Source organism: Streptomyces sp. NPDC050732 (assembly GCF_040654255.1).
GTDB lineage: Bacteria > Actinomycetota > Actinomycetes > Streptomycetales > Streptomycetaceae > Streptomyces.
This window is the reverse complement of the sequence record NZ_JBFAHP010000002.1, coordinates 222,649-326,956: the sequence shown is the minus strand read 5'-3', so window position 1 is coordinate 326,956 and position 104,308 is coordinate 222,649. Positions and strand designations below refer to the sequence as shown.

General features: G+C 69.5%; 94 protein-coding genes and 3 tRNA genes (1 of these 97 cut by a window edge). 56 read left to right on the top strand and 41 right to left on the bottom strand.

The genetic code is table 11. The features are described 5' to 3' along the window. Positions 1 to 137: 137 nt before the first annotated feature. From rplI to rpsF, 4 genes are all read right to left on the bottom strand, one after another. Entirely contained in the window at positions 138 to 584 is a 447-nt protein-coding gene (gene rplI, locus AB0H82_RS03505) for a 50S ribosomal protein L9 (RefSeq protein WP_362988289.1), read from the bottom strand. An 18-nt stretch (positions 585 to 602) separates the two neighbouring features. After that, positions 603 to 839: a 30S ribosomal protein S18 gene (gene rpsR / locus AB0H82_RS03500; RefSeq protein WP_003949403.1), complete on the bottom strand. Its 237-nt coding sequence runs from the start codon at positions 837 to 839 to the stop codon at positions 603 to 605. Between the two features lie 87 nt (positions 840 to 926). Continuing rightward, positions 927 to 1,523, bottom strand: coding sequence for a single-stranded DNA-binding protein (locus AB0H82_RS03495; RefSeq protein ID WP_362988287.1), 597 nt, complete (start codon positions 1,521 to 1,523; stop codon positions 927 to 929). A 78-nt stretch (positions 1,524 to 1,601) separates the two neighbouring features. Then, positions 1,602 to 1,892 (bottom strand): 30S ribosomal protein S6, encoded by a 291-nt coding sequence (gene rpsF, locus AB0H82_RS03490; RefSeq protein WP_016644628.1) that lies wholly within the window; start codon positions 1,890 to 1,892, stop codon positions 1,602 to 1,604. Positions 1,893 to 2,158: 266 nt separating this feature from the next. Between rpsF and AB0H82_RS03485 the strand changes: the two genes are divergently transcribed. From AB0H82_RS03485 to AB0H82_RS03475, 3 genes are all read left to right on the top strand, one after another. Further along, complete coding sequence (locus AB0H82_RS03485) at positions 2,159 to 2,473, top strand: hypothetical protein (protein ID WP_362988285.1); 315 nt, start codon at positions 2,159 to 2,161, stop codon at positions 2,471 to 2,473. A 148-nt stretch (positions 2,474 to 2,621) separates the two neighbouring features. Further along, on the top strand, positions 2,622 to 3,743 hold the full coding sequence (locus tag AB0H82_RS03480; RefSeq protein ID WP_362988283.1) for a peptidoglycan bridge formation glycyltransferase FemA/FemB family protein: 1,122 nt from the start codon (positions 2,622 to 2,624) through the stop codon (positions 3,741 to 3,743). 66 nt (positions 3,744 to 3,809) lie between these two features. Next, positions 3,810 to 4,841 carry an alanine racemase gene (locus tag AB0H82_RS03475; protein WP_362988281.1) on the top strand — a complete coding sequence of 344 codons (1,032 nt, stop codon included), beginning with the start codon at positions 3,810 to 3,812 and terminating at the stop codon, positions 4,839 to 4,841. A gap of 151 nt (positions 4,842 to 4,992) precedes the next feature. Here AB0H82_RS03475 and AB0H82_RS03470 read toward each other — a convergent pair whose 3' ends face one another. After that, positions 4,993 to 6,516 carry a glycosyltransferase 87 family protein gene (locus AB0H82_RS03470; RefSeq protein WP_362988279.1) on the bottom strand — a complete coding sequence of 508 codons (1,524 nt, stop codon included), beginning with the start codon at positions 6,514 to 6,516 and terminating at the stop codon, positions 4,993 to 4,995. A gap of 135 nt (positions 6,517 to 6,651) precedes the next feature. Next, positions 6,652 to 9,438, bottom strand: coding sequence for a transglycosylase domain-containing protein (locus tag AB0H82_RS03465; RefSeq protein ID WP_362988277.1), 2,787 nt, complete (start codon positions 9,436 to 9,438; stop codon positions 6,652 to 6,654). A gap of 373 nt (positions 9,439 to 9,811) precedes the next feature. Here AB0H82_RS03465 and AB0H82_RS03460 point away from each other — a divergent pair, with 373 nt between their 5' ends. The 4 genes from AB0H82_RS03460 to AB0H82_RS03445 all read left to right on the top strand — a co-directional run bounded on the left by AB0H82_RS03460 (position 9,812) and on the right by AB0H82_RS03445 (position 13,613). After that, entirely contained in the window at positions 9,812 to 10,498 is a 687-nt protein-coding gene (locus AB0H82_RS03460) for a helix-turn-helix transcriptional regulator (protein WP_362988275.1), read from the top strand. A gap of 59 nt (positions 10,499 to 10,557) precedes the next feature. After that, entirely contained in the window at positions 10,558 to 11,640 is a 1,083-nt protein-coding gene (locus tag AB0H82_RS03455; RefSeq protein ID WP_362988273.1) for an inositol-3-phosphate synthase, read from the top strand. Positions 11,641 to 11,719: 79 nt separating this feature from the next. Next, positions 11,720 to 12,976, top strand: a complete 1,257-nt coding sequence (locus tag AB0H82_RS03450) for an MFS transporter (RefSeq protein WP_362988271.1) — start codon at positions 11,720 to 11,722, stop codon at positions 12,974 to 12,976. A 115-nt stretch (positions 12,977 to 13,091) separates the two neighbouring features. Next, the gene (locus AB0H82_RS03445; RefSeq protein ID WP_362988269.1) at positions 13,092 to 13,613 is read left to right on the top strand and encodes a hypothetical protein; all 522 of its coding nucleotides are present in this window, start codon (positions 13,092 to 13,094) and stop codon (positions 13,611 to 13,613) included. 100 nt (positions 13,614 to 13,713) lie between these two features. On the opposite strand, the gene AB0H82_RS03440 is transcribed toward AB0H82_RS03445, so the two are convergent. After that, on the bottom strand, positions 13,714 to 15,180 hold the full coding sequence (locus AB0H82_RS03440) for a CCA tRNA nucleotidyltransferase (RefSeq protein WP_362988267.1): 1,467 nt from the start codon (positions 15,178 to 15,180) through the stop codon (positions 13,714 to 13,716). 215 nt (positions 15,181 to 15,395) lie between these two features. Between AB0H82_RS03440 and AB0H82_RS03435 the strand changes: the two genes are divergently transcribed. The 7 genes from AB0H82_RS03435 (at position 15,396) to trxA (ending at position 25,363) form a co-directional block, all read left to right on the top strand. Continuing rightward, entirely contained in the window at positions 15,396 to 17,804 is a 2,409-nt protein-coding gene (locus AB0H82_RS03435; protein WP_362988265.1) for a DUF6049 family protein, read from the top strand. Between the two features lie 46 nt (positions 17,805 to 17,850). After that, positions 17,851 to 20,283: a murein biosynthesis integral membrane protein MurJ gene (murJ, locus tag AB0H82_RS03430; protein ID WP_362988263.1), complete on the top strand. Its 2,433-nt coding sequence runs from the start codon at positions 17,851 to 17,853 to the stop codon at positions 20,281 to 20,283. Positions 20,284 to 20,401: 118 nt separating this feature from the next. Continuing rightward, entirely contained in the window at positions 20,402 to 22,114 is a 1,713-nt protein-coding gene (locus AB0H82_RS03425) for a protein kinase family protein (RefSeq protein WP_362988261.1), read from the top strand. A 42-nt stretch (positions 22,115 to 22,156) separates the two neighbouring features. Next, positions 22,157 to 22,891 (top strand): RNA polymerase sigma factor SigM, encoded by a 735-nt coding sequence (gene sigM, locus AB0H82_RS03420; protein ID WP_362988259.1) that lies wholly within the window; start codon positions 22,157 to 22,159, stop codon positions 22,889 to 22,891. Then, a complete protein-coding gene (locus tag AB0H82_RS03415) occupies positions 22,888 to 23,838 on the top strand; it encodes a hypothetical protein (RefSeq protein WP_362988257.1) in 951 nt (316 codons plus the stop codon). Before sigM ends, AB0H82_RS03415 begins: the two co-directional genes overlap by 4 nt. Before the next feature lie 171 nt (positions 23,839 to 24,009). Next, positions 24,010 to 24,987 carry a thioredoxin-disulfide reductase gene (gene trxB / locus AB0H82_RS03410; RefSeq protein ID WP_362988255.1) on the top strand — a complete coding sequence of 326 codons (978 nt, stop codon included), beginning with the start codon at positions 24,010 to 24,012 and terminating at the stop codon, positions 24,985 to 24,987. A gap of 43 nt (positions 24,988 to 25,030) precedes the next feature. After that, the gene (trxA, locus tag AB0H82_RS03405; RefSeq protein ID WP_362988253.1) at positions 25,031 to 25,363 is read left to right on the top strand and encodes a thioredoxin; all 333 of its coding nucleotides are present in this window, start codon (positions 25,031 to 25,033) and stop codon (positions 25,361 to 25,363) included. Positions 25,364 to 25,456: 93 nt separating this feature from the next. Here the strand turns inward: trxA and AB0H82_RS03400 are convergent, their stop codons facing one another. After that, positions 25,457 to 25,852 carry a RidA family protein gene (locus AB0H82_RS03400; protein ID WP_362988322.1) on the bottom strand — a complete coding sequence of 132 codons (396 nt, stop codon included), beginning with the start codon at positions 25,850 to 25,852 and terminating at the stop codon, positions 25,457 to 25,459. Positions 25,853 to 25,987: 135 nt separating this feature from the next. Between AB0H82_RS03400 and AB0H82_RS03395 the strand changes: the two genes are divergently transcribed. Next, positions 25,988 to 26,962: a WYL domain-containing protein gene (locus tag AB0H82_RS03395; protein ID WP_362988251.1), complete on the top strand. Its 975-nt coding sequence runs from the start codon at positions 25,988 to 25,990 to the stop codon at positions 26,960 to 26,962. Between the two features lie 49 nt (positions 26,963 to 27,011). Here the strand turns inward: AB0H82_RS03395 and AB0H82_RS03390 are convergent, their stop codons facing one another. The 9 genes from AB0H82_RS03390 to rpmH form a co-directional block, all read right to left on the bottom strand. Continuing rightward, positions 27,012 to 27,629: a GNAT family N-acetyltransferase gene (locus AB0H82_RS03390; RefSeq protein WP_362988249.1), complete on the bottom strand. Its 618-nt coding sequence runs from the start codon at positions 27,627 to 27,629 to the stop codon at positions 27,012 to 27,014. A 309-nt stretch (positions 27,630 to 27,938) separates the two neighbouring features. Then, the gene (locus AB0H82_RS03385) at positions 27,939 to 29,054 is read right to left on the bottom strand and encodes a ParB/RepB/Spo0J family partition protein (RefSeq protein ID WP_362988247.1); all 1,116 of its coding nucleotides are present in this window, start codon (positions 29,052 to 29,054) and stop codon (positions 27,939 to 27,941) included. Continuing rightward, the gene (locus AB0H82_RS03380) at positions 29,051 to 30,127 is read right to left on the bottom strand and encodes a ParA family protein (RefSeq protein ID WP_362988245.1); all 1,077 of its coding nucleotides are present in this window, start codon (positions 30,125 to 30,127) and stop codon (positions 29,051 to 29,053) included. The genes AB0H82_RS03385 and AB0H82_RS03380 overlap by 4 nt, the downstream gene beginning before the upstream one ends. A 295-nt stretch (positions 30,128 to 30,422) precedes the next feature. Then, entirely contained in the window at positions 30,423 to 31,139 is a 717-nt protein-coding gene (gene rsmG / locus AB0H82_RS03375) for a 16S rRNA (guanine(527)-N(7))-methyltransferase RsmG (protein WP_362988243.1), read from the bottom strand. Between the two features lie 115 nt (positions 31,140 to 31,254). Next, positions 31,255 to 31,770 carry a R3H domain-containing nucleic acid-binding protein gene (locus tag AB0H82_RS03370; protein ID WP_362988241.1) on the bottom strand — a complete coding sequence of 172 codons (516 nt, stop codon included), beginning with the start codon at positions 31,768 to 31,770 and terminating at the stop codon, positions 31,255 to 31,257. A 14-nt stretch (positions 31,771 to 31,784) separates the two neighbouring features. Next, positions 31,785 to 33,107, bottom strand: coding sequence for a membrane protein insertase YidC (gene yidC / locus AB0H82_RS03365; protein WP_362988239.1), 1,323 nt, complete (start codon positions 33,105 to 33,107; stop codon positions 31,785 to 31,787). 3 nt (positions 33,108 to 33,110) lie between these two features. Continuing rightward, positions 33,111 to 33,467 (bottom strand): membrane protein insertion efficiency factor YidD, encoded by a 357-nt coding sequence (gene yidD, locus AB0H82_RS03360; RefSeq protein WP_362988237.1) that lies wholly within the window; start codon positions 33,465 to 33,467, stop codon positions 33,111 to 33,113. After that, entirely contained in the window at positions 33,464 to 33,835 is a 372-nt protein-coding gene (rnpA, locus tag AB0H82_RS03355) for a ribonuclease P protein component (RefSeq protein ID WP_362988235.1), read from the bottom strand. Before rnpA ends, yidD begins: the two co-directional genes overlap by 4 nt. A 21-nt stretch (positions 33,836 to 33,856) precedes the next feature. Beyond that, positions 33,857 to 33,994, bottom strand: a complete 138-nt coding sequence (gene rpmH / locus AB0H82_RS03350; RefSeq protein WP_003949374.1) for a 50S ribosomal protein L34 — start codon at positions 33,992 to 33,994, stop codon at positions 33,857 to 33,859. 367 nt (positions 33,995 to 34,361) lie between these two features. On the opposite strand from rpmH, the gene dnaA reads away from it, so the two are divergent. From dnaA to AB0H82_RS03305, 9 genes are all read left to right on the top strand, one after another. Further along, complete coding sequence (gene dnaA, locus AB0H82_RS03345) at positions 34,362 to 36,221, top strand: chromosomal replication initiator protein DnaA (RefSeq protein ID WP_362988233.1); 1,860 nt, start codon at positions 34,362 to 34,364, stop codon at positions 36,219 to 36,221. A gap of 876 nt (positions 36,222 to 37,097) precedes the next feature. Further along, entirely contained in the window at positions 37,098 to 38,228 is a 1,131-nt protein-coding gene (gene dnaN / locus AB0H82_RS03340; RefSeq protein ID WP_150169944.1) for a DNA polymerase III subunit beta, read from the top strand. 89 nt (positions 38,229 to 38,317) lie between these two features. Then, positions 38,318 to 39,202, top strand: a complete 885-nt coding sequence (gnd, locus tag AB0H82_RS03335) for a phosphogluconate dehydrogenase (NAD(+)-dependent, decarboxylating) (RefSeq protein ID WP_223775665.1) — start codon at positions 38,318 to 38,320, stop codon at positions 39,200 to 39,202. 81 nt (positions 39,203 to 39,283) lie between these two features. Beyond that, complete coding sequence (gene recF / locus AB0H82_RS03330) at positions 39,284 to 40,405, top strand: DNA replication/repair protein RecF (protein ID WP_362988230.1); 1,122 nt, start codon at positions 39,284 to 39,286, stop codon at positions 40,403 to 40,405. Beyond that, positions 40,402 to 40,965: a DciA family protein gene (locus AB0H82_RS03325; RefSeq protein ID WP_362988228.1), complete on the top strand. Its 564-nt coding sequence runs from the start codon at positions 40,402 to 40,404 to the stop codon at positions 40,963 to 40,965. The genes recF and AB0H82_RS03325 overlap by 4 nt, the downstream gene beginning before the upstream one ends. Before the next feature lie 265 nt (positions 40,966 to 41,230). Continuing rightward, positions 41,231 to 43,300 carry a DNA topoisomerase (ATP-hydrolyzing) subunit B gene (gene gyrB, locus AB0H82_RS03320; RefSeq protein WP_362988226.1) on the top strand — a complete coding sequence of 690 codons (2,070 nt, stop codon included), beginning with the start codon at positions 41,231 to 41,233 and terminating at the stop codon, positions 43,298 to 43,300. 43 nt (positions 43,301 to 43,343) lie between these two features. Continuing rightward, on the top strand, positions 43,344 to 45,947 hold the full coding sequence (gene gyrA, locus AB0H82_RS03315; RefSeq protein WP_362988224.1) for a DNA gyrase subunit A: 2,604 nt from the start codon (positions 43,344 to 43,346) through the stop codon (positions 45,945 to 45,947). 18 nt (positions 45,948 to 45,965) lie between these two features. After that, positions 45,966 to 46,697 (top strand): DUF3566 domain-containing protein, encoded by a 732-nt coding sequence (locus AB0H82_RS03310; protein WP_362988222.1) that lies wholly within the window; start codon positions 45,966 to 45,968, stop codon positions 46,695 to 46,697. Between the two features lie 110 nt (positions 46,698 to 46,807). Next, positions 46,808 to 46,884, top strand: a tRNA-Ile gene (locus tag AB0H82_RS03305). Positions 46,885 to 47,125: 241 nt separating this feature from the next. On the opposite strand, the gene AB0H82_RS03300 is transcribed toward AB0H82_RS03305, so the two are convergent. Then, positions 47,126 to 47,461, bottom strand: coding sequence for a DUF6344 domain-containing protein (locus AB0H82_RS03300; RefSeq protein ID WP_362988220.1), 336 nt, complete (start codon positions 47,459 to 47,461; stop codon positions 47,126 to 47,128). Positions 47,462 to 47,775: 314 nt separating this feature from the next. On the opposite strand from AB0H82_RS03300, the gene AB0H82_RS03295 reads away from it, so the two are divergent. Together AB0H82_RS03295 and AB0H82_RS03290 are read left to right on the top strand one after the other, a co-directional pair. Next, a complete protein-coding gene (locus tag AB0H82_RS03295) occupies positions 47,776 to 47,904 on the top strand; it encodes a DLW-39 family protein (RefSeq protein WP_003999697.1) in 129 nt (42 codons plus the stop codon). A 523-nt stretch (positions 47,905 to 48,427) separates the two neighbouring features. Continuing rightward, a complete protein-coding gene (locus tag AB0H82_RS03290; protein WP_362988218.1) occupies positions 48,428 to 49,627 on the top strand; it encodes a hypothetical protein in 1,200 nt (399 codons plus the stop codon). 82 nt (positions 49,628 to 49,709) lie between these two features. Here the strand turns inward: AB0H82_RS03290 and AB0H82_RS03285 are convergent, their stop codons facing one another. After that, positions 49,710 to 51,155 carry a serine/threonine-protein kinase gene (locus AB0H82_RS03285; RefSeq protein WP_362988216.1) on the bottom strand — a complete coding sequence of 482 codons (1,446 nt, stop codon included), beginning with the start codon at positions 51,153 to 51,155 and terminating at the stop codon, positions 49,710 to 49,712. Positions 51,156 to 51,204: 49 nt separating this feature from the next. Next, the gene (locus tag AB0H82_RS03280) at positions 51,205 to 51,753 is read right to left on the bottom strand and encodes a hypothetical protein (protein ID WP_055527494.1); all 549 of its coding nucleotides are present in this window, start codon (positions 51,751 to 51,753) and stop codon (positions 51,205 to 51,207) included. 183 nt (positions 51,754 to 51,936) lie between these two features. Here AB0H82_RS03280 and AB0H82_RS03275 point away from each other — a divergent pair. Continuing rightward, positions 51,937 to 52,009 (top strand) — tRNA-Ala (locus tag AB0H82_RS03275). Between the two features lie 72 nt (positions 52,010 to 52,081). Here AB0H82_RS03275 and AB0H82_RS03270 read toward each other — a convergent pair. The 3 genes from AB0H82_RS03270 to AB0H82_RS03260 form a co-directional block, all read right to left on the bottom strand. After that, positions 52,082 to 52,585, bottom strand: coding sequence for a flavin reductase family protein (locus tag AB0H82_RS03270; protein WP_362988214.1), 504 nt, complete (start codon positions 52,583 to 52,585; stop codon positions 52,082 to 52,084). Between the two features lie 2 nt (positions 52,586 to 52,587). Further along, positions 52,588 to 54,066 carry an ornithine decarboxylase gene (locus AB0H82_RS03265; protein WP_362988212.1) on the bottom strand — a complete coding sequence of 493 codons (1,479 nt, stop codon included), beginning with the start codon at positions 54,064 to 54,066 and terminating at the stop codon, positions 52,588 to 52,590. A gap of 141 nt (positions 54,067 to 54,207) precedes the next feature. Beyond that, positions 54,208 to 54,975: a DUF5324 family protein gene (locus tag AB0H82_RS03260; RefSeq protein ID WP_362988210.1), complete on the bottom strand. Its 768-nt coding sequence runs from the start codon at positions 54,973 to 54,975 to the stop codon at positions 54,208 to 54,210. A 354-nt stretch (positions 54,976 to 55,329) separates the two neighbouring features. Between AB0H82_RS03260 and AB0H82_RS03255 the strand changes: the two genes are divergently transcribed. Together AB0H82_RS03255 and AB0H82_RS03250 are read left to right on the top strand one after the other, a co-directional pair. Then, entirely contained in the window at positions 55,330 to 55,863 is a 534-nt protein-coding gene (locus AB0H82_RS03255) for a peptidylprolyl isomerase (RefSeq protein WP_362988208.1), read from the top strand. Positions 55,864 to 55,986: 123 nt separating this feature from the next. Beyond that, entirely contained in the window at positions 55,987 to 56,883 is an 897-nt protein-coding gene (locus AB0H82_RS03250; RefSeq protein ID WP_362988206.1) for a rhomboid family intramembrane serine protease, read from the top strand. A 277-nt stretch (positions 56,884 to 57,160) separates the two neighbouring features. On the opposite strand, the gene crgA is transcribed toward AB0H82_RS03250, so the two are convergent. Then, entirely contained in the window at positions 57,161 to 57,418 is a 258-nt protein-coding gene (gene crgA, locus AB0H82_RS03245; RefSeq protein ID WP_055563960.1) for a cell division protein CrgA, read from the bottom strand. A 143-nt stretch (positions 57,419 to 57,561) separates the two neighbouring features. Here crgA and AB0H82_RS03240 point away from each other — a divergent pair, with 143 nt between their 5' ends. The 5 genes from AB0H82_RS03240 (at position 57,562) to AB0H82_RS03220 (ending at position 61,793) form a co-directional block, all read left to right on the top strand. Then, positions 57,562 to 58,332 (top strand): DUF881 domain-containing protein, encoded by a 771-nt coding sequence (locus AB0H82_RS03240; RefSeq protein WP_362988202.1) that lies wholly within the window; start codon positions 57,562 to 57,564, stop codon positions 58,330 to 58,332. Between the two features lie 26 nt (positions 58,333 to 58,358). Then, a complete protein-coding gene (locus tag AB0H82_RS03235; RefSeq protein WP_362988320.1) occupies positions 58,359 to 59,072 on the top strand; it encodes a class E sortase in 714 nt (237 codons plus the stop codon). Between the two features lie 210 nt (positions 59,073 to 59,282). Next, positions 59,283 to 59,939 carry an aminodeoxychorismate/anthranilate synthase component II gene (locus AB0H82_RS03230; RefSeq protein WP_362988199.1) on the top strand — a complete coding sequence of 219 codons (657 nt, stop codon included), beginning with the start codon at positions 59,283 to 59,285 and terminating at the stop codon, positions 59,937 to 59,939. Continuing rightward, positions 59,936 to 61,015, top strand: a complete 1,080-nt coding sequence (locus AB0H82_RS03225) for a class E sortase (protein ID WP_362988197.1) — start codon at positions 59,936 to 59,938, stop codon at positions 61,013 to 61,015. The genes AB0H82_RS03230 and AB0H82_RS03225 overlap by 4 nt, the downstream gene beginning before the upstream one ends. Positions 61,016 to 61,052: 37 nt before the next feature. Continuing rightward, positions 61,053 to 61,793, top strand: a complete 741-nt coding sequence (locus AB0H82_RS03220; RefSeq protein WP_362988195.1) for a class E sortase — start codon at positions 61,053 to 61,055, stop codon at positions 61,791 to 61,793. Positions 61,794 to 61,886: 93 nt separating this feature from the next. Here AB0H82_RS03220 and pknB read toward each other — a convergent pair whose 3' ends face one another. The 6 genes from pknB to AB0H82_RS03190 form a co-directional block, all read right to left on the bottom strand. Further along, positions 61,887 to 63,935: a Stk1 family PASTA domain-containing Ser/Thr kinase gene (gene pknB, locus AB0H82_RS03215; RefSeq protein ID WP_362988194.1), complete on the bottom strand. Its 2,049-nt coding sequence runs from the start codon at positions 63,933 to 63,935 to the stop codon at positions 61,887 to 61,889. A 168-nt stretch (positions 63,936 to 64,103) separates the two neighbouring features. Beyond that, a complete protein-coding gene (locus AB0H82_RS03210; protein ID WP_362988192.1) occupies positions 64,104 to 65,567 on the bottom strand; it encodes a penicillin-binding protein 2 in 1,464 nt (487 codons plus the stop codon). Continuing rightward, positions 65,564 to 66,970, bottom strand: a complete 1,407-nt coding sequence (locus AB0H82_RS03205) for an FtsW/RodA/SpoVE family cell cycle protein (protein ID WP_362988190.1) — start codon at positions 66,968 to 66,970, stop codon at positions 65,564 to 65,566. Before AB0H82_RS03205 ends, AB0H82_RS03210 begins: the two co-directional genes overlap by 4 nt. A 26-nt stretch (positions 66,971 to 66,996) precedes the next feature. Continuing rightward, a complete protein-coding gene (locus AB0H82_RS03200; protein ID WP_362988188.1) occupies positions 66,997 to 68,553 on the bottom strand; it encodes a Stp1/IreP family PP2C-type Ser/Thr phosphatase in 1,557 nt (518 codons plus the stop codon). Positions 68,554 to 68,684: 131 nt separating this feature from the next. Beyond that, positions 68,685 to 69,200, bottom strand: a complete 516-nt coding sequence (locus tag AB0H82_RS03195) for an FHA domain-containing protein (RefSeq protein WP_362988186.1) — start codon at positions 69,198 to 69,200, stop codon at positions 68,685 to 68,687. Between the two features lie 10 nt (positions 69,201 to 69,210). After that, positions 69,211 to 70,113: a DUF3662 and FHA domain-containing protein gene (locus AB0H82_RS03190; protein WP_362988184.1), complete on the bottom strand. Its 903-nt coding sequence runs from the start codon at positions 70,111 to 70,113 to the stop codon at positions 69,211 to 69,213. Positions 70,114 to 70,617: 504 nt separating this feature from the next. Here AB0H82_RS03190 and AB0H82_RS03185 point away from each other — a divergent pair. The 4 genes from AB0H82_RS03185 (at position 70,618) to AB0H82_RS03170 (ending at position 73,952) form a co-directional block, all read left to right on the top strand. Next, positions 70,618 to 70,704: transfer RNA gene (locus AB0H82_RS03185), tRNA-Leu, on the top strand. Positions 70,705 to 70,914: 210 nt separating this feature from the next. Then, entirely contained in the window at positions 70,915 to 72,417 is a 1,503-nt protein-coding gene (locus AB0H82_RS03180) for a DUF2252 domain-containing protein (RefSeq protein WP_362988182.1), read from the top strand. Between the two features lie 365 nt (positions 72,418 to 72,782). Continuing rightward, on the top strand, positions 72,783 to 73,574 hold the full coding sequence (locus AB0H82_RS03175) for a hypothetical protein (RefSeq protein WP_362988318.1): 792 nt from the start codon (positions 72,783 to 72,785) through the stop codon (positions 73,572 to 73,574). Between the two features lie 30 nt (positions 73,575 to 73,604). Further along, a complete protein-coding gene (locus AB0H82_RS03170; protein WP_362988180.1) occupies positions 73,605 to 73,952 on the top strand; it encodes a rhodanese-like domain-containing protein in 348 nt (115 codons plus the stop codon). Positions 73,953 to 74,031: 79 nt separating this feature from the next. Here the strand turns inward: AB0H82_RS03170 and AB0H82_RS03165 are convergent, their stop codons facing one another. The 6 genes from AB0H82_RS03165 to paaA all read right to left on the bottom strand — a co-directional run bounded on the left by AB0H82_RS03165 (position 74,032) and on the right by paaA (position 79,114). Next, the gene (locus AB0H82_RS03165) at positions 74,032 to 75,165 is read right to left on the bottom strand and encodes an acyl-CoA dehydrogenase family protein (protein WP_362988178.1); all 1,134 of its coding nucleotides are present in this window, start codon (positions 75,163 to 75,165) and stop codon (positions 74,032 to 74,034) included. Between the two features lie 134 nt (positions 75,166 to 75,299). Continuing rightward, a complete protein-coding gene (locus tag AB0H82_RS03160) occupies positions 75,300 to 76,385 on the bottom strand; it encodes a 2Fe-2S iron-sulfur cluster-binding protein (protein WP_362988176.1) in 1,086 nt (361 codons plus the stop codon). After that, positions 76,385 to 76,885: a 1,2-phenylacetyl-CoA epoxidase subunit PaaD gene (gene paaD / locus AB0H82_RS03155; protein ID WP_362988174.1), complete on the bottom strand. Its 501-nt coding sequence runs from the start codon at positions 76,883 to 76,885 to the stop codon at positions 76,385 to 76,387. The genes AB0H82_RS03160 and paaD overlap by 1 nt, the downstream gene beginning before the upstream one ends. Then, positions 76,879 to 77,613, bottom strand: coding sequence for a 1,2-phenylacetyl-CoA epoxidase subunit PaaC (gene paaC / locus AB0H82_RS03150; RefSeq protein WP_362988316.1), 735 nt, complete (start codon positions 77,611 to 77,613; stop codon positions 76,879 to 76,881). Before paaC ends, paaD begins: the two co-directional genes overlap by 7 nt. A 17-nt stretch (positions 77,614 to 77,630) precedes the next feature. Beyond that, on the bottom strand, positions 77,631 to 77,921 hold the full coding sequence (gene paaB / locus AB0H82_RS03145) for a 1,2-phenylacetyl-CoA epoxidase subunit PaaB (RefSeq protein WP_030972485.1): 291 nt from the start codon (positions 77,919 to 77,921) through the stop codon (positions 77,631 to 77,633). Next, positions 77,918 to 79,114 (bottom strand): 1,2-phenylacetyl-CoA epoxidase subunit PaaA, encoded by a 1,197-nt coding sequence (gene paaA / locus AB0H82_RS03140; RefSeq protein WP_362988172.1) that lies wholly within the window; start codon positions 79,112 to 79,114, stop codon positions 77,918 to 77,920. The genes paaB and paaA overlap by 4 nt, the downstream gene beginning before the upstream one ends. A gap of 183 nt (positions 79,115 to 79,297) precedes the next feature. Here paaA and AB0H82_RS03135 point away from each other — a divergent pair, with 183 nt between their 5' ends. From AB0H82_RS03135 to AB0H82_RS03125, 3 genes are all read left to right on the top strand, one after another. Beyond that, positions 79,298 to 80,065, top strand: a complete 768-nt coding sequence (locus tag AB0H82_RS03135) for a DUF5819 family protein (protein WP_362988170.1) — start codon at positions 79,298 to 79,300, stop codon at positions 80,063 to 80,065. A 74-nt stretch (positions 80,066 to 80,139) separates the two neighbouring features. Then, positions 80,140 to 81,402: an HTTM domain-containing protein gene (locus AB0H82_RS03130; RefSeq protein WP_362988314.1), complete on the top strand. Its 1,263-nt coding sequence runs from the start codon at positions 80,140 to 80,142 to the stop codon at positions 81,400 to 81,402. Further along, positions 81,399 to 82,178 (top strand): RNA methyltransferase, encoded by a 780-nt coding sequence (locus AB0H82_RS03125; RefSeq protein ID WP_362988168.1) that lies wholly within the window; start codon positions 81,399 to 81,401, stop codon positions 82,176 to 82,178. Before AB0H82_RS03130 ends, AB0H82_RS03125 begins: the two co-directional genes overlap by 4 nt. Before the next feature lie 54 nt (positions 82,179 to 82,232). Here AB0H82_RS03125 and paaN read toward each other — a convergent pair whose 3' ends face one another. Further along, entirely contained in the window at positions 82,233 to 83,921 is a 1,689-nt protein-coding gene (paaN, locus tag AB0H82_RS03120; RefSeq protein WP_362988166.1) for a phenylacetic acid degradation protein PaaN, read from the bottom strand. 197 nt (positions 83,922 to 84,118) lie between these two features. Between paaN and AB0H82_RS03115 the strand changes: the two genes are divergently transcribed. Continuing rightward, on the top strand, positions 84,119 to 85,630 hold the full coding sequence (locus AB0H82_RS03115; RefSeq protein WP_362988164.1) for a 3-hydroxyacyl-CoA dehydrogenase: 1,512 nt from the start codon (positions 84,119 to 84,121) through the stop codon (positions 85,628 to 85,630). Beyond that, entirely contained in the window at positions 85,627 to 86,220 is a 594-nt protein-coding gene (locus AB0H82_RS03110) for a TetR/AcrR family transcriptional regulator (protein ID WP_362988162.1), read from the top strand. Before AB0H82_RS03115 ends, AB0H82_RS03110 begins: the two co-directional genes overlap by 4 nt. A gap of 30 nt (positions 86,221 to 86,250) precedes the next feature. Here AB0H82_RS03110 and AB0H82_RS03105 read toward each other — a convergent pair whose 3' ends face one another. After that, on the bottom strand, positions 86,251 to 86,832 hold the full coding sequence (locus AB0H82_RS03105; protein ID WP_362988160.1) for an Lrp/AsnC family transcriptional regulator: 582 nt from the start codon (positions 86,830 to 86,832) through the stop codon (positions 86,251 to 86,253). A 190-nt stretch (positions 86,833 to 87,022) separates the two neighbouring features. On the opposite strand from AB0H82_RS03105, the gene pdhA (AB0H82_RS03100) reads away from it, so the two are divergent. The 9 genes from pdhA (AB0H82_RS03100) to AB0H82_RS03060 all read left to right on the top strand — a co-directional run bounded on the left by pdhA (AB0H82_RS03100) (position 87,023) and on the right by AB0H82_RS03060 (position 96,710). Then, a complete protein-coding gene (gene pdhA, locus AB0H82_RS03100; protein WP_362988158.1) occupies positions 87,023 to 88,168 on the top strand; it encodes a pyruvate dehydrogenase (acetyl-transferring) E1 component subunit alpha in 1,146 nt (381 codons plus the stop codon). After that, complete coding sequence (locus AB0H82_RS03095; protein ID WP_362988156.1) at positions 88,165 to 89,181, top strand: alpha-ketoacid dehydrogenase subunit beta; 1,017 nt, start codon at positions 88,165 to 88,167, stop codon at positions 89,179 to 89,181. Before pdhA (AB0H82_RS03100) ends, AB0H82_RS03095 begins: the two co-directional genes overlap by 4 nt. A gap of 26 nt (positions 89,182 to 89,207) precedes the next feature. Continuing rightward, entirely contained in the window at positions 89,208 to 90,632 is a 1,425-nt protein-coding gene (locus tag AB0H82_RS03090; RefSeq protein WP_362988154.1) for a dihydrolipoamide acetyltransferase family protein, read from the top strand. Positions 90,633 to 90,722: 90 nt separating this feature from the next. Next, the gene (locus AB0H82_RS03085; protein ID WP_362988152.1) at positions 90,723 to 91,697 is read left to right on the top strand and encodes an NTP transferase domain-containing protein; all 975 of its coding nucleotides are present in this window, start codon (positions 90,723 to 90,725) and stop codon (positions 91,695 to 91,697) included. Continuing rightward, complete coding sequence (locus AB0H82_RS03080) at positions 91,694 to 93,370, top strand: molybdopterin molybdotransferase MoeA (protein WP_362988150.1); 1,677 nt, start codon at positions 91,694 to 91,696, stop codon at positions 93,368 to 93,370. The genes AB0H82_RS03085 and AB0H82_RS03080 overlap by 4 nt, the downstream gene beginning before the upstream one ends. Further along, positions 93,367 to 94,464, top strand: coding sequence for a potassium channel family protein (locus tag AB0H82_RS03075; protein ID WP_362988148.1), 1,098 nt, complete (start codon positions 93,367 to 93,369; stop codon positions 94,462 to 94,464). The genes AB0H82_RS03080 and AB0H82_RS03075 overlap by 4 nt, the downstream gene beginning before the upstream one ends. 105 nt (positions 94,465 to 94,569) lie before the next feature. Continuing rightward, the gene (locus AB0H82_RS03070) at positions 94,570 to 95,547 is read left to right on the top strand and encodes an NAD(P)H-quinone oxidoreductase (RefSeq protein WP_362988146.1); all 978 of its coding nucleotides are present in this window, start codon (positions 94,570 to 94,572) and stop codon (positions 95,545 to 95,547) included. Positions 95,548 to 95,610: 63 nt separating this feature from the next. Beyond that, positions 95,611 to 96,099, top strand: a complete 489-nt coding sequence (locus tag AB0H82_RS03065; protein ID WP_362988144.1) for a hypothetical protein — start codon at positions 95,611 to 95,613, stop codon at positions 96,097 to 96,099. 65 nt (positions 96,100 to 96,164) lie between these two features. Then, positions 96,165 to 96,710, top strand: coding sequence for a bacterial proteasome activator family protein (locus AB0H82_RS03060; protein WP_362988142.1), 546 nt, complete (start codon positions 96,165 to 96,167; stop codon positions 96,708 to 96,710). A 122-nt stretch (positions 96,711 to 96,832) separates the two neighbouring features. Here AB0H82_RS03060 and AB0H82_RS03055 read toward each other — a convergent pair whose 3' ends face one another. Next, positions 96,833 to 98,512, bottom strand: a complete 1,680-nt coding sequence (locus AB0H82_RS03055; RefSeq protein ID WP_362988140.1) for a protein kinase — start codon at positions 98,510 to 98,512, stop codon at positions 96,833 to 96,835. Between the two features lie 306 nt (positions 98,513 to 98,818). Between AB0H82_RS03055 and AB0H82_RS03050 the strand changes: the two genes are divergently transcribed. Beyond that, positions 98,819 to 100,387 carry a protein kinase gene (locus AB0H82_RS03050; RefSeq protein WP_362988138.1) on the top strand — a complete coding sequence of 523 codons (1,569 nt, stop codon included), beginning with the start codon at positions 98,819 to 98,821 and terminating at the stop codon, positions 100,385 to 100,387. Between the two features lie 7 nt (positions 100,388 to 100,394). Here AB0H82_RS03050 and AB0H82_RS03045 read toward each other — a convergent pair whose 3' ends face one another. Together AB0H82_RS03045 and AB0H82_RS03040 are read right to left on the bottom strand one after the other, a co-directional pair. Then, positions 100,395 to 100,817: a pyridoxamine 5'-phosphate oxidase family protein gene (locus AB0H82_RS03045; protein ID WP_362988136.1), complete on the bottom strand. Its 423-nt coding sequence runs from the start codon at positions 100,815 to 100,817 to the stop codon at positions 100,395 to 100,397. A 106-nt stretch (positions 100,818 to 100,923) separates the two neighbouring features. After that, positions 100,924 to 101,586, bottom strand: coding sequence for a response regulator transcription factor (locus AB0H82_RS03040; RefSeq protein ID WP_362988134.1), 663 nt, complete (start codon positions 101,584 to 101,586; stop codon positions 100,924 to 100,926). A gap of 381 nt (positions 101,587 to 101,967) precedes the next feature. On the opposite strand from AB0H82_RS03040, the gene pdhA (AB0H82_RS03035) reads away from it, so the two are divergent. The 3 genes in view from pdhA (AB0H82_RS03035) to AB0H82_RS03025 are tightly spaced (at most 15 nt apart) and all read left to right on the top strand, a layout consistent with a single transcriptional unit that may run on beyond the window. Continuing rightward, positions 101,968 to 103,167 carry a pyruvate dehydrogenase (acetyl-transferring) E1 component subunit alpha gene (pdhA, locus tag AB0H82_RS03035; RefSeq protein WP_362988132.1) on the top strand — a complete coding sequence of 400 codons (1,200 nt, stop codon included), beginning with the start codon at positions 101,968 to 101,970 and terminating at the stop codon, positions 103,165 to 103,167. Positions 103,168 to 103,169: 2 nt separating this feature from the next. Continuing rightward, complete coding sequence (locus tag AB0H82_RS03030) at positions 103,170 to 104,150, top strand: alpha-ketoacid dehydrogenase subunit beta (RefSeq protein ID WP_362988130.1); 981 nt, start codon at positions 103,170 to 103,172, stop codon at positions 104,148 to 104,150. A gap of 15 nt (positions 104,151 to 104,165) precedes the next feature. Next, a protein-coding gene (locus AB0H82_RS03025; protein WP_362988128.1) for a dihydrolipoamide acetyltransferase family protein crosses the window boundary here: on the top strand, positions 104,166 to 104,308 show its 5' end (the start). Its footprint extends 1,279 nt past the window's final position; 143 of the gene's 1,422 nt are visible here — the first part of the coding sequence; it begins with the start codon at positions 104,166 to 104,168; its stop codon lies beyond the right edge, outside the window.

Genomic DNA, 104,308 nt, shown 5'->3' with positions numbered 1-104,308 from the left:
CCGCCCACCCCCGATATCAACCCCGCATCACACACCCTCTTCCCCTCCCCCCCCCTCTCCCTATCCGGGTAACCAGGTTGGCCCCCCCCCCAAAGGGTGCGGCCCAACGATTGCTTCAGCTCTGCCAAGCGCAGTGCTTAGGCGGAGACGACCTCGACGTTGACCTTCGCGGCAACCTCGGGGTGCAGACGCACGGACGTCGCGTGGGCGCCCAGGGTCTTGATCGGCGCGCCCAGCTCGACACGGCGCTTGTCGACCTTCGGACCACCGGCAGCCTCGATCGCCGAAGCGATGTCGGCCGGGGTGACGGAACCGAAGAGACGACCGGCGTCGCCGGAGCGGACGGCCAGGCGGACCTTGACGCCTTCGAGCTGGGCCTTGATCTCGTTGGCCTGCTCGATGGTCGCGATCTCGTGGATCTTGCGAGCACGACGAATCTGCTCGACGTCCTTCTCGCCACCCTTGGTCCAGCGGATCGCGAAGTTCCGCGGGATCAGGTAGTTGCGGGCGTAGCCGTCCTTGACGTCTACGACCTCGCCGGCGGTGCCGAGGCCGGAGACCTCGTGGGTGAGGATGATCTTCATTAGTCGGTCACCCTTCCCTTATCGCGCGGTGGACGTGTAGGGCAGCAGCGCCATCTCACGGCTGTTCTTCACGGCCGTGGCGACGTCACGCTGGTGCTGCGTGCAGTTGCCGGTCACGCGGCGGGCACGGATCTTGCCGCGGTCGGAAATGAACTTCCGCAGCATGTTCGTGTCCTTGTAGTCCACGTACGTGACCTTGTCCTTGCAGAAAGCGCAGACCTTCTTCTTAGGCTTGCGCACAGGCGGCTTCGCCATGGTGTTTCTCCTGTGTGATCAAGAAGTGGGGTTACGGCCCACCCTCGGCCCGGAGGCCTGAAAACCCTGGGGTCCAGGCCCTGGGGCTTAGAAGGGGGGCTCGTCCGAGTAGCCGCCACCGGAGCCGCCGGAGCTTCCGCCCCAGCCGCCACCGCCGCCGCCCTGCTGCTGGCCGCCGCCGGCCGGCGCACCGGTCGCCCAGGGGTCGTCGGCGGGAGCACCGCCGCCGCCCTGCTGCTGACCGCCGCCGGAGCCACCGCCCCAGCCGCCGCCCTGCTGGCCGCCGCCACCGCCGCCGTAACCGCCCTGGCCGCCTCGACCGGTGGTCTTGGTGACCTTGGCCGTGGCGTTCTTCAGGCTGGCGCCGACTTCCTCGACGTCCAGCTCGTAGACCGTGCGCTTGATGCCCTCACGGTCCTCGTAGGACCGCTGCTTCAGCCGGCCCTGCACGATGACGCGCATGCCTCGCTGGAGCGACTCCGCGACGTTCTCCGCCGCCTGACGCCAGACCGAGCAGGTCAGGAACAGGCCTTCGCCGTCCTTCCACTCATTGGTCTGCTTGTCAAAGATGCGGGGGGTGGACGCGACACGGAACTTCGCGACCGCCGCACCGGAGGGGGTGAAGCGCAGCTCGGGGTCGTCGACAAGATTGCCGACGACCGTGATGACGGTCTCGCCTGCCATGGGGGAACCTCTCGGCGGGTTTGCTGCTGGCTGCTTGTTGCTGCTACTCGATTCCCGGGTGCCGCTGAGCTAGAAAGCTCAGTGCATCTCGGGACGGAGGACCTTGGTCCGGAGGACCGACTCGTTCAGGTTCATCTGTCGGTCGAGCTCCTTGACGACCGCAGGCTCGGCCTGCAGGTCGATGACCGAGTAGATGCCCTCGGGCTTCTTCTTGATCTCGTAGGACAGACGACGACGGCCCCAGGTGTCGACCTTCTCGACCTTTCCGTTGCCCTCACGGACGACGGAGAGGAAGTTCTCGATCAGCGGGGAGACAGCGCGCTCCTCGAGATCGGGGTCGAGGATGACCATCACTTCGTAGTGACGCATGTGGAACCCACCTCCTTTGGACTCAGCGGCCACGGTCGTTCCGTGGCAGGAGGGTCGTGATGCGTACGCAACGGTATCGGCCGCCACTGACAATCGGCTCCCGCGAGCGGGGGCTTATGCTGTGGCCAGGGCAGACACCGGTGCAGACGGTACAGAGTACCCGCACCGAGGCTTCCGGTTGAAATCCGGCGGGGGACGGGCAGAATCTGTACACATCGGGTGTGTATGGCGCTACGATGCGCCGCCTTCCGCAGGAGGTGCCTCACATGGCACAAGCAATGCGACCGAACACCGCCACTTCCCTCTTCGCCACGGACGGAAAGTCCCATCCGCTCCAGGACGCGCTGCTCGGCGTGACCCTGGTGCTCGGGGCGATCGCCTTCGTGACGGCGATGTTCCACAACCTCCATCTGATCAGCTCGTGGGCCGGCCTGATCGGGATCGCCACGGGTGCGTACGGCCAGCTCATCTCGGCGACGACCCGTGAACGCTTCGGCCTGATCCTGGGCCTCGGCGCTTCGGCGATCGGCTTCTTCCTGGGCATGGCACACGGCGGACTCTTCGGCGGAATCGTCGGCTGACGGCCTCGCGGCACCCCGGCCGCACCGCGCGGCCGGGGGCCCGAGTTCCGTACGCCCAGACGGGGCGCTCGCGGGGCGCAGTAGGCTTCGGCGCGAGAGCCGGAGCCCCTGTACCCATGGGGACACACCAGCCCGAGGAGCGCCCCGAATGAGTCTGACCCTGAGGACCATCAGTCGCGAGCAGCATCTGGCGTATATCCAGACACTGCCGTCGGCGAGTCATTGCCAGGTCCCCGCATGGGCTGACGTGAAGAGCGAATGGCGCTCGGAGAACCTGGGCTGGTTCGACGACAGGACCGGCCAGCTCGTCGGTGCCGGCCTGGTGCTCTACCGACAGCTGCCCAAGCTGAAGCGTTATCTCGCGTACCTGCCCGAGGGCCCGGTGATCAACTGGTACGCCCCGAACCTCGACGAGTGGCTGCAGCCGATGCTGGCGCATCTGAAGCAGCAGGGCGCCTTCTCCGTGAAGATGGGTCCGCCGGTCGTGATCCGCCGCTGGGACGCTCCGGCGATCAAGGCCGGAATCCAGAACCCGGACGTGAAGCGGCTGCGGGACGTCGAGGCGACGTACATCGAGCCGCGGGCCTTCGAGGTCTCCGACCGGCTGCGCCGGATGGGGTGGCAGCAGGGGGAGGACGGCGGCGCCGGCTTCGGTGACGTGCAGCCCCGCTTCGTCTTCCAGGTGCCGCTGGCCAACCGCTCCCTGGACGAGGTCCAGAAGGGCTTCAACCAGCTGTGGCGGCGCAACATCAAGAAGGCCGAGAAGGCCGGTGTCGAGGTCGTCCAGGGCGGCTACTACGACCTCCCCGAGTGGCAGCGGCTCTATGAGATCACCGCGGTGCGCGACAAGTTCCGCCCGCGGCCCCTCGGCTACTTCCAGCAGATGTGGCAGGCCCTCAACTCCGAGGACCCCAACCGCATGCGGCTGTACTTCGCGCGGCACAACGGCGTGAACCTGTCGGCCGCGACGATGCTGGTCGTCGGCGGGCACGTCTGGTACTCCTACGGCGCGTCGGACAACATCGGGCGTGAGGTCAGGCCCTCGAACGCGATGCAGTGGCGGATGCTCCGCGATGCGTACGCGATGGGTGCGACCGTCTATGACCTGCGCGGCATCTCCGACTCGCTGGACGAGACGGACCACCTCTTCGGTCTGATCCAGTTCAAGGTCGGCACCGGCGGTGAGGCCGCCGAGTACATCGGCGAGTGGGACTTCCCGCTCAACAAGCTGCTGCACAAGGCGCTCGACATCTACATGTCGCGCCGCTGATCCCGCACAATTTCCTTCCATAACTCTGATACACCGCAGACACGAGAAAGGTTCCGGGATCCAGCCATGGCGCTCACGCTCTATGTCGACACCGCGCGCTGGCGGGCACACCAGAAGCACCTGCTGGAGCAGTTCCCGGGCATCGTCCCGGTCTGCAAGGGCAACGGCTACGGCTTCGGTCATGAGCGCCTCGCCGAGGAAGCAACGCGTTTCGGCTCCGACATCCTCGCCGTGGGCACCACCTACGAGGCCGCCCGGATCAAGGACTGGTTCAGCGGTGACCTGCTGGTCCTGACGCCCTTCCGGCGGGGCGAGGAGCCGGTGCCGCTGCCCGACCGCGTCGTCCGGTCCGTGTCGTCGCTCGACGGCGTGCACGGCCTCGTGGGCGCCCGCGTCGTCATCGAGGTCATGTCCTCGATGAAGCGCCACGGCGTCAGCGAGCAGGAGCTTCCGCAGCTGCACGCCGCCATCGAGGACGTACGCCTCGAAGGTTTCGCGATCCACCTGCCGCTGGACCGCACCGACGGCTCGGACGCCGTCGAGGAGGTCATCGGCTGGATGGACCGCCTTCGCGCGGCCCGGCTGCCGCTGCACACGATGTTCGTCAGCCACCTGAAGGCTCATGAACTCGCCCGTCTGCAGCAGCAGTTCCCGCAGACCCGCTTCCGTGCCCGCATCGGCACGAACCTCTGGTTGGGCGACCACGAGGCGACCGAGTACCGCGGTGCCGTCCTCGATGTCACCGCCGTCGCGAAGGGGGACCGCTTCGGGTACCGCCAGCAGAAGGCCGCGTCCGACGGCTGGCTGGTCGTGGTCGCCGGCGGCACCTCGCACGGTGTCGGCCTGGAGGCCCCGAAGGCGCTGCACGGCATGATGCCGCGCGCCAAGGGCGTGGCCCGCGCGGGTCTCGCGACGGTCAACCGCAACCTGTCGCCGTTCGTCTGGGCGGGCAAGCAGCGCTGGTTCGCGGAGCCGCCGCACATGCAGGTCTCGATCCTCTTCGTCCCCTCCGACGCGCCGGAGCCGAAGGTCGGCGAGGAGCTGGTGGCCCACCTGCGGCACACCACCACGCAGTTCGACCGGATGGTCGACCGCTGAGGCGGCCCCTAGGCCGCTGAGGCGGACTGAGACCGCTCCAGCACGCGGAAGGGCCGGTACGACGATGAGTCGCACCGGCCCTTCCGCGTGCCGAGTGCGCGCGCGTTCGCTCAGAGCGAACGGGCAGTGCCCCGACCGCCCCCCGCGAGCCTCAGTGCGAGAGATCGGTCGACGAGCCCCACCGCACGGCGGGCGCATCGGCGGAGCGCATCGCGGTCCGCGTCCCACGGTCCTCGGCCCCCAGGACGAAGACGTCCCGCGCACCGTCCAGGGCACCCCCTGAGGGGTCGTCGTCACCGGCCTGGCGCACCACGTCCCGCTCCGGCATCAGGATGTCGCGTACGACCACAGCACACAGATACAGCGTTCCCAGCAGATGCACGGCGATGGCCAGTTGGTAGCCCTCGGTCGGCAGGCCCTTGTGGGCGTCTCCGCTCGTCGTGTACGCCAAGTACATCCAGATCCCGAGGAAGTACGTGACCTCGCACGCCTGCCAGACGAGGAAGTCGCGCCAGCGCGGCCGGGCGAGCGCGGCGAGGGGGATCAGCCACAGGACGTACTGTGGCGAGTAGACCTTGTTGGTGAGGATGAAGGCCGCGACCACCAGGAAGGCGAGCTGCGCGAAGCGGGGGCGGCGCGGTGCCATGAGGCCGAGCGCGCCGATGCCCAGGCAGGCGAGGAGCATCATCACCGCCGCCAGGGTGTTCACCGTGTCGGTGGTCAGCGGCGAGTCCATGCGCTGGGAGAGGATCAGCCAGAAGGACCCGAAGTCGACGCCACGCTCCTGGCTGAACGTGTAGAACTTCGACCAGCCGTCGCTCGCGAGCAGCATCACCGGCAGATTGACGAGCAGCCAGGCGCCCGCCGTGCCGAGCAGCGCGGTCCCGAACTGCCGCCATCTGCCCGCGCGCCAGCACAGGATCAGCAGCGGCCCGAGGATGAGCACGGGGTAGAGCTTGGCGGCCGTCGCGAGCCCGAGAAGCACACCGAATGCCAGCGCACGCGCGCGTGCCCACATCAGCATCGCGGCGGCCGTGAGAGCCACGGCGAGGAGGTCCCAGTTGATGGTGGCCGTCAGTGCGAAGGCCGGGGCGAGAGCGACGAGCAGAGCGTCCCAGGGACGGCGCCGATGGGTGCGCGCGACGCACACGGCGATGACCGCGGTGCAGGCCATCAGTATCCCGGCATTGACCATCCAGTAGATCTTTTCCTGGTGCTGGATGGAGCCGCTGCCCGGAGTGACCCAGGAGGCCACTTCCATGAACACTCCGGTGAGGACCGGGTATTCGAGGTACTCCATGTCACCGGGCAGCTTGTCGAAGTACGGCACGAGACCGTCGGCGAAGCCGCGTCCCTGGTAGAGGTGCGGGATGTCGGAGTAACACGCGTGCGTGTACTGCGAGCTCGCTCCGAAGAACCACGCGCCGTTGTAGCACGGCATCTTCTGGATCATTCCGAGTGCGAACATCCCGAGCGCCACGAGTGCGATGACGCGCACGGGAGTCCACCACGTCGCTGCGAACAGCACTCTCCGGCCGACCGGGCCCCCGATGAGCTCGCTGCCGGCCCGGGCGACCTCGTCCTCCTTCGTGGGCCGTACCGGCTCCGGCTCCTGGCTCACGGGCTCGTACGTGCTCGTGCGCGGCGTCTCTGCGCTGGGGTCTGCACTGGGCATGCCCGACATCCTGCCGTACGCGTCTGAGAACACGGAGAGGGCCGCCGCACCCATCGGTGCGACGGCCCTCGTTTCACGTGAAACATCCGCGGGGGAGTCTTCGGTGGTCCGCCGGGTCATCCCGGCGGGACCGGCTCAGCCCCTCGGGCCGGCGATGAAGCCACCGCCGCCCCCGTTCTGGTTGCCGTTGTTGCCTGCCCCACCGGCAGGATCATCCGTCGGTGTCGGCGACTCCCCGCCGGGTCCGCCGTCGACGCCGCCGTCGGCGGCACCGCCGTTCTCCTGGCCGCCGTCGTGGTTGCAGTCCCAGTCCAGCGGTTCACAGGACTCGCCGGGGTCGGGGGTCTCCGTCGGAGGCTTCGAGGACTCGGACTCCGTGGGCGTCGGTGAGGTGGTCTTCTCCGGCTCCTCCTCGGTCTCCGTCGGGGACGGCGGCGGGGGCGGAGTCTCGCCGACGACCTTGCCGATCGGCCCGGGCACCGGGAAGTTCACCACGGGCTTGCCCTTGAGCGCCTGCTCCATGTAGTCCTGCCAGATCTGCGCGGGGAACGAGGCGCCGTGGATCTTCTTCTCGCCGCCCGTGCCGAACATCTCCAGGAACTTGCGCTTCTTGTTGGTCTCGTCGTCGTCGAGCCGGTACATGCTCACCGCCGTCGACAGCTGCGGGGTGTAGCCGACGAACCAGGCCGACTTGTTGCCGTCGGTCGTACCGGTCTTGCCGGCGACCTGACGGCCGGAGAGCTGGGCCGAGGTACCCGTGCCCTTGTCCACGACGGTACGCAGCACGTCGGTGACGTTGTCGGCGACCTCCGGGTCGAAGGCCCGCTTGGGCGCCTTCTCGTGCCGGTAGACCGTGTCGCCCTCGTGCTCGACCTCCGTGACCGAGTACGGCTCGTTCTGCTTGCCGCTCGCCGCGAAGGTGGAGTACGCCCCGGCCATCCGGATGGCGCTCGGCGAGGAGGTGCCGAGCGAGAAGGACGGGTAGGTGGCACCGGCCATGGAGCTGTCGTCCTTGAGGCCGGCGTCCATGGCGGCCTCCTTCACCTTCTCCAGGCCGACGTCCATGCCGAGCTGCACATAGGCCGAGTTGACCGACTCCCTCATCGCCTCACGGAGATCGATCTGGTAGCTGGGAGGGTTGTAGGACTGGTTTCCGTCGTTCTTCTGGTTCCACTGCTTGCCGTCGCGGTCCGTCCAGACCTGCCCGTTGTACTTCTGGATCTTGAGCTCGTTCTTGCCGCTGTACAGGCTCTTCGGGTTGACGATGGTGCGCTCGATCTCGGTCTGCTGTTCCGGCCCGTCCGGGTCACGCACGCCGTACTTGAATGCGGCGGCCAGCACGAAGGGCTTGTACGTCGAACCGACCTGAGCACCGGTCTGGTCCGCGTTGTTGGTGAAGTGCTTGGTCGCGTCCTCACCGCCGTAGATGGCCTTGATCGCGCCGTCCTTCGGGTCCACGGAGGCGCCGCCGAACTGGACGTGCGTGTCCTTCTCCGGACGCAGCTTCGGCTTGATCTTCTCCTTGCGGACCTTGTTCACCGCCTTTTCGAGCTCCTTGACCTTCGTCCTGTCGAAGGTCGTGTGGATCTCGTAGCCACCCTGCTGGAGCTGCTCGGCGGTGATGTTGGTGTTCCTGATGACGTACGCCTTGGCCAGGTCCACGAGGTAGCCGGTCTGACCTGCCAGGTCCACGTTCGAGCGCGGGTTCTGCAGCTTGGGGAACGTCGTGTACTTGGCCCGCCGCTCCGCGGTCAGGTGGCCGTCCTTGACCTCCTCGTCAAGGATCCACTTCCAGCGCTTCTTGGCGCGGGCGGTGTTGTCGTCCTTGTTGGCGGCGGGGTCGATCTCGGGGTAACCGGCGGGGTCGTAGTACGTGGCGCCCTTGAGCACCGTCGCGAGGAGTGCGCACTGGCTGGGGTCCAGCTCGCTGGCTTCCTTGCCGAAGTACGCCCGCGCGGCCGCCTGGATGCCGTAGGCCCCACGCCCGTAATAGGCGGTGTTGAGGTACCCCGCCATGATGTCTTCCTTGGAGACCTGCTGGCCGACCTTTATGGAGATGAAGAGCTCTTTGAACTTCCTGCTGAACGTCTGCGACTGATCACCGAGACGCGCGTTCTTCACGTACTGCTGGGTGATCGTGGAGCCACCCTGGGTCTGCCCGCCCTTGGCCATGTTGACCAGGGCACGCGTGATGCCCATGGGGTCGACGCCCTTGTCCTTCTCGAACGTCTTGTTCTCCGCCGACATGACGGCGTAGCGCATCTCCGGAGGGATGTCGTCGTAGTCGATGATCTGGCGGTTGCGCTCACCACCGGTAGCGACCATCTGCTTGCCGTCGGCCCAGTAGTAGACGTTGTTCTGGGCCTTGGCCGCCTTGTCGACCTCCGGCACCTCCACCAGGGCGTACGCGATGCCGGCGACGGCCATCAAGCTGCCGAGGAAGCCGATGAACGTGCCGGTGACCAGACGCCACGACGGGACCCAGCGGCGGGCGCCGCTCCTGCCCGCGCGCGGGTAGTCGATGAACCGCTTCTTGCGCGGAGGCTCGGCGCCACGGCCCCTGCCGCGCCCCGCCCCGCCCGGGCCACCGGCTCCGCCCCCGCCACCGCCACGACGGCCGCCACCGGCACCGCGCCCACCCCCGTCGGGCGCCCTGCGACGGCTGCCACCCGTGCCGACGGAGCCGCTGCGCTGCGCGGCGCGCCGGGCCTCGGCGCGGCCGCCGTAGGTACGGCCCCCCTCGTCGGGGGCCCCGGAACCGGAGGCCCCGTAGGAAGGACCGGACGCTCCATAAGAAGAGGACGATCCTGTGTCGCTCCGCGGGGCCGCGCGGCGGCCCGACGGCGCTCCTGGGGCGCCGCGCCTGGCCGCGGCGCGTCCGCCGCCCTGCGGCTGCGGCGGTTTGCGACGGTGCTCGCTCATCGAACGATTACTCCTCGGGCAGGCGCAGCTGTCCACGCCTGGAAACGGCGGCTGGTTTCCGGTCCCCCCGAAATGCGGATGCGTCCGTTCCGGAACCCACCCGCACTACACCAGGGACGACGACGCTCTCATGCGTCACTTGGTTCCCGGCGGCATGCATGGCGCACAGACTACGCACCGTCAAAACCCTCGTAGAGCCGAAGTTCACCCCAAAACAGGCAAGTTACTTCCTACGAATCGGTGATGTGACGCCGTTCACCGTGCCCCCTCTTGTCTCAACCGGATCGCCGTTCTATCGTCTCGATGTATCGAGTCGATACATCAGCTCGGCATAAAGGCCGTACTGAGGGACCGTGGCAGACGGGAGGCGAAGATGAGCAGGCGCTCCGGCATCCTGGAATTCGCCGTGCTCGGGCTGCTCAGAGAGTCCCCGATGCACGGCTATGAGCTGCGTAAACGCCTCAATACATCGCTGGGAGTGTTCCGCGCCTTCAGCTACGGGACGCTCTACCCCTGCCTCAAGACGCTGGTCGCCAACGGCTGGTTGATCGAGGAGTCGGGCGGCAGCCCCGAAGACGCCCTGGCGGCTCCGCTCGCGGGGCGTCGCGCCAAGATCGTCTATCGGTTGACGGCGGAAGGTAAGGAGCACTTCGAGGACCTGCTCTCGCAGACCGGCCCCGACGCGTACGAGGACGAGCACTTCGCCGCCCGCTTCGCCTTCTTCGGGCAGACCTCGCGAGACGTGCGGATGCGGGTGCTCGAAGGCCGCCGCAGCCGCCTCGAAGAGCGCTTGGAGAAGATGCGCGCCTCCCTGGCCCGTACCCGGGAGCGCCTCGACGACTACACGCTCGAACTTCAGCGGCACGGCATGGAGTCCGTGGAGCGCGAAGTGCGCTGGCTGAACGAGCTCATCGAGAGCGAGCGGGCGGGGCGGGACCAGCAACGGTCCGCCCCCGGAAGCTCCGCTCAGCAGAACAACACATCTGGGGAGTCGACGGGCCTGCCCCGGCGGCGGGAGACCAACCCGCCGCCGGATCCGTCCGATGACCCCAATAAGTGAGACCCAGCATTTCGCGGGGTTTCATCCCGAATACCGAGATCACACAGGGAGCAACCGGAATGGGTTCGGTTCGCGTAGCCATCGTCGGCGTGGGCAACTGCGCCGCCTCGCTGGTCCAGGGCGTCGAGTACTACAAGGACGCCGACCCGGACACGAAGGTCCCGGGCCTGATGCACGTCCAGTTCGGCGAGTATCACGTCGGTGACGTCGAGTTCGTCGCCGCCTTCGACGTCGACGCGAAGAAGGTCGGCCTCGACCTCTCGGACGCCATCGGTGCCAGCGAGAACAACACCATCAAGATCTGCGACGTGCCGAACAAGGGCGTCACGGTCCAGCGTGGCCACACCCTCGACGGTCTGGGCAAGTACTACCGCCAGACCATCGAGGAGTCCGCCGAGGCCCCGGTCGACATCGTCCAGATCCTCAAGGACCGCAAGGTCGACGTCCTCGTCTGCTACCTGCCCGTCGGTTCCGAGGACGCCGCGAAGTTCTACGCGCAGTGCGCCATCGACGCCAAGGTCGCGTTCGTCAACGCCCTGCCGGTCTTCATCGCCGGCACCAAGGAGTGGGCGGACAAGTTCACCGAGGCCGGTGTCCCGATCGTCGGCGACGACATCAAGTCGCAGGTCGGCGCCACCATCACGCACCGTGTGATGGCGAAGCTCTTCGAGGACCGCGGTGTCCGTCTTGAGCGCACCATGCAGCTGAACGTCGGCGGCAACATGGACTTCAAGAACATGTTGGAGCGCGACCGCCTGGAGTCGAAGAAGATCTCGAAGACGCAGGCCGTCACCTCGCAGATCCCCGACCGCGAGATGGGCGAGAAGAACGTCCACATCGGCCCGTCGGACTACGTCGCGTGGCTCGACGACCGCAAGTGGGCGTACGTCCGCCTTGAGGGCCGCGCCTTCGGCGACGTCCCGCTGAACCTGGAGTACAAGCTGGAGGTCTGGGACTCCCCGAACTCCGCGGGTGTCATCATCGACGCTCTCCGCGCCGCGAAGATCGCCAAGGACCGCGGTGTCGGCGGCCCGATCCTCTCCGCGTCGTCGTACTTCATGAAGTCCCCGCCGGTCCAGTACTTCGACGACGAGGCCTACGACAACGTCGAGAAGTTCATCAAGGGCGAGGTCGAGCGCTAAACAGCTCTCTCCTTGTCGCTTGTCGAGGGTCCCCGGGCATTCCGCCCGGGGACCCTCCTCATATGTGAGGCTTGGCCCCATGGCTGTCGTCGGTGACCTGCGGATACTGCTGCGCCTGCGGGACTTCCGGCGGCTCCTCGCCGTACGGCTGATCTCCCAGGGGGCCGACGGCGTCTACCAGGTCGCGCTCGCCACCTACGTCGTCTTCTCCCCGGAGAAGCAGGCCTCGCCCGGAGCGATCGCCTCCGCCATGGCGGTGCTGCTCCTTCCCTACTCGCTGATCGGCCCGTTCGCAGGCGTCCTCCTCGACCGCTGGCAGCGCCGCCAGGTCTTCCTGTACGGCAATCTCCTGCGGGCCGCCCTGGCGTCCGCGACTGCCGTGCTGATGCTGAGCGACGTCGCCGACTGGCTCTTCTACGTCTCCGCCCTCTGCGTCACCGCCGTCAACCGCTTCGTCCTGGCCGGCCTCTCGGCCGCGCTGCCCCGGGTGGTCGACGCCGACCGCCTGGTCATCGCGAACTCCCTCTCGCCGACCGCGGGGACGCTCGCCGCGACCCTGGGCGGCGGACTCGCCTTCGTCGTACGCCTGGTGGGACCGGACTCGGACGCGGCGGTGGTGCTCCTCGGGGCCGCCCTGTACCTCTGCGCGGCCCTCGCCTCCCTGCGCATGGCCCGTGCACTGCTCGGCCCGGACCCCGACCTGGTGCGGCCTCGGCTCGCGACCGCCCTCGCGGGCACGGCACGCGGGCTGCAGGCGGGGGTACGGCACCTGCTGCAGCGTCCCGCGGCCGCCCGCGCGCTGGCCGCGATGACGGTGATGCGGTTCTGCTACGGCGCGCTGACGGTCATGGTCCTGATGCTCTGCCGGTACGCCTGGTCGTCGACGGAGTCCGACGGGCTCGCCCTGCTCGGCCTGGCCGTGGGGTTCTCCGGCGCGGGGTTCTTCGTGGCGGCCCTGGTGACGCCCGCGGCGGTGGGGCGGCTGGGGGCGGGCGGCTGGATCGTGGCCTGCGCGGGAGCGGCGGCGATCCTCGAACCGGCGCTCGGACTCTCCTTCGCGCCCCTCCCCCTCCTCGTCGCCGCCTTCATCCTCGGCCTGACGACCCAGGGCGCGAAGATCGCCACGGACACGGTGGTGCAGTCCGCGGTGGCCGACGGCTTCCGCGGCCGAATCTTCTCCCTCTACGATGTCCTCTTCAACGTCGCGTTCGTCGGCGCGGCGGGAGTGGCCGCGCTGGTACTGCCGCCTGACGGGCGGTCGGCCCCGCTGGTCATCGGCGTAGCCCTGCTCTACGCGGCAATTGCTGGGGCTATGGCCCGTTTTGACGCGCAATAAGTGTCACATCAATGCCACAGAGTCCCTCTGGGCTTCAGAGATACGACCCCACCCGGATAACTTACGGGCGTCGTATTCGCGCCATCGCGCTCTCGTTCGAGGGGGACCCCCAAAAGTGACCACTCCGCCGCCCCAGGGCCAGACTCCGTACCCGCCCCAGGGCCAGAACCCCTATGGCCAGCCCCAGGGTGGCGCCGCGCAGGGTCAGCAGGCCCCGACGGCCCCGTACCCGCAGCACCAGGGCCAGCCGGGCGTGCCGCAGCCGTACCCGCCCTACAACCAGGGCGGACCCGTCCCCCCGGCGCCGGCTGCTCCCCGCGGGCGCGGCAAGAAGCTGCTCCTGCGCATCGGTGGCTTCGTCCTGGTCGCGATTCTCATAGCCGTCGGCAAGTGGTACCTCGGCAAGAGTGACGCGGAATCCGCTGCGGTCGGCAGCTGCATGCACAACGAAGGCACGCAGTTCTCGCCGAAGCTCAAGGAAGTCGACTGCTCTTCGAGCGACTCCGAGTTCAAGGTCGTCGAGAAGTTCGACGGCACCAGCGACAGCAACAAGTGCCAGACTGTCAAGAACTCCGAGATCGCCTACTACCAGCAGGGCAAGGGGCACGACGTCGTGCTCTGCCTGAAGAAGGCCTAGTAGAAGAACGCCGAGGGGCGTTGTTTCACGGTTTCACGTGAAACAACGCCCCTCGGCGTTTCCGGGCGGATGTTTCACGTGAAACACCCACTGGTCCCCCTCAGTCCTGCGCGGCCCACCACTCCTTGAGCGCCGCGGCCGCCGCGTCCCGCCCCATCGGCCCGTTCTCCAGTCGCAGTTCCAGCAGGAACTTGTAGGCCTTGCCGATCACCGGGCCCGGGCCCACGTCCAGGATCTCCATGATGGCGTTGCCGTCGAGGTCGGGGCGGATCGAGTCCAGCTCCTCCTGCTCCTGGAGGCGGGCGATGCGCTCCTCCAGGCCGTCGTACGCGCGCGACAGGGCGTTCGCCTTGCGCTTGTTGCGCGTGGTGCAGTCCGAGCGGGTCAGCTTGTGCAGGCGGTCCAGGAGCGGGCCCGCGTCGCGTACGTAGCGGCGTACGGCCGAATCCGTCCACTCTCCCGTGCCGTAGCCGTGGAAGCGCAGGTGGAGCTCGACCAGGCGCGAGACGTCCTTCACCAGCTCGTTGGAGTACTTGAGCGCCGTCATCCGCTTCTTGACCATCTTGGCGCCGACCACCTCGTGGTGGTGGAAGGAGACACGGCCGTCGCTCTCGAAGCGCCGTGTCCGCGGCTTGCCGATGTCGTGCAGCAGCGCCGCGAGCCGCAGCGTCAGGTCGGGGCCGTCCTTCTCCAGGGCCATCGCCTGCTCAAGGACGATCAGCGAGTGGTCGTACACGTCCTTGTGGCGGTGGTGCTCGTCCCGCTCCAGACGCAGTGCGGGCAGCTCCGGCAGGATCCGCTCGGCGAGGCCCGTCTCCACGAGGAGGGCGAGACCCTTGCGCGGATGTGCGGAGAGGATCAGTTTGTTCAATTCGTCCCTGACCCGCTCCGCGGAGACGATGTCGATGCGCTCGGCCATCGCCTTCATCGCGGCGACGACGTCCGGCGCCACCTCGAAGTCCAGCTGAGCGGCGAAGCGCGCGGCCCGCAGCATGCGCAGCGGGTCGTCGGAGAAGGACTCCTCGGGAGTGCCGGGGGTGCGCAGGACACGCTCCGCCAGGTCCTCCAGCCCACCGTGCGGGTCGACGAACTCCTTCTCGGGGAGCGCCACGGCCATCGCGTTCACCGTGAAGTCACGGCGCACGAGGTCTTCCTCGATGGAGTCGCCGTAGGACACCTCGGGCTTGCGCGAGGTCCTGTCGTACGCCTCCGAGCGGTACGTCGTGACCTCGACCTGGAAGCTCACGTCGGCGTCTCCGACGCGGGCGTCCTTCTGGCTGCCGACCGTGCCGAAGGCGATCCCGACCTCCCACACCGCGTCTGCCCACGGCCGGACGATCTTCAGTACGTCCTCGGGGCGGGCGTCGGTCGTGAAGTCCAGGTCGTTGCCGAGCCGGCCCAGAAGGGCGTCCCTGACCGAACCGCCGACCAGGGCGAGGGAGAACCCGGCCTCCTGGAAACGGCGGGCGAGGTCGTCCGCGACAGGGGACACGCGGAGCAGTTCGCTGACCGCGCGGCGCTGCACCTGGCTCAGTGCGCTGGGGTTCTCTTCATTGGCGTTCGGCACAACAGAAAAGGGTACGTGCCCGGGGCGCCCGCGGCCGACCCGATTCCCGCCCGGCCCCACAGGGCTCGTGCCGCCGCTTCGCCCGCCTCCTGAACACGTGGAGCGGTCCGCTTCTGATCACGTGGAGCAGTCCGCGGCACTTCGCCACAGCGCGCATCGTTACCATGCGTGGACGCACAACCGACGACCACTGACGACGAGGGACGGGCGAACGCGTGGCCGAGGCGGCAGACTTCCCGGGGACGAGCCCCTCACCTGCCCGCCGGTGGCTGCGGCGCACCGCAGCACTGCTGGTGGGTACCCCATTGCTGGCCGGCCTCCTGCAGGCCCCGGCAGGGCCCGTGGCGCAGGCCGCCGTGCCGAGCACGCAGACCGGCACGGCCGTGGCGGGCGCGAAGGCCGACGCCACCGGCTCCCGTACCGTCGACGTGTCCCTGGACTCGCTCACCCCCACCGCCCCCGGTGAGGGCGACACACTCACCGTTTCGGGCACGGTCACCAACAACGGCAAACAGACGGTGACCGGCGCCCAGGTCGGACTGCGTGTCGGCACGCCCCTCAGCAGTCGCAGCGCCATCGACAGCGCGGCGAAGCGCACGGGCTTCCAGCCGGGAGGCGAGGGCAGGGAGATCGGCGGGAAGTACGTCGAGAAGATCTCCAGGCTCGCACCGGGCGTGCGGCAGGACTTCAGCATCTCCGTACCGGTGAAGGCGCTGTCCCTCGGCGCCGACGGCGTCTACCAGCTGGGTGTCGCCCTCACCGGGCAGAGCGCCGCCCAGCCCTACCCGCAGGTGCTCGGCATCGAGCGCACCTTCCTGCCGTGGCAGCCCGACGCCGCCGGCACGAAGACGAAGACCACGTATCTGTGGCCGCTCACCACCTCCACCCACCTCACGGCGAAGACCGGGTCCGACGACCAGCAGACGCCCGTCTTCAAGAACGACGACCTGGCCGACGAGCTCGCCCCGGGCGGACGCCTGGAGCAGCTCCTGTCCCTCGGCAGCCGCCACGACGTCACGTGGGTCATCGATCCGGACCTGCTCGCCTCGGTCGAGGCCATGACGAAGAGCTACCGGATCGAGAACCCCGACGGGAAGACGAGCAGGGCGGGCAAGCACCAGTCCGTCGCCAATCAGTGGCTCAACGACCTCCAGGCCGCCGTCAAGGGCAAGAAGGTCGTCGCGCTGCCCTTCGCCGACCCCGACCTGGCGTCCCTCGCCCACACCGGCAAGGCGGTCGGTGGCTCTCTCGGGCACCTGAAGGAAGCCACCGAGGTGGGCGCCAAGACGGTGACGACGATCTTGCAGGTGAAACCGACGACGGACTTCGCGTGGCCCGCCGACGGGGCGGTCGATCCCTCGATCGTCGATGTCGCCACCTCCGCGGGCGCTCATACGGTGATCGCCCGCAGCGACAGCCTTCGTGAGACCGGCGGTCTGTCGTACTCGCCGACCGCAGCCCGGCCCATCGGCGGCGGAACGACCGCCGTGGTGGCCGACTCCCGTCTCTCCACGGCTTTCCAGGGGGACATGACGGACGCCGGGAACTCCACGCTCGCCGTCCAGGAGTTCCTCGCCCAGAGCCTCATGATCAACCTGCAGGACCCGGACAACCAGCGGAGCATCGTCGTCGCGCCGCAGCGCATGCCCTCCGCCAGCCAGGCCCAGGCCATGGAGAAGGCGCTGAGCGCCCTCTCCGACGGAAAGTGGTCGCAGCCCGAGAGCCTGACCGCCGCCGCCAAGGCCAAGCCTGATCCGCAGGCGACCACCCAGGTTCCGTCGGCCGGGGCGTACCCCGCCTCGCTGCGCAAGCAGGAGCTGCCGCGGAAGTCCTTCGTGACCATCCAGGCCACCCAGGACCAGCTGGAGAGCTTCCAGGTGATCCTCACCGAGAAGGACCGCGTGGTCACCCCCTTCGGGCGCGCCATAGACCGGGGGATGTCGACGTCCTGGCGCGGTCGCGCGGCGGAGGCGGCGGCCTATCAGGACAGCGTCAAGGGCTATCTGCGAAGTCTCACCAAGCAGGTGTCCCTGATCCAGAGGTCCGACGCGAAGCTGTCCGGCCGCAGCGCCACCATCCCCGTGTCGGTGCAGAACAACCTCGTGCAGGGCGTCGACCATCTCGTCCTGCGGCTGTACTCGCAGAACCCCACGCGTCTGAAGATCGGCGACGGGCAGTTCGAAGAGAAGCCGATCAAGATCGCGGGCGGCCACTCCCAGTCCGTGAAGTTCACGACCACCGCCAACGCCAACGGTCCCGTCCCTGTGTACGCGCGGCTCTATACGGAGGACGGCAAGCCCTACGGAGACGTCGTGCGCTTCGACGTCAACGTCACCGAAGTCACCCTCACCGTGATGCTGGTCATCGCGGGCGGTCTCCTGCTGCTCGTGCTCGCCGGGTTCCGGATGTACACCCAGCGCAAGCGGGCGGCCCGCAAGCTGGCCCAGGAGGGCCCGGGCCAGGAACCGGAGCAGGGATCGGACGACGGCCCGGAGGCGGGCCCCGACGGCGAGTCCGGCAGCGGGCCCGGGACGGACGACCCCGAGCAGCCGAGTGACCCGACACCGGACACCGCTCCCGAAAGCACCGACCCGTCGGACACGGGTGAGAGAGTGGACCGTTGAGCGATGTCGTGGCCGGTGGGCCCGGGGACGATGAGGTGGGGTAACCATGAACGCGCCGTACGACGGTGACCGTGGCCAGGGCGCGGGCGGTTCCGCCTCGTCCGAGGGCCCGCCGCCCGGCTCCCCCGAGCACGGGCAGGTGCCGCCGCAGCCGGCGCCGGACGTGTATCTCCAGGACGCCTATGACCAGGATCCCTACCGGGCGCAGGACCTCTCCGCCCAGGATCCGGTGACCGAGGCGCTCTACGACCGTGCGGCGCACCCCCCGCCGCCGCCCGGGACCTATCAGCAGCAGCCGCTCTACGCCCAGCCGCCCACCCCGGAGCACGCCCCCGACCCGCGCGTGTGGGCCCAGCCCCCGGCTCCCGAGCCGGAGGGGCCGACCCGGCATCTCCCCTACGGCGACGATGCCCGCACGACGCAGTTCGTGGGCGTCGACGACCTGGTCACCCAGGCCGGCGAGGAGTACCACGAGCCGGACGCCTTCGCTCACCTCTTCCGCGACCAGCAGGCCGGTGGGTACGGTCAGCAGAGCGCCTACCAGCAGGACGAGTACCAGCAGGGTGGCTATCAGCAGGGCGGCTACCAACAAGGCCAGTACCCGCAGGACCAGCACCCGCAGGGCGAGTACCAGCAAGGCGGCTACCCCCAAGGCACCGGCTACCCCCAGGGAAACGCCTACCAGCAGGACCATGGCTATCAGCAGGGGGACGGCTACCAGCAGCCCACCGACGGCGGCTATCCGCCCGCCGTCGAGCAGCCGCTCGTGCCGGGCCCGGCGGCCGCCCCTGCGCCCGCTCCCGCCCAGGCACCCGCGCCTGCGCCCGCGCCCGCTGCCAAGTCCGGCGGCCGCGCGGCGAGCCTGCTGAAGTCCAGCGCACTCATGGCCGCGGGCACACTGGTCTCGCGGCTCACCGGCTTCATCCGCTCCGCCCTGATCGTCTCGGCGCTCGGCGTCGGTCTGCTCGGCGACACCTTCCAGGTCGTCTACCAGATCCCCACGATGATCTACATCCTCACCGTGGGCGGCGGCCTCAACTCGGTGTTCGTGCCGCAGCTGGTGCGCTCCATGAAGGAGGACGAGGACGGCGGCGAGGCGTACGCCAATCGCTTGCTGACGCTCGTCACGGTGGCGCTCGCCGCGCTCACCGTCCTCGGCATCGTGCTGGCCCCGCAACTCGTGCGGGTGATGTCCGTTCCCGTCGCCAACAACGCGGCGGCGACCGACGTCGGCACCACCCTGCTGCGCTACTTCCTGCCCTCGATCTTCTTCATGGGCATCCACGTGGTGATGGGCCAGATCCTCAACGTCCGCGGCAGGTTCGGCGCGATGATGTGGACGCCGGTCCTGAACAACATCGTCATCATCGCCACGCTCGGCATGTTCATCTGGGTCTACGGGACGGCGGAGACGTCCGGCATGGCCGTGCAGAGCATCCCGCCGGAGGCCGAGCGCCTCCTCGGCGTCGGTGTCCTCCTCGGTCTCGTCGTACAGGCCCTGGCGATGATCCCGTACCTGCGCGAGACCGGTTTCAAGCTCCGTCCGCGCTTCGACTGGAAGGGCCACGGCCTGGGCAAGGCCGCCAAGCTCGCCAAGTGGACGATCCTGTTCGTGCTGGCGAACCAGGCGGGCGCCCTCGTCGTCACCCAGCTGGCCACCGCCGCCACGGTCGACCAGCCCGAGACGGGCGGCATCGGTTTCGCGGCCTACGCCAACGCCCAGCTCATCTGGGGGCTCCCGCAGGCCATCATCACGGTCTCCCTGATGGCGGCGCTGCTGCCGAGGCTGGCCCGCTCCGCGAACGACGGGGACACCGGCTCCGTCCGTGACGACATCTCCCAGGGACTGCGCACGACGGCTGTCGCGATCGTGCCGATCGCCTTCGGGTTCGTCGCGCTCGGCATCCCGATGTGCACCCTGATCTTCGGCTCCTCGGGCAGCCCGCAGGCCACGAACATGGGCTTCATGCTGATGGCCTTCGGCCTCGGCCTGATCCCCTACTCCGTGCAGTACGTCGTGCTGCGTGCCTTCTACGCCTACGAGGACACGCGGACGCCGTTCTACAACACGGTCATCGTCGCCGCCGTGAACGCCGCCGCCTCCGCGGCCTGCTACTTCGTTCTGCCGACCCGCTGGGCCGTCACCGGCATGGCGGCCGTCTACGGCCTCGCGTACGCCATCGGCGTGGGTGTCGCCTGGCGCCGGCTGCGGAAGCGGCTCGGCGGCGACCTGGACGGCTCTCGCGTCCTGCGTACGTACGCCAGGCTCGGTATCGCCTCGCTGCCCGCGGCGCTGCTCGGCGGCGGTGCCGCGTACGCGGTCACGCAGGGGCTCGGACAGGGCGTGGTCGGCTCGCTGGCCGCACTGATCGCGGGCGGTGCCGTACTGCTCGGTGTCTACTTCATCGCCGCCAAGCGCATGCGTATCGAGGAGCTCAACTCCATGGTCGGAATGGTCCGCGGCCGTCTCGGTCGGTGAGATCAGCAGGTTCGCACAACCATCGCCGGCCACCGTGTGTCGTGCATAGCGCCGGACTGTGGGCACAATTGGCTTTGGCGTCTGACGAAGCGCAATGGATGGGGAGGCAGGAACGACGGTGGCGGAACGGAGCACGGCTGCCGTCGACGTGGCAGACAACAGCGGTGACGAGCCGCTGACCGCCAAGGCGGAGCAGCCCACGGCCGACGGGGAGGCCCAGACCCGGGAGCGGGACACGGCAGCAGACGAAGAGGCGGCGGAGACAGACAGGTCCACGAGCCCTAAGGCGTCCTCACCCCCAGAACTGCACAGTGGCCACAAGCTCGCCAGACGCTATCGGCTCGAAGAGTGCGTCACCCGTCTGGACGGTTTCAGCAGTTGGCGTGCGGTCGACGAGAAGTTGCGCCGCGCTGTCGGCGTGCATCTTCTGCCCGCCGACCACCCGCGGGCCCGCTCGGTCCTCGCGGCGGCCCGTTCCTCGGCGCTGCTCGGCGACCCGCGCTTCGTACAGGTACTGGACGCCGTCGAGGAGAACGAACTCGTCTACGTCGTCCACGAGTGGCTCCCGGACGCCACAGAGCTCACCGCGCTCCTCGCGGCGAGCCCGCTTGAGGCACACGACGCCTACCAGCTCGTCAGCCAGGTCTCCCAGGCCATGGCCGCCGCGCACCGTGAGGGCCTCGCGCACCTGCGGCTCACCCCGAGCGCCGTGCTGCGCACCTCCACGGGCCAGTACCGCATCCGCGGCCTCGCCGTGAACGCCGCGCTGCGCGGCATCAGCTCCGAGACCCCGCAGCGCACGGACACGGAGGCGATCGGCGCTCTCCTGTACGCCGCCCTGACCCAGCGCTGGCCGTACGAGAACGACGCGTACGGCCTCTCCGGGCTGCCCAAGGGCGTCGGGCTCATCGCGCCCGACCAGGTGCGCGCAGGCGTCCACCGGGGCCTGTCGGAGCTCGCCATGCGCGCGCTCGTCAACGACGGCGCGACCGCTTCACGCCAGGAACCTCCGTGCACGACGCCGGAGGAGCTGGTGAAGGCCATCGGTGAGATGCCCCGCATCCGCCCGCCTGAGCCCGCGTTCACCGCGCCGCCCGAGTACCAGCGCACCACCTACCAGCAGGGCACGTACGGCCGCCCCGCGGCCCACCCGGGGATCACTCAGCCCGTGCCCACCCCGCCGCCCCCGCTGCAGAGCCGTACCGGCAGGGCCCTCAAGTGGGGTGTCTCCGCGCTGCTCATCGCCGCGCTCGGCCTCGGCAGCTGGCAGCTGGCGGACGCCCTGATGGACCGCGAGAAGTCCAGCGACCCGGGCAAGACGAACACCACGACGGGTGGTGACAAGGGACAGCCCCAGCCCAAGAAGCCGGTCAGCATCAAGAACGGCCAGGAGCTCGTCCTGGAGGGCAACGCCCAGGACCCGGAGAACGTCCCGCACACCTTCGACAAGGACCGCGCCTCGCTCTGGCGCACGAAGACCTTCAAGGAGGGGCCGCGGCTCGCCCCGTTCAAGCCCGGTGTCGGTATCGTCTACGACCTCGGCTCGGAGCAGGAGGTCTCCGAGGCGTCGGTGTCCCTTCTGTACGGGGGCGACCGCACCACGGTCTCGCTGTACGCCACGGATTCGCTGTCCCCCTCGACGGACATCGCGTCCATGAAGAAGATCGGCACGGCCACCACGTCCGGCACCACCGTGAAGATCAAGGGCAAGAAGGCCGTGAAGTCGCAGTTCGTGCTCCTCTGGGTGACCGAAGTCCCGAACTCCGGCGTCGACGGGTACTACGGGGCGGGGTACAAGCAAGCCATCAAGGACGTGCAGCTCAAGGGCTGAGGGATCGGCCCGCCACAGCTCACCGGGGGAGGGGGTTCGACGGTGGACAGCGCCGCGCACGGTGACCTGAGCGATCAGGACCTCCTCGCCGCTCATGTCGCCGGCGACAAGGACGCCTTCGGCGAGCTGGTGCGGCGCCACCGCGACCGACTGTGGGCCGTCGCGCTGCGCACCCTCGGAGACCGCGAGGAGGCCGCTGACGCGGTGCAGGACGCCTTGGTCTCCGCCTACCGCGCGGCGCACACGTTCCGGGGTCAGTCCGCGGTGACGACGTGGCTGCACCGCATCACCGTGAACGCCTGCCTCGACAGAGCGCGCAAGGCGGCCTCCCGCAAGACCTCACCGATCGACGACACCGAGCGCCTTGAGCAGCTCCTGGAGCCCGAGGAGTCGGCCGCGGCTCCGGTCGAGCGGCGCGACCTCCACCGGGAGCTCCTGGAGGCTCTCGGCACCCTTCCCCACGACCAACGCGCCGCTCTCGTGCTGGTCGACATGCAGGGTTACCCGGTGGCCGAGGCCGCCCGCGTCCTCGACATCCCCACGGGCACGGTCAAGAGCCGCTGCGCGCGCGGCAGAGCCAGACTGCTGCCGTTGCTCACTCATCTGCGGACGGGCCCGCCTCCCGGCGACGAGGACCGCGGCGCCGAAGAGGGGAGTAAGAAGCCCGGCCGGGGAAGGAACCGGACGCAGGGGACATCCGTCCCACCGGCAGCAGGGCCACGGGACGCAGGACCAAGCGATTCAACTGCCGTGAAGGGCGGAGGTGGGCGAGCGTGACAACCGCGACCGACTCGGCGGGCGGGCACCCGGACGTCGCCGAGATCTCCGATCTGACCGAAGGCCTGCTCCCCCCTGCGCGCACGAGCGACGTGCGACGGCACCTGGACAGCTGTGAGCTCTGTGCCGACGTCTACGCCTCCCTGGAGGAGATCCGGGGCATGCTCGGTACGCTGCCGGGTCCTCCGCGCATGCCGGACGACGTCGCCGGACGCATCGACGCGGCGCTCGCCGCCGAAGCGCTGCTGGACTCCACCAGCCCCGAAGGACTTCCTTCTGAGGACACGGTGTCCGAGTCCGTGAGCGTCGCTGCTTCTTCGTCCACTGGCCACTCGGCGGCCGCCGCCGCGCGTGTTTCACGTGAAACAACGTCCGCCTCCAGCCCGTCAGGGGCCACGGACCGCCCCGCAGGACATTCCCGTGCGGCCACCGGCCCGGGGCGCGGCAGCCGCCTGCGTCCCACACGTCGACGCACCACGGTGCTCGGCGCCGTCTTCACCGCGGCCGCCATCGGCCTCGGCACTCTGCTGATCCAGACCATGGGCGGCGACTCCGGAGGGACGGCCGGAACGCCCCCGGACCGACGGGACACGGCGAACTCCTTCTCCGAAGGACAGCTTGAGGGCCGCGTCGCGGATCTCCTCAAGAAGAACTCCGTCAAGGAGACCGGCGGGATCGACACCCGCTCCAGCCCACAGTCCCCCAAGAAGACCTCTCCGCTGCGGGCGGCCCAGGTGCCGGACTGTATCCAGCGCGGCATCGGGACCAAGACACCACTCGCCGCCGAAGAGGGCTCGTACGAGGGCAAGCGTGCCTACCTCGTCGTCGTGCCCCATGACTCGGACAGCACCAAGGTGTCGGCGTACGTCGTCGACGCCGCCTGCGTGGGCAAATCCTCACCCGCCGCGGGCAAGGTCCTCGCGACGCACGCCTACCCGCAGGGCTGACGCCACGGCCGACGGTCCTGTGGCCCATGGCACTCCTCGTCCTGACACACTTCCGTGCGCTCGGACACGTCCGGGAATGCAAGCCCCGTAGGATCCGTTGGGTGGGGTGAGAGTCCTGAGACAGGCACCCGCAGCAGTACGCAGCAGTCCCCAGAGACGAGGAATCAAGCCGTGACCGACGTCCGTAACGTGATCATCATCGGCTCCGGGCCCGCCGGCTACACGGCGGCGCTCTACACCGCGCGCGCGTCGCTGAAGCCGCTGGTGTTCGAGGGCGCCGTCACCGCCGGCGGTGCGCTGATGAACACCACCGAGGTGGAGAACTTCCCGGGCTTCCAGGACGGTGTCATGGGCCCCGAGCTCATGGACAACATGCGGGCCCAGGCCGAGCGCTTCGGTGCCGAGCTCGTCCCCGACGACGTCGTCGCTGTCGACCTCACCGGTGAGATCAAGACCGTGACGGACACCGCCGGCACCGTGCACCACGCGAAGACCGTCATCGTCACCACCGGCTCCCAGCACCGCAAGCTCGGCCTGCCGAACGAGGACGCCCTCTCCGGACGCGGCGTCTCCTGGTGCGCCACCTGCGACGGGTTCTTCTTCAAGGACCAGGACATCGCCGTGATCGGCGGCGGCGACACCGCGATGGAGGAGGCCACCTTCCTCTCGCGCTTCGCCAAGTCCGTCACGATCGTGCACCGCCGCGACACTCTGCGTGCCTCCAAGGCGATGCAGGACCGCGCCTTCGCCGACCCGAAGATCAAGTTCGTCTGGGACAGCGAGGTCGCCGAGATCAAGGGCGAGCAGAAGCTCTCCGGCCTGACGCTGCGCAACCTGAAGACCGGCGAGACGTCCGACCTGCCGGTGACGGGCCTGTTCATCGCGATCGGCCACGACCCGCGCACGGAGCTCTTCAAGGGCCAGCTGCAGCTGGACGACGAGGGCTACCTGAAGGTCGACGCGCCCTCCACCCGGACGAACCTGACCGGTGTCTTCGGCGCCGGCGACGTGGTCGACCACACGTACCGTCAGGCGATCACGGCGGCGGGCACCGGCTGCTCCGCCGCTCTCGACGCCGAGCGCTTCCTGGCGGCGCTGTCCGACGCCGAGGCCCCCGAGCCCGAGAAGACGCCGACCGCCAGCGTCTGATCTTTACTTCGACCCGCCCCACCCCGAGAAATGAGGAGCCGCAGTGGCCGGCAACCTGAAGAACGTGACGGACGACTCCTTTGAGGAAGACGTCCTGAAGAGCGACAAGCCCGTACTGGTGGACTTCTGGGCCGACTGGTGCGGCCCGTGCCGCCAGATCGCCCCCTCCCTGGAGGCCATCGCGGAGGAGTACGGCGACAAGATCGAGATCGTCAAGCTCAACATCGACCAGAACCCCGGCACAGCCGCCAAGTACGGCGTCATGTCGATCCCGACCTTGAACGTCTACAAGGGCGGCGAGGTCGCCAAGACCATCGTCGGCGCCAAGCCGAAGGCGGCCATCGTGAGGGACCTGGAGGACTTCATCGCCGAGTAGTCAGTGGCGATGTTTCACGTGAAACACGAATGGACCAGTCCCCGAGGGGCTGGTCCATTCGCCTTTCAGCGGCCGGATACTCGGCGATTCACATCACGCGACAGCTGTCCCCTCAAGCTCGACCAGCTGACCCGGGATCGCCAGCCGCGTCACCCCGAGCATCGTGGTGGTCGGCGCCACCCCGGCGGCTCCCAGCCGCCCTGCCAGCACGTCGTAGTGCTGGAAGAGCAGATCGACATCGGTCGTGTAGACGTTCAGCCGGACGATGTTCGCGAGCGACATGCCGGCTTCACTGAGCACCGCCTCCAGGTTGTCGGCGCTCAGCGCCAACTGTGCCGCCATGTCGCCCTCATGCTGAGGCTTGCCCTCGTCGCTCATCGCGGTCTGCCCCGAGATGAACAGCGTCCGGGTATGCCCTGAGACGACTTCACCCTGGTTGAACCCCATCTCGACCGACCACGTCACCGGGTTGATCGCCGTTCGTTCCATTGCCACGTCAGCTCCATTCGCATCACGGGGGTACGTACGGCCATCGGCTCATCAGCCGCCGGCTTCGACGTCGTGGCACAGAGCCTCGCAACAATTCACGACATCCTTGGTCACGTATTTCGATAACGTTCCCGCATGCGCGCCGACCGGTTGGTCTCGCTGGTGCTGCTGCTGCGTCAGCGAGGTCGGCTGACGGCGGACACACTCGCCCGCGAGCTGGAGGTATCCACCCGCACCGTGCTGCGCGATATCGAGGCGCTGTCCACGGCCGGTGTCCCGGTCTACGCCGAACGCGGCCGACACGGCGGTTTCGCGTTGTCGCCCGGCTTCCGGACCGAACTCACCGGCCTGAACCACGACGAGGCCCTTGCTCTGCTGACCGCCGGTTCGGGGCGCGGCGAGCAGGTGTTCGGCCTCAGCTCGGCGCTCGCCTCGGCCATGCGGAAGGTGGTCGACGCACTGCCCGAAAGCCACCGGGCCACCGCGAGCGACGCGGCCCAACGATTCCTCGTGGACCCCGAGACCGACCTGCTCTCCCGCCGGCTGGCCTCCGAAGAGGTGGTCGACAGCGCGATGATCGAAGTGCGGCGTGCGGTGCTCGCAGGGCGCAAGCTGCGCATCCACTACGCGGCCACGGGCCAGGCGCCACAATGGCGCACGGTGGACCCGATCGGCCTGGTCACCGTTCGCGACCGGGCCTACCTGCTGGCCACGAGAGCCGGCGCGGACCGCACCTACCGCCTGACGCGGGTACTGGCCGCCGAGGCACTCTCCGAGGCGGCGCAGCGACCGGCCCAGGTCGACCTGGACAGGATCTGGCGGGAACGCTCCGCGCAGTTCCTCTCGGACAGCGCCCACATCACCGTGTTGGTGCGGGTGGACCCGGCGCGACGCGAGGAGTTGCTGGACACCGCGCTGGCCGTCCGCGCGGAAGAACCCGACGCAGACGGCCGACTGCGGCTGCAGGTGACCTACCAGGACTCACGACATGCCGAATGGGCGCTGTGGCAACTCGGCACGGACGCGGAAGCCCTGGCCCCGGAGTCAGTGCGCGCGTCCCTGCGCGACCGCGCAGCCGCGATGGCCGCCCACTACGGAGAATCGTCCTGAGGACAGCGTCCCGAGGCCCCTCGTGGGCCCCCACCCCCGGATCCTCGGTTCACAGCGGCCGGAGCGCCGGCTCTTTCTGCACTGCTCCCAGCAGCCGGTCGAGCGCCAGCTCGACGTCTTCCTTCCAGGAGAGCGTCGTACGCAGTTCGAGCCTCAGCCTCGGATAGGAGGGGTGTGGGCGGACCGTCTTGAAGCCCACCGCCAGAAGGTGCTCCGCGGGCAGCACACACGCCGGCTTCTCCCACCGCGCGTCCCCGAAGGCCTCGATCGCCTTGAACCCTCTGCGCAGCAGATCCTTCGCCACGGTCTGCACGATCACCCGCCCAAGCCCCTGTCCTTGGTAGCCGGGCATGATCCACGCTGTCATCAGCTGAACGGCATCCGGCGACACGGGGCTCGTGGGGAACGCCGTGGAGCGGGGGACGTAGGCCGGGGGTGCGTAGAGCACGAAGCCCACCGGTACGTCGTCCACGTAGACGACCCGGCCGCAGGAGCCCCACTCCAGGAGGACGGCGGAGATCCACGCCTCCTTCTCCAGGTCGGGAGTTCCTGCCTTTACCGCCGCTTCGCCACTGACCGGGTCCAACTCCCAGAAGACGCAGGTCCTGCAACGCTTGGGAAGGTCCGGGAGGTTGTCCAGTGTGAGCGGTACGAGCCGACGCCCCATGAAGGCGGTTCCTCACTTCCATCGGCCGCCGCACTACGGGCGGCTGTCAGCGCGCTGCGTTCCTTGAGCAGGCTGCCGACGAAGCCGCCGACCGCTCCCAGCCCGAGGCCCGCTGTCATCAGTCCGGTGCGGCTCATCGATCGCATGGCCCCCGCCTCCCCAATGAGGTGCCGCCAGGTGGATGCGCCATACCTGAACGCATCGTATCCACGATGAGATTGCATCGAAACCGCCAGAAAGCAAAGAGCGGGCCGTGTTCCGGTACAGACCGGACACGGCCCGCTTTCGCGGCGCTGCTGTCCCTGTGGGTCAGGCCTTGTCGTCCTCGGAGGCTTCGTCCGAATCGTCTTCGGCCAGCCCGTTCTTCAGGACCGGGCCCTCGCCCGGAGCCAGCGTGCTGAGGATGCGCTCCAGGTCCTCAAGAGAGGCGAAGTCAACGACGATCTTCCCCTTCTTCTGGCCCAGGTCCACCCTCACCCGGGTCTCGAACCGGTCGGAGAGCCGGGTGGCGAGGGTGCTCAGCGCCGGCGACAGCCGGGCACCGGCGCGCGGTCCCTTCGCCTTCGGAGCGCGCTGCGGCCGCGAACCCATCAGGGTCACGATCTCCTCGACGGCACGCACCGAGAGCCCTTCGGCCACGATCCGGTGGGCGAGGCGGTCCTGCTCCTCCGAGTCCTCGACGGAGAGCAGCGCTCGGGCGTGCCCCGCGGAGAGGACTCCGGCCGCGACCCGGTTCTGCACCGTCGGCGAAAGCTTCAGCAGACGCAGGGTGTTGGAGACCTGCGGGCGGGACCGGCCGATGCGGTCCGCCAGCTGGTCGTGCGTGCAGTTGAAGTCCTTGAGTAGCTGGTCGTAGGCGGCGGCCTCTTCCAGCGGGTTCAGCTGGGCGCGGTGCAGGTTCTCCAGCAGCGCGTCCAGGAGGAGCTTCTCGTCGTCCGTGGCCCGCACGATGGCGGGGATGCGCTCCAGGCCCGCCTCACGGCAGGCCCGCCAGCGCCGCTCGCCCATGATGAGCTCGTAGCGTGCGGGGCCCAGCTGCCGTACGACGACCGGCTGGAGAAGGCCGACCTCCTTGATGGAGGTCACCAGCTCGGCGAGAGCGTCCTCGTCGAAGACCACGCGCGGCTGCTGCGGGTTGGGGGAGATGGAGTCGAGCGGCAGCTCGGCGAAGTACGCGCCGGCCACTGACTGGTTCTCCGGCGTCTCCGCGGCTTGCTGTGGCGGCTCCACTGTTTCACGTGAAACAGGGCTCTGCGGGAGTGCCGTCACCTTCGCGGCCGCCACGCCTCGCTCGGCGGTCAGCACCGGCACCGCCGAGGGAGACGTGGAGGCTCCGCTCGTGCTCTGCGGGGGCTGCTTCTCCGTCGGGGCCGCAGGGATCAAGGCACCGAGGCCTCGCCCCAGTCCTCTGCGTCGCTCGCTCACTGCATCCCCTCCGTCATGCTGTGCTGGTCGTTCTGAGCGCCCATGTGGGCGTGCTGGACGTCGTAGCGCACTCCGACTCCGCGCAGCGCGATCTCGCGTGCTGCTTCGAAGTACGAGAGGGCACCGCTCGATCCTGGATCGTAGGTGAGCACCGTCTGGCCGTAACTCGGGGCCTCGGAGATACGGACCGACCGCGGGATGCTCGTCCGCAGGACCTCGTCGCCGAAGTGGTTGCGCACCTCGTCCGCCACCTGGGAGGCGAGCCGGGTCCTGCCGTCGTACATGGTCAGCAGGATCGTCGACACGTGCAGGTTCGGGTTGAGGTGTCCCCGCACCAGGTCGACGTTGCGCAGGAGCTGGCCGAGTCCTTCCAGTGCGTAGTACTCGCACTGGATGGGGATCAGCACCTCCGCGCCGGCCACCATGGCGTTGACTGTCAGCAGGCCGAGCGACGGCGGGCAGTCGATGAGGATGTAGTCCAGCGGCTGCTCGTATGCCTGGATAGCCCGCTGCAGTCGGCTCTCCCGTGCCACCAGCGACACGAGCTCGATCTCCGCACCGGCGAGATCGATGGTCGCTGGGGCGCAGAAGAGACCCTCCACGTCGGGGACCGGCTGGACGACCCCGGCGAGCGGCTTGCTCTCGACCAGTACGTCGTAGATGGACGGCACCTCGGCGTGGTGGTCGATACCGAGCGCTGTCGAGGCGTTGCCCTGTGGGTCGAGGTCGATCACCAGGACGCGTGCGCCGTGCAGGGCGAGCGAGGCGGCGAGATTGACGGTCGTCGTCGTCTTGCCCACCCCGCCCTTCTGGTTGGCGACCACCATGACGCGGGTCTGCTCGGGGCGGGGCAGGCCCTCGCCTGCGCGGCCGAGTGCTTCCACCGCAAGTTGGGCAGCACGACCGATGGGTGTGTCGTCCATCGGGGTCGGTGTTTCACGTGAAACATCCTCCCCCGCCGATTCGGTACGGGGACCGGGGACCGGATCGGTCATCGGTCCCGCGATGTTGGCGTCGGACCGCAACGATTCACTCTCCTCGACATCAGGCTCGCAATGAACAGAGCCTCCCATGCTTTGAGGGTCATGAACCAGCGAGGCCCGGTCTTCTGTGGATGAATCCACCTCTGTGGACAACTCCGTGCCCTTATCGAGGGAACCGAGTGGTCGACGGTCGCGAGGTTCCGCAGCGCGGCCGCGATTGATGATGCCATGCAGCAGTGAGCGACGTTTCACGTGAAACACGATGCACGGAAGCCGGGGTGCCGCTGGTGCGACACCCCGGTATGCGTACGTTTGACAGCTTTTGTGGAGTACGGCTCGTCGTCAGGACGGATCAATGACGGCACGAACACATGGCCGTGAAGGCTCAGCGGCGCCGGCGCGTGCGTCCGGTGCGAGCGGCCTTGGCGCGCTTCGCCGCGAAGCGCACACCGCCGGGGCTCTCCCCGACCTCGACCCGTACGACGGTGGACAGCGGGTCCACCACTCCCTCACCGACGTGCAGCACGGAGGTGTCCACGGCGCCGAGCTTGCTCAGGGCGGCGCCTGCCGCCTTGACCTCTTCCTCTGCGGTGTCTCCCTTGAGGAGCAGCATCTCTCCGTACGGGCGCAGCAGCGGGACGCCCCAGGCCGCCAGGCGGTCCAGCGGAGCCACGGCCCGCGCGGTCACCACGTGGACGGGAGGAAGCTTGCCGAGCACTTCCTCGGCCCGGCCTCGCACGACCGTCACATGGTCGAGACCGAGCAGTTCGACGACTTCGGTGAGGAAGTTCGTGCGCCGCAGCAACGGCTCAAGGAGCGTGATCTTCAGGTCCGGCCGGACGAGGGCCAGCGGGATGCCCGGCAGCCCGGCACCGGAGCCGACATCGCACACCGTGACGCCTTCAGGCACGACCTCGGACAGCACGGCGCAGTTCAGCAGGTGCCGCTCCCACAGCCGCGGCACTTCGCGGGGACCGATCAGGCCGCGCTGGACGCCCGCGTCGGCCAGCAGTTCCGCGTACCGGACCGCGTCCGAGAAGCGATCACCGAATACCGTCCGGGCTTCTTCCGGCGCCGGGGGGAGCTCCGCTGCCTCCGTCACGGGGACCGTCCTTCCGTACCGCACTGGGGTGGCTGTCTGTCGGTGGCTGTTCATCAGGCTGACAAAGACCGGCCCCGCCTGCGAACAGACGGGGCCGGAAAACGCTGGGGCGCGATCAGGCGGGGAGTACGACGACGAAGCGCTGCGGCTCCTCGCCCTCGGACTCGCTGCGCAGGCCGGCGGCCTTGACCGCGTCGTGCACGACCTTGCGCTCGAACGGCGTCATCGGCTCAAGCCTGGCCGGTTCACCGCTGCTCTTCACCTCGGCCGCGGCCTTGGCGCCCAGCTCCGAGAGCTCCTCGCGCTTCTTGGCGCGGTAGCCACCGATGTCCAGCATCAGGCGGCTGCGGTCACCGGTCTCACGGTGCACGGCGAGACGCGTGAGCTCCTGGAGGGCCTCCAGAACCTCACCGTCACGGCCGACCAGCTTCTGCAGGTCACGGCTGCCGCTGTCGCTGATGATCGACACAGCGGCACGGTCGGCCTCGACATCCATGTCGATGTCGCCATCGAGGTCGGCGATGTCCAGCAGACCCTCAAGGTAGTCCGCCGCGATCTCCCCCTCCTGCTCAAGGCGGGTGAGGGTGTCGCCGGCCTCAGCTGCGGCGGAGGTGGTGGTGCCTTCCGTCACGGGATGGGCTCCTTCTACTTCTTGGAGGACGGGTGCTTGGGCCGCTGCTGGCCCTTGCGCTGCTGTCCCGACTTGGCACGGCTGCGCTGACCGGAGCCGGGCTTGTTGCCCTGCTTGTTGTTGCCACCGGCCTGCTTGGTCTGGGGGGAGGCGCCGGAGTCACCTGCGGGCTCGGCCGCGGTTTTCTCCAGCGACGTCTTCGCGTCGGCGGGCTCCTCCGCCTTGGTGGCGCCGCCCGCGGCCTGCGTGGGGGCTGCCTGACGCTTGGACTTGCTCTGGCGCTTGGGCTGCTGCCGCTTCGGGGCGCCGCCGGGAGTGCCGTCCTCGGTCTCGGTGACGACGGAGGTGTCACTCTCCACCACGGTGCCGTCGGCCTGAGCCGCGAGACCTGCCTTGGTCAGACCGTTGATGAACTTCCGCTCGAACTCGTTGCGGTCCCGGCCCTTGGCGACGATCGCCTTGATCACGTTCGTGTTGCCGCGCCCGCGCACCTTCTTGTTGTGCGTGACCTGCTTCTGCAGGCGCTCCAGGAAGGCGGCCTGGGCCTTGGAGCCCGGGGTGGGGTTCCTGCGGATCACGAACATCTGCTGGCCCATGGTCCACACGTTGGTGGTCAGCCAGTAGACGAGGACACCCACGGGGAAGTTGATGCCGAAGATGGCGAACATGATCGGGAAGACGTACATCAGCATCTTCTGCTGCTGCATGAACGGCGTCTTGACCGTGGTGTCGACGTTCTTCGTCATCAGCTGGCGCTGGGTGAAGAACTGCGAGGCCGACATCAGGACGATCATGAGGGCGGTGACGACGCGGACGTCGGTCAGCGTGGCACCGAGCGAGGCGACCTTGTCGGCGCTGTCCATGAACTTCGCGGCCAGCGGGGCCCCGAAGATGTGCGCCTTACGCGCGCTCTCCAGGAGCGGGCCGTCGATGACGCCGATCTCCTTGCCCGTCGCGATGCCGTTGAGCACGTGGTACAGGGCGAAGAAGAACGGCGACTGCGCCAGGATGGGAAGGCACGAGGAGAGCGGGTTGGTACCCGACTCCTTGTACAGCTTCATCATCTCTTCGGACTGGCGCTGCTTGTCGCTCTTGTAGCGCTCCTGGATCTTCTTCATCTCGGGCTGCAGCGTCTGCATCGCCCGAGTGGCCTTGATCTGCTTCACGAAGAGCGGGATCAGGCAGATCCGGATCAGGATCACCAGGGACACGATGGACAGGCCCCAGGCCCAGCCCGTGTCGGGGCCGAAGAGCTTCCCGTACACCGAGTGGAACTGGACGATGACCCACGAGACTGGTGTCGTGATAAAGCTGAAGAGACTGGCAATCGTGTCCACTAATCAGGCTCCTTGAGCATGGGACGGGGTCTCGGTCTCGGCGGCCGACCCCGGGGGGATCTCCCCGGTCGGCGCGCTTGCGGCGGAGGGCCCGCCCTTGCGTTCGCGCCAGGCGGCGCGCAGCATCTCGTGCCACCGCGGACGCTTGCGCGGCGGAACATGGTCGACACCACCGAGCGACCACGGATTGCACCGCAGGATGCGCCAGCCGGTGAGCGCCGTTCCCTTGATCGCACCGTGCCGGTCGATGGCCAGGTAGCCGTAACGGGAACACGATGGGTAGTACTTGCACACCGGGCCCAGAAGCGGACTGATCGTCCACTGGTACAGCTTGATCAGAGCCAGCAGCGGGTACTTCATCGCGCGCCCCCTCCCAGCAGCCGCTGCAAGGCGGCGTCCAGGTCTCGGGCCAGCTGTGCATGGTCGGCGTCACCCGCTCCGGGCAGCGCTCGTACTACTACCAGGCTACCGGGGGGCACCAGGGCCAACCGGTCGCGCATGAGGTGACGGAGTCTGCGCTTCACGGTGTTGCGTACGACCGCTCCACCCACGGCCTTGCTCACGACGAAACCCGCACGTGTCGGGGGAAGGTTCTCCCCTGGCACGTGCGGGTCCGTTGCACCGCTACGTAGATGGACGACGAGAAGCGGGCGTCCGGCCCGGCGTCCTCGGCGTACCGCGGTCGCGAAGTCTTCGCGCCGCCTCAGCCGATGCTCGGTAGGCAGCACGACGTCATGACCTGATCGAGATCAGGCGGACAGGCGGGCGCGACCCTTGCCACGGCGGGACGCGAGAATCGCGCGGCCGGCACGGGTGCGCATGCGCAGCCGGAAGCCGTGGGTCTTGGCGCGACGACGGTTGTTCGGCTGGAAGGTGCGCTTGCTCACTCGGGGGCTCCAGAAATGATTCGTTGGTGGCGGGACATCGCCTGGCTGTCACCGTGCGCCCACGAGAAGCTCGCGAATACGCACCGAGTGCACCGCTTCACAATCACAGATCGTGATCTTTGCCCATCGGAGGCAGGCGGCAGCAGCCATCGACAACTCGACCTGGTCACGGTACGCGGGGCTACGCCATCCGGTCAAACCGGCCAACGAGGGGAGACACTGTGCACAGCCTGTGGACAACAACTTGAACCGCAGCCGTCGCCCTGACTACCGTGACGGAACTCCGATTCGTTCCCTTCCCCCTCCCCATCCCGATTTCCGTCCCGCGAACCACACGTTCGTGGGACCCCGTGAGAGAGCGTGCCCTGTGGCTGACGTACCTGCCGATCTTGCCGCAGTGTGGCCACGAGTTCTGGAACATCTGCTGGGTGAGGGCCGCGGGCAGGGAGTCGAGGCGAAGGACGAGCGGTGGCTCCGGAGCTGCCAGCCCCTGGCGCTCGTGGCCGACACCGCCCTGCTCGCCGTTCCGAACGAATTCGCCAAGGGCGTACTGGAAGGCCGCCTGGCCCCGGTGGTCAGCGAGACGCTGAGCCGCGAATGCGGACGCCCGATCCGCATCGCCATCACCGTCGACGACTCCGTGGGTGAACCCGCGGGCCCGCCGACGCCGCCCATGCAGCACCAGCACACACAGCAACAGCACAACCACCAGCAGCAGCGCTACGAAGAGCCCGAGCTGCCGCCCACCTCCGGCCAGGGGCGTGAGACGTACGAGAACTACGGCCGTCGCCCCGCGGACGAACACCAGGGCGACTCCCGGTCCGACCAGCTGCCGACCGCGCGCCCGGCCTACCCGGAGTACCAGCGCCCGGGCCCCGGCGCCTGGCCGCAGCCGCAGGACGACTACGGCTGGCAGCAGCCGCGGCTCGCCTACCCCGACCGTGATCCGTACGCGAACCCGGTCCAGCAGCCGCAGCACGACTACCGCTCGCAGCCTCCGCAGGACCGTTCGCCGTACGAGCAGCGGCGTCCCGAGCCGCAGGACCGGCGCGAGCGCCACGACATGTCCGAGCCGCCCGGCGGGCCGCGCGGCGGCGGCGTCCACCGGGGCGGTCCTGTCGGCCCCACCTCGTCGAGCGGCGCCCCCGGGCCGCTGGCCGCGCAGCCGGCGCCCGCCACGGGCCCCGGTGAGCCCACCGCGCGCCTCAACCCGAAGTACCTCTTCGACACCTTCGTCATCGGCGCGTCGAACCGTTTCGCACACGCGGCCGCGGTCGCTGTCGCGGAGGCGCCCGCGAAGGCGTACAACCCCCTCTTCATCTACGGGGAGTCGGGTCTCGGCAAAACGCATCTGCTGCACGCGATCGGGCACTACGCCCGCAGCCTGTACCCCGGCACGCGCGTGCGCTACGTGAGCTCGGAGGAGTTCACGAACGAGTTCATCAACTCCATCCGCGACGGCAAGGGCGACAGCTTCCGCAAGCGCTACCGCGAGATGGACATCCTGCTCGTCGACGACATCCAGTTCCTCGCGGACAAGGAGTCGACGCAGGAGGAGTTCTTCCACACCTTCAACACGCTCCACAACGCGAACAAGCAGATCGTGCTCTCCAGTGACCGGCCGCCCAAGCAGCTGGTCACCCTTGAGGACCGGCTGCGCAACCGCTTCGAGTGGGGTCTGATCACCGACGTCCAGCCGCCGGAGCTGGAGACGCGTATCGCGATCCTCCGTAAGAAGGCGGTGCAGGAGCAGCTCAACGCCCCCCCGGAGGTCCTGGAGTTCATCGCCTCGCGCATCTCGCGGAACATCCGTGAGCTGGAGGGCGCGCTGATCCGGGTCACCGCGTTCGCGTCGCTCAATCGGCAGCCCGTGGACCTGGGTCTCACGGAGATCGTCCTCAAGGACCTCATCCCCGGCGGTGAGGACGCGGCTCCGGAGATCACCGCGCCGGCCATCATGGCGGCGACGGCCGACTACTTCGGGCTGACGGTGGACGACCTGTGCGGATCCTCGCGCAGCCGCGTGCTGGTGACGGCGCGCCAGATCGCCATGTACCTGTGCCGGGAGCTGACCGACCTCTCCTTGCCGAAGATCGGGGCGCAGTTCGGCGGCCGCGACCACACGACGGTCATGCACGCGGACCGCAAGATCCGCGCGCTGATGGCTGAGCGACGCTCGATCTACAACCAAGTCACCGAGCTCACGAACCGCATCAAGAACGGCTGACAGCCTCTGTAGAACGTCGCTGAGGGCGCTCCAGGACTCCTCCTGGGGCGCCTTTTTGATGTCGGCACGCGTGCATGCGGTTCTTCGCTGTTCGATTTCCCCTGATCAGGCGGCTGTTCTCCACAGATCTGCCGACTTTTTCCCTTCCACACCCTGGGGAGGGGGAAGTTGTCCAGACACTGTCCACAGGGGGCGCTGCTGAGAGATCATCAGTCCAGGTCAGGTGTCTGTGGATTCGTGGACGGAGACTGTCCACAGGCTGTGGAGGAAAATCTCGTCCACAGGGTGTGCATGGAGTTGTCCACCGGCGGCCCACAGGCTCGGGGTCGTTGTCCCCAGCTTTCCCCAGCTTCTCCACACGCCTGTCCACTGTTCGGCAACGTGACGCGCCTTCTCACCGGGTCGAGTGAAAGGCGTCACACCAAGGTGGTCGGTTGGCCTGTGGGGAAGCTGGGTAAAGCTGGGGACAGCGCTGGGGAGAAGTGGCCCCTGCCTGTGCACCGGGTGTGCAGAACTTTCGCCCGTCCACAGAAACACCTGGTTGTCCACCGGTGCCGCCCACAGGGTCAGTGGATAAAAAACCGGGCCTGACCAGCGCTTTCGCGGTTATCCACGGTTTCCACAGCCCCTACTACTACTCCCAACTAGAGAGACCGGGGAAATGGTTTCGAAGCTGGGGCTGTGCACAACTCTCGCTCCGGAGCTCCGACACCGCTCGGCACGACTTGACCCCGACAGGCACCGACTGTCAGTGCAGTGCGTCAGACTGGTCCCCGGTGTCCTTCCCACGGCATGGCTGAGAGACACCGAGTCAGACGACGAGGGCCACAGGCCCAGCGGGCGAGAGCAGCCAGCAACAGCAGGAGGGCGGCTTAGGTGAAGATCCGGGTTGAACGCGACGTACTCGCGGAGGCGGTGGCCTGGGCGGCGCGCAGCCTCCCGGCCCGGCCGCCTGCGCCCGTCCTCGCAGGCCTGCTGCTGAAGGCCGAGGAAGGCGCACTGAGCCTGTCGAGCTTCGACTACGAGGTCTCGGCACGCGTCTCGGTGGACGCCGAGATCGACGAGGAAGGCACCGTCCTCGTGTCGGGCCGGCTGCTCGCGGACATCTGCCGCGCCCTCCCCAACCGCCCGGTGGAGATCTCCACAGACGGTGTACGGGCGACGGTCGTCTGCGGCTCCTCGCGCTTCACACTCCACACGCTTCCTGTGGAGGAGTACCCCGCGCTGCCGCAGATGCCGACCGCCACGGGCACCGTCCCCGGTGAGGTCTTCGCCTCCGCCGCCTCCCAGGTGGCCATCGCCGCAGGCCGCGACGACACGCTGCCGGTGCTGACCGGTGTGCGCATCGAGATCGAGGGCGACACGGTCACCCTGGCCTCCACCGACCGCTACCGCTTCGCGGTCCGTGAGTTCCTGTGGAAGCCGGAGAACCCCGAGGCGTCCGCGGTGGCCCTGGTGCCCGCCAAGACGCTCCTGGACACCGCCAAGGCCCTCACGAGCGGCGACACGGTCACCCTGGCCCTGTCCGGCTCGGGTGCCGGCGAGGGCCTCATCGGCTTCGAGGGCGCCGGTCGGCGTACGACGACGCGTCTCCTTGAGGGCGACCTGCCGAAGTACCGCACGCTGTTCCCCACCGAGTTCAACTCGGTCGCGGTGATCGAAACCGCCCCCTTCGTAGAGGCCGTCAAGCGTGTGGCCCTGGTGGCCGAGCGCAACACTCCGGTGCGGCTCAGCTTCGAGCAGGGCGTGCTGATCCTGGAGGCGGGCTCCAGCGACGACGCACAGGCTGTGGAAAGGGTCGACGCCCAGCTGGACGGCGACGACATCTCCATCGCCTTCAACCCGACGTTCCTGCTCGACGGTCTGAGCGCCATCGACTCGCCGGTCGCCCAGCTCTCCTTCACCACGTCGACGAAGCCCGCGCTGCTGAGCGGCAAGCCGGCCGTGGACGCCGAGGCGGACGAGGCCTACAAGTACCTGATCATGCCTGTACGTCTGAGCGGCTGAGCCCACAGGTGTGAGCGTGCGTCCGGGCGTAGGCTCGGACGCAGGTACGAAAGTGCCGTAACGCCACCTCGCTAGTGAAGGAACCTCTGATGGAGCTCGGTCTCGTCGGCCTCGGCAAGATGGGCGGCAACATGCGCGAGCGCATCCGCCGCGCAGGTCACACCGTCATCGGATACGACCGCAACCCGGACCTCGCGGATGTCCCCAGCCTCGAAGAGCTTGTGGGCAAACTCAAGGGCCCGCGAGTGGTGTGGGTGATGGTCCCGGCAGGGGCCGCGACCCAGTCCACCATCGACGAACTCTCCGAGCTGCTGCAGCCCGGTGACGTCGTCGTGGACGGCGGAAACTCCCGCTGGACCGACGACGAGAAGCACGCCGAGGAACTGAAGGCCAAGGGCATCGGCTTCGTCGACTGCGGCGTCTCCGGCGGCGTCTGGGGCCTCAAGAACGGCTACGCCCTGATGTACGGCGGCGACAAGGACGACGTCGCCAAGGTGCAGCCCATCTTCGACGCCCTGAAGCCCGAGGGCGACTTCGGCTCCGTGCACGCGGGCAAGGTCGGAGCGGGCCACTTCGCGAAGATGGTCCACAACGGCATCGAGTACGCCATGATGCAGGCCTACGCCGAGGGCTGGGAGCTCCTGGAGAAGGTCGACTCGGTCACGGACGTCCGTGAGGTCTTCCGCTCCTGGCAGGAGGGCACGGTCATCCGTTCCTGGCTGCTCGACCTCGCGGTCAACGCCCTGGACGACGACGAGCACCTGGAGAAGCTGCGCGGCTTCGCACAGGACTCCGGAGAGGGCCGGTGGACGGTGGAGGCCGCCATCGACAACGCCGTGCCGCTGCCCGCGATCACGGCCTCGCTCTTCGCCCGGTTCGCCTCGCGCCAGGACGACTCGCCGCAGATGAAGATGATCGCCGCGCTGCGCAACCAGTTCGGCGGCCACGCGGTGGAGTCCAAGAGCGAGCACTGATCCACAGCCTGTGCGCAACCGCAGCCGTTGTGCACAGGCCTCTCAGCAAGTGAAGTAGGCCGGGGGAGGTCGGCGCACACCATGCACGTCACGCATCTCTCGCTGGCCGACTTCCGCTCGTACGCCCGGGTCGAGGTCCCTCTCGACCCGGGCGTCACCGCGTTCGTGGGCCCGAACGGACAGGGCAAGACCAACCTCGTCGAGGCCGTCGGCTATCTCGCCACGCTCGGCAGCCACCGGGTCTCCTCGGACGCCCCGCTCGTCCGTATGGGCGCGGAGCGCGCCGTCATCCGGGCCGCCGTCACGCAGGGCGAGCGATCCCAGCTCGTCGAGCTCGAACTCAACCCCGGACGCGCCAACCGCGCCCGCATCAACAGATCGTCGCAGGTCAGACCGCGCGACGTGCTGGGCATCGTCCGCACGGTGCTGTTCGCGCCGGAGGACCTCGCGCTGATCAAGGGCGACCCCGGTGAGCGCCGGCGCTTCCTCGACGAGCTGATCACCGCCCGCTCCCCGCGCATGGCCGGGGTCCGGTCCGACTACGACCGGGTCCTGAAGCAGCGCAACACCCTCCTGAAGTCGGCAGCGCTCGCCAGGCGCCACGGCGGCCGCTCCATGGACCTCTCCACGCTCGACGTCTGGGACCAGCACCTCGCGCGCACGGGAGCCGAGCTGCTCGCCCAGCGGCTCGACCTGATCTCCGCGCTGCAGCCGCTGGCCGACAAGGCGTACGAACAGCTGGCGCCCGGCGGCGGCCCCGTCTCCCTGGAGTACAAGCCGTCGGCACCCGGCGACGGACACACCCGCGAGGCGCTCTACGAGCAGCTGATCGCCGCCCTCGAAGAGGCCCGCAAACAGGAGATCGAGCGGGGCGTCACCCTGATCGGCCCGCACCGTGACGACCTGCTGCTGAAGCTGGGACAGCTCCCCGCGAAGGGGTACGCGAGCCACGGCGAGTCCTGGTCGTACGCCCTGTCGCTGCGCCTGGCCTCGTACGACCTGCTCAGGGCCGAGGGCAACGAGCCGGTGCTCGTACTCGACGACGTCTTCGCGGAGCTGGACGCCCGCCGCAGGGAGCGGCTCGCGGAGCTGGTGGCCCCCGGTGAACAGGTGCTGGTCACCGCCGCGGTCGACGACGACGTGCCGGGAGTGCTCACCGGCACACGGTTCACGGTGGCGGACGGCGCGGTGGACCGCGTATGAGCGCCCAGGAGCCTGCCGAGGGCGCCCCCAAGGACACTGCCGCGGGGACCCCGAAGACACCCGAGCCCTCCGGCGTCGACCTCGCCAGGGTCGCCCTGCGTGCTGCCAAGGAACAGGCACGCGCGCGTGGGGACGCCGCGCAGCAGAAGAAGCAGGCCCGGCGCGGCGGACTGCGGTCCGGCGCGCGCGCCGACGGGCGCGATCCGCTGCCGCTCGGTTCCGCGATCAACCGTCTGATCACCGAGCGCGGCTGGGAGACGCCGGCCGCGGTGGGCGGCGTGATGGGCCGCTGGCCGCAGATCGTCGGCGACGACCTGGCCAACCACTGCGTACCGCAGCGGTACGACGAGGACGAGCGCGTCCTGACCGTGCAGTGCGACTCCACGGCGTGGGCCACCCAGCTGCGTCTCATGGCCCCCCAGCTGGTCGCACGCCTCAACGAGGACCTGGGCCACGGCACCGTGCGCCTCATCAAGGTGCTCGGCCCCGGAGGCCCCCCGCGCCGCTTCGGCCCCTTGCGCGCACCCGGTAGCACAGGCCCCGGCGACACCTACGGCTGAGCCCGTCGGTGACGGTTGCTGGCGGTTGACGGCTCGAAGCGCTGAGTGCCGCTGTGAGCGTTCTGGAGCCCTGGGCCGCATATGGGGAGTCGGCCGAGGCCGGTTCAGGGCGGCACATGAGGACTCAGGTACCGGCAAACCCCCATCACTGTCAGCGCTACCGGTAGACTGGAAGCTAATCCCGCCCCACTTGTGGGACGCACCGAGCAACGCTGACTATTGCTGAACGACGCAGCCGCTCCGGCCACCGCCGGGAGCTTGGCTTGTGCTGTGCCAGAAAGGGCGCTTCGTGGCCGATTCCGGCAACCCCAACGAGAACATCCCGTCCACCGCCGCCGGCGAGAACGTCGAGGCACCGCCCTCGTACGACGCCAGCGCGATCACCGTCCTCGAGGGTCTGGACGCGGTCCGCAAGCGACCCGGCATGTACATCGGTTCTACCGGTGAGCGCGGCCTGCACCACCTGGTGCAGGAAGTCGTGGACAACTCCGTGGACGAGGCCCTCGCCGGCCACGCGGACACGATCGACGTCACGATCCTCCCGGACGGCGGCGTGCGCGTGGTCGACAACGGCCGAGGCATCCCGGTCGACATGCACCCCGTGGAGAAGAAGCCCGCCGTCGAGGTCGTCCTGACCGTGCTGCACGCGGGCGGCAAGTTCGGCGGCGGTGGCTACGCCGTCTCCGGTGGTCTGCACGGCGTCGGCGTCTCCGTGGTGAACGCTCTCTCGACCAAGCTCGCCGTCGACATCAAGCGCGACGGCTACCGCTGGACCCAGGACTACAAGCAGGGTGTGCCGACGGCCCCGCTGTCCAAGCACGAGCGGGTCGATGAGTCGGGCACCACGGTCACCTTCTGGGCCGACCCGGACGTCTTCGAGACGACCGAGTACTCCTTCGAGACGCTGGCGCGGCGCTTCCAGGAGATGGCGTTCCTCAACAAGGGTTTGACGATCAAACTCACTGATGAGCGCGACTCGGCGAAGGCCACGGCGGGCGCCGACTCGGCCGAGGCGACCGACGACGAGGCCGCCGAGCCCCGCACGGTGACGTACCACTACGAAGGCGGCATCGTCGACTTCGTGAAGTACCTCAACTCGCGCAAGGGTGAGGTCGTTCACCCGACCGTCATCGACGTCGAGGCCGAGGACAAGGAGCGCATGCTCTCGGTCGAGATCGCGATGCAGTGGAACTCGCAGTACACCGAGGGTGTGTACTCCTTCGCGAACACGATCCACACGCACGAGGGCGGTACGCACGAAGAGGGCTTCAGGGCCGCGCTGACAGGCCTCGTGAACCGCTACGCGCGCGAGAAGAAGCTCCTCCGCGAGAAGGACGACAACCTCACGGGCGAGGACGTCCGCGAGGGCCTGACGGCGATCATCTCGGTCAAGCTCGGCGAGCCCCAGTTCGAGGGCCAGACGAAGACCAAGCTGGGCAACACGGAGGCGAAGACCTTCGTCCAGAAGGTCGTCCACGAGCACCTCACGGACTGGTTCGACCGGAACCCGAACGAGGCCGCGGACATCATCCGCAAGGGCATCCAGGCCGCCACCGCGCGCGTGGCCGCCCGCAAGGCGCGCGACCTGACCCGCCGCAAGGGCCTCCTGGAGACGGCGTCCCTGCCCGGCAAGCTCAGCGACTGCCAGTCGAACGACCCCACGAAGTGCGAGATCTTCATCGTCGAGGGTGACTCCGCCGGTGGTTCGGCGAAGTCCGGCCGCGACCCGATGTACCAGGCGATCCTGCCCATCCGAGGCAAGATCCTGAACGTCGAGAAGGCGCGCGTCGACAAGATCCTGCACAACCAGGAAGTCCAGGCCCTCATCTCGGCCTTCGGCACCGGTGTGCACGAGGACTTCGACATCGAGAAGCTCCGCTATCACAAGATCATCCTGATGGCGGACGCCGACGTCGACGGCCAGCACATCAACACGCTGCTCCTGACATTCCTCTTCCGCTTCATGCGGCCGCTGGTCGAGCACGGGCACATCTACCTCTCGCGCCCGCCGCTCTACAAGATCAAGTGGTCGCGGGACGACTTCCAGTACGCGTACTCCGACCGAGAGCGCGACGCCCTGGTGGAGCTCGGCCGCCAGGCCGGCAAGCGCATCAGGGACGACTCGGTCCAGCGCTTCAAGGGTCTCGGCGAGATGAACGCCGAGGAGCTCCGCATCACGACGATGGACCAGGAGCACCGCGTGCTCGGCCAGGTGACCCTGGACGACGCGGCACAGGCCGACGACCTCTTCTCGGTGCTGATGGGAGAGGACGTCGAGGCACGGCGCTCGTTCATCCAGCGCAATGCCAAGGACGTCCGTTTCCTCGACATCTGAGTCGGCCCGTACAAGCCGCACCTCGAAAGGACTTTGACCAGCAATGGCCGACGAGAACACCCCTGTGACGCCCGAAGAGGAACCCGTCGTTCCTGGTGTGGGCATGCGTGTCGAGCCCGTCGGGCTCGAAACGGAGATGCAGCGCTCGTACCTCGATTACGCGATGTCCGTCATCGTGTCCCGCGCGCTGCCCGACGTACGCGACGGTCTGAAGCCCGTCCACCGCCGCGTCCTGTACGCGATGTACGACGGCGGCTACCGCCCCGAGAAGGGCTTCTACAAGTGCGCCCGCGTCGTCGGCGACGTCATGGGCACGTACCACCCGCACGGCGACTCCTCCATCTACGACGCCCTGGTGCGCCTCGCCCAGCCGTGGTCGATGCGGATGCCGCTGGTGGACTCCAACGGCAACTTCGGTTCCCCGGGCAACGACCCGGCGGCCGCCATGCGGTACACCGAGTGCAAGATGGCGCCGCTGGCCATGGAGATGGTCCGTGACATCGACGAGGAGACCGTCGACTTCACGGACAACTACGACGGCCGCAACCAGGAGCCGACGGTCCTGCCGGCGCGCTTCCCGAACCTGCTGATCAACGGCTCCGCGGGCATCGCGGTCGGCATGGCCACCAACATCCCGCCGCACAACCTCCGCGAGGTCGCGGCGGGCGCGCAGTGGGCCCTGGAGCACCCCGACGCCTCGCACGAGGAGCTGCTCGACGCCCTCATCGAGCGCATCAAGGGCCCCGACTTCCCGACCGGTGCCCTGGTAGTGGGCCGCAAGGGCATCGAGGAGGCGTACCGCACGGGCCGCGGCTCCATCACGATGCGCGCGGTCGTCGCGGTCGAGGAGATCCAGAACCGCCAGTGCCTGGTGGTCACCGAACTCCCCTACCAGACCAACCCCGACAACCTCGCGCAGAAGATCGCCGACCTGGTCAAGGACGGCAAGGTCGGCGGCATCGCCGACGTCCGCGACGAGTCGTCCTCGCGCACCGGTCAGCGCCTCGTCATCGTCCTGAAGCGTGACGCGGTCGCCAAGGTCGTCCTGAACAACCTCTACAAGCACACCGACCTGCAGTCGAACTTCAGCGCCAACATGCTGGCCCTGGTCGACGGTGTGCCGCGCACCCTCTCGCTGGACGCGTTCATCCGCCACTGGGTGACGCACCAGGTCGAGGTCATCGTCCGGCGCACGAAGTTCCGGCTGCGCAAGGCCGAGGAGCGGGCGCACATCCTGCGCGGCCTCCTCAAGGCGCTGGACGCCATCGACGAGGTCATCGCGCTCATCCGCGGCAGCCAGACCGTCGACATCGCGCGCGAGGGCCTCATGGGCCTCCTCTCGATCGACGAGATCCAGGCCAACGCCATCCTTGAGATGCAGCTGCGCCGGCTCGCCGCCCTGGAGCGCCAGAAGATCGTCGCCGAGCACGACGAGCTCCAGGCGAAGATCAACGAGTACAACTCGATCCTGGCCTCTCCCCTGAAGCAGCGTCAGATCATCAGCGACGAGCTCGCGGCGATCGTCGACAAGTTCGGCGAGGACCGTCGCTCCGCCCTGGTGCCCTTCGACGGCGACATGTCCATGGAGGACCTGATCGCCGAAGAGGACATCGTCGTCACCATCACGCGCGGCGGCTACATCAAGCGCACCAAGACCGAGGACTACCGCTCGCAGAAGCGCGGCGGCAAGGGCGTGCGCGGCACGAAACTGAAGCAGGACGACATCGTCGACCACTTCTTCGTGTCGACGACGCACCACTGGCTGCTGTTCTTCACGAACAAGGGCCGCGTCTACCGCGCGAAGGCGTACGAACTGCCCGACGCCGGCCGCGAGGCCCGTGGCCAGCACGTCGCCAACCTCCTCGCCTTCCAGCCGGACGAGCAGATCGCCGAGATCCTCGCGATCCGCGACTACGAAGCGGTGCCCTACCTGGTGCTCGCCACCAAGGGCGGCCTGGTCAAGAAGACCCCCCTCAAGGACTACGACTCGCCTCGCTCCGGAGGCGTCATCGCCATCAACCTCCGTGAGACCGATGACGGTTCGGACGACGAACTGATCGGCGCCGAGCTCGTCTCGGCCGAGGACGATCTGCTGCTCATCAGCAAGAAGGCCCAGTCGATCCGGTTCACCGCAACGGACGACGCGCTGCGCCCGATGGGCCGCGCCACTTCGGGCGTCAAGGGAATGAGTTTCCGCGACGGCGACGAACTGCTCTCGATGAATGTCGTTCGTCCAGGTACGTTCGTGTTCACCGCCACCGACGGTGGGTACGCGAAGCGGACCAACGTCGACGAGTACCGCGTCCAGGGTCGCGGTGGCCTCGGCATCAAGGCCGCCAAGATCGTGGAGGACCGCGGCTCGCTCGTCGGCGCCCTGGTGGTCGAGGAGACCGACGAGATCCTCGCCATTACGCTGTCCGGCGGTGTGATTCGTACGCGAGTCAACGAGATCAGGGAGACGGGCCGTGACACCATGGGCGTCCAACTGATCAACCTGGGCAAGCGCGATGCCGTGGTCGGTATCGCTCGTAACGCCGAGGCCGGGCGCGAGGCCGAAGAAGTCGACGGGGACATCGTCGTCGACGAATCGGACGGTGCCGAGCCGGCCGCCGGTACGGACGAGGGCACGGACTCCTCGGCCGAGTAGCGCGAGGAGTGAGTCATCGTGAGTGGAGCCACGGGCGCCGGGGCGAATAGGACCGGCACTACCGGCACGGAAGGTGCCCGTGGCTCCGCCACTGATGCACACGACTCCGACGAGTCTCATGGATCCCAGGGGGGGACTGTGACGGACACCCGAGGGCCAGAGACCACTGGTCAGGCCGCTGACCAGTACGACGCCTCGTACACGGCAGGCAAGGGCAAGAAAAAGAAGGCGGGCGGGGCGGGCGGAGCCGGCGGGGCGCTGCCCGGGGAGCGACAGCCCAAGGAGCAGTCGTCCCAGCCGTACCATCCGCCGCAGGCGTATCAGCAGGGCGCGCAGACCGGTGTGCGTCGGCCACGCACCGGGGCGCGCACCACGCCGCGCACGCGCAAGGCGCGGCTCCGGGTGGCCAAGGCCGACCCCTGGTCGGTGATGAAGGTCAGCTTCCTGCTCTCCATCGCGCTCGGCATCTGCACGATCGTCGCGGCGGCCGTCCTGTGGATGGTCATGGACGCGATGGGTGTCTTCTCGACGGTCGGCGGCACGATCTCAGAAGCGACGGGCTCGAACGAGTCCAACGGCTTCGACCTGCAGTCCTTCCTGTCGCTGCCGCGCGTCCTGCTCTTCACGTCGATCATCGCGGTCATCGACGTCGTCCTGGCGACGGCTCTGGCGACGCTGGGCGCCTTCATCTACAACCTCTCCGCGGGCTTCGTGGGCGGCGTCGAGCTGACCCTGGCCGAGGACGAGTAGTCCTCTCGTAGCCGTGCCTCCCCCGCGCGTGGGTATCGATTTTGGGACTGGCGCCCAGGTGCGCTAATCTTCAGAGGTCAGCGCGCGGGACACACACTCCGCAGCGCGGCGGGGCTATAGCTCAGTTGGTTAGAGCGCATCCCTGATAAGGATGAGGCCACAGGTTCAAATCCTGTTAGCCCCACCAGCACAGAACCCCCAGCCGGTCACGGTTGGGGGTTCTGGCGTTTCCAGGGGTTGCTGGAGGGGTGCTAGGCCCTTGGGCGTCGCGTGGTGTGGCCCGGGCTGGCCTGGTGTTGCCTGTGGGGCGTGGGTGTGCTCGGAGCCGGGCATCCATCTGGGCCGGGCATGAAGGAGCCCCCCGGCCTGTGGTGGCCGGGGGGCTTCTGAGGTTTACGAGGGCGCGTGCCCTGGCCGCGGGGCCTGGGTTACGGCTCTGAGGCGAGGGCCGGCTCATGCGCGGGGGACTCGGTCTCGGTGTCCGTGTCCATCTCCGTGGGCGGGAGGTGCCGGCAGCTGGGGGATGAGCCGTGGGCCTCGGCGCGGATGCGCTGCTTCATCGTCGGGGGCAGGGACCGTTCGTACGCTGCCGTCCAGAGGGCCGTCATCGGCGCGGTCACGCACGCCGTGGCGTTGCGTGCGTTCGTGGTCTCCTGTACCGCCGTGGCCGCGGTGGCCGTCGTGGTGAGTCCCAGCGCGGCGAAGAGCGCGAGGAAGGCGGTGACGATCGTGGTCCACAGCTTCATGGCCTTGTTGCCGGTCATGGCCCCTCAATTCGGGTTGGGCGATTTGCGTACTTTCCTCATGATGTGTATGTGCGGCTGAGAGTGGTGGACCGACGCTCGTGGCGCGTGGATGTTCAGATGAACACCACCCGGATGGCCGCAAGGGCGCCGAGAAAGGGGCAAAGCGGCGAAAGTCACAGTCGGGGCGGGGCTGGGGCGGAGTCCCGAGGTCCGTTTCGACTGCGCTACACAGGGCGGGAGTTGAGCCAGATCCAGGTCACCGATCGATATCGCTCGGTGTGTATAGTCGGGCGCCAGAAGTCCCCTACGTCAAGGAAAGACGAGGTCGCGCGGTGAAGAAGCTTCTCCTGGTCGCACTGGCCGCCATCGGCGGGCTCCTCGTGTACCGCCAGATCCAGGCGGATCGCGCCGAGCAGGATCTGTGGACGGAGGCGACTGACTCCGTGCCCACGGGTTCGTGAGTATCGACAACAGTCACTTACAGGCCCCGGTCGCTTTTGCGGCCGGGGCTTTGTGCTGCGCGCGGACCTCTGTCCTTCTTTGTTTGTGTTCGCGAATGCTGCGGTTGCGTACGCAAATGTGTGGGTGGCGCGGTTGCGTCGGTGGTGGGCTCGTGGTGGTGTCCGCGCGGCGGTCGGCGGGCAGGACGGTCGGGATGGGTGGGACGGCTGGGTTCGCGGCGAGGGGTGGCGCGTGATGGGGCGGCGGAAGCGGAGGCTGAGCGGGGGCGGAGGCGGGGGTCTGGGGGCGGCGGGACGAGGCTGGGGTGGGGTTGCTCCGGCTCGGGGCCGGGCTGCTCCGGTGGTGGCCGTGGTCGCGGCGTTGTGCGTGGTGGCAGTGGGTTCCGGGCAGGCCGGGGCGACAGGGCCGTCACCGCGCCCGTACGCCTTTGCCGAGGGCGCGGAGATGGTCGAGGGAGCGACGAGCAACGTCGAGGGGCGACGGCTCAGTCCCGGTAAGACGTACAAAAGCTCCCTCCCGCGCGTGGGGCAGCGTTTTTACCGCCTGGAGCTCAGGGCGCAGGACAGTGTGTACGTCTCGGTCACCGCTGTCCCGAAGCCCGGCACCAGGGTCTCCTACGCCGACGGGGTCGAGGCGTCCGTGCAGGACGCCGACGGCAACAACTGCAGCCCTATGGAGGCTGAAGAGGCACGCTTCGGCTCTTCGGAGAGCCCCCGCCCGATCACGGCCACGGCGGCGCGCAGGGTCGGCCCCGACGAGAAGAGCTGTAGAGGCGCCGGTACGTATTACGTGCTCGTCGAGCGGACCAGAGCCTCCAGCGCTGCCCCGGAGAACTGGGATCTGGAACTGCACGTCGCGTCAGAACCCGCGCTGCGGAAGGGGAGCGCGACCGCTCCGCCGGAGACATGGAACTCCGCTGCTCCTGTACTGCCGTCGGGGGAGCGGAAGCCACGCGAGGGTGGCACGAGCTTCAACAAGGCCCGAGGGCTGGAGAAAGGGGTGTGGGGGGCCGCCATCGTGCCTGGGGAGACCCTCTTCTACCGTGTGCCGGTCGACTGGGGGCAGCAACTCTCGGTCTCGGCGGAGCTCGGCAGTTCGGGTCGAGTGGATCGTGGGATGGCTCGGGACGCCGGGTATGTCTCGTCCGCGTTGGTCATGTCTCTCTCCAACCCGGCACGTGCGCAGGTCGACGACGTTGACACCGCGTACGACGGCAGGCAGAAGTCGACGGCCCTGGACCCGTTGCCGCCGGTCGCGTACGAGAACCGCTTCGCCCTCACCGACGAAGTCGCCGCCATGCGCTTCGCCGGCTGGTACTACCTGGCGGTCCACCTCAGCCCGGACGTCGCGGAGAGGTTCGGCGACGCCCCGCTGGAACTGACGCTACGGGTGGACGTCGACGGGTCGCCGCGGCCCGGGCCCTCGTACGCGGGGACGCCCGAGCCCGCCGAGAACTTCGGCGTCACGGAGCGGGACACGGCGGCGGCGAGGCGCGGAGAGACGGCGTCCGGGGCCGGTGCGCGTTCCGGCGGGGACGACGACGGGCTGATGGTGGTCATCGCCGCCGGGGGGATCGGGACGGGAGTGGTCCTGCTGGGGATCCTCGGCTTGTGGACGCTGATCGCGCGGCGCAGGGCGGCGAGGGCATCGGAGGCGGGATCAGCATCGGCGGCGGCACCGGCACCCCTGGCCGCGCAGTTCGGGCCGCCACGGGGCTGGTGAGGCGGGCGGTAATCGGGCCTCGCTATCGGACCTCGCCATCGGGCCTCGCTATCGGGTCCGCCATCGGGCCTCGACTCAACGGTCAGAGCTGCGTGAGTGCCCAGACGCCGACGGCTAGGCAGGCCAACGCTATGAGCAGCATCGGCGCCGCCACCTTCGCGGGCGGCCCAGGGCGCTTCAGCGGAGTGGAGGGGGAGGGAGCCGCGGGTTGGGGATGGGGAATGGGGTGGTTCGGGGGTGGAACCTGGGCGGCGTGAGCGGTGTATGGATGAGCAGGAGCGTGAGCGCGTGGCGGCGCGCAGGACGCGGAGGTGACGGTGGGATCGGGTGCAGGTGGCGGTAGGGATATCGGCATCGGCGTGGGCGTGGGCGTGGGGGGAGTCGACGGCTGGGGAGGTTGTGGGGGAGGTGGCAGATGGAAGCCGCCGCTGCCCAGGCGTGAGGCGACGGACGGCGTGGGCTGTGACTCCTGAGGTTTCTGACCTGGCGTCGGGGTGGGATGCGGGCGCGGAGCCGGAGCCGGAGCCTGGGGTGGGGCCAGGGGCGGAGGTGGTGCAGAGGCCGTGCCAGGTGGCCGGGTCCCAAGCGGCCGGGCCCCAGGCGTGGGGCGCGCATGGCGAGGTGCGGAGCCCGGGCGCGGTGTGGCAGTGAGAGGGCCCTCGGGGCCGAAACCCGTGGGCAGCGGGGGGAGTTGGTCGAAGATCTCGATGAGTTCGTCGTCCGGACCCGGCTCGGGCAGCATCTCCGTGGCCGATGCCAGCGCCTTGCGCGCCCCCGTGGCGGTCCGGAAGCGTGCCTGGGGGTTCGGCTGGAGAAGGGTGGCGATGACCTGCCAGAGGGGCTCGGGCACGCCCTGCGGGGCCTGCGGCGTGCCGTGTTCGGCGAAGTACTCGATCAGCGCTTTGGCGTCCGGCTTGGCGCCTTCCAGGAGGTAGAGGGCGACCAGGCCGACTGCGAAGAGGTCGGCGGTGAAGTCCGGTTCGGCTCCCAGCATCTGCTCGGGGGCGAAGTAGCCGGGCGTCCCCACCACGTAGTCCGTCTCGGTCAGCCGGGGCTCGCCCTTGCGCATCGAGATGCCGAAGTCGGACAGGCGCAGATGCGGGCGCCCGGCGCCGGTGGCTTCCAGCAGGATGTTGGCGGGCTTGATGTCGCGGTGGACGACGCCTTCGGCGTGGACGGCCGCGAGGCCGGAGAGGAGTTGGTCGAGGAGGGCGCAGACGAAGCGGGGCGGCAGTGGGCCGTAGTCCCCGATGACGTGCGCCAGTGAGCCGCCGCCGATCAGGTCCATGGTGAACAGGACCTTGTCGTCGTCGGCGGCCCAGCTGGCGGGCGCGAGCACATGAGGGTGGTCGATCCGCAGGGCCTGCTCCCGTACGAACCTCAACAAGGAGTGCGCGTCGCTCTGTTGCAGGACCTTGGCGGCCACGTACCGGTGTCGCCGGTGGTCCCAGGCGCGCCAGACCGCTCCGACTCCCCCGCGTCCGATCGGGTCGACCAGTTCGTACCGGCCGGCGAAGACCTCACCCATGGTCGCGCTCCGCTCCCCTTCCGGGCCGCGCGGCGGCCCGGTCGACGGCTCAGCTCTGGTGCGCCTCGTAGTGGGCGACCGCGTCCGCGGTGCGCCCGGCGCCGTACACCCGGAGGAACTCTGCCAGTTCCGGGTGGGTCGGGGCGAGGGAGTCGGCGGCATCGATGATGTCGCCGGCCGCCGCGACGGAGCGCAGCAGTGACTGGATCTCGCGCACCACGCGCTTCACCGTGGGCGCGCCCGAACTGGTCGCCGTTTGCGCGGTGTTGGTGAGGACGGAGCCGCCCTGGGACTTCTTGATCTCGTCCATGCGGTCGGTGGCCTCGGCGGCGCTGACACTGCCGTCCGCGACCTGGCCCGCCAGTTCCTGGAGGAGCTGGACGCGCTGGACGACGGCGGGGTTTCCGATCTTGGCGCGCTGTCCGCTCATCAGCTGGGACAGCATGGGCGCGGACAGGCCGAGGACTCCGGCGAGGCGTGCCTGGTTCAGTCCCAGATCGTCGATGAGGCGACGGAAGAGCGCCCCCAGCGGCTCCCCGTACCAGTTCCGCTGGAGCTCTCGTGCTCTCGCGGTGGTGTCCTGCTGTGCGGCGTCCATGTGCGTCTCCCCATCGCTTCCCCTAAGACCGCGGTTCGCTGCCGCGAACCACGTCGAGCATCTTACGGAGCGTGGTCGTGGACCGGGAGCCCCAATCCTTTTGCGGGATCGGGGGGGTGACCCGGTACTCTGGTCTGCGATGCACGCCGGGACGTGGTTCTTCCGGTTCGACGTATCGCAAGCGGGGCCTTAGCTCAGTTGGTAGAGCGCTGTCTTTGCATGGCAGATGTCAGGGGTTCGACTCCCCTAGGCTCCACCCCCGTAAAACCCCTCTGACCTGTGGAAACACTGGTCAGAGGGGTTTTTGGCGTAGGGGGTGGGGCGGGCGTCAGGCCGGGTGGCCGGCGGTGATGTCGTCCGCGTCGAGCAGGGCGAACAGAGGCGGTGGCTGTTCGTCGGCGCAGGCCGTGGTGTGGGCGGCGATCGGGTCGAGTACGAAAGCGACGTGGTCGCCGCCGTCGAACCGGTCGTGGACGCGTCCGACGAACCAGGCGAGGGCATCGGAGAGGATCACGGCCCCGTCCGGTCCCTCGTGCCAGTCCAGGTCGGAGAACTTGTCCGTCCGGTCGCTGCAGAGGGCCCCGAACCGCTCCGCGAGGTCGTGCCGGTGCCGGGGCAGCAGGTGGACCGCGAGGGTGCGTGCCGACCGGGCGAGGCGGTAGGTGTGGTTGGCCTTGGAGAGCCACACGGCGAAGCGGGCCGGCTGGAGGGAGCACTGGCTCGCGAAGCCGATCAGGCAGCCCGCGCGCTGCCCGTCCACGGCCGCGGTGACCACGTACATGGCAGGGTTCGTGAGCGCGGTGAAGGCCGAGATGTCCTGGTCCGTGCCCATGGTCAGGCGGTGACGCGGACGGTGGTCAGCGAGCTGTCGGCGGCGTCCGGGAGGTTCATGCCGGCTCGTACGCCCGAGCGCAGGTAGTTCAGGACGGGTTCCGTCAGGCGCTCGCCGGGCAGGACCACGGGAATCCCGGGCGGGTACGGCGTGATCATCTCCGCGGCGATGCGTCCCGCCGCCTCCTCCACGGGCACGTCCTCAAGGTCGGCGAAGTAGGCGTCTCGTGGCAGCGACGCCTGCTTCATCCGCAGCTCGTCGGGGTCGGGGACGTCGACCCCGGGTGCGTCGGTGAGGTCGGCGGCGTGCCGGGACAGGTCGCGCAGCGCGTCCAGGAGGCGCGCGACGGAGGCCTCGTCATCGGCGTAGGTGAGCTGGGCGCTGATCCGGCGGTGGTCGAAGAGGTGCATGTCGATGTGGTGCCGGGTGCGCAGCCAGTCGGCGGCGCGGTATCCGGTGGTCCCCAGCGCGGAGAGGTCGATCACGACGGGCAGCGGGTCGAGATCGGCCGCTCGACCGGGGCCGCAGTAGTCCTCGGCACCGTCGACGTGCAGACCGTCGATGTCACTGATCGCCGCGCGGGTGTCGGCGGCCAGGCGGAGGGCGTCGTCGAGGAGCTGCTCGCCGTGCTGGACCATCTGGCGGCGCCAGCCGTCGAGCCCCGCGTAGAGCAGGACGGAGGGGCTGGTGGTGCCCAGCAGGTCGGCCCGGGAAGCGAGGACGGCGGGGTCGATGAGGTCGCCCTGGAGGTGGAAGACCGAGCCCTGTTCCAGGCCGCTGCCCATTTTGTGGACGCTGGTGACGCAGATGTCCGCGCCCGCGTCCATCGCCCAGGTCGGCAGCTCGTCGTGGAAGGGCAGATGGGCGCCCCATGCCTCGTCGACGATGAGGGGCTTGCCGCGCCGGTGGCACACGTCGGCGATGCCGTTCAGGTCGGCGGTGGAGCCGTAGGGCGTAGGGCTGGTGACCAGGGCGCCGTCGGCGTCGGGGTGGGCCTCGAAGGCTTCCTCGAACGACTCGGCCGTGGGCGGGTGGGCGAGGTGACGCTCCGGGTCCCAGGCGGGGCTCACCCAGACGGGCTCGACGCCCGACAGGATCAGGCCCGCGATGACGGACTTGTGGGCGTCACGGCCGACCAGGAGACGGCGGTGCGGCGCCGTCACCGTCAGCATGGCCGCCTTGACGGACAGGGAGCTGCCGCACGTGGAGAAATAGGTGTGCTCGGCGTGCACGGCGTCGGCCATCAGCCGCTGGGCGCGTTCCAGGATCTGCTGGCGGCTCAGTCGGTCGTCGAGCCCGCCACTGGCGAGCACGTCGCCGAGGAACACCGCTTCTCCGAGCACCTTGGTGACCCGTGGGTCGGCGCCGCGGGCCTGCTTGTGGCCGGGCGGCGTGAAGGCGAGCTCGTCGGCTTCGTGGTACCGCTCCAGGGCCTCCAGTACGGGGGCCTCGTCGTGGTTCAAGCTTTCGTTCGCAGCCATGCCAGGTGCAGTTCCCGTTTCGGCGGGCGCCAACCCGCGACTGCGCGGGCGGCGCGGGGCGGAGTGGGTCGTTGTTTCACGTGAAACAACGCGGGGCGGAGACCGAATGGCCTCCGCCCTACGGAGTGCACGGACGCGGCGTCAGCTTCGCTTGTCCCGGTCTGTGTTCTCGGCGTTCTTGGCGTTCTCGGCGTTTCCAGCCTCCGCCTCGGCCTGCTTGGCCTGCACCTCGGGGTCCAGGGCCGCCTGACCGCTGCCGTCGACGGAGGTCAGCGGCGTGCTGTCCGGGACCTCCGTGGCCGCGGGCGGCTCGACCAGCCAGTCGGGGTTGGCCTGCTTGTCCCACCACTTCCAGGCGGCCACGGCGCCGCCCGCGAGGATGCCGACGACGGCGAGCCTCTTGGCGAGACGGCCCGCCCGAGCGCGCCGCTGGTGCTTGCGGGCCAGGCGCTGGATCTCCTTCGCCGAGACCTGCCCGCGCAGCGCGGCGAGCGCCGCCGTGCCACGGGACGTGGCTTCGTCGCGCACGGGCTGTGCGGCGGCGACCGCCTGCTCGATACGGGGCCTGGAGTAGTCGGCGGCCTGACGGGCGGCCTTGCGGGTGCGGACGGCGGCTTCGTGCGCGGCGTGGTCGACCTTCGGCGGCACATGCGTGCGGGCCTGCTCGACACGGGGGGCGACGTGGGCGCTGTACTGGACACGGGCTTGCTCGGCGGCCACACGAGCCTGCTCTGCGGCCTGCTGGGCGGCAAGCGACACCTTGGGTGCGAGCCGTACGCGCGCTTCGTGGGCGTAGTGGGTGGCCCGGTCCTTGGCCGTGTCGGCGTATGGCGCCACCGCGTCCGCGGCGTGACGCACGCTGTCCTTGGCAGAGCCGGTCGCGGCGCGCACGCTGTCGATGCGGGTCACGGGATCCTCCTCCTCGGTGGCGTATAGGTATGTCACCTTTCCACCCTTTCAGCGATCATGCCTTCCGGATCGCTCCAAGGCATGCGAGGGCGGGCATCCGGGTCACGGGAGCTGACGCCGGCCAATCTCTGATCCGGTTCCCCTCCGGTTCCGATCCACTCTCTGTACAGGGAAAGGATCTCTGTTCAGGTGATCGGCCGGCCTGTTCCGTTCAATTCGATCCAATTGGTGCAAGAAGAGTTCCCGGCCGACAATGCCATGGATCGCTTCGGCGCGCGCCCAGTCGGTGGCTACTCGTCCCAATCCGGTCCGTGCGAGGATCGGGGTGTCACAGAAGACAACGGAAGGCAGATCGTGGCTGAGCAGCTTTACGCCACCCTGAAGACCAACCAGGGCGACATCGAGGTCCGGCTTCTGCCGCATCACGCGCCCAAGACGGTCAAGAACTTTGTCGAGCTCGCTCAGGGCGAGCGCGAGTGGGTCCACCCCGCGACCGGCAAGAAGACCACGGACCGCCTGTACGACGGCACGGTCTTCCACCGCGTGATCAGCGGCTTCATGATCCAGGGCGGCGACCCGCTGGGCAACGGCACGGGCGGCCCGGGCTACGAGTTCGAGGACGAGTTCCACCCGGACCTCGCCTTCACCAAGCCCTACCTCCTGGCGATGGCCAACGCAGGCCCGGGCACCAACGGCTCGCAGTTCTTCGTGACTGTCGCGCCCACGGCGTGGCTGACCGGCAAGCACACGATCTTCGGCGAGGTCGCCAACGACGCCGGCAAGAAGGTCGTGGACGCCATCGCGGGCGCCCAGACCAACCCGCGCACCGACCGTCCGGTCAACGACGTGGTCATCGAGTCCGTGGTCATCGAGACCCGCGACGCCTGACCCACGCGACCGCGCGTTTTCGCGAGGGAACCAAACCGCCCCGCCCATCCGTAAGGAAGGGCGGGGCGGCGCGTTGCCACGTGTGCCGTCACAGTGCCTTCGTACGGAGATTGAGGGGACCCCATGGACCAGGCGCCAGGCAGCCCGCAGGAGCCACAGGGTGCGTCGGGCCTCCCCGGCTGCTACCGGCATCCGGACCGTGAGACCGGTATCAGTTGCACGCGCTGCGAGCGACCCATCTGCCCCGAGTGCATGATCAGCGCCTCGGTCGGCTTTCAGTGCCCCGAGTGCGTCCGCACCGGCTCCGGCACGGGCCACGCGCCGACGGCCACCCAGCCGCGCACGGTCGCGGGCGGTGCGGTCACCGCCGACCCCCGCCTGGTCACCAAGATCCTGGTCGGGCTGAATCTCGCCCTGTTCCTGGTGCAGCTCGCGGTCGGGGATCGCTTCACCGACCGGTTCGACCTGCTCGGACGGGCCTTCGTGCCGGAATTCGGCACGGTCGAGGGTGTCGCCGAGGGGCAGTGGTACCGCCTCGTGACGGCGATGTTCCTGCACAGCAGCTACATGCACATCGCCTTCAACATGCTCAGCCTGTGGTGGATCGGCGGCCCGCTCGAAGCCGCCCTCGGCCGCGTTCGCTACTTCGCGCTCTACCTGGTCTCGGGCCTCGCGGGCAGCGCGCTGACGTATCTGCTCGAAGAGCCGTTCCGGCCCTCGGTGGGGGCGTCCGGAGCGATCTTCGGTCTGTTCGGCGCGACCGCCATCCTGATGCGGCGCCTGAACTACGACATGCGGCCGGTCATCGCACTGCTGGCGATCAACATGGTGATCACCTTCTGGTGGCCCAACATCGCCTGGCAGGCCCACGTCGGCGGGCTCGTCGGGGGCGTCATCGTCGGTTACGCGATGGTCCACGCGCCCCGCGAGCGGCGGAACCTCATTCAGTACGGCAGCTGTGCGCTGGTGGTCGTCGCGGCTGTGGTCATGGTCCTCGTCCGGACCGCTGAGCTCACCTGACGTACAGGGTTGTCCACAGCGTGTGCCGGATCTTGTGCATGCTGTGGGAACAACCGTGCCCCTTGTCGCTGGCCTGGGTTTTCCCAGGAAGGACAAGGGGCGGACGAGGGGAGAGACCCAGTGGGTCAGTCACACCGGCGTCAACCGGCTGAGGGTTATCCACAGATCTTCAGCCTTTTTCCACTCATGTGGATAGCGCTGTGGATAACTCAGGGCAGGACTTGCTTCCGGCGAGCTGCTTCCCCCGACCGGCGAGCGTTCTTCACTGGCCGGCGAGCTACTTCCACTGAGTGGAGACGCCGAAGCCGGCCGCGATGAAGCCGAAGCCGACCACGATGTTCCAGTTGCCCAGCGGGTCGATCGGAAGCTTGCCGTCCGTGACATAGAAGACGACGATCCAGGCGAGCCCGATGAGGAACATCGCCAGCATCACCGGAGCCACCCAGCTGCGATTCGTCAGCTTGATGTTCGTCGCCTTCTTGGCGGGCGGCGGGGTGTAGTCGTCAGCCTTCTTGCGGATACGTGACTTCGGCACGAGGGTCTCTCCTGTCGATGCGCTGCGTGGCCGCGCAGGTAACTGGGGTCTGGCGCCTGGCGGGGCACTACTAAGGAGCTGAAGCCTCCCCCGGGCGTCCGTTAGCGTAGTGCTTCCAAGGCGCTGAAGGAGATAAGGGTACGTTGAGCAATTCTGCCGACCCTCACAAAGGTGCCGGTCGTCGCCCCCGATGGCGTCCGGTTCGGGTGCTTACGGGTGCTGTTTTCGCACTCGCCGGGCTGATCTTCTTCACCAGTTTCAACACGGCCAAGGGCACCAACATCCGTACCGACGCGTCCCTGCTGAAACTCTCCGACCTCATCCAGGAGCGCAGCCACAAGAACGGCAAGCTCGACGAGTCCAACGGCGCCCTCCGCGACGACGTCGAAGCGCTCGCCGAGCGCGACGGCGGCGGCACCAAGGCGGACGGGGCCCGGCTCAAGGCGCTCGAAGAGAACGCCGGCACCAAGAAGCTCAGCGGCAAGGCGATCACCGTCACCCTCGCCGACGCCCCGCCCAACGCCACCGCCAAGCTCCCCGGCTACCCCGAGCCCCAGCCCAACGACCTGGTCATCCACCAGCAGGACCTCCAGGCCGTGGTCAACGCGCTCTGGCAGGGCGGCGCCAAGGGCATCAAGGTCATGGACCAGCGCCTGATCTCCACGAGCGCCGTGCGCTGCGTCGGCAACACCCTGATCCTCCAGGGCCGCGTCTACTCCCCGCCGTACAAGGTGACGGCCGTCGGCGACCCCGACAAGCTCAGGACCGCGCTCTCGGCGTCCCCCGAGATCCAGAACTACATGCTGTACGTCAACGCGTACGGGCTCGGCTGGAAAGTGGACGACGACGGGGCGGTGACTCTTCCCGGCTACTCGGGCACAGTGGATCTCCACCACGCGAAGCCTGTGGAGTAGCACCCGGGAGGGGTCGTCCTGTGTCGGTGCGCGCGCTTGTCAGGACGTTCAGCGAACTGTGCATCACCGTCGGCACGTTGATCGTGCTCTTCGTCGTGTACGTCCTGTTCTGGACCGGCGTGAAGGCCGACAACGCCATGGACAGCCAGATCGACGAGTTGCAGGACCGGTGGGCGCAGGGCGCGGTCTCGACGGGGACGGACGAGGAGCCGGCCGAGAAGTCGGACGAGAAGCCGGCCGAGACCTCGCCGCAGGCGCCCGCCCCCTACAAGGACGGCAAGGCCTTCGCCGTCATGTACATCCCGCGCTTCGGTTTCACGTGGAACAAGCCGGTGCTCCACGGCACCGGCACCGACGTCCTCAAGAAGGGCCTCGGCCACTACGCGTCCACCGCCCGGCTCGGCCAGAAGGGCAACTTCGCCGTGGCGGGCCACCGCCGCACCCACGGCGACCCCTTCAAGGACTTCCCGAAACTGCGCCCGGGCGACGCCGTCGTCCTGACCGACGGCGCGACCTGGTTCACGTACCGCATCGACAAGAAGCCGTACAAGACGCTCCCCGGCGACATCGACGTCATCGATCCCGTGCCGCGCAAATCCGGCTACGACGGCCCGGGCCATTACCTCACGCTCACGACCTGTGAACCGGAGTGGGGCCACAGTCACCGGCTGATCGCCTGGGCGCATCTCGACGCGACCCAGCCCGTGGAGGCAGGGAAACCGGAGGCACTGCGCCGTTAGTCTGGTGCGGTACGGCCCGGGAGGCCGGGTCGTACGCGACGGAAGGGACGGCATGTACGGCTGGATCTGGCGGCATCTGCCGGGAAACGCATGGGTGAGGGCACTGATTTCCCTGGTGCTCGTCCTCGCGGTGGTCTATGTGCTGTTCCAGTACGTCTTCCCGTGGGCTGAGCCGCTGCTGCCCTTCAACGACGTCACCGTGGACGGCCAGTGAGCACCGCCGGCGGCGCCCGCAGCCGCATCCTCGTCGTCGACAACTACGACAGCTTCGTCTTCAACCTCGTCCAGTACCTCTACCAGCTGGGTGCCGAATGCGAGGTGCTGCGCAACGACGAGGTCGAGCTGCGGCACGCGCAGGACGGCTTCGACGGCGTACTGCTGTCGCCGGGGCCCGGCGCCCCGGAACAGGCGGGCGTCTGCGTCGAGATGGTGCGGCACTGCGCCGCCACCGGCGTGCCCGTCTTCGGGGTCTGCCTCGGCATGCAGTCGATGGCGGTGGCGTACGGCGGCGTGGTGGACCGCGCCCCGGAGCTCCTGCACGGCAAGACCTCGTCCGTCCGCCACGAGGGCAAGGGCGTCTTCGCGGGCCTGCCCTCCCCGTTCACGGCGACCCGCTACCACTCGCTGGCCGCCGAGCCCGCCACCGTACCGGCGGAGCTGGAGGTCACCGCGCGTACGGAGGACGGCATCATCATGGGTCTGCGCCACCGCGAACTCGCCGTCGAAGGCGTGCAGTTCCATCCCGAGTCGGTCCTCACCGAACACGGCCACCTCATGCTCGCCAACTGGCTGGCGGAGTGCGGCGACACCGGCGCCGTCGCCCGATCGAGCGGGCTCGCCCCGGTGGTGGGCAGGGCCACGGCGTGACGGCGCCGGGCCCCGAGCGCGGCTCCTCCGGAGGCTCGTACGACCCGCGGACGGGTCCGCCCCCGGGGGAGCACCCGTCTCCGTGGTTCCGCAGCGCGCCCGCGGAGCCGACCGACCGGGAGCCGGAGCCGGAGCCGCAGAGTGAGCCCACGTACCAGGAGTTGTACGGCGCGTACACCCCCGAGCAGCCCGTGCCGCCGTACGAGCCGGTCCGGGACGACGAGACGATGGCGCTGCGGACCGCCGACACGCGGCGAATAGCCGAACCGGCCCCCGACCGTCCCACGGAGGGCAGGGCCGCCCGCCGCAAGGCCGCCAAGAAGGGGGCCACGCGCCCCGTGGAGCCCCGCCCGGGCGTGCCCCTCACGCGTGTCGAGGCCCGCCGCGCGGAGCGTGCCCGCAGGCCGTCGCCGGGAGCGGTGATCAGCCGGGGGCTCGGCGAGGTCTTCATCACCGTCGGCGTCCTGATGCTCCTTTTCGTCACGTACCAGCTGTGGTGGACGAACATCCGTGCCCAGCAGCAGGCGGACGGCGCCAAGCACGACCTCCAGGAGAGCTGGGCCAAGGGCGAGGGCAAGCCCGGGACCTTTGAGCCGGGGCAGGGCTTCGCGCTCCTGCACATTCCGCGTCTCGACGTCGTCGTGCCGGTCGCCGAGGGCATCGACAAGCAGAAGGTCCTCGACCGCGGCATGGTCGGGCACTACAACGAGGGCGCCACCAAGACCGCGATGCCGGACGCCAGGACGGGAAACTTCGCGGTCGCGGGCCACCGCAACACGCACGGCGAGCCGTTCCGCTACATCAACCGGCTGGAGCCGGGCGACCCCATCGTCGTGGAGACGCAGGACAAGTACTTCGTCTACAAGATGGCGAGCATCCTGCCGCAGACCCAGCCGAGCAACACGAGCGTGATCGGCCCCGTTCCGCCGGGTTCGGGCTTCACCAAACCCGGCCGGTACATCACACTGACCACCTGTACCCCGGAATTCACGAGTAAGTATCGACTGATCGTCTGGGGCAAGATGGTCGAGGAACGACCGCGCGACAAGGGAAAACCGAGCGCGCTCGTGAACTAGAACCGTGAACGAGAACGGTGAGAACGGGGCAGATCGAGTGGCAGCCACGACCGACGACGAGAAGCAGGCCGAGGCGCCGGCCGACTCCCCCGCTCCCGCACCACGGCGCCGCGGCCCCGTCGCCACGGCGGTCAGCGTCTTCGGTGAACTCCTCATCACCGCGGGCCTCGTCCTCGGCCTCTTCGTCGCCTACTCGCTCTGGTGGACGAACGTCATAGCGGACCGCGAGGCGCACCGCCAGGGCGACCAGGTGCGCGACCACTGGGCGGAAGGCCGCGGCCCGGGCGGCCTCGACACCAAGGACGGCATCGGTTTCCTCCACGTACCCGCGATGGGCGACGGCGAGATCCTCGTCAAGGCGGGCACCGACAGCAAGCTCCTCAACGACGGCATCGCGGGCTACTACAAGAAGCCGGTCAAGTCGGCCCTTCCCCAGGACAAGAAGGGCAACTTCTCACTGGCCGCGCACCGCGACGGCCACGGCGCGAAGTTCCACAAGATCGACAAGATCAAGAAGGGCGACGCGATCGTCTTCGAGTCCCGGGACAAGTGGTACGTCTACAAGGTGTACGCGACGCTGCCCGAGACCTCGAAGTACAACGTGAAGGTCCTCGACCCGATCCCGAAGGAATCGGGCGCGAAGAAGGCGGGCCGCTACATCACGCTGACGACCTGCACGCCGGTCTACACGTCGCGCCACCGGTACGTGGTGTGGGGCGAACTGGAGCGGATCGAGAAGGTCGACAGCAAGCGGACGCCGCCGGCGGAGCTGAAGTAGTACCGTCGCGCGCACATAAAAGAGCCCCGGTACCGCTCAGCGGTACCGGGGCTCCTTCATAGGCTGCTGTTCTCAGCCGGGGTCAGGCCGTGGTCAGTCCCCGAAGGGATCGCCCCACTCGTCCCGGCCCCTGTGGTCGCGGTTGTCCCGGTCCGACATGCCGCCGATGATGCCGCCGAATCCGCCGTCTCCGCCGCCACCGTTGTCGCCGTTGCCTCCGCCGCCGCCCGCGGTGGTCAGGTTGACCGCGGTGCCCGGCTCCGCCTTCTCGCCGGCGTTCGGCGTGGAGAGGACCACGAGTGCGTCGTCGTCCTGCGGCCCCGTGATGGAACCGACCGTCAGACCCGCGTCCTCGATGGCCTTGCGGGCGTCCTTCAGCTTCTGGCCGGTCAGGGGCGGCACGGTGGCCTCCTCGGCCTCCTTGGCGACCTGGACGTTGACCGTGGAGCCGGGCTCGGCCTGCGTGCCGGCGGCGGGCGTGGTCTTGATGACCTTGCCCTCGTCGACGTCCTCGCTGGCGACGTCCTGGCGGGCGGCCGTGAGGCCGTTCGCCTTGATCTGCTTCTCGGCGGCCGCGTAGTCGAGACCGGTCACGTCGGGGACGCTGACCAGCTTCTTCTCCTGGGCGACGGTGAGCGTGATGGTCTCGCTCTTCTCCGCCTTGGTGTCGCCCTCCGGGTCCTGGCCGATGACCGTGCCTGCGGACCGGTCGGACTCCTGCAGTTCCTTCTTGATGTCCGTGAAGCCCTTGTCCTCAAGCTGGCTCTTGGCTTCTTCGAAGCTCAGGCCCTGGACGTCCGGAACGGTGATCTTCGGCGTGCCCGTCGAGACGGTCACCGTGATGGTGTCGCCCTTCTTGACGTCGGCGTTCACGCCCGGGTCCTGGGAGCAGATCTCACCCTTCGGGAACTTCGCGCACGCCTTGCGCTCGCCGACCTCCAGCTCCAGGCCGACGTTCTTGGCCGACCGCTTCGCCTCGGTCTCGGTCTCGCCGATGAGCTTCGGGGCCTTGATGGTCCCGTCGCCCCCGCCGTCCCCGCCGAAGGTGTACTTCCCGATGAGGATCGCGCCCACCAGGACCAGGACACCGGCGATGACGAGCAGCCACGTCGACGTGTTGCTCTTCTTCTGGCGGCGGCCGCGGCCCTCGTCGTAACCCCCGTCGTCCGGGTTGACCGGCGGCATCATCGACGTCTGGCCGCCGCCGTTCTGCGGGCGGAGCATCGCGGTCTGCTGGTCGGCTCCGTAGCCCTCGGCCCCGCCGTAGCCGACGGCGCCCATGGCGGCCGTGGCGGCGACGGGCTGGCCGTCGAGGCAGGCCTCGATGTCGGCGCGCATCTCGTCGGCCGACTGGTAGCGGTAGTCCGGGTCCTTCGTGAGCGCCTTGAGGACGATCGCGTCCATCTCGGGCGTGATCTCGTTGTCGAAGACGCTCGGGGCCTGCGGCTCTTCCCGTACGTGCTGATAGGCCACCGCGACCGGGGAGTCGCCCACGAAGGGCGGCCGGACCGTGAGCAGTTCGTAGAGGAGACAGCCGGTGGAGTAGAGGTCCGAACGGGCGTCGACCTGCTCGCCCTTGGCCTGCTCCGGTGAGAGGTACTGCGCCGTGCCGATGACCGCGGCGGTCTGCGTCATCGTCATGCCGGACTCGCCCATGGCGCGGGCGATGCCGAAGTCCATGACCTTGACCTGGCCGTTCCGCGTCAGCATGACGTTCGCCGGCTTGATGTCGCGGTGCACGATGCCGTTGCGGTGCGAGTACTCCAGGGCCTGGAGGATGCCGATCGTCATCTCCATGGCCCGCTCGGGGAGCAGCTTGCGGCCGGAGTGCAGGAGCTCGCGCAGGGTGGAACCGTCGACGTACTCCATCACGATGTACGGGATGGAGACCCCGTCCACGTAGTCCTCGCCGGTGTCGTAGACCGCGACGATCGCCGGGTGGTTGAGCGAGGCGGCAGACTGGGCCTCACGGCGGAACCGGGCCTGGAACGACGGGTCGCGGGCGAGGTCGACCCGCAGCGTCTTCACCGCCACGGTGCGACCGAGGCGGGTGTCGTGCGCGAGGTAGACCTCCGCCATCCCACCACGGCCGAGCACCTGGCCCAGCTCGTACCGGCCGCCGAGGCGACGCGGCTCTTCCATAGCTATTCCAGCCCTCTCCGTCGGTCCCGACCGCACCGTTGTGTGGTCCGGCGGTGTGCTGTCCGGGCATACGGTACCCGGCTCCACTTACGTGACCCGGCCGCGACCGTCACCCGATACCGGACCGGTACCGCAACGTGCACCGTTGTTGAGGGGCCGTGACGGGGGTCACTTCTTGCTTTCGATGACTGCCTTCATCACGTCCTTGGCGATGGGCGCCGCGAGGCCACCACCGGAGATGTCTTCCCGGCCGGCGTCGCTGTCCTCGACCACCACGGCGACGGCGACCGGCGAGCCGGAGTCCGTCTTCGCGTACGAGATGAACCAGGCGTACGGGTTCTCGCTGTTCGCGACGCCGTGCTGCGCCGTACCCGTCTTGCCTCCGACGGTGACGCCGGGGATCTGCGCCTTGGTTCCGGTGCCCGTCTTGACGACCGTCTCCATCATTTCCTGGAGCTTCTGGGCGTTCTCCTTCGAGAGCGGCTCGCTCATCTCCTTGGGCGAGTGCTTCTCGATGACGTCGAGGTTGCGTGCCTGCAGCTCGCTGACCATGTACGGCTCCATGAGCGTGCCGTCGTTGGCGATCGCCGCGGTGACCATGGCCATCTGCAGGGGCGTCGTGGCGGTCTCGAACTGGCCGATGGAGGACAGCGCGGTCTGCGGCTTGTCCATCTCCTCGGGGAAGTTGGAGGCGTTGGAGCGGACCGGGACGAACTGCTGCTCGTTGAAGCCGAACTTCTTCGCCGTCTCCAGCATCTTGTCCTTGCCGAGATCGGAACCGATCTTGCCGAAGACGGTGTTGCAGGAGATGCGAAGCGCCTCACGCAGCGAGACGTTCTTGCAGGGGATGTTGTTCTCGTTCTTCAGCGGCGTCGTGGTGTTCGGCATCGTCCACGGCAGCGGCGAGTCCGTCTTCTCGTCGATGCTGTTGTAGAGGCCGTGCTCCAGGGCGGCCGCCGCCGTGACCACCTTGAAGGTGGAGCCGGGCGGGTAGGTCTCGCGCAGCGCGCGGTTGACCAGCGGCTTGTCCTTGTCCTTGTCGAGGTCGAGGAACTTCTGGGCCTCGTCGTCGGTGTTGCCTGCGAAGTCACCCGGGTCGTACGACGGCGTGGAGGCCAGCGCCAGGATCGCGCCCGTCGACGGGTCGATCGCGGCGACGGCGCCCTTGCCGCGGCCCTTCAGGCCTTCGTACGCGGCCTTCTGCGCGGCGGAGTTGAGGGTCGTGACGACATTGCCGCCCTCCTTCTTCTCGCCGGTCAGCATGTCGAGCGTGCGGCGGAAGAAGAGCCGGTCGTCGTTGCCGGTGAGGATGCCGTCGTCGATGCTCTCCAGCTGGCTGGCGCCGATGCGCTGCGAGGAGTAACCGGTGACGGGGGCCCACATGGGCCCGTCCTTCCAGGTGCGCTTGTACTTCAGGTCGCTGCCCGGAGTGGCCTTGGAGCCGGTGATGGGCTTGCCGTCGACGATGATGTCGCCGCGCGGCTGGGAGTAGCGCTCGATGGTGACGCGGCGGTTCTTCTCGTGCTTGGCCAGGGTGTCGGCCTGGACGTACTGGAGCCAGTTGTCCCGGGCGAGCAGGGCGAGGACGAGCAGCCCACAGAAGATCGCGATCCGGCGCAGGGGCTTGTTCACGGTCGGACCACCTGGGTCATCTCGGCGTCGGGATTCGGGGCGGGGGACGGGGCGGGACGGCGAGCGGTGTCGCTGATCCGGAGCAGGATGCCGATGAGGGCCCAGTTGGCGATGACGGAGGAACCGCCGTACGCCAGGAAGGGCATGGTCATACCGGTCAGCGGGATCAGGCCCATGACGCCGCCCGCGACGACGAAGACCTGGATGGCGAAGGCTCCGGAGAGGCCGATCGCCAGGAGCTTGCCGAACGGGTCGCGGGCGGCGAGCGCCGTGCGGATGCCGCGCTCCACGATCAGGCCGTAGATCAGCAGGATCGCCATCACACCGGCCAGACCCATCTCCTCGCCGAAGGTGGCGAGGATGAAGTCGGAGTTGGCGGCGAAGCCGATGAGGTCGGAGTTGCCCTGTCCGAGGCCGGTGCCGAGGACACCGCCGGAGCCGAAGGCCATCAGGGACTGGGCGATCTGGTCACTGTTCTGCAGGATCACCGTGTCCGAGAACGGGTCGAGCCAGGCGTCCACACGCTGCTGCACGTGGGGCTCGAAAGAGGCCACGCCGACCGCGCCGACAGCGGACATCAGCAGACCGAACACGATCCAGCTGGTGCGCTCGGTGGCGACGTAGAGCATCACGACGAACATGCCGAAGAACAGCAGCGACGTACCGAGGTCGGTCTCGAAGACGAGGATGAGGATCGACATCGCCCAGACGACGATGATCGGGCCGAGGTCGCGTCCGCGCGGCAGGTAGAGCCCCATGAAGCGGCGGCTGGCCAGGGCGAGCGCGTCACGCTTCACCATCAGATAACCGGCGAAGAAGATCGCGATGACGATCTTCGCGAACTCGCCCGGCTGAATGGAGAAACCACCGACGCTGATCCAGATCTTGGCACCGAACACGTTCATGCCGAGGCCCGGCACGAGCGGCAGGAGCAGCAGGATCAGGGCGCCGACCATGGAGATGTAGGTGTAGCGCTGCAGGACGCGGTGGTCCTTGAGGAGGAGCAGGACGCCCACGAAGAGTGCGACGCCGATCGCCGAGTACATCAGCTGGTTCGGCGCGGCCTCGACGAAGTTCTTGCGCTGCTGGAGCTTCTCCGACTGGTCGAGGCGCCAGATGATGACGAGCCCGAGGCCGTTCAGCAGCGTCGCCAGCGGCAGCAGCAGTGGGTCCGCGTACGCGGCGAACTTGCGTACGACGATGTGGCCGACGCCGGCGAGCAGGCCGAGCCCGATGCCGTAGCCGAGCATGCCGGACGGCAGCTTGCCGTCGAGCGCCAGGCCTACGTTGATGTAGGCGAACAGCGGGATGACGACCGCGAACGCGAGCAGCGCGAGCTCGGTGTTGCGCCTGCTCGGCGCTCCGATCGCGCCGATCGTCGACGTGTGTGTAGTACTGCTCATGGCGTGCAGAGGCCCCCAACGGCTGCTTACTGCTTACCGCACAGCGGGACCAGCTTCTGCTCATCCTCGGAGAGGCTGGGGCCGGGTGTGGGAGTCGGTGCGGTCTTGGACTTGTTCTTGTCGGTGGTGCTGTTCTTGTCGTCCTTGTTCGTGCCGGACGACGGGTCGGTCGGGTTCGGAGTCGGCGCCTTGCGCAGCCCGGTCGTGCCGCCCGCTTCGCCTTCGCCGGTCTTGGCGTTGTTCTCGCGCTCGACCTCGCGGCGCTCGGCGTCCTTCTTGCAGGCGGAGGCCTGCACGCCGAGCTCCTCGATCTTGCTCTTGGCGTCGCCGAGGTTGTCCTCGGGAATCGTCCCCTCGACCTGCTTGCGCTGGTACGGCGGCAGGTACTTGAGTTCGATCTCGGGGTGGTCCTTCTCGACCTTCGACAGGCTGACCCAGGCCAGGTCCTGGTCGATGCCGCGGTACAGGGCGATGTGCTCGTCCTTCGTGCCCACGTAGTACTGCGTCTGCGTCCAGCGATAGCCGCCGTAGAGACCGCCGCCGATGACGGCGAGCGCGAGCACTCCGTAGAGGGATCTCTTGAGCCACTTGCGGCCGCCGCCGGGCTTCACGAAGTCATCGTCGTCGTACGCCCCGAAGCTGCCCTCGGGGACGTACCCCGTGGTGTCGCCGCTGCCGGGCGGGCCGAAGCCGCCACCCTGCCCGTGAGGGGCCTGCGGCGGGACCGGGCGGCCGAGCCCGGAGGCCCGTCCCGCGGGCGTCTGCATGGCGCCGTCGTCCTGCGCCTGGAGCTGGTTCTCGGCGACCGCGCCGACGACCACGGGGGTGTCGGACAGCTGGCCGGCGAGGGTGTCGCCGCTGTCGATGTCCAGGACGTCGGCGATGATCACCGTGATGTTGTCCGGGCCGCCGCCGCGCAGCGCGAGCTGGATGAGCTCCTGCACGGTCTCCTGCGGGCCCTGGTAGGACGCGAGGGTGTCCTCCATGGTCTGGTGCGAGACCACTCCGGAGAGACCGTCCGAGCAGATCAAATACCGGTCACCCGCGCGGACTTCACGGATCGACAGGTCGGGCTCGACGTGGTCGCCGCTGCCCAGGGCGCGCATGAGGAGGGACCGCTGCGGGTGGGTGGTGGCCTCTTCCTCGGTGATGCGGCCCTCGTCGACGAGGCGCTGCACCCAGGTGTGGTCCTGGGTGATCTGCGTGAGGACGCCGTCCCGCAGGAGGTACGCGCGCGAGTCGCCGACGTGCACGAGGCCGAGGCGCTGGCCCGTCCACAGGAGGGCGGTCAGGGTGGTCCCCATGCCTTCGAGCTGGGGGTCTTCCTCGACCATCATGCGCAGCTGGTCGTTGGCCCGCTGCACGGCGGTGCCCAGGGACGTCAGGATGTCCGAGCCCGGCACGTCGTCGTCGAGGGTGACGAGCGTCGAGATGACCTCGGAGCTCGCCACCTCACCCGCGGCCTGGCCCCCCATGCCGTCGGCGATCGCGAGGAGGCGCGGGCCGGCGTAACCGGAGTCCTCGTTCCCCTCCCGGATCATGCCTTTGTGCGATCCGGCGGCGAAGCGCAAAGACAGACTCATGCGCACCTCGCCCGTCGGCTCCGGGTACATCCGCACGGTGCCCACCCTCCGGTCGGGAGCGCGCCGGCGTCCAGTGCCTGGACAGCCGCTTCGGCTCGCTCGCTCCGCTCGCGCTCTTTCATGACGTAGCACTACTTCCGCAGCTCGATGACGGTCTTGCCGATGCGGATCGGCGCGCCCAGCGGAACGGGCGTCGGGGTGGTGAGTCGGGTCCGGTCGAGATACGTGCCGTTGGTGGACCCGAGATCCTCGACGATCCACTGGCCGTCACGGTCCGGGTAGATCCTGGCATGCCTGCTGGAGGCGTAGTCGTCGTCCAGGACGATGGTGGAGTCGTGCGCCCTGCCGAGCGTGATGGTCTGCCCCTGCAGCGCGACCGTCGTTCCGGCGAGGATGCCCTCGGAGACGACGAGCTTGCTGGGGGCGCCGCGCCGCTGGCGGCCTCCACCGCTCTGCTGCTGGCGCTGCTGAGGAGGTGCGGCCTGTTGCTGGCGGGCGGCCTGTTGCGGCCGCTCCCGCCGCGAACCGCGCTGTGTGACGCGCGTTCCGAACAGGTCGCTGCGGATGACCTGGACGGCCACGATCACGAACAGCCACAGAACAGCTAGAAAACCTAGCCGCATGACCGTCAGGGTCAGCTCTGACATTGCCCCCGCTTCACCCTTCGGCTTGCCGGTAAACGATGGTGGTTTGGCCCACGACGATCCGCGAGCCGTCGCGGAGCGTAGCGCGGGTGGTGTGCTGCCCGTCTACCACGATGCCGTTGGTAGACCCGAGATCCTGGATCGTCGAGGGCGTTCCGGTCCGGATCTCACAGTGCCGACGGGATACGCCGGGGTCGTCGATCCGCACATCGGCGTCGGTGCTGCGTCCCAGCACCAGCGTCGGGCGGGAGATCTGATGGCGATTGCCGTTGATCTCGATCCAGCGCCGCACCTGGGCGCCCGGAAGTGGTCCGGCACCGGGACCCTGGGGTCTGCTCGGAGCCGGGGACTGCCCACCGGGACGACCCGCGCCCGGCGGTGGAGCGGCAGGCATGGGAGGTGCGCCGCCGGGGGCTCCGGAGGGGGGCTGCGGGTAGCCGTAACCGCCGGCGCCGCCCGCACCCACACCGCCGCCCGCGCCGCGGCCGGGGCCCGTCGGGCCACCGGGGCCCGCCGAGGCCGGCTCGGGCCCCTGGGAGCTGCTGGAGGCGAGGGTGCGGCTGCGCACGCGGTACAGGCCGGTGTCGAGGTCCTCGGCCTTCTCCAGGTGGACCTTGATGGGGCCCATGAAGCTGTAACGCTGCTGCTTCGCGTAGTCGCGCACCATGGCGGAGAGCTCGTCGCCGAGCTGGCCCGAGTACGGACTCAGGCGCTCGAAGTCGGGGGCGCTGAGCTCCACGATGAAGTCATTGGGGACGACGGTCCGCTCGCGGTTCCAGATCGTCGCGTTGTTGTCGCACTCCCGCTGGAGTGCGCCGGCGATCTCGACAGGCTGGACCTCGGACTTGAACACCTTGGCGAAGGTGCCGTTGACCAGACCTTCAAGTCGCTGCTCGAACTTCTTCAGGACTCCCATGGGGCACCTCCTCCGTCGTAGTCATCCTGGTACTGCTTACTGATCGTATCCACGCGCCGGGAAATCGGCTGGTTCCCCCTGTCCGCCCAGTCGACGAGTGTCGCCTCTCACAAGACATGCCCGCGCCGGCGTCCAAGGATCCTCGCAGGACCCCTGACGGGACCCTGATCTGTGGCCCCGGGAACCCCGTACGGGCAGCTGCTCGGGACCTCTGGTCGAGCCTCCTTTTACAACGGATCGTAGAGGGGGCCCAAAGCCAGTGTCCCGCACCTGGCTGTGGACCTCGGCGAGCGCGGCCGGGGCGGGTGAAGACGTGGCCTGGATGCGGGGGCGCGACTGATTCGGCCCGAGGGGCGGGTGGGGCCCGGCCGGGGCCGGGGCGAAGCTTCTGAGGCCAGGTGCCCGCCCCGAACGGATGTGAATCCACCCGCTGCAGCGTGCTAATCTTCTGGATGTCGGCAGGCGCTCGCACCACACAGTGAGAGACCCAAAGACAACACCCATGCGCGGGTGGCGGAATAGGCAGACGCGCTGGATTCAGGTTCCAGTGCCCGAAAGGGCGTGGGGGTTCAACTCCCCCCTCGCGCACCATGAGGAAGCGGTCCTCCTCCGGACGAAAGTCCGGAAGGGGGCCGCTTCTTTTTTGTGCTTCTGAGGTGTGTGTCGCGGGCGTGGTGCGACGCGGTGATGTATGTCACCGAAGTTATCCACAGGCTCTCACGGCGTTCGGCGAGCGGCGGTACGGTCGAGGCCGGATCTGGGATTGGCCGATGGGGCCGGTAGCCGGCGGGGGCGATGGGCATGGTGGAGCTCGACGGGAAGATTCCCGGGCAGCGGGAGCAGCACGGGTCGGCGGAGCAGCAGGGGCAGGGGCCGTCGGGGAAGCGTGGGCGGTCGGGGCGGCGCGGGGAGCGGCTGCCGCGGGTGGCGGGGTTCGCCGAGTGGCCCGCGCAGGGGTCGCCCAAGAAGGAGGGCAAGGCCCTCCGTCAGCAGGTGCCCCGCTCCGCGCACGCGGAGTTCCCGGTGGACGGCGGGCGGCCGGACCCCGTGACCGCCGTGGAGGAGTCCAGCCGCAGCCGGCTCCCCGAGCTCACGCCGATCCGGGTCGGCAGGATGGCCGCCTCACCCTTCGCGTTCCTGCGCGGCTCCGCGGGACTCATGGCGTACGACCTCGCGCGCACCCCGCTGTCCGGTATCGGCGCGCAGATATGCGGCGACGCGCACGCGGCGAACTTCGGGCTCTACGGGGACGCGCGGGGCGGCCTCGTCATCGACCTGAACGACTTCGACGAGACGGTGCACGGCCCCTGGGAGTGGGACCTCAAGCGGCTGGCCGCTTCCCTGGTGCTCGCGGGGCGCGAAGCCGGCGCGGGCGAGGACGTCTGCGCGGAGGCGGCGCTGGACGCCGTCGGGGCCTACCGCCGCACGATGCGGCTCCTCGCCAAGCTCCCCGTCCTCGACGCGTGGAACGCCATCGCGGACGAGGAACTGGTCTCGCACACGGACGCGCGTGATCTCCTCGGCACCTTGGAGCGGGTCTCCGAGAAGGCCCGGCAGAACACGAGCGCCCGCTTCGCGGCGAAGGCGACGGAGCGCGTCGAGGGCAGTGACGGTTCCGAGGGGCGGCGCTTCGTCGACGCTCCGCCCGTACTGCGGCGCGTGCCGGACGCGGAGGCCGCCTCGGTGGCCGCCTCGCTCGGGGAGTATCTGGGCACGCTGACCGAGGACAGGCTGCCGCTGCTCGCGCGGTACGCGATCCAGGACGTGGCGTTCCGCGTCGTCGGCACGGGCAGCGTCGGGCTCCGCTCGTATGTGGTGCTGCTGCTCGACCACCGGGGCGAGCCGCTGGTGCTGCAGGTCAAGGAGGCGCGGCCCTCCGCGCTGCTGCCGCATCTGCCGGTGGCCGGTTTCAAGGCCCCGGAGACCATGCACGAAGGGCACCGGGTGGTGCTCGGACAGAAGCGGATGCAGGTCGTCAGCGACTTCCTGCTCGGGTGGACGACGATCGAGGGACTGCCTTTCCAGGTACGCCAGTTCAGGAACCGCAAGGGCAGCGTGGACCCGGCCGCGCTGGCCACCGACCAGCTGGACGACTACGGCCGCATGACCGGCGCACTGCTGGCCCGCGCCCACGCGCACAGCGCGGACCCGCGCCTCATAGCGGGGTACTGCGGCAAGAACGACGAGCTGGACGAGGCGATGGCCCGGTTCGCGACGGCGTACGCGGACCGCACGGAGGCGGATCACGCGCTGCTCGTGAGGGCGGTCAAGGAGGGGCGGCTGGCGGCGGAGTCGGGGGTGTGAGGAGCCGGGAGTGTGGGGGCTCGGGCTTGTGGGGGCGGTCAGGGGTGTGAGGCGGGGGCGCACGCGGCGTTGTGGTGCGGGCTTCATGGGCGGGGTGCCCGGTGGCCTACGCTGGGCGAGTGACGATCCCGGAAGCCGAGCCGACGCCGCCCGAGACTCCTGAGACTCCCCGGGAGGGAGTGCAGCGGTCCGGACCCGAGGGGCGGCTCAAGGAGCAGCTGAAGGCGCGGCTCAAGGAGCGGGCCGAGGCGCGCTCCGAGGAGCGTTTCTCCGAGGACGGTTCTTCCTCCGCCGAGCGACCTTCCGACGAGAGTCTTCCGGACGAGCGTCTTTCCGAGGAGAGCCGTTCCGAGGAGAGCCCTTCTGTGGGGCAGCCTTCTGTGGGGCGGCCCGAGGAGCGGCTTGAGAAGGCCGTGCGCGCTGCCGAGCAGGCGTTGATCGAGTACGAGATCGCGCTGGAGACCTTCCGCGTGGAGGTGGAGAACTTCTCCCGCCTGCACCACCAGAAGCTCGGCCCCATGTACGCCCGCCTCGACGAGCTCGACGCGCAGATCGCCGAGGCCACCGCCGCCCGCACCGGCGACCCCGAGGACCGGCGCAAGGCGGACGAGGCGCGGGCGCGGGTGATGCCGATGCCCGGCGTCGAGGAGCTGTTCCACGGTTGGATGGACGGCGAGGGGCTCTACCCCGAGGCCGCCGCGATGCTCACCGATCAGTCGGTGCGGCCGCCGCAGCGGGTGCGCCCCGGCGAGGAGGCCCGCAAGCTCTACCGCGAGCTGGCCCGCAAGGCGCATCCGGACCTGGCGCAGGAGGAGGGCGAGCGGCAGCGGCGCGAGGAGTTCATCACGCGCGTCAACGCCGCCTATGCCCGCGGTGACGAGGCGATGCTGCGCGAGCTGTCCGAGGAGTGGGCCGCGGGGCCGGTGCCCGAGGAGCAGCGGCTCACCCGCAGCGAGGAGCTGTACGCCAGGCTCGAATGGCTGTCCCAGCGCAAGGAGCTCCTCTCGGTCCTCGCCAGGGAGCTGGAGGAGAGCGCGATCGGCGGGATGCTGCGGCTCGCTCCCGACGACCCGGACACGCTGCTCGACGAGATCGCCGAGCAGCTGCTCGCCCAGGTCGCCGAGCGTGAGGCGGAGCTGGAGCGGCTGCGCGGCTGACGGTGCTTTCCGTCGGGTAGCGTCGGGGGCATGGTTTTCGGATCTCAGGTGCCCACGGTCGGCATCGACGACCTCGCGAGCGGTGACTTTCTGCTGGACGTCCGGGAGGACGAGGAATGGCAGGCAGGTCACGCCGCGGGCGCGCTGCACATTCCGATGAGTGAATTCGTGTCCCGGTACGGCGAGTTGGTCGAGGCGGCTCCGCAGGACGGCAAGGTCAACGTCATCTGCCGGTCCGGCGGACGCTCCGCGCAGGTCACCATGTACCTCGGGCAGCAGGGCATCGACGCGGTGAACGTCGCGGGCGGCATGGAGGCGTGGGAGGCCGCCGGGCGGCCCGTCGTCGACGACAAGGGCCAGCCGGGCACCGTGATCTAGCGGACTTCGGCAAGCTGAGCCGAGGGGCAGCTCAACCGCTCAACCGAGGGGCAGCTCAACCGAGGGGCAGCTCAACCGCTCAGCCGAGTGCGTGGGCGGCCAGCAGGTCGCCCAGTGCCTCCTCGTGTGCCGCCGCCGGGCCGAGGGAGAGCTCCAGCTGCTTGGCCCAGGCGTGAAAGCGGTGCAGGGGGTAGTCCGTGTCGGCGCCGAAGCCGCCGTGCAGGTGCTGGGCCGTCTGCACGACCCTTCGTACGCCGTCCGACGCCCAGATCTTGGCGACGGCCACGTCTCCCGCCGCGGGCAGGGCGCCGTCTGCTTCTGTGCTGATGCGCCAGGCGGCCTGCCAGAGGGTGACCTCCATCGCGCGCAGGTCGATGTAGCGGTCGGCGGCCTGCACGGCGACCGCCTGGAACGTGGCCACGGGGTGGCCGAACTGCTCACGCTTGCTGGTGTATTCGCTGGTCATGCGGAGGACGCCCTCGCCGAGGCCCAGGGCGAGCGCGCAGGTCCCGGTAGCGAGCAGGTCACGCAGCCGGTCCCAGGCGCCGTCGGCCTCGATGACGTCGGAGGCGGTGACGCGGACGGCGTCCAGGTGGAGTTCGCCGAGACGCTCGCCGCTGGTGGAGGTCTGCTCCGCGACGGTCAGGCCTTCGTGGCCGCGGGGGACGAGAGCGAGGACGGTGTGGCCTTCGGGTGTGTGGGCAGGGACGACGACGAGATCGGCGTTCTGCACCCAGGGCACGCCTGTCTGGAGACCGTCCAGGACCCAGCTGCCGCCGTCGCGCTGTGCGGTGACGGCCAGCTCGGCCGGGTCGTGCCCCGTGCGGCCGTTGGCGGCGACCGTCAGGACGAGGTCACCACGGGAGGCCGCGGGGAGGACCTTCTGCCTCAACTCGGCGCCGCCATAGGCCTGTACGGCGGATGCGGCGGCGCTGCTCTCCAGGAGCGGGACCCGCGCGAGTACCTTCGCGGACTCGCGCAGGACCAGGCAGAGAGCGATGGGGTCCAGGCCCACGCCGCCGTGCTCGGAGTCGATGAGCACGCCCAAGAGGTCGGCGTCGGCGAGCCGGGACCACAGGGCGCGGTCGAAGTCCTCCGCGACGGCGCCGGGCGTGCGGGCGGGGCTCGGCACTCCGTCCGGCGCGACGTCGGCGAAGAGGGCCTTCGCCGCTTCGACCACGGCCTGCTGTTCCTCGGTGAAGGTGAAGTCCACTGTCCGTCCTCCCGTGCTCCGGCCGACCCTGACCCGCATACCTGACGGGCCGTCAAGATAGAACAGGTTCTATCGGAAGGGAACAGGCGCGGAACGGCATGCCGGGGGAGGCAGGGGGGCGGGGCTGGGTGAAGTCAGCGGTCGAAGTCCAGCTCCACGGTGTCCGTCGCCGGGCGGGACTGGCAGGCCAGCACATATCCGGCCTCCGTCTCTTCCGGCTCCAACGCGAAGTTGCGGTCCATCCGCACCTCGCCGGAGACGCAGAACGCCCGGCACGTGCCGCAGACCCCGCCCTTGCAGGCGTAGGGCGCGTCGGCGCGGTTGCGCAGCACCGTTTCGAGGAGCGTCTCGCCCTCCAGCACCGGCCAGGTGCCCGAACGGCCGTCGAGGGTCGCCGTCACCGTGCTGTGCGCGGGCGCCGGGGCGGGGGGCGTGGCGGGCACACCCGTGTCGTCCAAGCCCGCGTCGTCCACGTGGAAGATCTCTTCGTGTACGCGGCTGCGGGGGACGCCGAGGCCGCGCAGCGTCCGTCCCGCCCCCTGCACCAGGCCGAACGGCCCGCACAGGAACCAGCCCTCGATGTCCGACACCGGCAACAGCGCGGGCAGGAGCGCCGCGAGCCGCTCCTCGTCGAGCCGTCCGGAACCGAGACCCGCCTGCTGCTCCTCCCGGGAGAGCACGGTCACCAGCTGGAACCGGTCGGGCCAGCGGTCCTTCAGGTCGGCGACCTCTTCGAGGAACATCGTCGAGGCGGCGGTGCGGTCGCTGCGTATGAGGCAGAAGTCCGCCTTCGGCTCGCGCTCCAGGAGCGTCGTGACGATCGAGAGCACCGGGGTGATGCCGCTGCCGCCGACGACCGCCGCATAGCGTCCGGGTGCGGGGTCCAGCGTGAAGCGGCCGGCCGGAGTCATGACCTCCAGCTCGTCACCGACGGTGACTTCCTTGAAGGCGTACGTGGAGAAGGCGCCGTCCTCGACGAGGCGCACTCCGACGCGCAGGGCCGCGGGGCCCTCCGGGGACTCGGGGGGCGGGGCCGGGGAGCAGATCGAGTACGTACGCCGGATTTCCGTGCCGTCGACGAAGCGGCGGATGGCGAGGTGCTGGCCTGGGGCGAAGCGGTACTCCTCGCGGAGCGGCGGGGGCACATCGAACGTCAGCGTCACGGAGTCGTCGGTGAGCCGGTCGACCGCCGCAACCCGGAGCGGGTGGAAGCGGGCCATCACAACTCCTTGAAGTGGTCGAAGGGCTCACGGCAGGAGGCGCAGCGGCGCAGTGCCTTGCAGGCCGTGGAGGAGAAGCGGCTGAGCAGTTCGGTGTCGGTCGATCCGCAGTGCGGGCAGCGGATCGACAGGCTCAGGGGGACGGGTCCGTCCGCCGCGTGGGAGCGCGGGGGCGCTATGCCGAACTCGGCGAGCTTGCGGCGGCCTTCGGCGCTGATGTCGTCCGTCGACCAGGCGGGGGAGAGGACCGTCCGCACCGCGACCTCGACCATGCCCCGGTCGCGCAACACCTGCTCGATGTCGGCGGACATGGCCTCTATCGCCGGGCAGCCCGTGTACGTGGGGGTGAGCTCCACGTCGACCTTGCCGGGGGCGAGGATGTGGACGCCGCGCACCACGCCGAGCTCGCCCAGCGTCAGCACGGGCAGCTCGGGGTCGGGCACCGAGCCCGCGAGGGCCAGGAGCTCCGCCTCCAGGGCGGTGGGCGCGGTCGTCACCATGACGCCCCCGGGTGGCTGCGGTGCAGGTGCTGCATCTCGGCGAGCATCCGGCCGAACGGCTCGGTGTGCAGGCCCTGCCGGCCGGCGCCCGCCGTCCACGCGCCGGACTGCGGCCCTTCGGGCACGGTCAGGGTCGCCCGCTCGATGACCGCCGTCACCGAGGTGGTCCAGCTGTCCCGCATCGCCTGCCAGTCGGCGTCCAGGCCCGGGACCGGCTGGAACATCTCGCCGGTGAACCGCCACAGCGCGTCGAGACCACGCTGCATGCGCCGGTGGCTCTCCTCCGTGCCGTCGCCGAGCCGCAGGGTCCACTGCTCGGCGTGGTCCTGGTGGTAGGCCACCTCCTTGACGGCCTTCGCGGCCAAGGGGGCGAACTCGCCGCCTCCGGCCGCCAACCGGCCGTACAGAAGTTTTTGGTAGGTGGAGAAGTAGAGCTGGCGGGCGATGGTGTGCGCGAAGTCGCCGTTCGGCTGCTCGACCAGCTGGAGGTTGCGGAAGGCGCGCTCCTCGCGGAGGTACGCCAGCGCGTCCTCGTCGCCGGCCGTGGAGAGCAGAATGCGTGCCTGGCCGAGCAGGTCCAGGGCGATGTTCGCCAGGGCGACCTCCTCTTCGAGGACCGGTGCGTGTCCTGCCCACTCCCCCAGACGATGGGAGAGCACCAGGGCGTCGTCCCCGAGGGCCAGGGCGGGGAGGGCCGCGGCTTCGGCTGGGGTGAGGGCGGGGGCCACGGGGGCCGGGGTGGTGGTCACAGGTGCTTCACCCCTTCCGGGATCTCGTAGAACGTCGGGTGGCGGTAGGGCTTGTCGCCGGCGGGTTCGAAGAAGGAGTCCTTCTCGTCCGGGGAGGAGGCGGTGATCTCGGTGGACGGCACGACCCAGATGGAGACGCCTTCGCTCCGGCGCGTGTACAGGTCGCGGGCGTTGCGCAGGGCCATCTCGGCGTCCGGCGCGTGCAGGCTGCCCGCGTGGGTGTGGGAGAGACCGCGACGGGAGCGGACGAACACCTCCCACAGCGGCCAGTCGGTCGAGCTGCTCATGCTGTCGCCTCTCCGTGCTGTGCGGGGTCACCGGGTGTGCCGGGGGTGCCCTGGGTGCCCTGGGTGCCTTGCGTGCCCTGTGTGCCTTGTGTGCCGGTCGCGGTGTGCGGGTGGGGCTTGCCGCCTGCCTGCCTGCCACCTACCTGGCTGGCGCCTGCCTGTTTGCCGACCGGTTGCTTGCCGACCGCCTGCTTGCCGGCCGTCTGCTTTTCGGCGTACGCCGCGGCGGCTTCCCTGACCCAGGCGCCTTCTTCGTGCGCGCGCCGGCGCTGGGTGATGCGCTGGTCGTTGCAGGGGCCGTTGCCCTTGAGGACGTCCCAGAACTCGGTCCAGTCGATGGGGCCGAAGTCGTAGTGCCCCCGGGATTCGTTCCACACGAGGTCCGGGTCGGGGAGTGTCAGGCCGAGCGATTCGGCCTGGGGGACGCAGATGTCCACGAAGCGCTGGCGCAGCTCGTCGTTCGAGTGGCGCTTGATCTTCCACGTCATGGACTGCTCGGAGTGCGAGGACTCGTCGTCGGGCGGGCCGAACATCATCAGGGAGGGCCACCACCAGCGGTTCACCGCGTCCTGCGCCATGTCGTGCTGGGCCTGGGTGCCGCGGCTGAGGGCGAGCAACGACTCGTAACCCTGGCGCTGGTGGAAGGACTCCTCCTTGCAGACGCGGACCATCGCGCGTGCGTACGGACCGTACGAACAGCGGCACAGGGGGACCTGGTTGGTGATCGCCGCGCCGTCCACGAGCCAGCCGATCGCGCCGACGTCCGCCCAGGTCAGCGTGGGGTAGTTGAAGATCGACGAGTACTTCTGGCGGCCGGAGTGCAGCTTGTCGAGCAGCTCGTCGCGGCTGGTGCCGAGGGTTTCCGCCGCGCTGTACAGATACAGGCCGTGGCCGGCCTCGTCCTGCACCTTGGCCATGAGGATCGCCTTGCGCCGCAGGGAGGGGGCGCGCGTGATCCAGTTGGCCTCCGGCTGCATGCCGATGATCTCGGAGTGCGCGTGCTGGGCGATCTGGCGCACCAGGGACGCGCGATAGGCGTCAGGCATCCAGTCGCGTGGCTCGATGCGCTCGTCGGCGGCGACCGCCGCGTCGAAGGCGGCCTGGTGCGCTGCCGTGCGCGCGGCGGAGTCCGCGGTGGGCACGGCCTCGTCCGGTCCCGTCCCCGCCGCCTGGTGTGCGGCTGCTGTCGCCATCTCGGCCCCCTCGACCCTGAGCGAACCGCCCGACCGATCGTTCGGTTCGTTGGATTCAATGGTGCGGTCCTCCGCCATAAGGTGTCAACCCTGTGGATAACTTCACGGACGCTGTGCGTGACGGTCGGGCCTGAGTACCGTTCCGGCGGCAGGGTTCGGTGCCGGAACGGGGAACGGGGCGGAATGGACGGGTACGACAAGGGTCCGGGCGGCGGGGCCGCCGGGCCCGGCGAGCCCGCGCCGGAAGCGGCCGAACCCGGCATCGCCGGGCTCAGGCCCGGGTATCAGATCGCCGCCGCGTGCGCCTTGGTGGTCGTCGCGATTGCCGCCTGCGTTCACGTGGGAATGCTCTTCCTTCACGTCGCGCCGTCGAACACGGTGACCAAGCAGCACGGGGACGTGATCGATGAGTGGATCTACCCCGAGTTCGAGCAGAACTGGAAGCTGTTCGCGCCCAACCCGTTGCAGCAGAACGTCGCGGTGCAGGCCCGCGCGGAGCTCCGTACGGCCGAAGGGGGCGTACGGACCACGGACTGGTACGAACTCTCCGCCGAGGACGGCGCAGGCATCGACGGAAGCCTGCTGCCCAGCCACACGCAGCAGAACGAACTCCGCCGCGCCTGGGACTTCTACGTGGGCTCGCACGACTCGCAGAATCGTCCCGTCGGCCTGCGGGGTCAGCTCTCCGAGCGCTACATCCGGCGCATCGCGTACATGCGGCTCGACCGGGAAGAGCCGGGCGGCAGGGGTGACGAAATAGCGCGCGTGCAACTGCGCTCGAAGACCACCAACGTACGGCCGCCGAAGTGGAGCGACGAGAAGGTCTCCCTCAAGCCGGCCTACCGGATGCTTCCGTGGTGGCCGGTGGAGCCCGATGATCTGCCGCTCGCCGACGACCTGCCGCTCGCCGGTGAGCCGGACCGTGCGCGCGCCGAGGGGATGGGCCGGTGATCCGCTTCGAACGCCCGCCGGCGCTGGGCCGCGGCAAGACACAGAACCGCAGTAAGGCACTGGGCCGCGGCAAGATGCCGGGCATCGACAAGGTGACCGGGTTCGCCCTCGGCCCGTACCAGACCGCTGTGATCCGCATCGGGTTCGCCGCCACCTGGCTGTTCTTCCTGCTGCGCGAACTCCCCCACCGCCATGAGCTGTACGGCCCCGACGGTCCCTGGAGCTGGGACATGGCGCAGCAGCTCATCGCGAGCAACGGCGCCTTCACCGCTCTGATGTGGTCGGACGGGCAGGTCTGGTTCGAGATCGTCTACGCGCTGGCGATCGTCAGCAGTGCCCTGCTGCTGCTCGGCTGGCACACGCGCGCGATGTCCGTGCTCTTCATGGTCGGTGTCCTGTCGCTGCAGAACCGCAGCATCTTCATGGGGGACGGCGGCGACAACGTCATCCACCTGATGTCGACCTACCTGGTCTTCACCCGGTGTGGCCAGGTCTGGTCACTGGACGCGCGGCGTGCGGCACGCGTGCGGGCACACGCACGCGCGCGTGTGGAGGGGGCCGCTCTGTGGTGGGTCTTCGGGCTCGGCCTGTCGACCGTGACATTCATGGGGGAGCTCAGCGGCGGGTGGCTGCTGTTCTTCTGGGGGCTGTGGCTGGTGCACGGCCTGTGGTGGGCCGTGGGGCGGCGGGCTCCGCGGAGCGAGCTGCGCAAGCTCCTCGACGTCGTGGCGAATCTGGCCCACAACGCCGGGCTGCTGGTGATCATGGTCGAGGCCTGTCTGATCTACGCGACGGCCGGCTGGTACAAGATCCAGGGCAGCCGCTGGCAGGACGGCACGGCCGTCTACTACCCGCTGAACCTCGACTACTTCTCCCCGTGGCCCGCCCTCTCCGAACTGCTCTCCTCCAGCGGCATCATGGTGCTGCTGGTGACGTACGGGACGGTCGCCGTGCAGGTGGCCTTTCCCTTCACCCTCTTCAACCGCCGGGTCAAGAACGTCCTGCTGGCCGTCATGATCGTCGAACACGCCGTGATCGCGGTCGTCCTGGGGCTGCCGTTCTTCTCGCTCGCGATGATCGCGGCCGACGCGGTGTTCCTGCCGACGTCTTTCCTGCGGCGGCTGGGTGGCTGGGTGGCACGCGCGCGTGGAGGGGTGGTTTCCCGTTTGGGAGCCGTCAGGTATCTCAGGCCAGTCAGGTCTCTCAGGTTCACCAGGTCTGTCAGGTCGGTCAGGTCTTTCAGATCTGACAACGGTGCTGTGCCGGATCCGCGCTCCCGGGGCGGGAAGCGGGGCGAGGAGCCCCCCGAGCACGCGCGCGTAGGCTTCACTCCATGAACAGGACGGACGAGGCGGACCCCGACAGCGCCGTACGCGCCTGGCGCGGGCTCGCCGATACCTCCGTGCTGCTCGACGGCTTCCACGCGATCAAGCATGCGCTGCGCTTCGGCGCGCGGGTACCGGTCGCGCTGACCAGTGACCGGTCCGCTGTCCTGGCGCTCGCGGACGAGCTGGCGCCGGACGTGAGGGGCGCGCTCGACGCGCTGCTGGCGCAGGTCCCGGACGAGCGGCTGCGCGCCCTCGTGCCGCGGCTGCATCCCACGGCGGTGGCCGCCCTGGCGGTGCGTCCCTCCCGGGCGGACCACCTCGAAGCACTGGGGCGTGTGCCCAGGTCGGCGCCGGTCGTCGTGCTCGACGACCCGCGCAATCTGGGCAACGCGGGCGCCGTGATCCGGCTCGCCGCGGGGTTCGGGGCGACCGGTGTCGTCACGACCGGCACGCTCGACCCCTGGCACCCCACGGTCGTGCGGGGCGGTGCGGGTCTGCACTTCGCGACCGCCGTGGAGCGCCTGGACGCGGCCGAGCTGCCGCCGGGCCCGGTGTTCGCGCTCGACGCGGAGGGCGAGGACATCAGGGGGTTGAAGCTTCCGGACGATGCCGTGCTTGCTTTCGGGTCCGAGCGCAGCGGTCTGTCGGCCGCGCTGCGGGAGCGCGCGGATCACCTGGTGTCCCTGCCGATGCGCCCCCAGGTCTCCAGCTACAACCTGGCGACGAGCGTCGGCATGGCGCTCTTCCACTGGTCGGCGGGCAGGCCTCCCGGGCCGGAGGCCTGAACCCGCCGCGCGTCACAGCTCACGCATCACGCGCCGCACATCACGCATCAGGCGTCACGCGTCCTTGCGGATCTCCACCACCCGGAAGCGGTTGGCCACGAACGCGCCGTCGCACAGCGCGGCGTTCGCAGCGGGGTTGCCGCCCGAGCCGTGGAAGTCCGAGAACGCCGCTGTCTGGTTCACATAAACGCCGCCCGTGAGGTTCAGGGACAGCTGGGCGCACTCTTCGAGGCAGGTCTCCTCCACGGTGGCGGAGAACTCCTCCGACGTCGTGTACGCCCCGACGGTCATCGCTCCCTTGTCGCGCACCGTGCGGCGCAGCAGCTCCACCGCGTCCGTCGCGGAGTCGACGGCGACCGCGAAGGAGACCGGTCCGAAGCACTCGCTCAGATAGGCGGCCTCGGCGTCCGGCTTGGCGCCGTCCAGCTTGACGATCACCGGGGTGCGGACCACCGCGTCCGGGAATTCGGGGTTGGCGATCTCCCGGGAAGGAAGGGCGACCTCGCCGAGACCCGCGGCTGCTTCCAGGCGCGCCTTCACATCAGGGTTGACCAGCGCGCCGAGGATGCCGTTCGCCCGGGCGTCGTCGCCGAGGAGGCCGCTCACCGAGGAGGCGAGGTCCGCCACCACGTCGTCGTACGACTTGGGGCCGGCGTCCGTCTCGATGCCGTCGCGCGGGATGAGCAGGTTCTGCGGGGTGGTGCACATCTGGCCGCTGTACAGGGACAGGGAGAAGGCGAGGTTGGCCAGCATTCCCTTGTAGTTGTCCGTCGACTCGACGACGACCGTGTTGACCCCGGCCTTTTCCGTGTAGACCTGCGCCTGGCGGGCGTTGGCCTCCAGCCAGTCGCCGAACGACGTCGATCCCGTGTAGTCGATGATCTTGATTTCGGGGCGTACGGCGAGCGTCTTGGCGATGCCCTCACCGGGCCGCTCGACGGCCAGACAGACGAGGTTCGGGTCGAAGCCCGCCTCGGCGAGGACCTCGCGGGCGATGCGCACGGTGAGAGCCAGGGGCAGCACCGCGCGCGGGTGGGGTTTGACCAGGACGGGGTTGCCGGTGGCGAGCGAGGCGAAGAGGCCCGGATAGCCGTTCCACGTCGGGAAGGTGTTGCAGCCGATCATGAGCGAGATGCCGCGGGCGACGGGCGTGAACCGCTTGTTCAGCGCGATCGGGTCGCGCTTGCCCTGGGGCTTGGTCCACTCGGCGGCGTCGGGGGTGCGGGCCTGCTCCACGTACGCGTAAGCGACTGCTTCCAGGCCGCGGTCCTGGGCGTGCGGGCCGCCCGCCTGGAAGGCCATCATGAAGGCCTGGCCGCTGGTGTGCATGACCGCGTGCGCGAACTCGTGCGTACGGGCGCTGATCCGCGACAGGATCTCCAGGCAGACCATCGCGCGCACTTCCGCGCCCGCGTCGCGCCAGGCGCGCATTCCGGCGCGCATGGCGGGGAGCAGGGTGTCGATGTCCGGGTGGGGATATGTGATCCCCAACTCCGGCCCGTACGGAGATACTTCCCCGCCCACCCAGTCGTCCGTGCCGGGCTGGTCGAGGTCGAAGCGGGTGCCCTGGAGGGCGTCGAAGGCGGCCTTTCCTTCGGGGAGGCTCAGGCTGCCGTCCCCGTACGCCTTCGGGTGCTCGGGGTGGGGGGACCAGTACGCACGCGTGCGGATGGTCTCCAGCGCCTGGTCGAGGGTGGGCCGGTGCTTGGCGATCAGCTGGTGCGCGGTGAGTTCGGCGGCCATGACGGGACCAACTCCTCCTCGGGCAGCTCTTCATCGAGCTGGCGAGCTGGGCAGGGACGGTGGGCAGGAACGCTCTGACAGAGCTAGAGTAACCGAACGATCGGTCGGGACAAGGGGGTCCGCCGAACCTGTGGACAACTTCTTCACGGCCACCCCCGAACCCTGCGGCCGACGGGCCGTGCGGGAGGATCGCGAGCATGACAGCACTCGAGCTCAGCAGCGCCGTTGCCGTGGTCGGTACCGGAACCATGGGGCAGGGCATCGCCCAGGTCGCCCTGGTCGCGGGCCACCCCGTGCGGCTGTACGACGCCGTGCCAGGCCGTGCGCGGGCGGCTGCCGACGCGATCGGGGCCCGTCTGGACCGGCTCGTAGAGAAGGGCCGGCTGAGTGCCGAGGACCGCGCCGCGGCCGGTGCCGGGCTCACTCCCGCCGAGAGCCTCGCGGAGCTCGCCGACTGCGGACTCGTCGTCGAAGCGATCTTGGAGCAACTGGACGTCAAACAGGAGCTGTTCCAAGACCTCGAAGAGGTCGTCGCCGAGGACTGTCTGCTGGCCACCAACACCTCGTCCCTCTCCGTGACCGCCATCGCGGGCGCCCTGCGCGAGCCCGGCCGATTCGTCGGCCTGCACTTCTTCAACCCGGCGCCCCTGCTCCCCCTCGTCGAGGTCGTCAGCGGCTTCGCGACGGACGAGTCGGCGGCCACGCGCGCGTACGGGACCGCAAAGGCCTGGGGCAAGACCCCGGTGCGCTGCGCGGACACCCCCGGCTTCATCGTCAACCGCATCGCGCGGCCCTTCTACGCCGAGGCGCTGCGCCTGTACGAGGAGCGGGTCGCCGACCCGGCCACGATCGACGCCGTGCTGCGCGAGTGCGGCGGCTTCAAGATGGGGCCCTTCGAGCTCACCGACCTCATCGGCCAGGACGTCAACGAAGCCGTCACACGCTCCGTGTGGGAGGCCTTCTACCAGGACCCCAAGTTCACGCCCTCCCTTGCGCAGCGCCGCCTCGTCGAGTCGCGCCGTCTCGGGCGGAAGTCGGGCCAGGGCTGGTACGCGTACGGAGACGACGCCCCGCGCGCGGAACCGCACACCGCGCCGCCCGAGAAGGCCCCGGCGGCCGTCGCCGTGCACGGTGACCTGTTCCCTGCGGACGCGCTGATCGACCTGATGGGGACGGCGGGCGTACGGGTCGACCGCGGCAAGGGAGTGCCGAGCCACCCCGGCTGCATCGAGCTCCCCAGCGGGGCGCGGCTCGCTCTCGCCGACGGCACGGCCGCCGACGCCGCGGCGGAGCCCACGATCCACTTCGACCTCGCACTGGACTACCGCACCGCGACGAGGATCGCCCTAGCCCCTTCGAGCAGGGTGAGCGAGCGGTCCCTCAAGGAAGCGATCGGCCTCTTCCAGGCGCTCGGCAAGAAGGTCAGCGTCATCGGGCACACCCCGGGGATGATCGTGGCCCGCACGGTGTGGATGCTCGTCGACTTCGCCCTGGACGCCGTCGGACGCGAGGTGGCGGACGCCGAGGACATCGACACCGCCATGCGCCTCGGCGTCAACTACCCGCTCGGGCCCATCGAATGGGGCCGCCGCCTCACCACGTACCGCGTGGCCGAGGCGCTCGACGTCCTGCACGACGAGTACCCCACCGGGCGTTACGCGCCCTCCCAGGCACTGCGGCGCCAGGCCGTGCGAGAGGAGTACTCATGACCACCGTCCGACGGGACACGTACACCCCGGAGACACTGCTGAACGTGGCCGTCCGGGTCTTCAACGAACGCGGCTACGACGGCACGTCCATGGAGCACCTCTCCAAGGCGGCCGGCATCTCCAAGTCGTCGATCTACCACCACGTGGCGGGCAAGGAGGAGCTGCTGCGCCGTGCGGTGAGCCGGGCACTCGACGGGCTCTTCGGCATCCTCGCCGAGGAGCGCGCGCGCGTGGGCCGTGCCGTGGAGCGCCTGGAGTACGTCACGCGCCGCACCGTGGAGGTGCTGGTCGCCGAGCTGCCCTACGTGACGCTGCTGCTGCGGGTGCGCGGCAACACGGACACCGAGCGGTGGGCCATGGAACGGCGCAGAGAGTTCGACCAGCAGGTGGCCGAGCTGCTCAAGGAGGCCGCCGCGGACGGTGACCTGCGCTCCGACGGCGACCTGCGGCTGGCCACCCGGCTGCTCTTCGGAATGATCAACTCCATTGTGGAGTGGTACCGCCCGGAGAGCCGGGGCGCCGCCAATGGCGAGCAGATCGCCGACGCGGTGGTGCAGTTGGCGTTCGCGGGACTGCGCACCGACCGGTGAACCCCCACCGCTGAACCCCGGCCGCCGGGGTCAGCTGTCCGGCTCCATGTCGTCCTCCTCGAAGACCAGCAACGTACGGGTGCTGAGCACTTCGGGGATGGACTGCAGCCGGGTGAGCACCAGCTCCCGCAGCGCGCGGTTGTCCGGCGTGTGCACCAGGAGCAGGACGTCGAAGTCGCCGCTGACGAGCGCGATGTGGGAGGCGCCGGGGAGCGCGCGCAGATGTTCGCGCACCGTGCGCCAGGTGTTCTGGACGATCTTGAGCGTGATGTACGCGGACGCGCCCTGCCCGGCACGCTCATGATTGATCCGCGCGCCGAAGCCCCGGATGACGCCGTCGTCGATGAGGCGGTTGATGCGCGCGTACGCGTTGGCACGGGACACATGGACCTGCTCGGCCACGGAACGTATCGACGCGCGTCCGTCCGTGTGCAGGATCTGCAGGATGTCGCGGTCTATGGCGTCCAAGGGGCGGGGGTCCGGTCTCGCGGGTTCGGGGACGCGGGGCTCGGGGGCGCGGGTCCCGGAGGGGCGCTCAGAGGGGCGCGGTTCAGGAATCCGGGGCTCCGGGAGGTCGCCGTCGTGCCCGTCGGCCATTCGTTCAGATGCCATGTCCCCCCGCCTCCCTACCATGGACGTACTGCGTCCATCCCAGGCTGTGGAGAACCGTTTGTCCACAGCCTGGAGGTGCCTGTAGCCAAAATGTGCCGTCGACCGAACAATCGGTAGGTGAGGCGCATCACGTCGGCGCGCCTCGTTTGCCCACTCCCACGAGGAGACCGCTTCCCCAGGAGGTGCCGTCATGACGGTCATGGAGCAGCGGGGTGCCTACCGGCCCGCCCCGCCCCCCGCTTGGCAGCCCAGGACCGACCCCGCGCCGCTGCTGCCGGACGCGGAGCCGTACCGCGTCCTCGGCACCCAGGCCGCCGAGAAGGCCGACCCGGGGCTGCTGCGCCGTCTCTACGCGGAACTGGTGCGCGGTCGCCGCTACAACACCCAGGCGACCGCCCTGACGAAGCAGGGCAGGCTGGCGGTCTACCCCTCCAGCACCGGACAGGAGGCGTGCGAGGTCGCCGCGGCGCTCGCCCTGGACGAGCGGGACTGGCTCTTCCCCAGCTACCGGGACACGCTCGCCGTCGTCGCCCGCGGCCTCGACCCCGTCGCCGCGCTGACGCTGCTGCGCGGCGACTGGCACACTGGTTACGACCCGCGCGAGCACCGGGTAGCGCCCCTGAGCACCCCTCTCGCGACGCAACTCCCGCACGCCGTGGGCCTCGCGCACGCCGCCCGGCTCAAGGGCGACGAAGTGGTCGCGCTCGCCATGGTCGGCGACGGCGGCACCAGCGAGGGCGACTTCCACGAGGCGCTGAACTTCGCGGCGGTGTGGCAGGCCCCCGTGGTCTTCCTCGTGCAGAACAACGGCTTCGCTATCTCCGTGCCGCTCGCCAAGCAGACCGCCGCGCCCTCCCTCGCCCACAAGGCCGTGGGGTACGGCATGCCGGGACGCCTGGTGGACGGCAACGACGCGGCGGCGATGCACGAAGTCCTGAGCGAAGCGGTCGCCCGCGCCCGGCGGGGCGGTGGTCCGACGCTCGTCGAGGCCGTCACGTACCGCATGGAAGCCCATACGAACGCCGACGATGCCACGCGTTACCGCCAGGACACCGACGTCGACGCCTGGCGGGACCACGACCCGATCCTGCTCCTGGAGCGGGAGTTGACGGAGCGCGGACTCCTGGACGACGAGACGAAGCGACGGACGAGCGACGACGCCGAGGCCATGGCGGCCGACCTGCGGGAACGCATGAACCAGGATCCCACGCTCGACCCGATGGACCTTTTCACGCACGTGTACGCCGAGCAGACCACGCAACTGCGGGAGCAGGCGGCACAGTTGCGGGCCGAGCTGGAGGTGGCCTCGGAAGAGGCCGAGGAGGAAGCGCGATGACCACGGTCGCGGCGAAGCCCGCCACCAAACCGGCCACCATGGCGCAGGCGCTCGGGCGCGCGCTGCGGGACTCCATGGCCGAGGACCCGTCCGTGCACGTCCTCGGAGAGGACGTGGGAGCGCTCGGCGGCGTCTTCAGGGTCACCGACGGGCTCGCCAAGGAGTTCGGCGAGGACCGCTGCACGGACACGCCGCTGGCCGAGGCGGGCATTCTCGGCACGGCGGTCGGCATGGCGATGTACGGCCTGCGGCCCGTCGTCGAAATGCAGTTCGACGCATTCGCCTATCCCGCCTTCGAGCAGCTGATCTCGCACGTGGCGCGGATGCGGAACCGCACGCGCGGCGCCATGCCGCTGCCCATCACCGTCCGCGTGCCCTACGGAGGCGGCATCGGCGGAGTCGAGCACCACAGCGATTCCTCCGAGGCGTACTACATCGCGACGCCGGGCCTCCATGTCGTCACGCCGGCCACCGTCTCCGACGCCTACGGCCTGCTGCGCGCCTCCATCGCCTCCGACGACCCGGTCGTCTTCCTGGAGCCGAAGCGCCTGTACTGGTCCAAGGCGGACTGGAACCCGGAGGCACCGCAGAGCGTTGAACCGATAGGCCGCGCGGTCGTGCGGCGCGCCGGGCGCAGCGCCACTCTCATCACGTACGGCCCGTCCGTGCCCGTCTGCCTGGAGGCGGCCGAGGCCGCGCGCGCCGAGGGCTGGGACCTCGAAGTGGTCGACCTCCGCTCCCTGGTGCCGTTCGACGACGAGACGGTCGCCGCGTCCGTGCGGCGTACGGGGCGGGCGGTCGTCGTGCACGAGTCGGGCGGCTTCGGCGGCCCCGGCGGTGAGATCGCCGCGCGGGTCACCGAGCGGTGCTTCCACCACCTGGAGGCGCCGGTGCTGCGGGTCGCGGGCTTCGACATCCCGTATCCGCCGCCCATGCTGGAGAAGCACCACCTGCCGGGTGTCGACCGGATCCTGGACGCGGTCGCGCGGCTCCAGTGGGAGGCGGAGAGCTGATGGCCCCTGCTCTTGATGTGAACAGTATGGAATTCAAACTGCCCGACCTCGGGGAAGGTCTGACGGAGGCGGAGATCGTCCGCTGGCTCGTCGAGGTCGGTGACGTCGTCGCCGTGGACCAGCCGGTCGTCGAGGTCGAGACGGCCAAGGCGATGGTCGAGGTGCCGTGCCCCTACGGAGGCGTGGTCACGGCCCGCTTCGGCGAGGAGGGCGTGGAACTCCCGGTCGGGGCACCGCTGTTGACGGTGGCGGTGGGCGCCCCGGCCGAGGCGGCCGGGTCCCGGGCCCCTGAGGAGCCCGCCGAGCGGGCGCTGCAGACGGCCGCCGAGGAGTCCTCGGGGAACGTGCTGGTCGGGTACGGCACGGGGGCTGCGCCGGCGCGCCGCAAAAGAGTGCGGCCGGTGGAACCAGTGCAACCAGTGCAACCAATGCAATCAGCGCGACCGGTGCAGTCGATGCACGGCGCTTCGCCTGAGCCGCCCCCGGCAGATGTCGCGGACGGCCCCATTCCGGTGATCTCACCTCTCGTACGGAAGCTGGCGCGGGAGAACGGGGTCGAGCTGCGGAGCCTCGTGGGCTCGGGGCCGGACGGGCTGATCACGCGGGCCGATGTCGAGTCGGCCATCTCCGCAGGCAAGACCGCGAGGGTCAAGGCGGCGGTCCGTGAGGACGACGAGCTGATCCGCGCGGGGCGGGCCGAGGCGCGCCGCCAGGTGGAGGCGGGCGAGGAGCCGCGGAGGGGAGGCCTCGAATCGCGGCACCCGCTGACCGGCATCCGAGGCCTGGTCGCGGACAAGATGGCCCGCAGCCGACGGGAGATACCGGAGGCGACCTGCTGGGTCGACGCCGACGCGACGGAGCTGCTTGCGGCCCGCACGGCGATGAACGCGGCGATGACGGAACGCGACGGCAGCCAGAAGGTGTCGCTGCTCGCGCTGCTCGCCCGTATCAGCGTCGCCGCGCTGACCCGGTTCCCCCAGCTCAACTCCTCGGTCGACATGGAGGCGCGGGAGGTGCGGCAGTACGCCGACATCCACCTCGGCTTCGCCGCGCAGACCGAGCGGGGGCTGGTCGTCCCCGTGGTGCGGCATTCCCAGTCGCGGTCGACGGATTCGATCAACGCGGAGCTGATCCGGCTCACGGAGTGCGCGCGGGCGGGCACGCTGACCCCGGGGGAGCTGACCGGAGGGACCTTCACGCTCAACAACTACGGGGTGTTCGGCGTCGACGGTTCGACGCCGATCATCAACCACCCCGAGGCGGCCATGCTCGGAGTGGGCCGGATCGTGCCCAAGCCGTGGGTTCACCAAGGGGAGTTGGCGGTGCGGCACGTGGTGCAGCTGTCGCTCACCTTCGACCACCGGGTGTGCGACGGCGGTACGGCGGGCGGGTTCCTGCGCTATGTGGCGGACTGCGTCGAGCAGCCGGCGGTGTTGCTGCGGTCGGTGTGAGCGGAGATCGCGCCCGCGTGACGCAAGCGCCTTTCCCCTAGGGCATTTTTCAGGGGTGTCAATGATCCTTCCTGCGCCCATACTCGGAGGGTGACCACAAACGAGGGCGGCCCGCACCCCGAGTCCGGGCCGCAGGCCGCCGACTCCGGGCCGTACGACGCCGTCGTACTCGCCGGGGGCGGCGCCGCGCGGCTCGGCGGTGCGGACAAGCCGGGGGTGCGGGTCGGGGGCCGGACGTTGCTCGACCGTGTCCTGGCAGCCTGTTCCGGTGCCGGGACCACTGTCGTCGTGGCCGCGCCGAGGCCGACCGCGCGTCCTGTGGTGTGGGCGCGCGAGGAGCCCGCGGGCGGTGGCCCCCTGGCCGCGCTCGACGCGGGGCTCCGGCACGCCGCGGCGGAGCGGGTCGTGGTGCTCTCCGCCGACCTCCCGTTCCTGGGTGCGGAGACCGTACGAAGCCTCCTCGCCGGCCTCGACGGGAGCGGCGCGGACGGGGCGGTCCTCACCGACCCCGACGGCCGTGACCAGCCGCTCGTCGCGGCCTACCGGCGGGACGCCCTCCGGCGGGAGATCGCGGCGGTCGGCGGTGCGCTCGCCGGGCTGCCGTTGCGGCGGCTCACCGGGCGGCTCGTCCTGACGCGGGTCGCCGACCCCGTCGCCGCTTTCGACTGCGACACCTGGGACGACATCGCCACTGCCCGGGCACGCATCAGGGAGCATGGCAACGTGTTGGATGAATGGATTTCCGCAGTCAAGGACGAGCTGGGCATCGACCTGGACGTCGACACCGGCGCCCTCCTCGACCTCGCTCGCGACGCCGCGCACGGCGTGGCCAGACCCGCGGCACCGCTGACCACGTTCCTCGTCGGGTACGCGGCGGCACAGGCCGCCGCGCGGGCCTCCGCCACGGGGGACGCGGCCGGTGGCGCGGCCGGTGATGCGGCCGCCGGTGCGGAGGCCGTGGCCGAGGCGACGCGCAAGGCCGTGGCGCTCGCGGCCCGCTGGACGGACGAGGACCGGCAGGACGCGCAGCCCGACCCGTCCCGTACGCCTCCGGACGCCGGATGACCGGGCAGCCCGCGCCGGACGCCGAGCTCGAAGAGGCGCTCGCCCTGGTGAACGGGGACCGCGCCGGCCGGGCCGGCGCGGTCTCCCGGCCGGGCCCCGCCTCCCAGTCGGCCCCCGCATCGGCATCAGCCTCGCCCTCGGAGCCGGAGCCGGAGCCGGGGCCGGGGCCGGGGCCGACGCCGCGCCCGACCCCGGAGCCCGCGTCAGGACGACGGCCGGCACCCACCCCCACCCCCACCACCCGGCCCGCCCCCACCCCCGCCACCGCCAACCCCGCCAGCACCACCCCCGGCGACGGCAAGCACCACAACATCACGCCGTGGTCCGACGCACGCGCCCGTGCCGAGCGTGCGGCCGCCCCGCACCCCGGGAGCGAGCCCGTCACGGCCCCCCTGGACCGGGCCCTCGGCCTGGTCCTCGCCGCGCCGCTCACCGCCCTGACGGACCTGCCGTCCTTCGACACCTCCGCCATGGATGGCTGGGTCGTCGCGGGCCCCGGCCCCTGGCACGTGCGGGCCGACGGGCGCGCCGACGGCATCCTCGCCGGAGACGGCCGCTCCGATGCGCTCACCGACGGAGAGGCCGTACGCATCGCCACGGGCGCCCGCATCCCGCAGGACGCCACCGCGGTGCTGCGCAGCGAGCACGGCCGCACCGACGACAAGGGCAGGCTCCACGCCCTGCGCGAGGTCGTCCAGGGCCAGGACATCCGCCCGCGCGGCCAGGAGTGCCGCTCCGGGGAACACCTTCTGCCGGCCGGTTCCCTGGTGACGCCCGCCGTGCTCGGTCTGGCCGCCGCCGCCGGGTACGACACACTGCCGGTGGTCCGCCGACCCCGCGCCGAAGTCCTCGTCCTGGGCGACGAGTTGCTGACGGAGGGCCTCCCCCACGGCGGCCTCATCCGGGACGCGCTCGGCCCCATGCTGCCGCCCTGGCTGCACTCTCTCGGCGCCGAAGTGACCGCTGTCCGGCGCCTCGGGGACGACGCCGAGGCCCTGCACCGGGCGATCACCGAGTCCACCGCCGACCTGATCGTCACGACGGGCGGCACCGCTTCGGGTCCCGTCGACCACGTCCACCCCACCCTGCGCCGGATCGGCGCCGACCTGCTCGTGGACGGGGTCGCGGTGCGGCCCGGGCACCCCATGCTGCTGGCCCGCACCCGGCCGGGACAGCACCTCGTCGGGCTGCCCGGCAACCCGCTCGCCGCCGTGTCCGGGCTGCTGACCCTGGCCGAGCCCCTGCTCCGCACGCTCTCCGGCCGCGCGTCCGGCTGCGGTGGCCCCTCGACGTACACCGCGCCCGTGCGCGACGACGTCCAAGGACACCCGCACGACACCCGCCTCGTTCCTGTCGCCCTGCGCGGCGACCTGGCCGTGCCGCTGCACTTCAACGGCCCGGCGATGCTGCGCGGCATCGCGGCGGCCGACGGGCTCGCGGTCGTGCCGCCCGGCGGGGCGCGCAGGGGACAGGAGTTGGAGGTCCTGGACCTGCCATGGGCAGTGCCGGACGTGGGGACAGGCGTAGGCGCAGGCGTGGGTACGGGCGGGGATACGGGCGTAGGCACAGGCTTGGGTACGGGTTTGTACGGTGGGTCGCTTGAACCGGGCGCGACTGTGTCCAGGGCCGGAGCCGAAGCAGCCGTAGACGACGGCGAGGAGCGTTTCACGTGAAACTTCCCGGGCATGACGCCATCGCGCGTCACCCCGACGAGCACCACGCGACCCACCGGATCAAACTGCCCCAGCGCGCGGTCGTGCGGCCGTTGCGGCAGGTCACCCGGCGGCTCGCGATGGCGCTGCTGGTGCTCGCCCTGACGACGTGCCTCGTCTGGATGGACCGCAGCGGGTACCACGACAACTCGGACCAGCACGTCGACTTCCTCGACGCCGCGTACTACGCGACGGTCACGCTCTCCACCACCGGTTACGGCGACATCGTCCCGTACAGCGACAGCGCCCGGCTCACCAACATCCTCCTGATCACGCCGCTGCGCGTGCTCTTCCTGATCATCCTGGTCGGCACCACCCTCGAAGTGCTCACGGAACGGACGCGCGAGGAATGGCGTCTGTCCCGCTGGAGGTCCAACTTGCGTGAACACACTGTCGTCGTCGGCTTCGGTACGAAGGGTCGATCCGCGATCCAGACCGTCTGCGCCACCGGCCTGAAGCCGGACCAGATCGTGGTCGTCGACCCCAGCGCGAAGGTCGTCGACGCGGCCACGGCGGAGGGGTACGCGGGCGTCATCGGCGACGCGACGCGCAGCGACGTGCTGCTCCGCGCCGAGGTGCAGCGCGCCCGCCAGATCATCATCGCGACACAGCGCGACGACACGGCGGTGCTGGTCGCCCTCACCGCGCGCCAGCTGAACCGCGGGGCGAAGATCGTCGCGGCGGTCCGCGAGGAGGAGAACGCGCCGCTGCTCCGCCAGTCCGGCGCGGACGCCGTGATCACCAGCGCCAGTGCGGCGGGCCGGCTGCTCGGGCTCTCCGTGCTCAGCCCGAGCGCGGGCATGGTCATGGAGGATCTGATCCAGCAGGGCAGCGGGCTCGATCTCGTCGAGCGGCCGGTGATAAAGGCCGAGGTGGGCCGCAGCGTGCGGGAGACGGACGACCTGGTGGTGAGCGTCGTACGAGGGCATCGTGTCCTCGGCTACGACGATCCGGCGGTCGGCAAGCTGCAGTTGACCGACCGCCTGATCACCATCGTCCGCGCCTCCCCCGGCACGACGGTCGCCCCGGACCTGAAGCCGCTGCCCCCAAGCTGACGCAACCTGGCTCGACCCGACCCGACCCGACCCGGCCCGGCTCGACCCGACGCCTGCGGGTGCGTGCCGGATGCGGGTTCGGACGACGCGAGTAGCCTCGGCCGTATGTATGCGATCACGATTCCCGAACCCGGTGGTCCTGAAGCGCTCGTATGGGCCGAGGTGTCCGACCCCGTGCCCGACGAGGGCGAGGTGCTCGTCGACGTGGTGGCGAGCGCCGTGAACCGCGCCGACCTGCTGCAGCGGCAGGGGTTCTACAACCCGCCGCCCGGCGCCTCCCTGTATCCCGGCCTGGAGTGCTCGGGCCGTATCGCCGCGCTCGGCCCCGGCGTCTCCGGCTGGGCGGTCGGCGACGAGGTGTGCGCGCTGCTCTCGGGCGGCGGATACGCGGAGCGGGTCGTCGTGCCGGCCGGACAGCTGATGCCCGTGCCCGAGGGCGTCGACCTCGTCACGGCGGCCGCGCTGCCCGAGGTGACCTCGACGGTCTGGTCCAACGTCTTCATGATCGCCCATCTGCGGCCGGGCGAGACGCTGCTCGCACACGGCGGTTCCAGCGGCATCGGCACCATGGCGATCCAGCTCGCCAAGGCCGTCGGTGCGAAGGTCGCCGTGACGGCGGGCAGCAAGGAGAAGCTCGCGTTCTGCGGTGAGCTCGGGGCGGACGTCCTCATCAACTACCGCGAGCAGGACTTCGTCGAGGAGATCGAGCGGGCCACGGGCGGGGCGGGCGCGGACGTCATCCTCGACAACATGGGCGCGAAGTACCTGGACCGGAACGTCAAGGCCCTCGCCGTCAACGGCAGGCTCGCAATCATCGGCATGCAGGGCGGCGCCAAGGGCGAGCTGAACATCGGCGCGCTCCTCAACAAGAGGGGCGCCGTCACCGCGACCTCCCTGCGCGGTCGTCCGCCCGCCGAGAAGGCATCCATCGTCGCGGCGGTGCGTGAGCACGTGTGGCCGCTGATCGGCGGGGGCCATGTGCGGCCCATCGTCGACCGGACGGTGCCGATGAGCGACGCGGCGGCGGCGCACCGGGTCCTGGAGGAGAGCAGCCACATCGGCAAGGTGCTTCTCACGCGGTAGCTGAGCGACCACCTGGTCGAGATGCCGGATTCATTGCACCATGTGACGCTTGATGCTGGTGCAGTGATCTACTCGATCTCGGCGACCCGGCAGCGGGAGGGGGTCAGCTCGGTGCAGGTTTCCTGGGTGATCCGTCGCCCCGTCCTCCTCCGCCCCGTCCTCCTCGTCGCGGCGCTCTGCGCGGTCCTGGCGGCGGCGTTTCCCGGCCTCGTCTCGTACGCGGCCGACGCCCCGCCCAGGCACCCCGTCACCAGCGTCGACGAGACGTCCCGCGCCGGGAGCCGTCCGGGCGAGGGCCGGGAGCGGCCCGGGCGGGCCCAGCCGCTCCCTCCCGACCTGCCGCCCCGGCCCTACAGCCCGCCCCGGATCCCCCCGCCCCCGCAGCAGCCGATGCCGACTCCGGCGGCGCACCGGAACTCCGCGTGGGAACCCACGGGGCAGCCGCCCGCCGGACCCGTCCTGCCGAACCTCCGTGTCCTGCCCCTCGGCGCCGGCCTCGTCCTCATCGGCCTCGGCCTCGGCTTCCTCGGTCTCCGGTTGCGCCGCGGCTGAGGGTGGATCAGTCCAGTACGGGGGCACCACCGATGTGTGACGTACGCGTGCGAGAGAATGGCGGCATGGAGATGCCGAGGAACGAACGGTCGCCGGAGAGCCCCCAGGTCCTGGTCGTGGGCCAGGACGGAATGGCTCTCGGTGGTGGCGGAGACGACGAATCCCGCGAGGTCCCGGTGACGGAGATGGTCGAACAGCCGGCCAAGGTGATGCGCATCGGCAGCATGATCAAGCAGCTGCTTGAGGAGGTGCGGGCGGCTCCTCTCGACGAGGCGAGCCGGGTCCGCCTCAAGGAGATCCACGCCAGTTCGGTCAAGGAGCTTGAGGACGGCCTCGCCCCCGAGCTGGTCGAGGAACTGGAGCGGCTCTCCCTGCCCTTCACCGAGGAGGCGACGCCGAGCGACGCGGAGCTGCGGATCGCGCAGGCCCAGCTGGTCGGCTGGCTGGAAGGCCTCTTCCACGGGATCCAGACGACGCTGTTCGCGCAGCAGATGGCGGCGCGGGCCCAGCTGGAGTCGATGCGCAGGGCGCTGCCGCCGGGTGTGGGGGGCGGCGACGACGAGGACGAGAGCGGCGGCATCGCGGGCCGCACGGGAGGCCCGTACCTGTAGTCGGCCCAATGTCGGCGCACACCGCCCGCACGTCCGAACAGCTACGCCGAGGGGCTCGGTACGCATCACGCGTACCGAGCCCCTCGGCGTAGCGAAACTCGGCGTGGAGGAAAGAGAAACCGCTAGGCCGGGTTGCCCGTCGAGACGTCGAACTGGATCTCCAGGCCCTTCGGGTCGACCTCCGTGCCTTCCTTCGGGGTCTGCCGCATGACGGTGTCCTCGCCGTAGGCGTTCTCGTCGACCTTGCGCTTGTCGTAGCTCCAGCCGGCCGCCTGGATGCAGGACAGGACGGACTTCCAGTCCTTGAACGTGAAGTCCGGGACCTTGATCTTTTCCTCGTCGTTGTAGCCCACGTCGGGCTCGGTGCACTCGTCGGTCTCCACCGTCATGTTCCGGTTGGGCCCCTTGTGGCCCGCCACCGGCTGCTTCGACTTGTCGCCCGAGCCTTCCTTGCCGCCGTCGTCGCCGCCACTGAGCGACAGCGCGGTGATCAGGCCGCCGATGGCGATGAGCGCGACGACGATCGAGCCGACGATCACCGGCATGTTCTTGCGCTTCCCGCCCGAGCCGCCCGAGCCGCCCGAGCCGCCGGAGGACGCCGTCGTGGCCGGCTGCGGCGAGAGGTTGTACGGCGGCGGGGTGTGCGCCCCCTGCGCACCCTGCTGCGGCGCGTACGCGTGGGCGGGCGGCGGGGTCTGGTAGCCGCCCTGCTGCGGGTAGCCGTAACCGGGCGTCGGGGTCGGCGCGGGCGCCGGGGTCGACGGGCCGTAGGGACCCGGCGCCGGACCCGGCTGGTACGGCGTCTGCACACCGCCGGTCTGCTGCGGCATCGACGCGTCGACCGGCGGGAAGACCGCCGAGCCGACGCCCGCGCCGCTCGCCGTCTGCGCGCCCGGCACGATGCTGGGGGCCGCGGCCTGGAAGGACTGGGCGACGCGCAGGCACTCGTCGCGCATGGCCTCGGCGGTCGGAAAACGCTCGTTCGGGTTCTTCTTCAGCGCGCGGGCGACGATCGCGTCGACCGCGGGCGGCAGGGAACGGTTGATCGAGGAGGGGGCGACCGGCTCCTCCTGGACGTGCGCGTACGCGATGGCGAGCGGTGAGTCCGCCTCGAACGGCAGGCGTCCGGTGGTCAGCTGGAACAGCATGATGCCGACGGAGTACAGGTCGGAGCGCGCGTCGACGCCGCGGCCGAGCGCCTGCTCCGGGGAGAGGTACTGCGGGGTGCCGACGACCATGCCGGTCTGGGTCATGGAGGTGACGCCGGACTGCATGGCGCGGGCGATGCCGAAGTCCATGACCTTCACGACGTTGCGCTTGGTCATCATGACGTTGCCCGGCTTGATGTCGCGGTGGACCAGGCCCATCTCGTGGCTGATCTCCAGCGCGGCCAGCACATCGGCGGTGATCTTCAGCGCCTGGTCGGTGGGCATCGCGCCGAACTGCGCGACGGACGCGTCGAGCACGGAGCCGAGCGGCTGGCCCTCGACGTACTCCATGACGATGTACGGCATGGTCGTGCCGTCCAGATCGTCTTCACCCGTGTCGAAGACCGACACGATGTTCGTGTGAGTGAGCTTCGCCACCGACTGGGCCTCGCGGCGGAAGCGCTCGCGGAAGGACTGTTCGCGACCGAGCTCGGTGTGCAGCGTCTTGATCGCGACCTGGCGGTCGAGCACGGTGTCGTAGGCGAGGTGCACCGACGCCATGCCGCCCTCGCCGAGCAGATCGCGCAGTTGGTAGCGGCCACCGGCCAGCGAACGCCCCGCGTACCGCCCCTGTGCGCCGTCCTGGCTGCTCATCTCGTGCGTCCCCCATTGGCGCGGCCGCCGGACGGCTCCGCGGCTGGTGATCGATAACCGCTATTCCAGGCCAAGTCTGCCCGAGGACGATGACGCGTCAAGCTCGGTGCCCGTTCCGTGACCGTACGCGCAAGAAGCGTCTCGGAAGCGTTACAAGTTTGCGCGCGGGACCCCGGGACGGCTTTGATGTCCGGTCCACCTCGAACCGGCGGGTGGCGCGAAGGCTGTAGCGTGGCCCGTCGGAGTACCCCGTACCGCGACGTACTCAGTACCAAGTACCACGACCAGAAACGACGGCGAGGACTGATGGCACAGACGCAGCGCGCTCAGGGCCCGTCCGACCCCGAGGCGACTGGCGGCGGTATGTCAGACGCGCCTGAATTGTGGGGCAACGGCGGGCTTGTGGGTGATGGCCGGTACCGGCTGACGCACAGACTCGGCCGGGGCGGCATGGCCGAGGTCTTCGCTGCCGAGGACGTACGTCTCGGGCGTACGGTCGCGGTCAAGCTGCTCCGCTCCGACCTCGCCGAGGACCCGGTCTCCAAGGCCCGTTTCACGCGTGAGGCGCAGTCCGTCGCCGGTCTCAACCACCACGCCGTGGTCGCGGTGTACGACTCCGGTGAAGACGTCGTCGGGCCGAGCGTCGTCCCGTACATCGTCATGGAGATCGTCGAGGGCCGGACGATCCGCGATCTGCTGCTCAACGCGGAGGCGCCGGGTCCGGAACAGGCCCTGATCATCGTGTCGGGCGTGCTCGAAGCGCTGGCGTATTCGCACCAGCACGGCATCGTGCACCGCGACATCAAGCCCGCGAACGTGATCATCACCAACACCGGCGCGGTGAAGGTGATGGACTTCGGCATCGCGCGCGCCCTGCACGGCGCGCAGTCGACGATGACGCAGACCGGCATGGTCATGGGCACGCCCCAGTACCTGTCGCCCGAGCAGGCGCTCGGCAAGGCCGTCGACCACCGCTCCGACCTGTACGCGACCGGCTGTCTGCTCTACGAACTGCTCGCGCTGCGGCCCCCGTTCACCGGTGAGACGCCGCTCTCCGTGGTCTACCAGCACGTCCAGGACACGGCCGTGCCGCCGTCCGAGGTCTCGGACGCGGCGCCGCCGGAGCTGGACGGGCTCGTCATGCGCTCCCTCGCGAAGGACCCGGACGACCGGTTCCAGACCGCCGAGGAGATGCGCGGCCTCGTCCAGTACGGGCTGCAGATGCTGCACGAGCAGGGCAGCCACACGGGCACCTGGAACACCGGCCCCGTCGAGACGCACGAGGGCGGCCGCACCGGCGCCATGGGCGTCGCGGGCACCACCGCGATGGCGCACCCGGACTCCGGGACCGCGCAGATCCCGAGCCCGATGCTGCGTCCGCCGGGCGACGACGGCGGCTTCGACGGCGGGCCGCGCGGCGGCAGGGGCAGCCGCGGCAGGATGTGGATCGTCGCCGTGCTGGCGGTCATCGCGATCGCGGTGGGTGTCGCGTTCGCGCTGAACGCGAGCGACGACAAGGGGAAGAAGAACCCGCCGAAGCCTCCCGCGACGAAGCAGTCGCAGTCGAAGGAGCCGAGCAAGAGCGCGGACGAGAAGACGTCGGACGAGACGGCCGACCCGGGTACGGGCACCGGCGGCGAGACGGACTACGACCCGCCGACGAACCAGCCGACCAATCCGACCGGCCCCACGGGCAACCCGTCCCGGCCGACCGACGACCCGACGACGCCCACCCAGGATCCGACGCAGCCCACCGAAGACCCGACGACGCCCACCCAGGACCCGACGCAGCCCACCCAGGACCCGACGCCCCCGGAGGGCGACGACGAGGGCGCCGAGAACGGCGGGGGCGACAACGGGGGCGGCGGGCTCTGACCCGGGCCTACGGCACGTACTGGAGGTGCCGGTCCTCGCCCGCCCGCAGGGTGTGGACCGTGCAGAACTGCGGCTCGATGCGCAGGTAGACCGGGTCGAAGGGTTCGCCGTCCACGAAGCGCGGCCCGCGGCCGAAGAGATCGAGTTCCGCCCGGGCCGGCTCGACCGCCTCGCAGAGGCCGACGAGCTGCACGGTCCAGCGGAGGTCGCGCACGGTCGTCACGTTGAGGTTGTCCGCGCCGTACGCGACGACGCTGCCGACGCAGGCCTGGTGGTAGCCGTATCCCCGGTGCATTCGGAGCAGAACCTTCCGGTCCACCACGATGTGCCGGCACGCCGCGAGGAAGGGGAGCGCGCGCATGCTGGTCGCCACTCGGCCGTAGTCGGTGCGGCCGAGGAGTTCCAGGGCGAGCTGATCGTCGGTGGGCATGCCACCACCATGGTTCATGGACAGGGTGCCGGAGAAGGGGATCCCGCCCTCATGAACCGGGGACGTAAGTCCCTCGACAGCCGCGACCCGATGTGCCGGACGCGCCCTAGTGCTGCTTCTCGGCCTGCATGCGCGCCACATAGGCGGCCGCCTGCGAGCGCCGCTCCATGCCCAGCTTGGACAGCAGGCTGGAGACGTAATTCTTGATCGTCTTCTCGGCCAGGTGCAGCCGCTCGCCGATCACGCGGTTGGTCAGGCCCTCGCCGATCAGGTCGAGGATCTTCCGCTCCTGGTCGGTGAGGTTGGCGAGACGGTCGTCGCCCTTGGCGCTGTTGCCGTCGCGCAGCCGCTCCAGGACCCGGGCCGTGGCGACGGGGTCGAGCAGGGACTTGCCTGCGGCGACGTCCCGCACGGCGGTGAGGAGCTCATTGCCGCGGATGGCCTTGAGGACATATCCGGAGGCACCGGCCATGATCGCGTCGAAGAGGGCCTCGTCGTCGGCGAACGAGGTGAGCATCAGGCACTTGATGTCCTCGTTCTGCGAACGGATCTCGCGGCACACCTCCACACCGCTGCCGTCCGGCAGGCGCACGTCGAGGACGGCCACGTCGGGCCGGGTCGCGGGGATCCTGACCAGGGCGTCTGCCGCGGTGCCCGCCTCGCCGACGACCTCGATGTCGGACTCCACGGAGAGCAGCTCATGGACTCCACGCCGGACCACTTCATGGTCGTCGAGGAGAAAAACCGTAATTTTTCCGTCTTCGCGCACGGAGCCAGTCTCACACACGATCTCTTCGGGTGCCCGGGCGGAACCCTTCCAATGCCCGGGGTGGCCGGGATAACGTGCCGGTGTTCCGGCCCCCTGCCAGGCTGTGATCAGTGCTGTGACCAGTAAGTGTTCCCCCTTTTCTCGGTGTACTCGGAAATCCAAGCATTCAGGTACTTGGATTTCCGAGTAAATTCGCAGGTCAGATGGGGTTTCACAGAAATGGGAGGCACTGGGTAACGTGCTTTGTGCAGGGCGCTCGCCGGGGCACCTGTCACGCCTGTTCCCGGCCGAGCCGCACCCACCCCGTGCGCGGGCACGGACCAGGCGAGCCGTACTGGTTTTCCCGGTAATCCCGGGGGCCGGACCGACGGAGGAGCACACGTGACCGTGGAGAGCACCGCCGCGCGCAAACCGCGCCGCAGCAGTACGAGCGGCGCCAAGCGCGCAAGCGCCAAGAAGCCCGCGCCGCAGAAAAGCATGGAGCCCGAGCTCGTCCAACTGCTGACGCCCGAGGGCAAGCGCGTCAAGAACGCGAAGAACGCGGTGTACGACGCGTACGTCGCGGACATCACCGCCGAGGAGCTGCGCGGGCTCTACCGCGACATGGTCCTCACGCGCCGCTTCGACGCCGAGGCCACGGCCCTGCAGCGCCAGGGCGAGCTGGGCCTGTGGGCCTCGCTGCTCGGTCAGGAGGCCGCCCAGATCGGCTCGGGGCGCGCCACCCGTGACGACGACTACGTGTTCCCCACGTACCGCGAGCACGGTGTCGCCTGGTGCCGCGGCGTCGACCCGACGAACCTGCTCGGCATGTTCCGCGGCGTGAACAACGGCGGCTGGGACCCGAACAGCAACAATTTCCACCTGTACACGATCGTCATCGGCTCGCAGACCCTGCACGCCACCGGTTACGCGATGGGCGTGGCCAAGGACGGCGCGGACTCGGCCGTGATCGCGTACTTCGGAGACGGCGCTTCCAGCCAGGGCGACGTGGCCGAATCGTTCACCTTCTCCGCGGTCTACAACGCCCCGGTCGTGTTCTTCTGCCAGAACAACCAGTGGGCGATCTCCGAGCCCACCGAGAAGCAGACCCGCGTGCCGCTCTACCAGCGCGCGCAGGGCTACGGCTTCCCCGGTGTGCGGGTCGACGGCAACGACGTGCTGGCCTGTCTCGCGGTCACCAAGTGGGCGCTGGAGCGGGCGCGCACGGGCGAGGGCCCGGCGCTGATCGAGGCGTTCACGTACCGCATGGGCGCGCACACCACGTCCGACGACCCGAGCAAGTACCGCAGCGACGACGAGCGGGTGGCCTGGGAGGCCAAGGACCCGATCCTGCGGCTGCGGGCCTACCTGGAGTCCGAAGGTCACGCGGATGAGGGATTTTTCGCGGAACTCGACGACGAGAGCGAAGCGTTGGGCAAGCGAGTGCGAGAGGTGGTGCGGGCGATGCCGGATCCGGATCTGATGGCGATCTTCGAGAATGTCTACGCGGACGGGCACGCGCTCGTCGACGAGGAGCGCGCCCAGTTCGCCGCCTATCAGGCGTCGTTCGCGGACGCCCCCGCGGGCGGGGAGGGCAAGTAACCATGGCTGTCCAGAAGCTTCCCATCGCCAAGGCGATCAACGAATCGCTGCGCACCGCGCTGGAGAACGACCCCAAGGTCCTCATCATGGGTGAGGACGTCGGCAAGCTCGGCGGCGTCTTCCGCGTCACGGACGGGCTGCAGAAGGACTTCGGCGAGGAGCGGGTCATCGACACCCCGCTCGCCGAGTCCGGCATCGTCGGCACCGCCATCGGCCTCGCGCTGCGCGGGTACCGCCCGGTGGTGGAGATCCAGTTCGACGGATTCGTCTTCCCGGCGTACGACCAGATCGTCACGCAGCTCGCGAAGATGCACGCCCGCGCGCTCGGCAAGATCAAGATGCCGGTCGTCATCCGCATTCCGTACGGCGGCGGGATCGGCGCGGTCGAGCACCACAGCGAGTCGCCCGAGGCGCTCTTCGCGCACGTGGCGGGCCTGAAGGTGGTCTCTCCTTCGAACTCTGCGGACGCCTACTGGATGATGCAGCAGGCCATCCAGAGCGACGACCCGGTGATCTTCTTCGAGCCGAAGCGGCGTTACTGGGACAAGAGCGAGGTCGACAAGGAGGCCTTCCCCGGCCCCCTGCACAAGGCCGTCGTCGCCCGCGAGGGCAGCGACCTCACGCTCGCCGCGTACGGCCCGATGGTCAAGGTCTGCCTGGAGGCGGCCGCGGCCGCCGAGGAGGAGGGCAAGTCCCTGGAGGTCCTGGACCTGCGCTCCATGTCGCCGATCGACTTCGACGCCGTGCAGGCCTCGGTCGAGAAGACCCGGCGGCTCGTCGTCGTGCACGAGGCCCCGGTCTTCCTGGGCACGGGCGCGGAGATCGCGGCGCGCATCACCGAGCGGTGCTTCTACCACCTGGAGGCGCCCGTGCTGCGGGTCGGCGGCTATCACGCGCCGTATCCGCCGGCGCGCCTGGAGGAGGAGTACCTGCCGGGTCTCGACCGGGTGCTCGACGCCGTCGACCGCTCGCTGGCGTACTGAGGGGGGGAGAGGGTCGTGACGACGATGACAGACACAGCTCTTGCCGAGTTCAAGATGCCCGACGTGGGCGAGGGACTCACCGAGGCGGAGATCCTCAAGTGGTACGTGGCGGTGGGCGACACCGTCACCGACGGCCAGGTGGTGTGCGAGGTCGAGAC

What these genes read in the sequence shown, in the direction of transcription:
- rplI (WP_362988289.1), bottom strand. Translation starts at nt 584, where the DNA reads ATGAAGATCATCCTCACCCACGAGGTCTCCGGCCTCGGCACCGCCGGC.
- rpsR (WP_003949403.1), bottom strand. Translation starts at nt 839, where the DNA reads ATGGCGAAGCCGCCTGTGCGCAAGCCTAAGAAGAAGGTCTGCGCTTTC.
- AB0H82_RS03495 (WP_362988287.1), bottom strand. Translation starts at nt 1,523, where the DNA reads ATGGCAGGCGAGACCGTCATCACGGTCGTCGGCAATCTTGTCGACGAC.
- rpsF (WP_016644628.1), bottom strand. Translation starts at nt 1,892, where the DNA reads ATGCGTCACTACGAAGTGATGGTCATCCTCGACCCCGATCTCGAGGAG.
- AB0H82_RS03485 (WP_362988285.1), top strand. Translation starts at nt 2,159, where the DNA reads ATGGCACAAGCAATGCGACCGAACACCGCCACTTCCCTCTTCGCCACG.
- AB0H82_RS03480 (WP_362988283.1), top strand. Translation starts at nt 2,622, where the DNA reads ATGAGTCTGACCCTGAGGACCATCAGTCGCGAGCAGCATCTGGCGTAT.
- AB0H82_RS03475 (WP_362988281.1), top strand. Translation starts at nt 3,810, where the DNA reads ATGGCGCTCACGCTCTATGTCGACACCGCGCGCTGGCGGGCACACCAG.
- AB0H82_RS03470 (WP_362988279.1), bottom strand. Translation starts at nt 6,516, where the DNA reads ATGCCCAGTGCAGACCCCAGCGCAGAGACGCCGCGCACGAGCACGTAC.
- AB0H82_RS03465 (WP_362988277.1), bottom strand. Translation starts at nt 9,438, where the DNA reads ATGAGCGAGCACCGTCGCAAACCGCCGCAGCCGCAGGGCGGCGGACGC.
- AB0H82_RS03460 (WP_362988275.1), top strand. Translation starts at nt 9,812, where the DNA reads ATGAGCAGGCGCTCCGGCATCCTGGAATTCGCCGTGCTCGGGCTGCTC.
- AB0H82_RS03455 (WP_362988273.1), top strand. Translation starts at nt 10,558, where the DNA reads ATGGGTTCGGTTCGCGTAGCCATCGTCGGCGTGGGCAACTGCGCCGCC.
- AB0H82_RS03450 (WP_362988271.1), top strand. Translation starts at nt 11,720, where the DNA reads ATGGCTGTCGTCGGTGACCTGCGGATACTGCTGCGCCTGCGGGACTTC.
- murJ (WP_362988263.1), top strand. Translation starts at nt 17,851, where the DNA reads ATGAACGCGCCGTACGACGGTGACCGTGGCCAGGGCGCGGGCGGTTCC.
- AB0H82_RS03400 (WP_362988322.1), bottom strand. Translation starts at nt 25,852, where the DNA reads ATGGAACGAACGGCGATCAACCCGGTGACGTGGTCGGTCGAGATGGGG.
- AB0H82_RS03395 (WP_362988251.1), top strand. Translation starts at nt 25,988, where the DNA reads ATGCGCGCCGACCGGTTGGTCTCGCTGGTGCTGCTGCTGCGTCAGCGA.
- AB0H82_RS03390 (WP_362988249.1), bottom strand. Translation starts at nt 27,629, where the DNA reads ATGGGGCGTCGGCTCGTACCGCTCACACTGGACAACCTCCCGGACCTT.
- AB0H82_RS03380 (WP_362988245.1), bottom strand. Translation starts at nt 30,127, where the DNA reads ATGGGAGGCTCTGTTCATTGCGAGCCTGATGTCGAGGAGAGTGAATCG.
- yidD (WP_362988237.1), bottom strand. Translation starts at nt 33,467, where the DNA reads ATGAAGTACCCGCTGCTGGCTCTGATCAAGCTGTACCAGTGGACGATC.
- gnd (WP_223775665.1), top strand. Translation starts at nt 38,318, where the DNA reads ATGGAGCTCGGTCTCGTCGGCCTCGGCAAGATGGGCGGCAACATGCGC.
- recF (WP_362988230.1), top strand. Translation starts at nt 39,284, where the DNA reads ATGCACGTCACGCATCTCTCGCTGGCCGACTTCCGCTCGTACGCCCGG.
- AB0H82_RS03325 (WP_362988228.1), top strand. Translation starts at nt 40,402, where the DNA reads ATGAGCGCCCAGGAGCCTGCCGAGGGCGCCCCCAAGGACACTGCCGCG.
- gyrA (WP_362988224.1), top strand. Translation starts at nt 43,344, where the DNA reads ATGGCCGACGAGAACACCCCTGTGACGCCCGAAGAGGAACCCGTCGTT.
- AB0H82_RS03300 (WP_362988220.1), bottom strand. Translation starts at nt 47,461, where the DNA reads ATGACCGGCAACAAGGCCATGAAGCTGTGGACCACGATCGTCACCGCC.
- AB0H82_RS03285 (WP_362988216.1), bottom strand. Translation starts at nt 51,155, where the DNA reads ATGGGTGAGGTCTTCGCCGGCCGGTACGAACTGGTCGACCCGATCGGA.
- AB0H82_RS03280 (WP_055527494.1), bottom strand. Translation starts at nt 51,753, where the DNA reads ATGGACGCCGCACAGCAGGACACCACCGCGAGAGCACGAGAGCTCCAG.
- AB0H82_RS03270 (WP_362988214.1), bottom strand. Translation starts at nt 52,585, where the DNA reads ATGGGCACGGACCAGGACATCTCGGCCTTCACCGCGCTCACGAACCCT.
- AB0H82_RS03265 (WP_362988212.1), bottom strand. Translation starts at nt 54,066, where the DNA reads ATGGCTGCGAACGAAAGCTTGAACCACGACGAGGCCCCCGTACTGGAG.
- AB0H82_RS03250 (WP_362988206.1), top strand. Translation starts at nt 55,987, where the DNA reads ATGGACCAGGCGCCAGGCAGCCCGCAGGAGCCACAGGGTGCGTCGGGC.
- pknB (WP_362988194.1), bottom strand. Translation starts at nt 63,935, where the DNA reads ATGGAAGAGCCGCGTCGCCTCGGCGGCCGGTACGAGCTGGGCCAGGTG.
- AB0H82_RS03205 (WP_362988190.1), bottom strand. Translation starts at nt 66,970, where the DNA reads ATGAGCAGTACTACACACACGTCGACGATCGGCGCGATCGGAGCGCCG.
- AB0H82_RS03200 (WP_362988188.1), bottom strand. Translation starts at nt 68,553, where the DNA reads ATGAGTCTGTCTTTGCGCTTCGCCGCCGGATCGCACAAAGGCATGATC.
- AB0H82_RS03195 (WP_362988186.1), bottom strand. Translation starts at nt 69,200, where the DNA reads ATGTCAGAGCTGACCCTGACGGTCATGCGGCTAGGTTTTCTAGCTGTT.
- AB0H82_RS03190 (WP_362988184.1), bottom strand. Translation starts at nt 70,113, where the DNA reads ATGGGAGTCCTGAAGAAGTTCGAGCAGCGACTTGAAGGTCTGGTCAAC.
- AB0H82_RS03180 (WP_362988182.1), top strand. Translation starts at nt 70,915, where the DNA reads ATGGTGGAGCTCGACGGGAAGATTCCCGGGCAGCGGGAGCAGCACGGG.
- AB0H82_RS03170 (WP_362988180.1), top strand. Translation starts at nt 73,605, where the DNA reads ATGGTTTTCGGATCTCAGGTGCCCACGGTCGGCATCGACGACCTCGCG.
- AB0H82_RS03160 (WP_362988176.1), bottom strand. Translation starts at nt 76,385, where the DNA reads ATGGCCCGCTTCCACCCGCTCCGGGTTGCGGCGGTCGACCGGCTCACC.
- paaD (WP_362988174.1), bottom strand. Translation starts at nt 76,885, where the DNA reads ATGGTGACGACCGCGCCCACCGCCCTGGAGGCGGAGCTCCTGGCCCTC.
- paaB (WP_030972485.1), bottom strand. Translation starts at nt 77,921, where the DNA reads ATGAGCAGCTCGACCGACTGGCCGCTGTGGGAGGTGTTCGTCCGCTCC.
- paaA (WP_362988172.1), bottom strand. Translation starts at nt 79,114, where the DNA reads ATGGCGACAGCAGCCGCACACCAGGCGGCGGGGACGGGACCGGACGAG.
- AB0H82_RS03135 (WP_362988170.1), top strand. Translation starts at nt 79,298, where the DNA reads ATGGACGGGTACGACAAGGGTCCGGGCGGCGGGGCCGCCGGGCCCGGC.
- AB0H82_RS03130 (WP_362988314.1), top strand. Translation starts at nt 80,140, where the DNA reads ATGCCGGGCATCGACAAGGTGACCGGGTTCGCCCTCGGCCCGTACCAG.
- AB0H82_RS03125 (WP_362988168.1), top strand. Translation starts at nt 81,399, where the DNA reads ATGAACAGGACGGACGAGGCGGACCCCGACAGCGCCGTACGCGCCTGG.
- paaN (WP_362988166.1), bottom strand. Translation starts at nt 83,921, where the DNA reads ATGGCCGCCGAACTCACCGCGCACCAGCTGATCGCCAAGCACCGGCCC.
- AB0H82_RS03115 (WP_362988164.1), top strand. Translation starts at nt 84,119, where the DNA reads ATGACAGCACTCGAGCTCAGCAGCGCCGTTGCCGTGGTCGGTACCGGA.
- AB0H82_RS03110 (WP_362988162.1), top strand. Translation starts at nt 85,627, where the DNA reads ATGACCACCGTCCGACGGGACACGTACACCCCGGAGACACTGCTGAAC.
- AB0H82_RS03105 (WP_362988160.1), bottom strand. Translation starts at nt 86,832, where the DNA reads ATGGCATCTGAACGAATGGCCGACGGGCACGACGGCGACCTCCCGGAG.
- pdhA (WP_362988158.1), top strand. Translation starts at nt 87,023, where the DNA reads ATGACGGTCATGGAGCAGCGGGGTGCCTACCGGCCCGCCCCGCCCCCC.
- AB0H82_RS03095 (WP_362988156.1), top strand. Translation starts at nt 88,165, where the DNA reads ATGACCACGGTCGCGGCGAAGCCCGCCACCAAACCGGCCACCATGGCG.
- AB0H82_RS03090 (WP_362988154.1), top strand. Translation starts at nt 89,208, where the DNA reads ATGGAATTCAAACTGCCCGACCTCGGGGAAGGTCTGACGGAGGCGGAG.
- AB0H82_RS03080 (WP_362988150.1), top strand. Translation starts at nt 91,694, where the DNA reads ATGACCGGGCAGCCCGCGCCGGACGCCGAGCTCGAAGAGGCGCTCGCC.
- AB0H82_RS03070 (WP_362988146.1), top strand. Translation starts at nt 94,570, where the DNA reads ATGTATGCGATCACGATTCCCGAACCCGGTGGTCCTGAAGCGCTCGTA.
- AB0H82_RS03060 (WP_362988142.1), top strand. Translation starts at nt 96,165, where the DNA reads ATGGAGATGCCGAGGAACGAACGGTCGCCGGAGAGCCCCCAGGTCCTG.
- AB0H82_RS03055 (WP_362988140.1), bottom strand. Translation starts at nt 98,512, where the DNA reads ATGAGCAGCCAGGACGGCGCACAGGGGCGGTACGCGGGGCGTTCGCTG.
- AB0H82_RS03050 (WP_362988138.1), top strand. Translation starts at nt 98,819, where the DNA reads ATGGCACAGACGCAGCGCGCTCAGGGCCCGTCCGACCCCGAGGCGACT.
- AB0H82_RS03045 (WP_362988136.1), bottom strand. Translation starts at nt 100,817, where the DNA reads ATGCCCACCGACGATCAGCTCGCCCTGGAACTCCTCGGCCGCACCGAC.
- AB0H82_RS03030 (WP_362988130.1), top strand. Translation starts at nt 103,170, where the DNA reads ATGGCTGTCCAGAAGCTTCCCATCGCCAAGGCGATCAACGAATCGCTG.